The sequence below is a fragment of the Marinobacter sp. ELB17 genome (assembly GCF_000169375.1).
In the GTDB taxonomy this organism is placed as follows: Bacteria; Pseudomonadota; Gammaproteobacteria; order Pseudomonadales; family Oleiphilaceae; genus Marinobacter.
Map to the genome: position 1 here is coordinate 1 of NZ_AAXY01000007.1, position 115,343 is coordinate 115,343.

Sequence of the window (115,343 nt, forward strand, 5' to 3'; positions counted from 1 at the left end):
GGCGCGTCATTCACACCTACATAGTTGCCCAACGACTTGGACATCTTCTGCACCCCATCCAGACCCTCAAGAATGGGCACCGTCAATATGACTTGCGGCTTCTGACCGTAGTTCTTCTGCAGCGCCCGCCCCATCAGCAGGTTAAACTTCTGATCGGTGCCGCCCAGCTCAACGTCTGCCTTCAGGGCGACCGAATCGTATCCTTGAATGAGAGGGTATAGAAATTCGTGTATCGCAATCGGCTGACCACCGGTGTAACGCTTGTCAAAATCGTCGCGCTCGAGCATGCGAGCCACCGTGTACTGCCCCGCCAAAGCAATCATGTCGGCGGCGCTCATTTTGCTCATCCATTCGGAATTAAAAGCAACGCGGGTTTTGGCAGGGTCCAGAATTTTAAACACCTGCTCTTTATAGGTAACCGCATTAGCCGCTACCTGCTCACTGGTTAGCGGCGGCCGGGTAGCACTCTTGCCCGACGGGTCGCCAATCATACCGGTGAAGTCGCCGATCAGGAAAATGACTTCGTGACCCAAATCTTGGAACTGGCGCAGCTTGTTAATAAGCACCGTGTGGCCAAGATGAAGATCAGGCGCAGTGGGATCAAAACCAGCCTTAATACGCAGCGGGCGCCCTTCTTTAAGTTTGGCGACTAGCTCCTCCTCGGGAATTAGCTCGTCGATACCACGCTTGATCAGCGCTAGCGATTCATCAATCGATGCCATGAACACCCCACCTTATAATTTGACTTGAAACAGTTCCAGTTCACAGAGTTCGATAACAACCCTGCCTATTCGCCGCGACTTTGCTAAGATGCTATTGTTCATTTTTTAACCATCTCTGAGTAGTCGTGGCGACGCATTATAACAATCGCGCTCCGAGAAATCCGCGCAACAAACACCGCAACTGTAATGTTGACGTCTGTTGCCGATGATTCTTATACGGTAATCTATCAGCTAGACTATTAAAATCAGATTTAATACAGCGGCACAAGCTGCCGAAATATCGACTAAAACGGGTGAAATACGTGTTCAAAACATTCCCCAAGACCCACATTACCATCGCAGCAGCGGCCACCGTTGTTGTTACCACTGCCATGCTGATGAGCCCGAGTGCGGATGTAGAAGCCAAGCGTATGTCCATCGCACTTGATCTTGAATCGGGCGCAGCCACTACCGTTGTTACTCCTCCTCCTGCGGTACCAGCATCGTTAGTGCCTGGGGCACAAGCAAAAGCAACCCAAGCATCAAGCACCGCAACCAACCTAAATTCAAACCTGATAACTGCCGTTACGCCTTCGACCGCACTTACAGCCGAAGCAGAGGAGGCCCTTCTCTCTAGCCCTGGCAAGCCGACCATAGACGTGCAATCGTTTGATGTTCGTTCGGGCGACACCTTGTCGTCTCTGTTCAAAAAAGCCGGCTTTAATGATGGCATTATGCTGTCGGTTATTCATGGAACAGGCGAAGCCAAGAAACTGCAGCGCCTTTACGCCGGCGAGACCCTCCGTTTTGCCACAGATTCTGAAGGATCCCTTGCCGGGGTCGAGCTGCAGCGAAGCAAATTGGAAAGCCTTAGCATTACCCAAGGTGAAGACGGGTTCATTGGCAAAAAGGTTGTTCGCGAGCCTGAGGTGCAAACGGCATTTGCTAGTGGCACCGTCGACGGCTCCCTTTACCTGGCTGCCCGTGCTGCAGGAATGGACGACCGGCTAACCATGGAAATGGCCGGCATTTTTGGCTGGGACATCGATTTTGTATACGACGTGCGCAAAGGCGATCGCTTTGAAGTGGTTTACGAAGACCTGTATCTGGACGGCGAGAAATTTGGCAGTGGACGCATCCTGTCGGCGAACTTCGTTAATCGCGGCGAAGACAACATCGCCATGTTGTACACAGACGCTCAGGGTGAAACCGATTACTACAGCCCCACTGGCAGCAGTATGCGCAAAGCCTTTTTGCGCGTGCCGCTAAACGCCCGGGTTTCGTCATCCTTTAATTTGCAGCGTCGGCATCCAGTGCTAGATGTAGTCAGGCCCCACGAAGGCACCGACTATGCAGCCCCCCCCGGCACACCCATTAAAGCGGTGGGCAACGGGCGGATCAAATTTGCCGGCTGGAAAGGCGGTTACGGCCGTACGGTTGTGTTGTCACACGGCGACAATATTACAACGCTTTATGCCCACATGAGCAAACTTGGCAAAGGCATCAAAAATGGCGGACGAGTTAAGCAAGGTGAAACCATCGGTTACGTTGGCTCTTCCGGCATGGTCACAGGCCCGCACTTGCACTATGAATTTCGGGTTAACGGTGCACCGCGCAACTCACGCACCGTTAAGTTGCCAGACGCCAAGCCTATTCCAAAAACCGAACTGGCCCGCTTCAAGAAATTCACTCAGCAACAGTTGGCACAGCTAGACGATTTGCGCGGTAACGAAAAACAGCCTTTGACTCTGGCTTCAGGGAAATAAACATGACCGCCTGGATAGGGCTGATGTCAGGCACCAGCATGGACGGCATAGACGCCGCGCTGGTGTCGTTTGAAACCAACACCATAGAATTTCACGCCCGCCACACCTTGGCCTACCCCGCCGAACTTCGATCCAGGCTAGAACTGGCCGCCCAGAATCACGCAACACCCGACGAGTTGGGTGAGCTGGATACACTGACGGGCCAGTTGTTTGCCAAGGCTGCCAACACCGTTATTCAGCAATCCGGCATACCTGTAGAGAGTATTGGCGCGGTGGGCAGCCATGGCCAAACAATACGCCACCAGCCTAGCGGCAGCGCGCCATTTTCCCTGCAAATTGCTAACCCAAGCATTATCGCCGAGTACACCGGAGTCGCGACCGTTGCCGATTTTCGTCGCCGCGACATGGCCGCTGGAGGGCAAGGCGCGCCGCTGATGCCACTGTTTCACCAGTCATTTTTCAGCAGCGTAGAGGAAGATCGCTGCATCATCAATTTGGGCGGCATTGCTAATATTACCTGGCTACCGAGAGCCGGAACAGGAAGCGTTTACGGGTTTGATACAGGCCCGGCCAATGCCCTGTTAGATGCCTGGTGTGCCGACCAGACTGGCCGTCATTTTGACTGTGACGGCCGCTTGGCCGAAGAAGGTATTGTCAACGAGGCGTTGCTTGGTGATTTTTTTACTGACGCCTACTTTGCAAGCCCGGCACCAAAAAGTACCGGCAAAGAACGCTTTAATCTAGGCTGGATAAAAACTCGGCTGCAGCGTTACCCAGACTTACGTGCTTCCGATGTGCAGCGCACACTACTACAGCTTACGGTGGTCAGTATTGCTCGGCAGATGCCACAATCGACGGCGTTTACAGTGTATGTGTGTGGCGGCGGGGCGCTGAACCCCGTGTTGATGCGCGAACTTGCTCGGGCGCTTAGCCCGGCAGCTGTGTGTAGCACTGAGGAACTGGGGCTCGACCCGCAATGGGTGGAACCCGCAGGATTTGCCTGGTTGGCTCGCCGCACCGTTCTGGGACTGAGTGGCAATCTACCAGAAGTGACCGGCGCCAGCGGGCCGAGAGTGTTGGGGGCCATCTACCCGGCCTGATGAATGCCGAGTTCCGACAGTTCATCACGCAATGCCGGCAGCCAGTAGACAACGCCAACAGCTCGTTAGATTTAGATGGAGAAGGAACTGCCGCAGCCGCAAGTGGAGCTGGCGTTGGGGTTGTTCACCACAAATTGTGATCCCTGTAGACCTTCCAGATAATCGACTGTAGAACCTACCAAGTACTGATAACTCATCGGGTCTACCAGTAGTTTCACGCCGTCGCGCTCGATAATTGTGTCTTCATCGTCTTGGGCGTCATCGAATGAAAACCCGTACTGAAAGCCAGAACACCCCCCACCGGTTACATACACCCGCAACTTGAGGTCGGCGTTGCCTTCTTCATCAATAAGCTCTTTGGCTTTGGCCGCCGCACTGTCACTGAAAAACAGCGGGGCTGATACCTGTTGCTGAACTACGCTCAAGTTCCCCTCCGGAATGTTGGCTGAATTTTAATGATTATCGTATTCCTGACTAAAACAATCAACTATTACCAGAGCGCAAACATTGCGCAGCGCGACGCCTCTGCCCACGGGCTAATTTGCCACCAGTTTGCTCCATAGAAAAGTACGCTTGGCCTGCACGGTTTCGTTACCTTTCGGCTGCGCTACTACTTGCACCTCCAGAGGCTCAAACCCATCGGGTAATGTGAGTGAGCCGTTAATGTCCTGGAAATAGCGAAAGCGGAACTTGATACCCACATCATCAATCTGTGGCGATACATCACGTAGCGGGATTGCCTCTGCACTATCACCAGACTGGCCCAACAGATTCACGGCTACCACACCCGACTGATAGAGCTTATTGTTGCCAACCTGGGTCACCACCAGCCGAAAATCGAAACCGCCCTCGGGGTTTTTATCAATACTCAGGCGGTCAATCTGCAAGCCTTTGGCCACGCTTGCCGGAGCCATGATTTTTTTATAAAAACCCAGATCCAAGCGCAACTGGGCATTGCTGGTTTCCAGCGCCACAATGCTCTGCCGGGCCTGGGTCAACGCTTGCTCGTCAATCGCCCGCCCACGCTCCAAACTTATTTGTTGCTGCCGGGCTGCCTGATACTGTTTGCGCAGTTCTGTCGCAGACGCTTCTAACTGGTCACGCTCAACTTCAACCTGGCCCAAGCGTGCACCTTCACTATCAGTGCCGTGCTGCACACCGGCCCAGTAGCCGCCGGCCAAAAACGTCCCGCAACCCAGCGCCAACATCAACCTGCGACGGCCAACACCTGCACGTTTAATTGTTTGAAGGGCGGAGTTAACCACCCTTGAGCGCCGCGCCAGCAGCCCGATTTACAGCTGTTACGGCTCTCATGGCAGCATGGCTGGCGCTTCCAGGCCCATGGTTTCGGGCAGGCCAAACATGACGTTCATATTCTGTACGGCCTGACCGGCAGCACCCTTCACCAGATTATCAATCACCGAGGTAACAATAATCACGTTGCTGTTTTCCTGGCGGTGCAACGCCATGCGGCAGTGATTTGCGCCGCGCACACTGCGGGTTTCCGGGTGACTGCCAAACGGCATTACATCCACAAAGGGCTCATCGCGATAACGCTCTTCGTACAACTCCTGCAGCCGGTCAAAATCGCCTGCATTATGCAATTCAGCGTAGAGCGTTGCTTCTATACCGCGAATCATCGGCACCAAGTGCGGCACAAATGTAACGCCCACCGCTGTTCCTGCGGCCTGGCTCAAGCCTTGGCGAATTTCCGGCAGGTGGCGATGGCCAGAGGCACCATAGGCTTTGAAACTTTCACCAACCTCGCCATGCAACATACCCACGCTGGCCTGACGGCCCGCACCACTGGAGCCCGATTTGGCGTCGGCAATTAAGCGGGAGCTGTCTACCAGCCTGTTTTCCAACAAAGGCAGAAAACCCAGTTGCACCGCAGTAGGATAACAACCGGGGTTAGCCACCAGCTGGGCATCATGGAGTTCACTACGCACTACTTCGGGCAGACCGTAAACGGCCTTTTCCGCCCACTCCGGACTCTCGTGAGGCATCCCATACCAATTAGCCCACACGTCCAAATTTTTCAAGCGGAAATCGGCCGACAAATCCACGACGCGCACACCCGCTGCCATCAACTCCGGCACCATTCGCATGGCTACACCGTGTGGCGTGGCAAAAAACACCAGATCACATTGGCAAAGCACAGCAACATCGGGTTCTGAAAACGCCAGATCAAAGTGGCCGCGCAGATTTGGGTAAAGGTCAGAAACGGGCATACCCGCTTCCGAACGCGAGGTAATGCAATGCACTTGTGCCTGGGGATGCACGGCCAGAACCCTCAACAATTCCACGCCGGTGTATCCGGTGCCACCTACAATACCTACTTTAATCACGTTTAAGCTCCCACTCGTCTGTTTCCTGAAATTGCATTTTTAGCCATTATTCTATCATGATAAGCCAACCGCTTATTGCAGCCCTGACAGGGGTGGCTACAATACCAAAGACAATCTGCGCCGGATTAGTACCGGTATGAGAATCATCAACCGGCCCAGGCCCTGCATGCACCCCTTATGATCCGTTCCGCACGCCCGCTAATGGCGAAAATGAAAGCCAGTTTCCGGCGCCGGTTATCCGGGGCAGACGCGCTACCTCAACTGGCCGTGCTGGGACTGCTGTCCGGATTAGTGACCGGCGTGGTGATACTGCTGTTCCGACAGGCGATCGAGTGGCCGCTGGGTTACTTTTTGCCAGGCGATAGTTTCGAATCTTTCGAGCAACTACACATCATCACTCGCGGACTGCTGCCACTTGCCGGCGCTCTAACGTTGGGGTTAATGCTGCATCGCTTGGCGATTCACGACCGCAAAGTCGGCATTGTTCATGTTATGGAACGCCTGAATTATCATCAAGGGTACATTTCCCTGCGCAGCGCCATTGTGCAGTTTGTGTGCGGGGTACTGACCGTTGTCAGTGGCCAGTCGGCGGGCCGCGAGGGCCCTGCGGTGCATTTGGGCGCGGCTTTTTCGAGCCTGATGGGCCAATGGATGCGGCTACCCAACAACAGCATTCGTACCCTGGTTGCCTGCGGCTGTGCGGCCGCCATCTCGGCCTCGTTCAACACGCCCATTTCCGGGGTAATCTTCGCGATGGAAGTGGTGATGATGGAATACACGATGGCTGGCTTCACCCCTATTATTCTAGCCGCGGTGAGCGCGGCCGTAGTGAATCAGGTGGTGTACAGCTCCGAGCCCGCCTTCAGCGTGCCAGCGCTGACCATGAATTCATTGCTGGAAATACCCTGGATTCTGGTGATCGCCGTCATCATTGGTGTGGCAGCCGCGCTTTTTATCAAGCTGGTGGATGTGATGGGCCGTTTTCACCAACGTCCGGTGCTGCTGCGCCTGTGTGTGGCGGGGCTATTGATGGTGCCCTTTGCTCTGCTGATTCCGCAGACCATGGGCATTGGCTACGACACTGTTAATGATACTATTCACGGTCATCTGGGGTTCTGGCTGTTGCTGGCCGCAGGGATGGCCAAGCTGTTGATTACCTCGACAACCATAGGCCTGGGAATGCCCAGCGGGGTGATTGGCCCCACGGTCTTTATGGGCGCCACCCTAGGCGGAGCCATGGGTTTGATTGGCGCAAAAATCGCGCCGGAACTAACATCATCGGTGGGTTTTTACGCCATGTTGGGCATGGGCGCCATGATGGGCGCCGTATTACAGGCGCCGCTAGCGGCACTGATGGCCTTGATGGAGTTAACCCGTAACCCCAACATTATCCTGCCGGGAATGCTGATCATTACCACATCGAGCTTGGTCACCAGCGAAGCGTTTGGCTGTAAATCGCTATTTTTGACCATTCTCAAGTCTCAAGGCCTAAGCTATCAGAACTCTCCGGTCATTCAGGCGTTGCGGCGGGTATCGGTGGCGGCCATCATGGATAAGAGTATCCTCCGCATTCAGCGCAGGCTGACGCCTGAGCAAGCCCGCAAGATTCTGAAATCCGAGCCCAAATGGCTAGTGATTGACGGCAGCAACGGACCAACGTCGCTGATGCCGGCGGTAGATCTGGCACGTTTTCTGGAGGACAGCGAAAAACTGCTGAAAACCGAAGACCAGCCCCTGCCCGAGCAGATTGATCTGATGAACATACCGGCAAATCGTCGCGATCTGGCGCCGGTGCAATATCAGGCCACGCTTGAAGAGGCATTGTATGAATTTGATAACAGCAGCGCAGAAGCTCTGTATGTTCAGCGCCACGTGGCGCCAATGATCCTGCGAATTCATGGCGTTGTGCTGAAATCAGATATCGAAAGTTATTATCAATATCGGCGGAGTTAAGCATGCTTTGGATTAAGGCTTTTCACATAATTTCGATGGTATGCTGGTTTGCCGGCATTTTTTACCTTCCGCGACTATTTGTTTACCACGCGGCCTGCGAAGACGAACCGGGCCGCGAACGCTTCAAAATCATGGAGCGCAAGCTGTATCGCGGGATTACCACGCCGTCGATGGTTGCCACCGTATTTTTTGGCGTGTGGCTGATCAGCTATAACGTGTCTGGCTACTTCAGCCAAGGCTGGTTTCACGTCAAACTCGTATTCGTGGCGCTGTTGATCGTTTATCACTTTTACTGTGGCCACTTGGTCGAAGTGTTCCGCGACGATCGCAACACCCGAGGCCACGTGTTTTACCGCTGGTTTAACGAATTGCCCGTATTTGTGCTGCTGGCAGTGGTTATTCTTGCGGTTGTACGGCCATTCTAGGCCGCCACTACACGGTTATTCCCAACAACAATCTCAGCGCAAGGAGAGAGCCATCAAACTCCGCAGCCGTCCCCAAGTATTGATTTTGTCCGGGCTGGACCCCTCCGGTGGTGCCGGTGTGCAAGCCGACATTCAGTCTGTTACCTCTCTGGGCTGTCATCCGCTGCCAGTGCTGACTTGCCTGACCGTGCAAGACACCCGCAACGTTTATGCTGCGGAGCCGATTGACGCCGATCTGATTCGTCGTCAACTTGAATGCCTGGCTGGCGACACGCCTATTCACGCCATAAAAACCGGCGCCCTGGGTAATGCTGACGTGGTGGACGTGCTGGTAGAATTTGTCCGCAAACGCCCGCACATACCGTTGATTGTAGACCCTGTAATTAAAGCCGCCGGCGGCGGTGATCTGGCAGACTCGGAACTCATTAACGCCATGCTGACGCGGCTGTTCCCCCTGGCGGAAATGATCACGCCCAACGGTGTGGAACTGGAATTGCTGACCGGCGAACCTGATCCGCAAAAAGCCGCCGCGAAACTCCAGCTGGCTGGCTGCGGTGACGTGTTGGCCACAGGTGGCCACGGCACCGGCGAAGCCATCATCAATGTGCTGTACCGCCGTGATGCCGAGCCCCAGCGTTGGCATATCGAACGTATTGGTGGCGAATATCACGGTACCGGTTGCACGCTGGCATCCTCTATTGCCGCAGGCCGTGCCTGCGGCCTGTCGCAGCGCGCTGCTATCGCGCAAGCGCAGAACTACGTGCATCGTGCCATCGTTCAGGCGCTGAAAGTGGGTGAGGGGCAACCTGTCCCCGATCGGGGGATTCTATGGGAACATTAACGCTGAAACCCGGTCTGTATGCCATTACCGACGGCCACTTAACCCCTGGTGATACACTTATAGCGGCGGTAGAAGCCGCCCTGGAAGGTGGCGCAGTACTGGTCCAATACCGTGAAAAACACTTGCCGGCAGCAGAACAGCTGCGCCAGGCCAGCGCTCTGCAATCCGCCTGCAGCAATGCAGGTGTACCGCTACTGATTAATGACAACATCGAGCTGGCCTTGCGGGTGCAAGCAGCCGGCGTGCATCTGGGCCAAGGCGATACCGCCTTGGCCGACGCTCGGCGCCTGCTCGGTGAACAGGCCATTATTGGCATTACCTGCCACGCCGACTTAGCGTTGGCGCAAGCCGCCTGCGAGCAAGGTGCAAATTATCTGGCATTTGGCCGGTTTTATCCATCAACCACAAAACCCAACGCTTCTGCGGCCGACACACAGGTACTGGGACTGGCCAAACAGTTCAAGCTCCCGGTGACCGCCATTGGCGGCATTACCCTGGGCAACGCCGAACCCTTGATTCAGGCTGGCGCCGATTTGCTGGCGGTAGCCGGTGGGCTTTTCAGCACCGACATGGATGCCACTGCAAAACGCGCCCGCGAATTTAGCCGGCTGTTTGTCCAACATCGTTCTCAATTTTTTCAAAGCATTTAACAGGAGCCCAGACATGACGCACTCCGAAACCCTGTTCGAACAGGCCCAGAAATACATTCCTGGTGGAGTTAACTCCCCGGTACGGGCTTTTCGCGGTGTTGGCGGTACGCCTATTTTTTTCAAGCGTGCCCAGGGCGCGTACCTTTATGATGAAGATGATCGTCGTTACATTGATTACATCGGCTCTTGGGGGCCAATGATTGTTGGCCACTCTGACCCTCGTATCAGAGCCGCCCTGCACGCTCAGATTGATCTGGGCGTGGGATACGGCGCACCAACCGCCATCGAAACCGAGATGGCCAAGAAAGTGTGCGAACTGGTGCCGTCCATCGAACTGGTGCGCATGGTGAACTCCGGCACCGAAGCCACTATGAGCGCGCTGCGCCTGGCCCGCGGCTACACAGGCCGCGACAAAGTGGTCAAATTTGAGGGTTGCTACCACGGCCACGTTGATTCACTGCTAGTGAAAGCCGGTTCCGGCGCGCTGACCCTTGGCGTGCCTAATTCTCCTGGTGTACCCGCTTGCCTGGCCGAACTCACCCTGACCCTGAACTTCAACGATATTGATGACGTGCGCGAAACCTTCCGCGCCATGGGCAACGAGATCGCGGCCATTATTGTAGAGCCGGTAGCCGGCAACATGAACTGCATTCCACCGGTTCCGGGGTTTCTGGAAGGCCTGCGCGAGATCTGCGACGAATACGGCACAGTGTTGATCTTTGACGAAGTGATGACCGGTTTCCGGGTGTCACTGGGCGGCGCCCAGGGTTTGTTCGGCGTAACCCCAGACCTGACGGCGCTGGGCAAAGTGATCGGTGGCGGCTTACCGGTAGGTGCTTTCGGCGGCAAACGCGAAATCATGGAACACATTGCGCCTTTGGGCCCGGTTTACCAAGCGGGCACTTTGAGCGGTAATCCGCTGGCGATGACCGCTGGCCTGGCCACACTGAACGCGATTTCCGAACCTGGATTTCACGACGCACTGACCCTTAAGACTGAAAAAATCTGCGCTGGCCTGAAGGCAGCAGCCGACGAGGCGGGTATTCCGCTGGCGGTACAAGGTGCCGGTGCCATGTTCGGTTTCTTCTTCAGCAAAGAATCGTCCGTCACTCGCTTTGACCAAGTGATGGAGTGCGATATCGAACGCTTCAAGAAGTTTTTTCAGGGCATGCTGGCCGAAGGCATTTACCTGGCGCCGTCGGCTTTTGAAGCCGGCTTTACCAGCGCCGCCATTTCCGATGAGAACATCGAGTTCACTCTGAACGCAGCACGCAAAGTATTTGCAACGCTTTAAAATGTTGTGACAACGTTGCCCCAAGCAAAAAGGCCACGGCTAAACGCCATGGCCTTTTTGCTGCCCGCAGTTCTTTTTTGGGCGACCATTTTGCCTGAATTACAGCCGCGCGGCGCGGCTTTCGGCCTGCCGCGCACCAGCCACATTGCCCCGAGCTCTGCGAATATCGGCCAACAGTAACCAGCCTGAACGCTGCAGGCGCTCATCACGCCCCGCCAGCGACAGCCCCTTAAGGGTAAACTGTTCAGCGCTGCCAAGCTGGCCTGTCATCACGTAAGCTTCGGACAGTTTGAAATACACCGCCGCAGACCTCGGTGCAATGCGCTGCGCCCGTTCCAGGCGGGTAATCGCCGCAGCCCCATTACCCTGCGCCATCAGGGTATCGGCCTCTTTTACCAGGCCCGCTGCCGCAGCAGGCATCTGATCACCGGATTCGCGGTACCCGGGCACGCCTGTTTGCTGTTGTGCTTTTTGTTCAGGCGGCTGTTCGCTTTTGCGCCATACCTGCGGTTCATCGGCTGGCTTGGCGGCGCCGTCGGTCAGTGGCGGTTTGGGCGCCTGCGGACGCTCTCCGGCAGGCACGTAAATACCATCACCTGGTCCGCTGGCACAGCCCGCCAGTAACAAAACGGCACAAACAACTGCGCTGCGAAACACTTGTGCTCTCATCTGCACTCTCATCATTGAAACAATCCTTCAAACCAACCACGGATTTTTTGTGGCAGAGCGCCAGCACAGGTGATTGTCTGCTTTGGCTCGCTGCCGATGATAAACGGCATTAGGCGCGCATTCTCGCATTGTTCATCGGTTAACGCCTGCTGTTGTACATTTACCCAATGGTATTGCACGCCGTCGGGTAATACCGGCGTGAAACTGTTTTGCGGCACCTGAGCCATAAACTTCGACCACACCGGCAAGGCTCCACTGGCCCCAGTTAACGGGGTAGCGCCGTTGTCGTCTCGCCCTACCCAGACGACCGCCAGCAAGTCGCCGCTAAAGCCGGCGAACCATGCATCGCGGCCGTCATCAGTGGTGCCTGTCTTACCGGCCAACGCCAAAGCGCGGGGTACAGTGTTATAGGCCGAGCGGCCCGTGCCCTCTTGCATGGTTTCCTGCATAGCGTATTGCAGCAGATGCACTGCGGCCGGGTCGGCCACCTGGTTCACCTGCAAACTGTAGCGACTAAGCGGTTCGCCGCCCGCCTCGGTCACTTCTCGAATGGTGCGTAGGGGGGTGTTAAACCCTGACGTCGCCAGGCCCTGGTATATCTGCGCCACATTCACCGGCGTCATCGCTACAGCGCCCAACAGCATAGACGGATAGTCAGAAATAGCCGAGTCGGTGCCAAACGCCTGCAGCGTGGATTTCACCTCGGCCAACCCAATGTCCAGACCCACCCGAACCACCGGCAGGTTATAGGATTTAGACAACGCCTGATGCAAGGGTACTTCGCCCCGTTCCAGACCGTCGTAGTTTTTTGGCTGCCATACCGTGCCATTCTCGAATTTCAGGGTGAAGCGTGTGTCCTGCAACGGCGTAATCAGCGTGTAACGCTGCGGCTGCGACAACGCGGCCAGGTACACAAAGGGCTTCACCAATGAACCAATCTGGCGGCTGGCATCCAGTGCTCGATTAAAACCGGCGTAACGCGGGTCACGCCCGCCGACCAGAGCCAGCACTTCGCCGCTGTCTTTCGCCGTCACCACCAACGCCGACTCCAGCGCTTTGTCGCCCAAGCGTGCCAGCGTTTCCGTTACAGCCTTCTCAGCAGCCACTTGCATAGCAGGGTTAAGGGTTGTGAAAACTCGCAGGCCTTCGCTGCGTAAGTCCTCTTCTTTGTAATCCCGCGCCAGGTGGCGGCGAACCAGGTCGATATAAGCCGGATAGCGATTCTGTGAAAAAGAAGCTTTGTCACTCACGCCCAAAGGCAAAGACCGTGCACGCTGCGCGTCGGCTTCACCCAACAGGCCTGCCTGCTGCATTTGGTCCAGCACCAGGTTGCGCCTTGCCGTGGCACGTTGCGGATGGCGACGAGGGTTGTAATAACTGGGCCCCTTGACCATGCCAACCAGCAGCGCCAATTGGTGGGGCAGCAAATCCTCTAATGCCTCGGCAAAATAGAACTGGCTGGCCAGACCAAAACCGTGAATGCTGCGTGTCCCCGCCTGGCCCAGATACACCTCGTTAAGATAGGTCTCCAGAATGTCGCTCTTGCTGTAGTGCAGTTCCAGCAGAATCGACATCAAAGCCTCGTTACCCTTGCGCAGCAGGGTTTGCTCGCGGGTCAGAAAAAAGTTTTTCACCAGCTGCTGGGTGAGCGTACTACCACCCTGAACAATACCGCCTGCACGAACGTTTGCCAGCATGGCGCGGGCAATCGACAGCGGCGCAATACCGTGGTGGTCATAAAAACGGCGGTCTTCCACCGCCATCAGCGCAGCCGGCAGCAACTCTGGCAATTTATCCAGCTGTACTAAAATTCGGTCTTCTTGATGCGCCGGATAAATACCACCAATCTGCGCCGGTTCCAGACGCACAATCGCGCTATCCGGGCCTTTAACAACCTGTAAGTTCTGAACCTGGTCACCCGCTATACTCAGAGCCAAGTGCCGCCGCGGCTCTTTGCCATCTGGGAAATCAAAGCCGCGACTGCTGATCAGAAAGCGCCCGCCGCTGCGCTGATAACTGCCCGAGCGTGAACCATCGCCTTTGTGGAAGCCCGCCAGTGCCAACTCCTGCTCTAGCGCAGCGGCACTTACCGGAGCACCGCTGTAAAGTTCCAGCGGCCGGGCATAAACCCGCGATGGCACCTCGAAGCGGCGACCCTCAAAGCGCGATGTGACCTGCGCATCCAGATACACCATCCAGCCCGCCAGCAAGAACAGGCCAAGCAGTGCCAGACGCAGTAAAATACGCCAGAAACCCTTGCGGCGGGACTGTACGGCGGCGAGCTGTTTACGGGGAGCCGGTTTTTTGCGACCGGGCTTGCGGGTCTTATCGGTATTTTTCATGGCGGCAGTATAACGAACGCTCTGATGTCTGGTGTGACTAATTGGTAAGCCTACTGACCTTCTGGGGGACTTGCGAATTAGCCAGACAATACACTAGCCTTCGCAGCAGGCCAGTTGTGTGTTATTTCCGTAATCTAGCCATTATGATGTCACATAGACAATTAATGGGTTCAAGCAACACGAGGAAAACACTTTGAGCGATTCGCCTGCGAACACACTGGTTCAAGCTTTACAAAATCCGGCTTTGTACGACCATCCGGTTCACCAGTTTCAGGTTATCGAAACTCACATTTCCCAGGTTCTTCTGACCGGTGAGTTTGCCTACAAAATCAAGAAGCCGATGAATTTTGGCTTCCTCGACTTTTCCACCTTGCCGCAGCGCAAGCATTTCTGCGAAGAAGAGCTGCGGCTGAACCGGCGCCTGGCAGCGCCTTTGTATCTGCAAGTTATCCCCATTACCGGCACGCCACAAAATCCGGTGTTGGGTGGCAGCGGGGAAGCCTTTGAGTACGTTTTGAAAATGCGCCAGTTCCGCCAGGACGATTTGTTCGATCGCCAGCAGGAACGGGGCGAACTGGAGCCGGGCCGCCTGGCGACACTGGCCCAACAAGCAGCGAAGTTTCACGACAGCCTGCCGCCGGTTGATCCCTCCAGCCCGCTGGGAGCCCCCGACGCGGTCTACGCCGCCATGCAGGAGAATTTCGACCAGATTCGGCCGCTGCTGAGCGATGCCAGCCAGCTTGCACAGCTGGACAATCTGGAAATCTGGACCCGCACCACCTTCGAGCGCCATCAGCCACTGATTGCTGCACGCCACCAACAAGGCCTGGTGCGTGAATGCCATGGCGATCTGCATCTGGCGAACATCACTCTGTATAACGATCAGGTAACGGTGTTCGACTGCATCGAGTTCAACGAGCCGTTCCGCTGGATTGACGTTATTAACGATCTAGCATTCCTGCTGATGGACCTGGAATCCCGGGGCGAAACCGCCAAAGCCAACTTGGTGTTGAACACCTACCTGGAATATCGCGATGATTTTGAGGCGCTGCCTCTGCTGCCGCTTTACAAGGCTTACCGGGCAATAGTGCGAGCGAAAATTGCGCTGTTCACTATGGGTAATCCGTCCTTGGGCGACAGTGAAAAAGAAGAGCTGATGCAGCGTTATAACGCTTACGCTCAGCTTGCAGAAGATTACAGCAGCATTCCTAACCGCTACTTTATTGCCACCGTCGGCTTATCCGCAAGTGGCAAAACCTGTGTCAGTGCCGCTTTGGCTGGCGAACTGGGTCTTATTCGGCTGCGATCGGACGTTGAACGCAAACGTCTGCATGGGCTGGCGCCGCTGGACGGCAGTCAGTCGCCTACCGGGGGCAACCTGTACTCCGTCGAAGCCAACACAAAGACTTATGAACGCTTGGCGAAGCTTGCCAGCAGCCTGCTTGCTGCGGGCTTCCCGGTTATAGCCGACACTGCCTGTCTGAAAGAACAGGAGCGCGCGCTGTTTGCCGCTGTTGCGGAAAGCCAGGGAGTGCCCTTTGCGCTGATTCACTGCGAAGCACCAGAGGGGCTGCGAAAAGAATGGGTACGCAAACGCAAAGGCGACGCCTCGGAAGCCACAGAAGAATTGCTGGATGCCCAGAAAGACTGGTTTGAACCTCTGACAGCTGAAGAAAAAATCTATACCGCCCATCTTCGTACCGATCAGGAACATGTGGCAGAAGCCGTTGCAGACCGAATTCGACAGCATTTTGGGCTTCTCCCCAGGTAAGTTCCTGGAGCTACCAGGGCCAAAACGGACTGGATGAACGATGCTCGTTATAGAACCGGAACAGAACGCTATAAGGAAACATCATGCAAACCGACGCCGTGCATCATATTAAAGACCCGCTCTACGAAACGCTTCGCACGGAGGATATTAGCGCCTTCAATGCCAAAAAATTAACCCGGGGCGACCTGCCCAGTTTTTCTCATGGGGATTTCAGAGGGCTGGATTTGCGTGGCATGGATGCCACAGGGCTCGACATGAGCCACGCCTATTTTCGAGGCGCGGACCTGAGGGGTATAGATTTCAGTCACTCAAACCTGGAAGGAGCCAGTATTGCGGGTGCCAAGATTTCCGGTAGCTTCTTTCCTGACCGGCTTCAAGCCGATGAGATCTTGATGTCTCTGAACCACGGCACGCGAATGCGGTACAGCACAGGCACGTGACAAACAGGCAAATGAAGCTGGACTGTTGAACTGAACCGGACATCAGACTTCGAGAATAACCGGCACCGGTTCGGTTAGATTCATCTCGCCGGACGGGCTGCCGTCATCGTTGGCCAGGTTTGCCCGGTAGGCCATGATCTCTACGCCTGCATCACGGGCTTGTCGCAGCAGCTGGCCGTAATGCTGGTCTATGTGATCTGCCGGCCGCACCGTTTCGATAGCCGTGTGATTCACCACAAAAAACAGCACCGCACGATCACCCAGCGCAACCTGAGCCATAAGCTCTCGCAAGTGCTTTTGCCCGCGGGTTGTCACGGCGTCTGGAAAAAAGCCCTGGCCGTTGTCCTCAAGCGTTACGTTTTTCACTTCCACCCAGGCATCCGGCTTCGCTTCATGCCCGGAAAGCAACAGATCAATTCGGCTTTTTTCTTCGCCATATTTTACTTCTGGGCGGCAATGGCTATATCCAGTCAGCTCACTGATACGGCCCGCTTCAATCGCCTCGCGGGCCTGGGAGTTCGGTCTTGCCGTATTTATACAGGCCAGGGTGCCAGGAACCGTTTCAACAAGTTCCCAGGTATACGGCAACTTGCGCGCAGGGTTATCGCTGCGGCTCAGCCACACCCTTCCATCCGCCGGTTGACAGCCCAGCATGCTGCCGGTGTTCGGGCAATGTGCGGTCACTTCGCTGCCATCGGCCAGTCGCACATCGGCCAAAAAGCGTTTGTAGCGGCGATTAAGCCGCCCCTCCAGTAACGGTTGTTCAAACTTCATGCATACCTCTAAGTCATATGTATTGCAGCAAAGCTGGCACCTCCGCAACTTATCTGCTATTTTCCGCCAAATCCCGTTTTAGTGCGAATGCTTTATAATCCAGGTTTTATACCGCACAGCCACGGGGGCTGACGCGAAAGGAAGCAAAGCGTTCTTGTAGCAGTACTCACAAGAGGCCGGTTTCAATGACCAATAAAACAGCCAATTCAAGCGAAAACTTCACCAACTTCACTCCTTACGAAATGAAAAAAGGTGAAGAATACATGAGCGCGGACATGCTTGAACACTTCAAAGGCCTGCTACTGAAGTGGAAGCAAGAGCTGATGGAAGAAGTGGATCGCACCATGCACCACATGCAGGAAGATGCTGCCAACTACGCAGACCCCAGCGACAGAGCTACCCAAGAGGAAGAGTTCAGCTTGGAACTGCGCACCCGTGACCGCGAGCGCAAACTGATTAAGAAGATCGACAAAACCGTTGATCGCATCGACAAAGACGATTACGGCTTCTGCGACCAGTGCGGTGTAGAAATAGGCGCCCGCCGGCTTGAAGCCCGGCCCACTGCCACACTGTGCATTGATTGCAAAACCCTGGCGGAAATCCGCGAGCGCCAGACCGGCATCTGACCTGTCTACCAACCTGTCAAAACCGCGCCGGCTGCTATTGCACCGGCGTAATTTACCATGACGCCTAACGTTTCCTACCGCGGCCGCTTCGCTCCATCGCCCACCGGCCCGCTGCACTTCGGCTCACTGGTGAGCGCGTTGGCCAGCTACCTGGAGGCAAAGCACCGCCAGGGCCAATGGCTGGTGCGCATTGAAGATCTGGACCCATTACGCCAACCAGTAGATGCGACACCCCGAATACTCCACAGCCTGAGCGCTCACGGCCTGATTGGCGATGAACCTGTGCGCTACCAATCCCAACGCCATAGCGCTTACCGCGCCGCTGCTGAAACCCTGATGGAAACAGGGCACGCCTACTTTTGCCGCTGCTCACGCAAACAGCTGAAGGCCAACCAGGGTCAACACCCCAACCATTGCCGCAACCATTACCTCAACCCAAGTGTGTCCAACGAACACCCCTGGCCGCCCGGCGACTTCGCCCTGCGCTTTGCTTTGCGCAGCCAACGCTGCCGCTGGACCGACCAGCTGCTGGGTGAACAGCAACAGAGCCTGCAGGCAGAAACAGACGACCCGGTAATACTGCGTAAAGAAGGCTTCTACGCTTATCAATTGGCAGTAGTGGTTGACGATATCGATCAAGCCATCAGCCACGTAGTGCGCGGTTCAGACCTGCGCACCATGACCGCCGCCCAGCACCAGATGTTTCAGGCGCTGGGTGCCGTCGTGCCACAATTTTTGCACATTCCTGTGATACGCAACCAGCAAGGCCAAAAGCTGAGCAAACAGAACCACGCCCCGGCGCTGGACGACGCCAATGCCAGCGCAAATCTACTGGCCGCGCTGAACGCTTTAGGGCAGCAACCGCCAGCGCAACTGGCCCAGCAACCACCCTCCACCGTTCTTGCCTGGGCCCACGCCCACTGGCAGCGCAGCGCGATTCCTGTGCCAACCGCCCAGCACTGGTAGCCCGCCATTTCTGACAGCAGCGCCGCGATCGTGCTATAAAGCCATGAATCCACTGCGGCACGGTTACTCTAGATGTATATCTATCGTCTGGTTTTTTTGCTGGTCCTGGCGATTTACGTCTTCTCTCCCAACATCCTCGACTGGTGGATGTCGTCCGGCAATGCCTGGTACAGCCCGTATCTGATCTGGGCCGGACTGATTGCCATTGGCGTATGGTTGGAATGGCGGCGTGATCCCAATGAATTTTAGTGCTGCCGGCCTGCTGCTGGTCAGCGTTGCCTACCTGAGTTTGCTGTTCGGCATTGCCTGGATATCAGAGCGCGGCTTGCTGCCACGCAAGCTGGTGCGCCACCCGCTCATTTATGTGCTTAGCTTGGGCGTGTACGCCGGCATTTGGTCGGTGTATGCATCGGTTGGTGCGGCGGCGGAAACCGGTTACGGCTTTCTTGCCTATTATGTGGGCATAAGCGGTGCATTTTTGTTGGCGCCGGTGCTACTGAATCCGTATATGCGTATCGGGCGGGCATATCAGCTAACCTCGTTGGCTGACCTTTTTGCCTATCGTTACCGCAGTCAATGGGCGGGCACTTTGGTCACGCTGTGTTCTGGCGCAGCCATTCTGGCTCTGTTGAGCATGCAAATTCAGGCCGTCACCAGTTCTGCCAGCATTCTTGCCCCCGATGTGTCGCCTAACCTTATTAGCGCTCTGTTCAGCGCAACCGTGGTGCTGTTCGCCATTTTGTTTGGCACCCGCCGCAGCGCCCACGCCAGCAACCACCGCGGGCTGGTGGTTGCCATCGCCTTTGACTCGCTGGTCAAGCTGCTGGCACTGTTACTATTAGGCGGCATCATTCTGTTTGGTGTGTTCGGCGGCCCCGATGCTCTTCAGCTCTGGCTGGACCAAAACCAAGCACCCGTCGTTGACATGGCTATGAGTATCGACGACGCCAGTTGGCGGGCGGTTATGCTGATGTCTTTCGCGTCGGTACTGGTACTGCCACACATGTACCACATGATTTTCAGTGAGAATCCGTCTCCGGCGTCGCTGGCCAAAGCCAGTTGGGGCCTCCCCTTGTACTTGTTGCTACTGGGCCTGCCGATACCGCTGATTCTTTGGGGCGGCCAGGAGCTTGGGGTAACCACCGCGGCCAATTACTACAGCATTGGTATTGGCCAAGCCTTGGGCAGCCCCGCGTTAACGCTGGTGATGTACATTGCAGGCCTCTCTGCCGCCAGTGGTTTAATGATTGTAAGCACCCTGGCGCTTGCGGGCATGGCCCTGAACCACATTGTACTGCCGTTGAAAACGCCCAAAGATCAGGCCGACATCTACCGCTGGCTGCAATGGGTCAAGCGGCTGCTGATTGCCCTGATCCTGTTTCTGGCTCTGATGTTTCATGAAACCCTGGGCAAAAATCTGCAGCTGTCGATTCTTGGTGCAATCTCTCTCACCGGTACCCTGCAGCTGTTACCCGGCGCCCTGGGAGTCATCTTCTGGCCCGAAGGCAATCGCCGCGGCCTGATCGCCGGCCTGCTGACCGGGCTGGCAATCTGGGTGATCACCCTGATGCTCCCCTTTTCCGGCGCTGCAAACCTGCTGTTGTGGCTGGACAGCCCGATAGTGTCGACCGCCGGTAACTGGCATCTTTTTATGTTCCTCAGTCTGGGCGCCAACGTCGTGATGTTCGTGGTGGTGTCTGTGCTTAGCTCCAGCAACAGTGAAGAACGCAGCGCCGCCCAGGCCTGCTCGCTCGGAGCCTTGTCGCGGCCGCAGCGGCGCGAATTGCTGGCAGCATCGTCTGCAGACTTTGTACGCCAGCTCAGCGATCCTCTGGGACAAGATGGCGCCCAGCGCGAGGTTGAACGCGCACTGTTACAACTGAAACTACCCGAAGTAGAGTACCGTCCTTATCAGCTAAGGCGCCTGCGAGACCAAGTGGAAGCCAATCTGTCGGGCCTGATGGGGCCGGAAATCGCCCGCGATATGGTCAAGCGCCATTTGGGGTTCAAACCCATGCAGCGCGCAGCCCAAGATATTCGATACGTGGAAGGCGCCTTGGGCGACTATCAGAACCGGCTCACCGGGTTAGCCGGTGAGCTAGACAACCTGCGCCGGCATTATCGTCAGACCCTATTAAATCTGCCCATACCCGCCTGTTCAGTGGGTGAAGATGGCGAAATCCTGATGTGGAATCAGACCATGGAGCGCCTGACCGGCATCAGCGCCGACGAAGTGGTTGGCGCACGCCTGGCCACCTTGCCGCCACACTGGCACCAGCTTCTGGACGACTTTAACCGGGGCGAGGACGTGCACCGCTACAAACACCGCCTGGACCTGCGTGGCCAGCCACACTGGCTGAACTTGCACAAAGCCGCCCTGAGCGGACCCGACCATGCCGAAAGCGGAAGCATTATTATGGTGGAAGACCAAACCGAGATTCGCTTGCTGGAAGACGAACTGATGCACAGCGAACGGCTAGCCTCAGTGGGCCGGCTGGCAGCCGGTGTCGCCCACGAGATCGGTAACCCGGTTACTGGTATTTCTTCGCTGGCGCAAAATCTGCGACTGGAAACCGATAACCCGGACATTCTCGACACCGCCGATCAGATTCAGCAGCAAACCCGGCGCATCTCGAATATTCTGCAGTCGCTGATGAATTTCGCCCGCTCCGGCAATCACGCCCCCGCCAACCGTTACGAACCGGTACAAATACGCCGCTGCGTGCAGGAGTCCATTAATTTATTGTCGTTGAGCGACAAGGGGCTGGGCATTTCGTACCTCAACGCCTGCCCGCCAGAACTGCTCATTCTGGGAGATGAACAGCGGCTGGTGCAGGTGTTTGTAAACCTGCTGACCAACGCCCGTGACGCCTCGCCAGATGGCGGCGAAGTGCGGGTGATTGGTGAGGCCGATGGCTACTCAGCTATCATCGAAGTCATCGACCAGGGAAGCGGTATCGCCGCCGACAAGCTTGACCACATTTTCGAGCCATTTTACACCACCAAACCCACCAATAAAGGCACAGGTCTTGGTCTTGCACTGGTTTACAGCATTGTTGAAGAGCACTATGGCAACATTCAGGCGGAGAGTCCGGCGAAGGGTCCGGTGCAGCTCAACGCCGCAAACAGCCGCAACCCGGGCACCTGCATTCGTCTGAAGCTGCCTGCTTACGAGCCCGAAGACACACCCGCTGCCTACAGCCAGAATCAAAGGTCCTAGCACAGATATGCCGCGTATCCTGATTGTTGAAGATGAAGACATCATTCGCTCCGCAGTCCGCAAGATGCTGACCCACGCCGGCTACGACGTCACCGACGCCGGTTCGGTGGAAGAAGCCGAGGAGCATGACCTCGGCAGTTTCGATCTGATCATATCCGATTTGCGATTACCCGGTGCTCCGGGCACCGAAATGATCCGACGCGCGCCGGCAACGCCGGTGCTGATTATGACCAGCTACGCCAGCCTGCGCTCCGCCGTTGACTCGATGAAGCTGGGGGCCGTGGAGTACATCGCCAAACCTTTTGATCATGACGAAATGCTGGCGTCGGTAGCCGCCATTCTGGCGCGCAAGTCCACGCTCGCGGCAGCTGATGACAGCTGCGCCGTGACCGCTAAAACAACACATCAAGCAGCAGATTCAGACCCGGCCAGTCTCATGTTTGGTCAATGTGAACCGATGCAGCGGGTGTTCACCCTGATTCGCAAAGTGGCACCCACCGAAACCACGGTGCTTATCCAGGGTGAGTCCGGCACCGGCAAAGAACTGGCGGCCCGCGCCCTGCACTTGCTGAGCCCGCGGGCGGCGGCTCCACTGATTTCCGTTAACTGCGCCGCCATTCCCGAAAGCCTGATTGAGTCAGAACTGTTCGGCCACGAAAAAGGCGCGTTCACTGGCGCAGTCAGCGCCCGCACCGGGCTTATTGAGGCGGCCAACGGCGGCAGTCTGTTTCTGGACGAAATAGGCGAATTGCCCGCCGAAGCTCAAGCCCGGCTACTGCGAGTTTTGCAAGAAGGCGAAATCCGTAAGGTGGGTTCTACCCAAAGCATCAAAGTTAACGTTCGCATGCTGGCAGCCACCCACCGCAATTTAAAAGCCATGACCCGCACCGGCGAATTCCGTGAAGATTTGTTCTATCGCCTGAACGTAATGCAGGTGCGTATTCCCCCTCTGCGCGATCGCCAGGGAGACATTCTGATACTGGCGCGGCGCTTTTTAAAGCGCCAAGGTGCCAAAATGGGCAAACCCGATTTGCAGTTCAGCGCAGACGCCATGCGCACTATAGAGCGGCATCGCTGGCCAGGAAACGTGCGAGAACTGGAAAATGCCATTGAGCGGGCCACTATTTTATGTGACTCCGAACTGATCACCCCCGCACTGCTGGACCTGAACGGCGACGGAGACAGCGAGTACATCCCCGAAACCCTGGTGGCCGGTAACAACGAGCAAGCCCATGTCCAAGGTGTAGGCAGCCAGGGTGATCTGTCGCTGGAAGACTACTTTCAACACTTCGTACTGGAGAACCAGGACCGTATGAGTGAAACCGAATTGGCCCAAAAACTGGGTATCAGTCGTAAATCTTTATGGGAGAGGCGACAGCGCCTTGGCATTCCGCGCAAAAAAACGTCTGGCAGCTGACATCGGCCGCTGCCGATCATTCTGCTGTGTGTTACCGACTGTTTCCTCTGGTAACACTTTCCCCGCCATTTATGACCTACCGGTAACACTCTCCCCAAATACGGGGTAACACCTACCCACACGAAAACGCCAAGAGACTGTTTATAATAGAATTTACAAAACTGGCACGGCGGCTGCTCTGTATATAGGGCACAACAACAAAAACAAGATGTGACAATGCAGCGTGCCAACAAAAACAAAAAATAGCTGCGAGAAGCGCTCAGCAACAAAAATAATAATAGAGTGCGAGCGAATTGAGTGTTTTGGATGCCTTGCTTTTTAGCGATCCCTTAGCTTGTGAAGGTTGTTGAAGCAGACAAGAAACGTGAGCTAGACGTCGCTGCCGATACGCAAGGCTTGAATAAAGCTTTTGATCACTCTAAGTATTCAAAGCTTTCTGTTTGTTTGAAATACCCTGATATTGGGGCTTACGGTGGGACACAATAAGTAAGAAGAATCCCGGCAATAATAAAAATAATTTAGATCGTCAAATTTTAGTGGGCGGGTTCGTGTAAGCGAATCCGCCCTTTAATTTATGGGCCCAGGTGAATGCTCGGGCATGGGCAAACCATAGCAATCCACAGCAAACGTGTGCAAAAGCGGCGCAAACCGTTAAACTCTTTGTTTTTGCTCATCGCCGCTATGGCCGCAACGGATTTCAATGCCTAAAAGACTCGTCGACAAACTGCGCTCGTTCATGCCCGGCAGCTCCCGGGAAAAACCCCTTGGCTATCAGCGGAGGGACATTTCACGGGACCAGCACAGTGTTTCCCGCACGGCCATCAGTGAGCCCGCCAAAAAAGTATTGCATCGCCTCAACAAAGCAGGCTACGAAGCCTACCTGGTGGGTGGCGGCGTGCGCGACATACTGCTCAGTGGCCAACCCAAAGATTTCGACATTGCGACCGATGCAACGCCGGAAGAAGTGCACGAACTGTTTCGCAACTCGCGCCTGATAGGGCGCAGGTTTCGTATTGTGCACGTGGTCTTCGGCCGCGAAGTCATCGAAGTGACAACCTTCCGCGGCAATGCCAATCCCGCCGACGATGACGATGACGATCGCAAAACCAGCGAACACGGGCAACTGCTGCGCGACAATGTCTACGGTAACCTCGAAGAGGATGCGCTGCGCCGGGATTTCACCATCAATGCCCTTTACTACTGCATCCGCGATTTCAGTGTTATTGACTTCGCAAATGGCATTGATGACCTGAACAACCGTCAGATGCGATTGATTGGTGACCCGGAAACCCGTTACCGAGAAGATCCTGTGCGCATGCTGCGCGCCATTCGTTTCGCTGCCAAACTCGATTTTGCCATCGAGCCGGCCACCGAGGCCCCCATTCGCGAGCTGGCACCGCTGCTGACCCACATTCCCGCGGCGCGACTGTTTGACGAAGTGCTAAAGCTTTTTTCCGCCGGTTATGGCGAAGCAACCTTTGACAAGCTGCGCCACTACGATTTGCTAGCGCCGCTCTTTCCCGACACCGCAAGCGCGCTGGCAGCCGGTGAACCCGACGAGCTAATTCGCCAAGCGCTGCGCAACACTGACGCACGCATAGCCCAAGGCAAGTCAGTCACCCCGTATTTCCTGTTCGCCGCTATGCTATGGCCTGCACTGCAAGCCGAATGGCGCCGACGCCAAGACAACGGCGATCCGGTACAGCCGGCTCTGCACGGTGCAATCTCCAAGGTGATTGGCCGCCAGGTACAGGCAACGTCTATCCCCAAGCGCTTTTCTGGGCCCATGAAGGAAATCTGGGAACTGCAGATGCGCCTGCCACGGCGCCAGGGCAAACGCGCACTGATCACCTTAGGGCATCCGCGTTTTCGCGCCGCCTACGATTTCTTATTGGTGCGTGAGAGCGCCGGCGAGATTGAGCCCGGTCTGGGCCAGTGGTGGACACAGTTTCAGCGCCTGGACGAACGCGCCCAGGAACGCATGATTACAGATCTTGACAGCGGTGAAGCCAAACCTCGCAAGCGCCGGCGTAAACCGGTTAAGCGGCCGCCGCAGGATTCATGATGACCGACGTATTCGTTGGCCTGGGTAGCAACCTGGCAGACCCGGCTGCGCAGCTGGGTCGCGCCATTGCAGAACTGGCAGCGTTGCCGAATACTACGCTGGTTGCTCAATCTCCATTTTATGCCAGCAAACCGGTGGGCCCTCAGGGCCAGCCAGATTATGTCAACGGTGCGGCATGGCTGAATACCAGCCTGAAGCCTCACGTATTGTTAAACCATTTGCAGAATATTGAACAGGCCCACGGCCGCGAGCGCCTGCAACACTGGGGGCCACGCACGCTGGACGTAGACGTGCTGCTGTTCGGCCAGCAAACGCTAAACGATGACCGCCTGACAGTACCCCACGCACAACTGTCGCAGCGGGACTTTGCCCTGCAACCCCTGCTGGACTTAAACCCGAAACTGACCCTACCCGACGGCACCACATTAGCACTGCTGCGCCAGCAGTGCCCTGATAACCAATTACGCAAACTGCCCCCAGTCGCTAGAAACGATCACTCCTAAACGCCCGAAATTTGCTAGTGTTAGGGTTGGAACGATACTGCTTCAGCAGCAGATTCAATTGTGGACACCCGGCATAGCCGGTATTTAGACCAACCATCGCAAAGGCGAGGAATTTATGGCCGTTACCATCAACACACTGCGGGAATACAAACAGCGCGGCGAAGCATTTTCCGCGCTGACCTCCTACGATGCCACCTTTGCCCAGCTGGTCAGCGAAGCCGGCGTAGACGTCATTCTGATTGGAGACTCGCTTGGTATGGTACTGCAAGGCAACGACAGCACCTTGCCTGTCACCATGGATCAAATGGTGTACCACGTCAGCTGCGTCGCCAAAGGCAATCGCGGCTCGCTGGTGATGGCCGACATGCCATTTATGAGCTACGGCACAACCGAAGCCGCGCTGGAAAACGCGGCAAAGCTGATGCGTGCCGGCGCCCACATGGTCAAACTGGAAGGCACCGGCTGGATGCGAGATACCATTCAGGCGCTCAGCGAACGCGGCGTTCCAGTGTGCGCGCACTTAGGCCTGACACCGCAATTCGTCAACAAGTTCGGCGGCTATAAAGTCCAAGGGCGAGACGGAAAGGCAGCAGACCTGATGGTTGAACACGCCTGCGAGCTGGAAGCCGCCGGCGCCGATGTTATTCTGTTGGAATGCGTGCCCGCCGCTCTGGCTGCACGCATTGCAAAAGCCGTCAAGGCACCGGTGATCGGTATTGGCGCCGGCGCCGACACCGACGGCCAAGTGCTGGTGGTACACGACATGCTTGGCATGACCCCTGGCCGCAAACCGCGCTTTGTGAAAGACTTTCTGGCTGAAAATGGCTCTGTTGCCAACGCCCTGGCAGCCTACGCCAAAGCCGTTAGCGAGCGTACATTCCCCGCAGAGGAGCACACGTTCAAAGCATGAGAACTGTCAACACCATTAAAGAGCTGCGCGCCATGGTGCGCGGCTGGCGTCAGCAAGGTAAAACCATCGCGCTGGTGCCCACGATGGGCAACTTGCACGAAGGTCACCTGTCCTTGGTTCGCAAAGCCGCAGAAGCCGCAGACATCGTGATAACCAGCATTTTTGTGAACCCCATGCAGTTTGGTGCCAGCGAAGATCTCGACAGCTACCCCCGCACCCTGATGGAAGACCAGAGCATGCTGGCGGGAGCCGGTAACACGCTGCTGTTTACGCCTTCCACCGCGGACATTTATCCGGCTGGTCTGGCTCATCAGACTAAAGTGATGGTGTCTGATATCAGCGAAGGCCACTGCGGTGCCAGCCGGCCTGGCCACTTTGACGGCGTGGCCACCGTTGTCACTATGTTGCTAAACATGGTGCAACCGGATTTTGCTCTGTTTGGCGAAAAAGACCTGCAGCAGTTAACGATTATTCGCAAGCTAGTGCGCGACCTGATGCTGCCGGTCGAAATTATTGGCGTCGCCATCATGCGCGACGGCGACGGCTTGGCAAAAAGTTCCCGTAATGGCTATCTCAGCATTGAAGACCGGGCACTTGCACCGGCTCTGTACAAGATTCTTCAGACCATTGCAAAAGACCTGCAATCTGGTGACACCCACTTTGCACGCCTGTCTGAACACGCGAAAACAGAACTGCTGAATGCGGGTTTGCGACCCGACTACGTTAACATTGTTAACAGCCAGACCCTGAAGCCAGCAACCGCCGATGATCGCGAGCTCGCCATTCTGGCCGCAGTGTTTCTGGGCACTACCCGGCTCATCGACAATATTTCACTGGTCCGCTGACCGGCTCCGCCCTGTTACGGAAGACTCTGTGCCCGGCGACCCAAGCGCCGGCCATTTTGCGAAGGACGCCATCATGCAAGGCCATGCATCAACACCCGCCGCCACTAAAGCCTGGCAAGCATTGTTGCACCATCAACAGCGGCTAACCACGAAGCCCATGGCACAGCTGTTCGCCGAGGACAGCCAACGGGCATCACGCTATTTGCTTGAAGCGGCTGGCCTGACCCTGGACTTCTCCAAAAACCGCCTTGATGATGGCGCCCTCGCCGATCTGATGGCTCTGGCCGAAGAGTGCCAACTGGCCTCCCGCCGCCAGGCACTGTATGCCGGCGAGCCGGTGAACAACACTGAAAATAGGCCCGCGCTTCATACCGCTTTGCGGGCAAGTGCAGGTCAGACTATTCAGGTGAACGGCAAGAACGTGATAGAGGAAGTTCACGCCACGCTGGAACAAATGCAGCAGTTTGTTAACGCTGTCACCGGCGGTGAACGCCGCGGTTGCACGGGCGAGCGTTTTACCGACGTGGTCAGCATTGGCATTGGTGGCTCTTTCCTGGGGCCAAAATTGGCGACAGAGGCGCTAACGCCTTATCACCACGGCGGCATACGCTGCCATTACGCAGCCAATATTGACGGCACTGAAATCTGCGAGATTTTGCGCCAGATAAGTCCGCACACCACGCTGTTTCTGGTGCAGTCAAAATCATTCAAAACCCCCGAAACCCTGGAAAACGCCAAAGTAGCCCGTGAATGGCTGGTTCAGCACTGCCCGCAAACAGACGCCGTTGCGCGCCACTTTGCGGCAGTATCCGCTAACGTCGACGCCGCTCAAGCCTTCGGTATCGAAGCAGACAGCCTGTTCCCGATGTGGGAATGGGTCGGTGGGCGCTATTCGCTGTGGTCGGCCATTGGTTTACCGGTTGCCCTGAGCATTGGCATGGACAATTTTCGCCAATTGCTGGCGGGTGCCGAGGCCATGGACGAACATTTCATGCAAGCGCCATTGGCGCAGAATATGCCTGTGGTGATGGCCATGTTGGGTGTCTGGTACAACAATTTGTGGGGTGCTTGCAGCCACGCCATTTTGCCCTATGACCAATATTTACGCAGCCTGCCAGATCACCTTCAGCAGTTGGACATGGAAAGCAACGGCAAGCGCGTGACTCGCGCGGGCGTTGCGGTCACCTACCATACCGGCCCCATCATCTGGGGCGGGCTCGGCGCCAACGGACAGCACGCCTACCATCAGCTGATTCACCAGGGTACCCGGCTGATTCCGGCAGACTTCATTATTCCGCTGGTCAGCCATAACCCCATTGCGAATCATCACGCCGATCTGTTCGCCAACTGCCTGAGCCAGTCCCAAGCCATGATGGCCGGAAAAACTCTGGAACAAGCCCGGCGCGAACTGATTGCCGAAGGCCGGTCAGCGCAAGACGTCGACCGCCTGGCCTCGCACAAAGTGGTACCTGGAAACCAACCCAGCAACACTCTGGTGATGCAGCAGCTTACGCCTTGTACACTCGGCGCAATGATGGCCTTGTACGAACATCGCACCTTTGTACAGGGTGTTATCTGGGACTTGGATTCGTTCGATCAGTGGGGGGTAGAGCTGGGCAAGCAGCTGGGACAAAACATTCTGCCGCGCCTGCTAGGCCAGCCAGCACCGGCAAACGAGGGTAATAGCGACAGCTCAACCGATGCCCTGATCGCTCGCTTTCGCGCAGCCAACGGCGCTTGAAATTATACGGCCGCGCCAGCTGAAGTTGATCTTATGCAAAGGTGGGCCAGCGCGGTGTAACTGCCATAAATCCTGATAACTTTGTCCGCACTGGGGGTGCAAACGAGACCCGGCCACATCCGCTAAGGGCTTAAGCACAAACGCGTTCACCAATATTTCGGCACGTGGTAATTCCACACCGCAAAACACCCCTACCTGATCGCCGTAAGTCAGAATGTCGATATCCAGCGTTCGCGCTGCGAAGCGGGTGCTGCCCCGAACCCGGCCATGATCGGCCTCCAGCTTCTTAAAGCGGCGCGACAACTCTGCCAGCGGCATAGCGGTATTGAATCCCGCAACCATATTCAAAAACGGGGAACCGTCAAAACCCACCGCCGGGCTTTCATACACCGGCGACAAAGCCAGCTCGCCAAACCAGTCGGCCAAGGCATCTAACGCGGCCTGCAAACAGGCTTCGCGATTTTGGTTGCTACCGATACCCACCAGCACCGGAGTGCTCACAGGCGGCGCCCACGCTCGATGCTGACGCCCACCGCAGAGGCTGCCGGGACGGCGCCGGGCTTGCGAATGCTCAGCCGCAAAAACTCGATACCAAACGCCCGTTGCAACTCGGCCGCCAGTACCTCTGCGGCGTGCTCAAGCAATTTAGGTTGCAACGCCTGCAGACAGCGGATCACGCAGTCACTCACCGCGGCGTAGTCCAGCGCGTCCTTGACGTCATCAGACGCGCCGGGCACGCGATTGTCCCAATCCATGTCCAGGTCTACCACCAGGCGCTGGGTGATGTTCCGCTCCCAGTCGTATACCCCTACAACGGTTTCGACCTCCAAGCCTTCAATAAACACACGATCTGCCACAGGCACTCCAGATGATGCTGTACTTTTTTCGGATTGAATCGGCCCGACAGCGCAGCTAAGGTTAGCTACCAGGCTCGACAAATTTGACTATGTTCGCACAGTTTGACTCAAGCCGTCTGCGCCAGCCAGGACACATCTCTATGACATTTGCCAGTGCCCCTTTTTTAACGGTACTGCTGTGTGCCGCAGCTTATCTTGGCGGCTCGGTGCTGTTCGCCATACCCGTCAGCCGTGCCTGTAAGCTGCCAGACCCACGCGTTCAGGGCTCCACCAATCCGGGCGCTACCAACGTATTTCGCAGCGGAGGCTGGCCGCCAGCAGCGCTAACGCTGATGCTGGATGCAGGCAAAGGCTGGCTGCCAGTATGGGCGGCGCAACAATGGGGGCTATCAACAACCATTCAGGCGGCGGTCGCCCTGTGTGCAGTCACCGGCCATATGATCCCGGTGTTCTATCGCTTCAAGGGCGGCAAAGGCGTCGCTACGGCTCTCGGTGCCGGCCTGGCACTGGCACACACAACCACATTACTAATGGCCGCAATATGGCTTTTGGTCATGTGGCGCTGGCGCATCTCGGCGATGGCGTCCTTGGCAGCAGTGCTCAGCGGGCCTTTGCTCAGCGCGATGCTTCAACCCCACACTCTGCCGGTGTTCAGCCTACTGGCGTTACTGGTGCTAGTTCGCCACCGCAATAACCTGATTCGAATGGCGCAGGGACGCGAAACCCGCTTCTAGTCGGCGCTGCCTTCAACTTACCAGTGTTGCCTGCATTCCAGAATCCAGCCATCAAGCACCCGCCAAGCCATCATTGCAAGGCTGACTCAAGGGTGGCAAAGACTCCAGCGGCCAGCGCGGCACCGCCGCAATGCGATCACCATCTTGCTGCCCTGCCCGCAAGCGCTGGGCCCCGGCGTAGGCAATCATCGCTCCGTTATCGGTACAGAACTCCGGCCGAGCGTAAAACACCGAGGCGCCAAGTTTCGCCGTCATCGCCTCAAGGCCGGCCCGAAGCCGCGTGTTGGCGCTGACGCCACCGGCGATCACCAAGCGTTTGCACCCGGTGAGCTGTAACGCGCGCTTACATTTGATCGCCAAGGTGTCCACCACCGCAGATTCGAATGCCAGGGCAATGTCAGCACGGGTCTGATCGCCCAAATCACCCGCCGCGCGCGCGGCATTAACGGTATTCAGAGTAAAGGTTTTCAACCCGCTGAAGCTGAAGTCAAGCCCCGGGCGGTCTGTCATCGGCCGCGGAAAGCGATAACGCCCGGCCTGCCCTTTTTCAGCCAATGCCGCAACTCTGGGCCCACCCGGGTAATCCAGTCCCAGCATTTTGGCGGTTTTGTCGAACGCTTCTCCGGCGGCGTCGTCAACCGACTCACCCAAAAGAATGTACTCGCCGATACCGCTGACCTGCACCAGCTGGGTATGGCCACCAGACACTAGCAACGCAACAAAAGGAAAAGCCGGTGGATTCTGTTCAAGCATTGGCGCCAGCAAATGCCCTTCCATATGATGCACGCCCAATACTGGAATGCCCATACTGAAACCCAAAGCGTGAGCCACAGCGCCGCCCACCATTAACGCGCCCGCAAGGCCGGGACCTGCGGTGTAAGCAATGCCTTCGATGTCTGCACGTGCAAGCCCTGCCTCGGCCAGAATTTGCTCGATCAATGGCAACAGTTTGCGAACGTGGTCGCGGGAGGCCAGCTCGGGCACCACCCCGCCGTAGTCAGCGTGTATCGCTACCTGACTGAACAACGCATGGGCCAGCAAACCACGCTCGGTGTGGTAGAGTGCCACGCCGGTTTCGTCACAAGACGTCTCAATACCTAAAATCAGCATAGTTATTAGCCATTAAAGTAAAAGAAGCAAAATAATGCAGAGGTGAAGCATTTTAGCAGAAACCCGAGGCGCACCTGCAGTTTTACAGAACAGACATTGACCTAAGCCCTACCCAGGGGATATAGTTGCCGCCCTAAATTACGCACTGGTCGAGCTTTAATCATTCTTGCCAGTGTTAGAACCGCTCAGGGCAAGCCCAGCGGAACCCATAGAACCGAATATACCCAGGTAGGTGATTTTCGAATGCCAGCTGTTAAACTGAAAGAGAATGAGCCGTTTGACGTAGCCCTACGTCGCTTCAAGCGTTCCTGCGAAAAAGCAGGCGTCCTTTCCGAAGTGCGCCGTCGTGAGCACTACGAGAAGCCGACTTCTGTTCGTAAACGTAAAGCTGCTGCTGCCGTTAAGCGTCACCTCAAGAAGCTTCAGCGTGAACAGCGCAAGTTTGAGCGTTTGTACTAAGTTTTAGCAACGCCGCTTGACTGCAAAAATTAATCGCCTGAACGGCTACAGGCCGCTCAAAGCGATTTAAAAATGCCGCCGAGGCCTGGCTTCGGCGGCATTTTTGTCTATTGTCTATCCTGCTATTACGGCCCCGTCTAAGGCCACACTCGGAGCCCGAATGAGCGGACTGATCCCGCAACGGTTTGTTGAAGATCTGCTAGACCGGATCGATCTGGCCGAGCTGATTGGCTCTCGCGTTACCCTGAAAAAAGCCGGTGCAAATTACAAAGCTTGCTGCCCGTTTCACGATGAAAAAACACCGTCGTTCAATGTGCGGCCAGACAAAGGCTTTTACCACTGCTTCGGATGCGGCGCACACGGCGACGCGATCAGTTTTTTAAGGGAATTCGAAGGCCTGGGTTTTACCGAAGCAGTTGAAGATCTGGCGCGCAGAGCCGGAATGGAAGTGCCCTACGATCAGGCTGCCAAACAGGAAATGCAGCAAACTCGCACGCTGACAGAGGCACTGGATTTCGCCAGCCTTTTTTATCAGCAGGCGCTGAGCAGCGAAGCCGGTGCTTTTGCCCGCGACTACCTGCAGCAACGCGGGCTGGATCCGGCCATTATCCAGCAGTATCAGCTGGGATTTGCCCCCGCCGGCGGCACAGCATTATGCGACGCTGCGGGCACCAGCTTTAAAGAACCGCTGCTGGAAACCAAAACGGTATCCGACCAATATGGCCGGCCCAGAGATCTGTTTCGCAACCGGGTGATGTTTCCAATCCGCAACACCCGCGGCAAAACCATCGCATTTGGCGGGCGCACTCTGGGTGACGACAAAGCCAAATACATCAACTCGCCGGAGTCTGACGTTTTTCATAAGAGCCGTGAAATATACGGCCTATATGAGGCGCGGCAAAACCTGAAACAGCTGGACAAGTTGTTGGTTGTTGAAGGCTACATGGACGTCATCGCCCTAGCCCAGCATGGCATTAAGTTTGCCGTGGCCACATTGGGTACCGCCACCAATCAGGACAATCTGAGCGCCTTAATGCGCCAGGTACGCCACATTGTGTTCTGTTTTGATGGCGACACAGCGGGTTATCACGCGGCAGATCGCGCGCTGGAAAACGCACTGGAACTGATGGCCGACGGTCTGCATCTGCAATTTCTGATGATGCCCCAAGGCGAAGACCCGGACACCCTGATTCGTAAAGAAGGCGCCGAAGCCTTCAGCAAACGGATTGAAGCGGCTATACCGCTGTCACGCTATCTGTTCGATCGACAGAGCGACGGCCTGGACTTGCAGTTGCCCGAACACCGCGGAGAATTGCGCGCCCGCGCCGAGCCCATGCTCAACAAGATGCCCAAGTGCACGCTGCGCGACGCCATGTGGCATGAAATGTTGCGCCTTTGCAACGGCCGCGACCAATGGCAGAAAAAACCCTGGCAGGAACGGGGCGGCAACAAAGGCTGGCAGCGGGAACGAATACAAGAACAGCGGATTGACGTAAAACTGAGCAAAGACAGCTTGCTGTGTCTGGCTTTGACTGAAGCGCCGGATCTGGCCGCCGAAGTGGCCGAAGCCGCTCGTGGCTCACGGCAATTTATTCAGGCGGCGGCGTTCGCCAGCTGGATTCTGGAACGCAAACTTGCCAATCAGCCGGCACTGATCAGCGCCCTGGCTACGGACGTTCAAGCAAGGGACCGTTTTTTTCATTTGTTTGACGGCATTGAGCATATACCCGCCCGCGAACATACGTTGGAAGCGGCACGGGAGCTCCTCAGCCCAGACGAAGAAGCATCGCGGCAGCAAAGACTGGCCGCGTTACTGCGGAATTTTGTCAACCTGAGCCCCGAAGAACGCAGTGAATTACGTACATTGAGCAGTGGCACAAAGAACAACGGGACTTGAAAATTTAAGCACTGGTCACCATCTAACCATTCGGTGGCAGAGCATTAGGTCGGCAGCTATACTGGTTGCTTAATATTTATTTACTTTAGCGGGCTTACAGGGTGTCTATGTCGGGCAATTCGCAAAAATCACGTTTAAAAGACCTCATCGCGCGAGGCAAGGAACAAGGTTACCTGACTTACGCCGAGGTGAACGATCACCTTCCGGAAGACATCGCTGACCCGGACCAGGTCGAAGACATCATTCGCATGATCAACGACATGGGCATTCAGGTATCTGAAGTTGCACCAGACGCTGACACGTTGATTATGACTGATGGTGATTCAACCGCCGATGAAGCGGCGACTGCCGAAGCCGCAGCGGCTCTGGCCGCAGTAGAATCCGACGCCGGGCGCACCACCGACCCGGTGAGAATGTACATGCGCGAGATGGGTACCGTTGAACTGCTGACCCGCGAAGGCGAAATTGTTATCGCCAAGCGTATCGAAGAAGGCATTCGCGACGTGATGGCGGCGGTTGCGCACTTTCCCGGCACCACCGGCACCGTAATCCAAGGCTACGATCGCATTGTCGAGAATGAAGGCCGGTTGAGCGATATTGTTGCCGGCTTTCTTGATCCGGACGACGCTGAGCCGTTCATGCCAGAAGAGCCTGCCCCGGCGGCGCCTGCCAGCGCCGAAGAATCAGACAGCGACGACGATGCAGATGATGCCGAAGAAGAAGAAACTGAGAGCGGTCCAGATCCCGAAGAGACCCGCCTGCGCTTTGGCCTGCTAAAAGAAAAACTGGCAGTCGCCGATGAGCTCTTGGAACAGCACGGCCGCAGCGACAAGCGCACCCAAAAAGCCCTGAACGAGCTGGGCGCGGTGTTTGCCCCGTTCAAACTAGGCAACAAAGCGTTTGATGGACTCGTAAACGTTGTTCGTTCCACCAACGACATGATCCGTCAGAATGAGCGCACCATCATGCGCATCTGCATTCGCGAAAGTAAGATGGATCGTAAAGAATTTATCAAGTCGTTCCCCGGCAACGAGATCAACTTAGACTGGGCTGAAAAAATTGCTCGCAGCAAGAAGCCCTATGCTTCTGCGATTTCCGAGCGCCTGGACGAAATCGTGCGCTTACAAAAGCGCATTAAAAACGTACAGTTGGAAGTAGCTTTAGACGTTGTCGACATCAAGGAAATCAACCGCCGGGTGTCCATTGGCGAAGCCAAAGCCCGCCGCGCCAAGAAAGAAATGGTAGAGGCGAACCTGCGCCTGGTGATTTCCATTGCAAAAAAATACACCAACCGCGGCCTTCAATTTCTCGACCTGATTCAGGAAGGCAACATCGGCCTGATGAAAGCAGTCGACAAGTTTGAATATCGCCGGGGCTACAAGTTCTCAACCTACGCTACTTGGTGGATTCGCCAGGCCATTACTCGCTCCATCGCGGATCAGGCCCGCACCATCCGTATTCCGGTGCACATGATTGAAACCATCAACAAGCTGAACCGCATTTCGCGCCAGATGTTGCAGGAAATGGGCCGCGAGCCCACGCCGGAAGAGCTGGGCGAGCGCATGGAAATGCCGGAAGACAAGATTCGCAAAGTGCTGAAAATCGCTAAAGAGCCGATCTCCATGGAAACCCCGATTGGCGACGACGAAGACAGCCATCTGGGCGATTTCATTGAAGACATCCAAGCCTTGTCGCCGGTTGATTCCGCTACCGCCGAAGGCCTGCGCGAAGCCACTCGCTCGGTATTGGCCGGCTTAACCGCCCGCGAATCAAAAGTACTGCGCATGCGCTTTGGTATCGAAATGAACACCGACCACACGTTGGAAGAGGTCGGCAAACAATTTGATGTTACCCGCGAGCGGATTCGTCAAATTGAAGCCAAAGCCCTGCGTAAACTGCGCCATCCATCGCGTTCGGACCATTTGCGCGGCTTTATCGACGATCAAGGCAACACTTAAGCGTCACAACACTGGCGAGCGCCTGCTCTCATCGCTATAATGGCGCTCGCTTTTGTTTGTACTTCGCAAACAAAAGCATCGGAATACCCCGCGTTACGGGCCTTTAGCTCAGTTGGTTAGAGCAGTCGACTCATAATCGATTGGTCGCTGGTTCAAGTCCAGCAAGGCCCACCACCCGTATATCTGTCAAATTTCGAAGTACCTGCAAAGCCCGCAAACATATCGTCAACACGGAGCATTCCATGGAAAGCTGGCAAGAATGGCTGTTAATTGCATTTGGCTTGGGCGCTATTGTCCTTCTGGCACTGTTTATATACCGCCAACGCGATGCATCAAGCGCTGATCAGCGACGTAGCGAAAAGGCGCGCGAGTTCGCGCGCAAGCGGCGGGAATCCATGATTGAAAGTATCCGTATCTTGGCACAGGCGGTAGAAGCGGATCAGGTTGAGTATTCTGAGGCCTGCTTGCGCATCAAAGGCCTGCTGGATCATGTGGAGCCAACGCTGCTGCAAAAATCGCCGTTTGCCGTTTTTCAGCAGGTGCACGACAAGTTACAACACATGCCTACCCATCAGGCCCGGCTGGAAACTGAGCCGAAGTTTGTCAATAAGATGGACAAAGAACGCTATGCCATTGAACATGGCCACGCCGACGAAATTCGCCGCGCAGCCACTGCCATTCGGGTGCATGTATTCAGCGAGGGTGTGAGCTAGTTGGGCGTCAACGCGTTAACATGCTGGCCATCTCCAGCACGTTATCGCGATTAGCAACCAGCTGGTCAAAACGCTCGTGCACCCGCTTCGCATCCAGCCCTAGCTGTCGGTATATTCCGGGGGTGATGGGCTCACCCACTCCCGACCCTATTCCGCGCTCAGTCAGCAGCTGCCGTGCCAGCCAGAGCACTTGGCTATAAACTTGATGCTCGCCCGCAACGGTAGGATTTTTGTGCTGACGAATGGCACTGGTTACCTCCTCCGGCATACTCCAGTTTTCCATCAGTTGTGCTGCAATCTGCCCGCCGGTAATACCCAGCAAGTGGCGCTCGACGACGGACGAGTCCAGGCCCGGATTTACCTCCTGCGCGCGGCAAAGCAGGCTAAAATGGGGCGGGAACACATGAGCCAGCACCAGAGTGCCGAAATTGTGCAGCAAGCCAGCCAGATAAGCCAAACCGAAAACAGGGCGCCCGGCGCCGGTTATCAGGCTGGCAAGCAGCCCGGCACCGTTAGCCAGCCAAGCGGCCTGCTGCCAGTAATCCACGTAGCCGCGAATGCCGCGTGCCGGCGGGCGCAGCACCCGGCCCAGCGATAGCCCCATTGCCAGGTTCATCACCATATCAAATCCCAACACACGGGATATGGCATCGTGCACCGAGTTTACCCGGCCGGGAGCCGCGTAAAATGACGACGATGCCCAGCTGATGACTTGCGCTGCAAGGCTGGGGTCGATCTCCACGATGTCTACCAGATCAGCCATGACAGAATTGGGATCTGTGCGCAGGCGAATAATACGGCGGGCCGTTTCCGGAAGCGGAGGTAGCTCCAGCGTGTCTTCCAGGCGTTGGCGTATCCGCAAACTGGTAAAGCGCTTGATGGCAAAATGGACCTGCTCGCGATCATTTCCGTGGTCTGCTACAGCCTCGGCCAGGGGCGCTACAGCAACTGCGCAGTTCAGGCGACCGGCCTCACCGCACAGATTCATAAAATCATTTGCAGGCATAACCATGGCCAAGTGAGGATCTTGCAACATCAGGGCCACTGCAGAGCCCGCATCTACCGCCGAATCGATAACCGTGCGCCAGCCAGTCAAAGCCGGCAGCGCAGGCAGCTCAGACAGCCCCAGCCGGCCGCACAGCCTTTGCTGTTCGGCAGCCGGCAGCAGTGTGTAACTATGGCGCAGCTGTGTGTTCAGCGTTTCAAGGTCCAGCAAGTCACAGCTGCGGTAAATTACCTGAAGCTTGTGGCAGCCGTCGCTAAGCAACACCATTCGCAGCAGTTGATCCGGGTCGGCTTTATCGACATCCCGCAATGCAATGCTGGTTGCGCATTCGCCAAGAGCCTGGCGAACCGTGGCCGGAACTTCCATTGGGCATAACCTCGTGTTGATCATTCTTCAGTTATAACAGTAGCCCACCTGAGGATAACAACGTAGCCCTTCATCAAATGCAGATGAGGTTTAGACTTCACCGTAGCGGGTTTTTTCACCCAACCAGCGCCGCACCAGGCCCTGCACCGCGGTTTTATTGCCCATGAGTCGCGGAGCTATTTCACGAACCACTTCAATCCAGTGCTGATCGCGCTCGAAATCAGCCAGCCTGAACTGCATCATGCCGGTCTGGCGAGTACCCAAAACCTCACCGGGACCACGAATTTCAAGGTCTTTTTCCGCAATCACAAAACCGTCTTGGCTGTCGCGCAAGGCCTGCAGCCGCGCTTTACCGTTCAGCGATAGCGGTGGGTGGTACATCAGCACGCAGTAACTGGCTTGTTCGCCACGCCCTACACGGCCCCGCAACTGGTGCAACTGGGCCAGACCCAGGCGTTCAGGATTTTCAATAATGATCAGCGACGCGTTGGGCACATCCACCCCCACCTCTATGACGGTGGTGGCCACTAGAAGGTCTAACGCACCGCTCTTGAATTGCGCCATAACCTCGGCTTTTTCCTGACTTTTCAATCGCCCGTGAACCAATCCGATGCGCAGGTTTGGCAGGCGTTCGGCGAGCTCGGTCGCACTTACTTCTGCCGCCTGACACTGTAACACCTCGGATTCTTCAATCAGTGTGCACACCCAATAAGCCTGTCGCCCGGCCTGACAGGCATTGCGTACCCGCTCTACCACATCGTCACGGCGACCGTCGGGCACAACAATCGTTTCGATAGGTTTGCGCCCTGGAGGCAGCTCGTCAATGACCGATGTGTCCAGGTCGGCGTAAGCGCTCATGGCCAATGTACGCGGAATGGGCGTGGCAGTCATAATCAGCTGGTGGGGCGCCAGCTCGCCGGCGGCGCCTTTTTCCCGTAATGCCAGACGTTGATGCACACCAAAGCGGTGCTGCTCGTCAATAATCACCAGAGCCAAACGGTCAAATGCCACATCGTTCTGGAACAGCGCGTGGGTGCCAATAGCAATGCCGGCGGCACCGCTTGAAAGCGCCTCCAGGGCTTGCTGGCGCGCCTTGCCTTTCACTTTGCCCGACAGCCACGTGAGCTGGATACCCAGCGGCGCAAGCCAGGCGCAAAAATTCTGGTAGTGCTGTTCCGCCAGAATTTCGGTGGGTGCCATCAATGCCACTTGAGTGCCCGCCGCAATGGCCTGCAAGGCCGCCAGCGCCGCGACCACGGTTTTGCCAGAGCCCACATCTCCTTGCACCAAACGCAGCATGGGTAGGGGCTGGGTAAGGTCCTGGCGGATTTCCTGAAGCACCTGGCGTTGAGCGCCGGTTAGGCGAAATGGCAAAGACTCTAGAAAGCGCTCGCTTAAATCGCCCTGCGGCAGCAACGGCAGCGCCTGGCGCGTCTGAATCTGTTCGCGCACTTGCAACAGACTTAGCTGGTGCGCCAGCAGTTCTTCCATCACCAACCGCTGCTGGGCTGGATGGCGTCCTTCCAGCAATTGCGCCACCGAAGCGCTAGCGGGTGGTGAATGCACCAGTTCTACCGCGGCGGTGATGGCCGGTAACTGATAGTCCACCAGTACCCAGGGCGGCAGCCAATCGTAAATGGGGTAACGCTTCAAATACGCCACCGCCTGCTGGCACAAGGCCCGCACCCGGGGCTGCTGAATACCCTCGGTAAGTGGGTATACCGGAGTTAATGTGGCGCTGCCTTCATCCGCCATAGGCGTCGGATTGGTCTGGTATTCGGGGTGATACAGTTCGTAGCCGGAACGGCCCGCCCGCACTTCGCCAAAACAGCGCACCTGGGTGCCTTCGGCAAACTGGTTCTTCTGGGCCGCGTTAAAATGAAAAAAGCGCAGACTGACAAAGCCGCTGTGGTCTTTGAGGGTAACCTGCAAGCTGCGGCGCCTGCCCATCACAATGTCGGTTTTCATGACCTCACCTTCCACCACCGCCACGTCGCCGATGCGCAGGCTGCCCATGGCTGTGATGCGGGTGCGATCTTCATAACGGTGAGGCAAGTGAAACAGCAAATCCTGAAGCGAGGCGATACCCAGCTTGCCCAGCTTTTCTGCAAGCGCGTTGCCCACGCCCTTCAGCTGAGTGACCGGTATATCGTCCAGTGCCGTCATGGCCGGCCTAGCCCTTAGCCGCTGCTGGCTTGGCGGCACTTGCCTTTGCCACAACCCGGCACTGGCTCGCCGCCAGCGACAGCACGTCAATGGCTTTGGGCCGCGGGAAAGTCACCCTCCAAGCCAGAGCTACGGTCCGAAATGGCACGGGTGCAGCAAATGGCCGTACCGCCAGCACACCTTCGTGATAGCGCATGCCGGTGGCCGCTGACAGCGGCACAACGGTCACACCCAAGCCCGAGGCTACCATATGGCGAATGGTTTCCAGCGAGCTGCCTTCGGTCACCAGCGCGGGGCCACTGCCTTCCCTGCGCCGGGTAACGGTTGCAACCAAAGGCGGGAAGGACTCCAGCACTTGGTCGCGGAAGCAGTGCCCCGGCCCCAACAGCAGAAGCTGCTCTTGCGCCAACTGCTCCGCGGTAATTTCATTGCAGGCGGTCAGCGGATGATCTGCCGGCAGTAGCACCACAAAGGGTTCGTCATAAAGCGGCAGGGTAACCACTTCGGCTTCCTCAAACGGCAGCGCCACAATGATGGCGTCCAGTTCTGAATGGCGCAGTTTCTGGCGCAGACTCGCGGTGTAGTTTTCCTCTATATACAACGACATATCTGGCGCCGCGCGCCGCAGCTCCGGCAGTAAATGCGGAAACAGGTAGGGACCTATGGTGTAAATGGCCCCGACCTTTAGCGGAGAGCTAAGCTGGTTTTTGCCATCCTGCGCCAGGTCTTTAATCACACCCACCTGGTCCAGTACCCGCTGCGCCTGCTCAACAATGCGCAGCCCGCTTTCGGTGACCCGAATGTTGCTTTTACTGCGCTCAAACAATGGGATACCCAACTCTTCTTCAAGCTTTCGTACCGCCACACTGAGGGTGGGCTGACTAACGTGACAACGCTCCGCGGCGCGGCCAAAATGCCTTTCACGGGCAAGCGTAACAACGTATCGTAACTCGGTAAGAGTCATGGCGGGCTCCAGTGCTGAACAGCGTTCGGTGTCTGATTTATCTATGGTTCAAAGCATAAGGATTGATATTGTCTATGGCAATCGCTGAAAGCCTGAAAAACCAACGAATTTTGCTGGCAGGGTGCGGCAATCTGGGGGGCGCCATTGCGACCCTGCTACTGCAATCCGGAGCCAACGTGTTCGGCCTGCGTCGCAGAACGGATCAACTACCCCAAGGTGTTACGCCGGTAGCTGCGGATTTAACCCTGCCCGCAACCCTGAAAAACACACTGCCGCCACGGCTGGATCAGGTTATTTATTGCCTGACGCCGTCGGATTATACCGCGCAGGGCTACCACGCAGCCTATGTGGAAGGCCTGGAAAATCTGCTCTATGAATTACAGGGCCAGACACCAAACCGACTGTTCTTTATTAGCAGCACCGGAGTTTACGGGCAAGACGATAACGGTTGGGTAGATGAGGAAAGTGCTACACAGCCGGGCGGTTTCAGCGGCCGGCAGGTGTTGCTGGGAGAGCAGACGGCCTTGGCCAGCCGTATTCCCGCCACAGTGGTCCGGTTCAGCGGCATTTATGGCCCGTCACGCCAGAGTTTTCTGCAAGCGGTGATGGATGGGCGACTGAATCCTCCGGACCATTCAAATTACAGCAACCGAATTCACGAACAAGACGCCATTCGGGCTATCGTGCATTTAAGCACCATGGCGGCGGCCGGTGAAACCCTGCAATCCTGCTATCTGGCCAGCGACTGCGAGCCGGTACGACTGGATCAAGTGGTGCGATGGGTTCGCCAACATACCGATTGCGAAGAGCCAGCCGGGGACGCTCGCAGTGGTGGCCGGGTGGGCAGCAAACTGTGCAGTAACCGGCGTCTGTTGAAAACCGGCTTTGAATTCCGGTATCCGGACTTCCGCGCCGGATACCGTGAACTGATCGATCAACGCAAGGGCGCTTAGGTCAGCACCATCACCGCTTCCATTTCGATGGGTACGCCTTTGGGTAGCGCAGCAACGGCCATCGCTGCGCGAGCCGGGTAAGGCTTTTGGAAGTAGGTGGCCATGATTTCGTTCACAACCGCGAAATTGGCCAGATCGATCATATAAATGTTCAACTTGACGATGTCCTGCAATGAGCCGCCGGATGCAACACAAACCGCCTTCAGGTTGTCGAATACCTGACGGGCGTTTGCCGCAAAATCGCCCTGTACCAGTTCCATGGTTTCTGGCACCAGCGGAATCTGACCAGAAATGTACACGGTATCGCCAGCCTTCACAGCCTGAGAATAAGGCCCTATTGCCTGCGGTGCATTTTCGGTTTCAATAATCGATTTGTTGGTCATGGTTATTTATATCCCTGTTGTTAATAAATAAAAATCCTCACCCGCCATAACGCCGGGTGTCAAATCTGACAAACCTACGATAGCAGAGACCTGGGTGCCTTTAGTAGCGAACCCGGCTGATGTGGGTAACCGCCCGGATATTGCGTACCCGTCGCATTACCCGCGCCAGATGGTGCCGGCCGGTCACGTGCACCACCAGGCTGACAACGCCAAAACGGGCGTTTTGATCTTCCACGTTAATGCGTTCAATATTGCCGTCGGCCATCGCTACTGCGCTGGCCATTTCCGCAATAATGCCACGCTGCCGCTCCATTTCCACCCGCAACTCTACTGAAAACTGATCGGTAATATCCTTGGCCCATTTCAGATCGGTCAGCATGGCCCTACCCTGCTCGTCGTCTGGCAGATGTGAGCAGGTATCCGAGTGAATCACCATGCCGTTACCCGAATCCATGGTGCCCACAATCGGGTCACCAGGAATGGGCTTGCAGCAGCTGGCAAATTTCAGCAGCAGGCCGTCTGAGCCGCAAATGGTTACCGGGCCCTGGCGCCCACTCTCCTCAATCGCGCCAGCCGCCGGGGCTTCACCCTCGGCCTCGGGCGCGCCCACCACCAACTGGCGCGCCACCAGAAACGCCATGCGGTTACCGAGGCCAATCTCGCTAATCAGATCCTCGAAGCTGTTAACCTGATTGTGAGCCACAACCCGCTGTTTCTGAGCCTCTGTAATGTCACCCAGACGCGTATTAAAGCCCTTCAGAGAACGCTTGAGCAGCGTATGCCCCAGTTCCAGAGACTCAGTATGCTTATCGCTTTTAACCACATGGCGAATACTGCCACGAGCCTTACCGGTTACCACAAAGTTGAGCCAGGCGGAGTTCGGCCTGGCGCCGGGCGCGGTAATGATTTCCACCGTTTGCCCGCTTTGCAGAGGCTGGCTTAGCGAGCCCAGGTTGCGGTTGATGCGGCAAGCCACAGTGGCATTGCCAATATCGGTATGGATGGCATAGGCAAAATCCACCGGCGTGGCACCGCCGGGCAGTTCCATAATTTTTCCGCGCGGCGTAAACACGTAAATTTCGTCAGGAAACAGGTCTTCTTTAACGCTTTCAATAAACTCTAGCGAGTCATCAGCGCGCTCGCGCATTTCCATCAGGCCTTTCACCCAGCGGTCTACCCGGGCCTGGTTCACGCTGGTGCCGTTAGACGGCTCATTCTTGTACAGCCAATGAGCGGCAATACCGTTGTTGGCAATGTTCTCCATTTCTTCCGTGCGAATCTGAACTTCGATATTCACGTGCATACCAAACAAGGTGGTGTGCAGCGACTGATAGCCGTTCACCTTGGGCATGGCAATATAGTCTTTGAAACGCCCGGGCATGGGCTTATACAAGCTGTGCACGGCACCCAGGATTCGATAACAATCGTCTTCGTTGTCGGTAATGATGCGGAACGCGTATACATCCATGATTTCATGGAATGATTTCTGCTTGAACTTCATCTTGTTATAAATGCTGTTCAAGTGTTTTTCGCGCCCTAAAATCCGGCCGGGCATGCCCCGCTCTTCCAGCTTTTCGTGCAGGCGGCCACGAATTTCATCGATGATTTCCCGATGGCTGCCGCGCAGCTTGGTCACCGCTTTGGAAATGAACTTCGAACGCATGGGATACATCGTCGAGAACCCAAGGTCTTCCAGCTCCGTCGAAATGCTATGCATGCCCAGGCGATTGGCGATGGGTGCGTAAATGTCCAATGTTTCAGTAGCGATGCGTTTACGCTTTTCATAGGGCATAGGGCCCAAGGTGCGCATGTTGTGCAGGCGGTCCGCCAGTTTTACCAGAATCACGCGAATATCGCGGGCCATGGCCAGCGTCATTTTCTGGAAGTTTTCGGCTTGGGCTTCGGCGCGGGTGCGAAATTCAATCTGGGTCAGCTTACTGACGCCATCCACCAGCTCGGCGACATCCTCACCGAACTGGTCAGCGAGCGCATCTTTGGGTATGCCGGTGTCTTCAATCACATCGTGCAGCATGGCGGCCATCAGGCTTTGATGATCCAGCCGCATTTCAGCAAGAATGCGGGCGACTGCCAAGGGATGGCTTATGTAACGATCACCACTCTTGCGCATTTGCCCTTCGTGGGCCTGTTCCGCAAAGTAATACGCTCGGCGCACCTGATTGATGCGATTGGTGTCCAGATAGCTGCTCAGCTCTCTGGTTAACATGTCTACCGCTGCTTCTGATGACACCGCGCCCTCACCTATTTATGAACCCCGGAAACAAAAAAACCCGAATGCATGCATTCGGGTCCTTCCATAGTCCTTAAAGCACGCTGCTATAGTGACACTATAAAACCGTGTGGACAGATTTCAATGCCTTATTACTAATCGTCTAAGTCTTCGGTCAGCAACGAACGGCTGACCAAACCCGCAGCGATTTCACGCAGCGCAATAACAGTCGGCTTGTCGTTTTCTGGCGGCACCATGGGCTCCGCACCTTTGGTGGCAATCTGGCGCGCGCGCTTGGTAGCCAGCATCACCAGCTGAAAGCGGTTATCAACGTGTTCAAGACAATCTTCAACGGTAACTCGTGCCATGATTTCCCCGACAAATAGAATGACTAATTTTGCACACCAGCCAGTGTACTGCCAGGCGATCAATTTGTATACCGTAAAAGCCCTTACCCGTGCAGCCCGCGATGATTGCAAAGCCCGGCCAAAAGCGCAGCATGACGCTGCTGTTGCACGTTCATACGCAAACGCTGGCCGCGAACAATGGCCAGCAAATCCGCCAGGGCATGGCCGAAATCGTCATTAACAACAAGATAGTCAAACTCGACGGCGTGGCTACACTCATCTTCAGCCTCCGCCAAACGCCGCTCAACCACGTCCGCGCTGTCAGTACCACGGCCAATCAGGCGCTCCCGCAGCGTTTCGGCAGATGGCGGCACAATAAACACACTCACACAATCGGGTTGCAAACGCCGAACCTGTTGGGCTCCCTGCCAGTCAATTTCCAGCACGACATCACGGCCCGCCATCAGAGCCTGGCGCACCCATGCCTGCGATGTACCGTAATAGTTGCCGAACACGTCGGCGTGTTCCAGGAAATCGCCGCGACCAATCATAAGCTCGAATTCGCTACGGCTGACAAAATGGTAGTTCACGCCATCCTGTTCACCGCTGCGCATTGCGCGAGTAGCGTGTGATACCGACACCCCAAGCTTTGCATCGTGCTTCAGCATCTGCGCCACAAGGCTGGTTTTACCGGCCCCGGAGGGGGCAGAAATAATAAACAGGGTGCCCTGCTCTCCGGCATGACTCATGCAAAAAACTCCCCAATCTGGAATGGCGGCTCGCAAACAGAACCGTTAAGGCGGAAATTATACGGCGTTTGACCTGGCTCCGCACCCTAGTGCAGCCCAACTGCTACCATTGGCGCAACCGACCCATCTTGCCGTCACCGTGCGGAGACCCTGCCATGGCACAGCAAAAATCTGCACCAAAAGGAAACACCATGACAAAGCCACTCAATTCTCTGAAAGTTCTGGATTTAAGTACACTGCTACCGGGGCCCTTCGCCACCATGATGCTCGCCGATCTTGGCGCAGAGGTACTAACGATTCAAGCCCCGGATCGCGTTGATTTGGTTCGCACCATGCCGCCCTTCGACGGCGATCTGGCCACCGGGTATTCCCTGTTAAACCGCGGTAAAAAGTCGTTGAAGCTAAACCTGAAAGATCCGTCTGCGGTGGCCTTGGTAAAAACACTGGTTGCCGATTACGACATTGTGGTGGAGCAGTTCCGGCCCGGTGTGATGAACCGCCTCGGGCTCGATTATGAAACCTTGCGCGCGATCAACCCCGGTCTTATTTACTGCGCCATTACCGGCTACGGCCAAACCGGGCCTTACAGAAATCGCGCTGGCCACGACATCAATTATCTTTCGCTGTCAGGCGTTGCCAGCCATTGCGGCCGCAAAGCCGGCGGGCCGCCACCCATGGGCATTCAAATTGCCGATATTGCAGGCGGCTCCCACCACGCCGTAATGGGCATACTGGCGGCCGTTATTCAGCGCCAGCAAACCGGACGGGGCGTATTTATTGATATCAGCATGACCGATGCTGCGTTTGCGCTGAACGCGATGGCTGGCGCCGCAGCCATCGCCGGCGGCACCGATCAGAAGCCGGAACAGGCGCTACTTAACGGTGGCAGCTTCTATGACTATTACCAGACCAGCGACAACCGCTGGCTATCGATTGGCAGCCTGGAGCCTCAGTTTTCAAAGCGCCTGCTCGACACCCTCGAGTTGCCCAAACTGGCAGAGTTGGCACAGAGCCCGAAAGCCGAGGATCAGCAAACGCTGAAAAACGCGCTTGGGGCCAAAATTTCCGAACACACCCTGGGCCACTGGCAAACGCTTTTCCAAACCCAGGACGCCTGCGTGGAACCGGTGCTAAGCATTGCAGAGGCCGCAAATCACCCGCAAATAAAAGCCCGTGGCCTGGTGCGTGATGTTGACCGCGGGGATGGCGTTATGCAGAAACAGATCGGCAGCCCGATCCGATTCGTAACAGAAGTGGACCCACACTAGTGACAGAGCGCCATGCACCCAGAGCAAAATTTCATCAATGCAGTCTGGTTCAAACGCGATCTCAGGCTAGCGGACCACGCACCTTTGCAAGCCGCCTGCCATGCGGGGCTGCCCGTGATGTTGTTGTATATGGTAGAGCCCTCTCAGCGACAGAACCCGCACCTGAGCTTGCGCCACTGGCGCTTTATCATGAAATCGATCAGCGACATGAACCTTCAGCTCAACCGAGCCGGATGTGAGGCTGGCGTTGCCTTGGTACACGGTGAATGCATTGAATCCCTGACCCGACTGCAACAGCGCTACAGCCTTCACACGCTGTTCAGCCATGAAGAAACCGGCGATGCCAGCACCTTCGAACGTGACCAACAGGTCGCACACTGGTGCCAGCAGCAGGATGTAAACTGGCAGGAATTTACCACAAATGCCGTGATTCGGGGGGTATTTAATCGCGATGGCTGGGACCGCCACTGGCAGCAGGTCATGGGCGCACCGCAGCAAAACGCTGACCTGAGGCAGCTTCGTGTTATACGCCCAACAGCCCTGCCCGACTGGCAACCGCCCAGCGAATGGCAGCAAGCCAACTCGCAGTTTCAAACGGGCGGAGAGCTCGCCGCAAACCAGTGGATGGAAAGCTTTTTCAATGCTCGGGGCCGCTTCTACAGTGGCTCTGTGTCTAGCCCCATCGCGAGCCGCACCTTTTGTTCGCGGCTTTCACCCTACCTGGCTTTTGGCAATATCAGCCTGCGCCAGGCCTATCAGCAGTATCGCGCCAACCGACAAAAGGCCGGCTGGGACCGCTCACTGCGGGCCTTTGCCTCGCGCTTGCACTGGCACTGCCATTTCATTCAAAAATTTGAAAGCGAATGCGCTATGGAGCAGCGGCCGGTGAATCGCGGCTACCTGACCTACCCCTACCGCACAGACGACGGCGTAAACGCCGACCTGGCAGCTTGGCAAGACGGTCGCACCGGCTACCCGCTGGTAGACGCCTGTATGCGCTGCCTGCAAGCCACCGGCTACATCAACTTTCGCATGCGCGCCATGCTGGTGAGTTTTCTGTGCCATTTACTGAATATTGACTGGCAACGGGGCGTGCACCACCTGGCGCGGCTGTTTCTGGATTACGAACCGGGTATTCATTATTCGCAGTTCCAAATGCAGGCTGGGCTCACGGGCATCAACACCATCCGGATTTATAACCCGGTGCTGCAGTCCCAAGAGCAAGACCCACAGGGCACGTTTATTCGCCAGTGGGTGCCGGAGTTGGCAGAGCTTCCAGACACATTATTGCATCAGCCGTGGTTACTGACGCCGATGGAAGAACAGATGTTTGATTTACAGATTAGCCAGCATTACCCGGCACCCTTGTTCGAGCTTGCGCCTGCTTACGCAGCAGCGCGTGATCGCCTTTGGGATTGGCGCAGCCGGCCGGACGTAAAACAGGAAGCCGGGCGCGTATTACAACGCCACGTGAACGCCCCCGGCAGTAACAACTTGCATCAAAGAAGACGCTAATGGCCGCCAAAAAACCTTTGCCGCAAAAAACCTGCCCCACCTGCGGGCGCCCTTTCAACTGGCGTAAAAAGTGGCAAAACTGCTGGGACGAAGTGGTGCACTGCTCAGAGCGCTGCCGGCGCAATCGTAATCGGGGAAAAACCGGTTAACGAGCAAACCAATGACGTTCTAATCCGGCGGGTCTGCCCGCTCGGTGCTGGTGGTGTTCACCCGAAACCAGCCGGCTATGGCGTAGCGGTCGCGCTTGGCAGGGAGGACTTCGTGGGGAAATTCTTCGCTAAGGAAGGCCACCAGAGTGCCCATGCTGGGGGTTACTTTCAGCACGTTCTGACCCCGTTCACCGTGATGGCTCTGATCGCTGTGATAAAGGGCCAACTCGCCGCCATCGTCCGGCATCCAGTCCGGGTTCAGATACAGCACCACCGACAACACCCGGTTTGACTGCCCTTTGAAAGCGTCCAGGTGCTTCTTATAAAAGTCACCCGGCGCATAGTGCGAAAAATGACTTTCAAAGGAGAATAAACCGAGAAACAAACGGCGATTAAGATACTGCTGCAACTCAACTGCCCAGTTCAGCCAATCCTCGCCCGCAACCGTCTCGCGCTCTATCCAGCTTATGGTGTCGCTTCGAATAAAATTGTTGACCGTATGAGCTTGTTGCCGCCCTACGCCAGCGGGATCAAACTGATGGCTGGGCATATTGCGCAGCTGTTGCCAAAGCCCGTTTAGCAGATTTGTGGGTACAGCGTTGGGTTTGATGCTGTAGCCTTTATCCAGCAAGTCTGCGGCAATGGCCTCAAAAATGTGCTGACTATCATCTGCACCACAGTCATCATCAAATTGAACCGGTGCACTCATACGTTCACTTCCCGCCCCAAAGGTACCCAATGTTGGCTGCCATATCTCACATTCGATTGGCGCAGTCCCGCCATTATCCCTATTCCACTACAACCCTCAAATCACCCTCAATACTGACAGCGGCAACCGACGAAACCGGGTAAATTCTTTATCGACGGCATAGCGTTCGTTCAACTCACGATTCATTTCTTTTTGCGACAGGCACTCAGAGAACTTCAATTCTTGTATGAAACTCTCCTCAAGCGTAATAGCCAAAGGCTCAACGTTCTTCGACAGAACACGGCGAATAGCCGCTATTAATAATTCAGGTTCATACACATGGCTGAAAGCTAAACACAGGTTATCTGCTTCAACCTTGCGAGCTTTGTCCGCCAGCGGGTTTTTCATAGCCGTGTTCAGCAATCTACCGGCAAAGTTCCACCATGTTGCATTTCCATCTTCATCGAAGAGCAACGTTGTTTTGCCAAGTTCCAGGTAACCGTAGCTGTCTCGTAATGTCTCCAATAATTCCTGAGCGCGTGAGGAAAAGCCCGCTGGAATATCTTCACCCACCAGCACGTCAGCGATACTTCGGGACAGCTCGTAGCTCATCGGCTGGCCATCACTGAACCACTGCGACTTACCCCGTGCCTGGGACGGCTCCACAAAAGCCTTTTTTCTTGGCCAGTCAACATAAACAGTTTGCCAACTGCGGCCTGCAAGCGTTAGCAAGGCAGGCCCTTCATTGCGGACTGCGAAGGTCATTTGGTCTACTTCACCCAACTCCTGCTTGCCCCAGAACACCTTAACCATCGGCGGTGTCGTGAACACGGAAAACAGCTCCATAAAGTGTTTGTGGCCAAACGCTCGCTCGCCCGTTTTCCCAATACCAATAAGGCCCTGGTCTGAATGTAAAATGCCTGTATCAAGCATATAGTTAATCGCGGCCGCACGGTCTTCAGGCGAGATGGCGGCGAACCCCGGCATCTTGGCAAGCCACCTGTCTGCATCTGCCGCAATAATTGCTTGCTGTTGAAGCGCCAGTGCCATCGTTTGCTGAGCATAAATGTGCATGGGTCTGGCTGGGGGCAAAATGGGCTCAACATAGCCGCTGCGCCAAAGGTTTAGCAGTGCAGCGGCGCGCAAGAAAGCATCTTCACGAGTGGCAAGGAACAGGCAATTGCGAGATGAACCCGCGCGGCGGCCAGTACGGCCGATTCGTTGCATAAACGACGCAACCGCGTAGGGGGCGTCGACTTGAATTACCCGGTCCAGGTCGCCCACATCAATACCCAGTTCAAGAGTAGACGTAGCGACAATGACACAATTATTACCCTGCGAGAACGCCTCCTCTGCCGAGCGTCGCTCCTCAAGGCTCAAGGAACTGTGTGAGATGTAAGTAGAAACGCCCAAAATGCGTAACTCAATCGCCAGCTCTTCCACTTTCGAGCGGCTATCCACAAACACGAGACGCTTTTCACCGCTGTGCAAACGCGAAATAACAACGGCTGCATTGCGCAACGAACCCACCCAGTCCAGCTGCACGTCTGCCTCTAGGGTGTTTTCAGCCGGTGGGTTAATCACACTGCGGCGGGCCTCGCAACTACTAGCCAGCCAATCACAAAGAAGGTCTGGGTTACCAACCGTTGCCGAAAGCCCAAGCCGCTGCAGCTCACGCCCTGCCAAAATACTGATCCGCTCCAGCACCGCCAGCAAATGCCAGCCGCGATCATCGCCGGCAAAGGCATGAACTTCGTCCACAATCACGGTACGCACATTAGCAAAAAAATGCTGATGATCCACTTTGTGGGAAACCAACATCACCTCGAGGGACTCAGGCGTTGTCAGCAGAATATCCGGCGGCGACGATACAATCTTCGCTTTGCGAGAAGCGCTGATATCACCGTGCCATACATCGACTGTTCGGCCCAGCAGGTGCCCGTAATTGCTCAGACGCTGTTCCAGGTTGTTCAGCAGTGCTTTGATTGGGCAGATGTAGAGCACAGACAAACCTTGCCAGTTTTCACTCAGCATTCGCGAAAAAACAGGAAAAATAGCCGCTTCAGTTTTCCCACCTGCGGTTGGCGCTAACAGAATAGCGTGCTCACCATTGAGGATCGGTTGGATGGTGGCTTCTTGGAGGGGGCGCAGGCCGGGCCAGCCAAGACTGTTAACAATATGATGTTGAATCGCCGGGTGAAGCCTGTCGAACTCACTCATTCCGCTAAGCTCCGTTTGCGGGCTCAAATATCAAGTTCAATATCATTGACCGAACCTGCAGGTTTATTAGCCCGCTCGACCGCCGTCAACTCAGTGTCTGCAATGGTCAGCGCATAGTGTTTACGAGGATCGAAATCATCAAATTGATCAATGCGATCCAACACATCGCCCACCAGTTTTTTCAAAAATATACGCGGTGCGATACCGATTTTCCCACCCAGCTTACCGGTAACCGCCTGTGCTAATTCCGCAATATAACGATCATCAGCTGACTGCAAAATTCGCTCGCTAACAACACTGTTTTGCGCATAAAGATCACGAACCTTGCACCCGACTTCTTCCAACGACGCCAGGTTAAAGCCACGCAAGCGCACCTGTACAGCTCGTGGGTTATCAAAACGGGCATCGGTATTAAAATCCACAGCAAGCCGCTGGGCCAGCGGTGCCAGACGTTGCACCCCCATGGGCCCATCAAAAAAAGCAGGCGTGCCGGTTATAACAAGATACAAACCAGGGAAGCGCCCAGAATCCACTTCATCCATCAGCTGACGCAGTGCGTTCAAGCTTTTATCCCTAACATCTCCCCGCATGCGTTGCAGGGTTTCAACTTCATCAAACACCAATAACAATCCCGGATGGCCAGAGTCTTTCAAAATGGTCAGTACGCCCTGCAAGAAGCTCAAAGCTCCAAAATGATCAATATCGCCCTTAATCATCGCGTAACGCTTCACGGCGGCCGCAATATTCGGCTGCCCTGCCATCCAGGCCAGTAAGCCATCAGCAATTTCTTCTTTACCTTCCAACAGTGCGCGGCGATAAGCACGCAGTGTTAAGGCAAATGCCGGTGCCGAGCGCACCACCTCACCCAATCGTTTCTCCATCAGAACATCCGTTGCGCTGACCAAAGCCTCGGAGTCTTCTGGGTCTATATCCTGCTGCGACAGCACATCTTCTTCCAGCGTATAAAACCAGGATTCAACAATGTTCTGAAATGCACCAGAAGCGCTGTCTGGCGTGGTCAGACGCTCCATCAAGCGTCGATAAACCGTTTCCAGCCGATGCAGAGGCGTTTCGGTTTCTGAAATTTGCACTTCGGCACAGGCGAACCCACAACCGTGCGCTTTTTCACGCAGCCAACGCGATGCAAAGGTTTTGCCGCTGCCATATTCACCACGAATTGCTTTGAAAACGGCACCACCACGGCACACTTTTCCTAACTCTTCGTCAAACGCCTGCTCGAACGGTTGCAGCCCAACCGCCAGGGCGTCCAAACCGTATTGGGGTACAGTTCCACGCCGCAGCGCATCCAGAATATCCTGACGCCGTTGCTGGCTAATCGACATAACGACACCTTTAAGTCAGCAGATAGTGGTCAAACTTCAAATTGTTTTCTGAAGTCCGACACGTTCAGGCGAATGGTCTGTGATTCACGATCTACAGAGAGAATTGGGTAGCCATCCACGTTAAGCAGTTTCTGTATATTTGAGAGAAAACCGCGCACTCGCAGTTTAGGAATTTGCAACTCCCTGCACAGGGTCGCCTCCATGATTTGCCACTGCTGGGCCTGTAGCAACCGAATAAATTTCAGCAAATCATCGTCACTAATCGCTGTACGGCCGGCACGCTGGCGGGCTTGCTGATACACCGAAGACTCCAAAAACCGGTCAATCCAATCAGCTTCGAGCGGTGTTGATGCATCGGGCTGCGCCGGCGCAGACTCAGCAGCCCCAAACATGTCATCAACAACCTCTGACACAGCTGCTAACTTTGAGCGTGCTGGCGCTTTGGGGGCTCTATTTACGACGCCCGACTCAACTTTTGAGTCATTAACCCTTAACGGCTGTTGCGGAACAAGCCACCAGTCTGGCAGCCGGCGCGGCACTTCCTGCCAACCATCCAAGTGCTGACGTACACTGGCATTCACAAAAACACCCAATGGAATCACCACCTCCTGCAAACTTGCTCCACCGTGATAGCCATGGCTTTTCCCCCGGGTATAACGTAGCCGCTCTGACCATGGCAATATCACCGACTGGCCCGGCGCCAGTACTCGTTTGCCCGAAACCTTTACCTCCAGCTCTGACGGCGCGCCCTCAGCCACTGAGCGGTAACGCTCACCGTATTCGCCACTTGGCGGCTGGAAGACCGAGTCGTGATCCAGCACATGGCCGTGGTCGCTGGTTATAACAACCACTCGCCCTGCCTCGCGGGCCGCATCCATTACCTGGCGCAACAGGGCGATGCTCTCGAAACCCCACTCCACATTCACCTGGGAGCTGCTAGACAGCTGGTCATCAATGGCGTTAATCACAACCGCTAAAACACGATGTTCGGTTCCAGCAATAACACCGCGCACATCACTGCGAAGGCTACCAGAACCGGGCTGAGACAAATCTTGCTTGTGAAACACCCGGGGTGGAAATTTTGTTGACGCAATTTTTTTGAGTCTGGGGTGCGCCGCAAACGCCCTTTTCTCATCCGTTGCCACTCCTGCAGACAGCGCCCCAGACAGCAGCGAACAGCGGCTAGTTTGGGTGCGCGTCGGCAACGCAGCAACAAGGCAGGTATCGCTACTGGCTGCCTGCGACTGAATTTCAAGCCAATTATAACGGGACAGGTCGCCACTCAGCTGGCGATAAACGGCTTCACTCATACCGTCGAGCACCAACAAAAGCGCCGGACTTTGCTCAGCCAAAGGCGCCAGCACGGTATCAATCGCACTCTCCACCGGCGTCAGTCGCGCCGGTAAGCTGTCCCCGCGGCCAATACCTGCCAGTTGCTGACCAAAAGCAAAGTTTTGGCGCTCGCGCAACTCACTGACTCGCTCCGACAGCTGTTTGTACACATGATTCAACTCACTGTGGACGTCTCCACTCCAAATCGCCGTACGCGCCCAATCGCAGAAACCGCCTTGGTCGATATAGTCGATCATCAAACTGGCTGCTGTGCCCGTGGTGATGGGTCGCTGTTTCAGCCAACGAACCAGGCGCATTGCCATCTCTGCGCGCTGAACCGTGTCTTTAAACAGCCCAATACCCGCAAGCTGATGAGTTTTGATTTGCTGCAAAGCCTGTTCAGCCAAGGCGCCGTCATTTTGCGTAGCGGCGGCCTCAAGCTCACAGGCAAAATTGCTCAGGCGCGCCTGTAAACCGCAAGTCAACAGGCCAGACAATTGGGCCTGAGCCTGCATATCAAGGCTGGCCAGTATTTGTTCTGTTTTTGCCAGAACCGGCTCATAACATTGAAAGCTGCGGCCTGCTATCCAGCGGCCTATTAACGCTGTTGCAGCGTCACCCAAAGGCTGAAGCGCCTTTAGTGGCAACGTTTTACCCGCCAAATAGCGTTCACGGAAAACCCCGCGGCTGCCATGTAGCTGCGCCGGTTCAACGGCTTTCTGTTTTTCGATGGCGTCTGAAAACAAGGTTGAACAAGCCAGGGCGATAGGTAACAAGTCCCCCGCCTGACCGTTCAACAAAATCGTTGACACCGCCTCGTGGCTGTCCGGCAACGCCGGCGCTAACCATTCGCCCAGATTGGCCTTTATCTCGTCGGGCAAGGCCCCGACCCAGCCCGGCACGGCATCCTGCGCGCTCCATTCAAGCAATGACTGAAGATCCAGTGACGGCTCCTGATAATGCAGATGGCCTATGGCAATCGCTCGCCAGGCCGATTCCTGATCCAGCACATCGCCAAATGTGATTTTTTTGTGATAGCGGTCGTAGCCGCTTAGCAGCGCCTCGGCAATCCAACGCCCATGCTTGCGGGTAAGGCGAGGGTCAATATCGCGAACCCGAATCAGCTGTTGCAGCGTCTTCCAGGGGCTGATGCGTTGCGGCTCATTTTTCCAGAGCCGCGCCAGCACATCCAGGGCCAGATGAACGCCGTCAAATTTTGACAACAGCACCAGTCGCGGGCGTTTGCCAGCGGGCTGTTGTTGATGCGCAACCAACACTTCGCGCAGAGCCAGCTCAGACACGCAGTAAACGGCCCTTACCCGATGCGGCCCCACGGCAACCAGAACCTCAGACGCAGGCAGCTCTGTAGGCCATACCAAAGCAATACAGTCCGCTTCAGGGTCGCGTTGAAACACAGCCTGCAGCTGGGTCAATATCGGAATTGGCAACAAATTGCCTGGGTCCATAGCTGGCATTCGTTTATTCCTCTGCGCCATTAGCCCGAACGATGCTGTAACTCACATCCAGCACGTATCCTTCCAACAGTTCTTTTTCAATTTCAGCAAACAGAACCTTGGCCTGCGGCCCGGTCAAACCCGACTGCTGTGCCCTTGTTACCACGCGCCTTGCGGGCGTGTCGGGATTTGCCCGTACCACAGCTGCAGAATCATCAGGCGCCGCGGGTTGCGCATTGCGCGTGATCAAAGCCGTTGCGTCGGTCTGGGCCTGCCTTAATGCCTGTTGCAGTGCGACCACCAGTTCATCAGACGCCAGCGCATGACACACTCGCTGCTTTATACCCTCAGCTTCAGCAGAGCTGCTGCGCCACGCGGTATCAAGCAACTGCCAATTGTTATCTTGAACGGCCTGAGCCACGCTGGCTGCGCTGGCGATGCTCTTGGCCAACGCATTGGCATTGGTGACCGGCTGAATATCTGCAAGCGCAGCGGTCAGCTCGGCGCCTTGCTTACTTTGTAATAACTGCATCAGGGAACAGGCATATTCGGCGTTGCGCATGCGGTTACACGTTAGCGGCTGGCCCACCTTTGCCAAGGCAAGCCGAAGCTCATCGGCCAAATTTTGGCTATGCTCAAGGCGCCGCTTAACTTCTTCCAGCACCTTTTTTTCAAGTAAATTCTGGTGATTAGCCGTGCGCAACTTGTTAATAACCAGACCGAAAATGGCGGACGCATTATCAACGGCCTGTTGCCAGACTTTCGGCTCGGCCAGCTCCTGCTTGGTCAATACCAGGTTGTCCGGCAATTCCTTCATCGTTGGGTCGAAGTCGGCACCGTGAAGAGAAAAGGCATACTGCCCATATTCGGCAAACACCAGTATTAGCAGATTCTGCACCATCTCGGGCAGCCCTTTCGGGCTGGGCTGATCAATGGCTGCCCGCAAGCGCTTGACCATAACCGGGTCGCCAGTGCTGCCATCGCGAGCCAGTTCGCGAGCCATGTGTTTGGGCCAGTCATCTTTGAAAATAAAATGGCGCTCATGCATGTCACCCAACTTCAACGGCTGAGCGATGCAGCGCATCAGCGAACGCAGCGGTGAATCAACATCAATTCGGCCGTTAGTGGCATGAACCGCGCGGCGCAGTTGCTCCATTACCTTTGCCAAATCCGCTTGCTTAAGTTCTGTTTCAAACTGTGGGTGATCCGGATACTGAAACGCCAACGCCTGATCCAGCAAATGCTCAAAAGCCGCTTGCAGATTGCTACCCACCGGCAATTGCGGCGTAAAACTGGGCTCCAGCGAAAACACGTGTTCATCTAACGGCATAGATGTGTCTATCGAGCCTGCCACCGCCTGGGCAGCGCCATAGGCGCCCATCAAATAGTCACGCATACGCTGGCGCAATTGGCTGCGCTGATTATCAAGCAGCGTACGCGCCTGCGCTCTTTCTACCGGGCTCAAGTGATTGCTGAAAGAATTGAAGCGATCGTTTGTCTTCAGCACATGTTCCAAAATTACCAGTGTGCCCAAATCACGCTGGGCATTCTGGCTGAAAAAGTAAGGCAGCCAGCACAGGGTCTGAGTGGCATTACCCGTTGCCTCATAATTCTGTATTCGGGCTTTGTCATCCGCTGGGGAATGACTTCCCTGGTCAAACGGAAAATCGATGATCATTTTCCAGTCATCGCCGCGGGCTTCAAACACCGTGTTATCCGAGATCTCACGTATATTCTGGAACATCACCTCCACACTGCGGCGCGTCCCCCGCCACTGAACAGAGTGTTCTATAAACAGCTGGTTATCGTCTTGCACACCGAAAGCGTCAAACACCAAATCTTTCACCAGCTTGCGCCGGGCACCGTCGGTGTCATTGATTTTGGCCTGCTCTAAAATGCTCTCGGTATCCACCCCAGACAGCTGAATAGTGATCACTGGGTTGGTATCGTCGCTGATTTTGATTTCACCCACGCGACCGGCCCACTTGCGGCACTTGCTCAACACCGTTTGCGCTTCCCGCCCGGGAATGGGGGACTTTATGGTGCCATGGTTCAGCGCCGCCAGCTTGTTTGGCGTTAGCTGCTTAAAGCACTCTACTTCTGGTACCAGGGCCGACAGCAGCAGCGTTTTCAGCAACCGCATATCGTTCACAAATGCGCGCTTTGCCGGGTTGTCTGCAGGCAGTTCATCCAGCTGTTCCAGTTTAAGATTATGGTCTTCTTCCACCAGCGGCAGCAGCTTGCGTTCGAACAGCAGTTTGGCGTTATCAAAATGCAGCCGCATGGCGTCTGAAAACGGCTCGGCGTCAGACGCAATCACATCGTACAAATCCCCCACCGGAATGCAGCCGCCCAGCTCAAGGCTATCGCGCTGATCTACCAGCAGCATCAACATCACTTTTAGCGCCGTGCGCTCGCGCTGTAGCGCCGACGACAGGGCCACCAGCGCCTGCACCAAGGCCGGGCTGAACGGGTACAGCTGGCGGAACATATCGCGGTCGCCGGTGTTGGTTAGCAGAATTTCCTGCACTTCTTTACGCAAGCTGCTGTCCATAGACTTAAACGCATCGTCGATTTCCGCTTTGGCCGCCGCGTTGATTGGCTTCAACAACCGCCGTTCAGCGATTACCGGCAGATTGCGGTCTTCCAGAGTAATCGTGTGAAAACGGCCATCCCAATATTTTAACGAGTCACTCAACGACTCCTGCTCGGCCCCGTTGTACTGGTCGCCCACAAATTCACGCAGGTCGCGCTGGCGGGCAATCAAACTGACCATGGGCAAGGCGCGCTGCTCGCTCACTTCCACCAGCTTCACCACTTTCTGGATATTATTGGCAATAAATCGCTGATCCGACAGGTGGCTGGCAAGCCACAGAATCAGTTCGTCCAGAAACAGCACAATAGCGTCGTAGCCCAGTGCTTTGGCATGCTCGGTCATAATTCGCAGACCTTCATCGAAGTCTACATAACCGCCGAACTCACTGTTGGCCATATCCGCCATGGAGGTAAAAAAAGTACCAATCAAATCGCCGACCAGCCGCGCCTTGTCGTCACTGCTACCTTGGTCTTTCACCACCGCGCCAAAGCTGACCGCATTCCAACCTTCAGCCAGGTCGCCCCAGCCGTCGTCTTCAGCCGCCGTTGCGCCGCGGTTCAAGGTCGCAAAAAAGACCTCATCGCCAATGTTCGCCCGCAGCTGCTGGGCATCGCGGAACAAGCGATCGCTCATGTAAAAGCCCGGCACTGGCGCGCTGGGGTGCAGGTTTTTTATGTGCCTGGCGTAGCCGCCCAGTACACCGGCCTCTATGCTGGCGGCACCAATCATGTGGTAGGGCACCAGCAATATGTTGGTTTTTTGCAGCCAGTCGTTGTGCTTTGCCACGGCTGGCGCCAGCTCATTGATGGCGCGGGCCTGGGCGTTGCCTTGCAGCAGCAAGTTCAGCACCGCCATGAAGTGGGACTTACCGCTGCCAAAACTGCCGTGCAGGTAAGCCCCTTTCTGGCGTTTTTGGTTATCCACAACCGTGCTTTTTATAAAGCTGAGGGCGTCATCAAACGACTTTTGCAGCTGCGGTGTTACCACATACTGTTCCAGCGTTTGGCTAATGGCAGCCTCAGCCAGGCCGCTGGACAGGTTCAGAACAAAGTCACCACGCTGAACCTTTTCCGGAATCGCAATCAAATCTTTTATCAGTGTCATCAGGTTTACTCTCGGAATCAGGCTTCAGCAGCGGTTTTTTTCTTGCGCCCACCGCCACGTTTGCTGGCAACGGCTGGCGGCAGCCAGCTGGTCAGGGCCGTGCGCGGTACACTTAGAGTGCGTAGTTCTTCCAGCAGAAAGCTTTCGTAATAATCGCCCATGCGTTCGTTGAACTCTGGGTCTATATGGTTGTGCCACTGCTTTAGCCAAGGGATTAACTCATCCAGCGCGACCAGCATGGGCATCAGCTGTTCGGCCTCCCAGCCTTCGTTGTCTTTCCGGTCCAGATACCAGGCCGCAATGGCCGTAGCGCGCTGCAAGTGGCTTAACCCGGCCCAACCAATCACCAATGTGCTGTCACCGGCTTTTTCACACCCAGGCAACGAAAAGAAACGCTCTTTTGGCACATCCAGCTTGCCACGCAAACTCCAATAACCCGGCTTGCGAAAATCGGGTTGTTTGTACTGGGGCGGAACCGAAATCTCGCCTACCTGCTGCTGCTTTTCTGCCTCTGCCTGTTTCAGCGCCAGTTGGTAGGCATTTTTCTTCTCTGGAATTTTGGCATCGGCGTCGGCCAGCGGCTGGTTAACGCCAAACTTGGCGTCGATCGCATCTTCCACACGCTGCTTGTTCCAGGTTTCCTGCCAGGCGCGGAATTTTGGCATAGCCGCCGGTTTCAAACGGACCGCCGCCATCTGCGGCACGCTATCACCCGCCACCAGCTCTGCCACCAGTGTTTGCAAGTCCACATCACTGGCACCGCCATAAATAGCAGCCACTTGTTGAAAGCTCTCATCATGGCGTAGACGGTCTGCCAGTTGGGCACAAGTTTGCAGTTTGGCTGCTTTGCCCACATTTTCAATACGCTTAAGCAACCATTGTTGGGTGGCTACATATAGCCGTGCTTTCCAGCCAACACGATTCCAACGGCGCTTATGATCTTTATTATCGATTAGTTTGAGCCATCGATTATTCGAGATTTCTTTTATCCGCCTTCGTATCAAATTTTGGTAGTCAGACGCCCAATACCGTGGGATTTGTGTATTTGGCTGGCTACCATGGTGTTCAAACCAAACAGTTTCTGATTCTCCAGATTCGAGATTTTGCGCTAACAATATTTCAAACGCTCGCTGGCCGAGTTCAACAACCGGCAGCTCTGCGTTATAGCAGAGAGCCTCGTCTGTTAATCCATAGAGATGATATACATACCAATCGAGCTCCTCCTGCAAAGCAACCATCTTTCCCAGAATTTGCTGTTCAGCCTGACTCGCTATTTTTAGTCTTGCCGATATATCCGGTTGTAATAATTCTAAAATCTTTACTGGACTAACCAAAGCTAACTTTTGCGACAGAAAATCCATTCGCTCGGCCATATGCTGCGCTTGTTGCAACACATCTGAAACGTAACCGTTCATTCCAAGACGTCCTGCCATCCCGATGAATTTCTTTCTACAGTAGCCTCACATTTCCCAGCACGAGGTTACCCCCATGAGAAAACACCGACCCCAGGAACAATGGCAGACCTTGGTTGATAAGCAGCGTGACAGCGGTTTATCAGCCATGCAGTTTTGCAAGCAGGAGGACATCGGCTATGCGAGTTTCTGTAGTTGGCGTAAGCGCCTGACCGAAGAACCGGTTGCTGATTCGGCGGACTCCGGCGAGGCCGGATTTCTGGATCTGTCGTCGCTGATGGGCGCTTCGTCGACTTCTGGCCCAGGCTGGAACATTGTGCTGAGCCTCGGCAACGGTGTCGAACTGCGGTTGAGCCAGAACGGATGATCGGGCTCGATAGCCAGGCCCGGATCTGGCTGTGCACCGAGCCCACCGACATGCGTAAATCGTTCCGGGGCCTGAGCGCCCTGGTTCGAAATCAACTCAAACACGATCCGCTCAGTGGCCAGTATTTCGTCTTCGTCAATCGTCGCAAAACCCAGATGAAGATGTTGTATTTTAACCGCACCGGTTATTGCCTGTGGGCCAAGCGTCTGGAGCAGGGACAGTTCCGGGTGCCGTTCTCCGCCGCGGGTCAGCGAGCCTTGACCCAGACAGATTTACAGCTGCTGATTGACGGCATTGAAGTGCAAAAATACCGCCAATTCAAGCGTTTTCGAGGGGCATAAAGGATGGGCGTTTGGTATAATATCAGCCATGAATTCAACGGCTTCTTCCCCTCAAACTGCATTGCCTTCCTTCTCGGCCCTGGCCGAGGAGAACGCCTTGCTGCGGGAGCAGTTGGACGCACAGTCTGACGCGATTCGTCAACTGAAACACCAGCTGGACTGGTTCAAGAAGCAACTGTTCGGCCCCAAATCCGAGAAGCAGGTGTTCGACCTGCCGCAACAGGGCCATCTGTTCTCATCGGATCAAGCCGTGTCTCAGCGCCGCTGAGGATGAGAAACGTGTCGTTCAGGCGTATCAGCGTGGCTCGGGCAAGAAACAACGGGACGACGACTGCTTGAACGACACCGGCTGCGCTTTAACGACGACGTGCCGGTGGAAGTGATTGAGACGCTGCCTCCGGAGCTGACCGGGCCGGACGCCGATCAATACGACATCATCGGTACCAAGACCACTTACCGGTTGGCCCAGCGGGCCGCCAGTTACGTGGTGCTCAAGCTTGAGCGCCCGGTGTTCCGACGCAAAGGCGACAACAAGCCGATCACCACACCCGCACCGTTCAATGTGCTGGACAACAGCGTGGCCGATGTCAGCCTGCTGGCCGGGCTGATGGTGGACAAGTTCCAGTTCCATCTACCGCTGTATCGCCAGCATCAGCGACTCCAGCAAGCCGGTATTACCCTCAGTCGCAGCACTCTGACCAATCTGGTCAAGCGGGCCATTGCTCTGCTGCGGCCCATTGTGGATGCTCAAACCCAAAGCGTGCTGCGCAGCCGAGTGCTGGCCATTGACGAGACGCCCGTAAAGTCCGGCCATCAGGGCCGGGCCGGGCCACAAAGAGGCAAGATGAAATCCGGCTGGTTCTGGCCGCTCTACGGCGATGCCGACGAAGTGGTGTTCACCTACTCCAACAGCCGCGGACGTGCCCATATTGAACAGGTGCTGAACGACCAGTTCAGCGGCACCCTGATCAGCGATGGCTATGCGGCCTATGCTCGATATGCCCAGCAGCAACCGAACATCACCCACGCCCAATGCTGGGTACACAATCGCCGCTACTTCGTCGAAGCCCAGAAGGATCATCCGGAGCAGGCCACCGAGGCCCTGCAACGCATCGCAAAGCTGTATAGCAACGAAGAGACCATCAAAACCAAAGGGCTAACCGGCGAGAAGAAGCGCCAATACCGATTGGAGTACTCACAACCCGTGGTTAGCCACTTCTTCCAGTGGTGTCGGGATCAGCTGGAATGCGGTGGCCTGCTGCCCAGTGACCCGCTCACCAAAGCCCTGAACTACGCGCTCAATCGTGAAGCGAGCCTAAACGTGTTCCTGGAAGATCCCGACGTACAGCCGGACACCAACCATCTGGAGCGGGCCTTACGGCCCATCCCACTTGGTCGAAATTATCCTCGGTCCTTAGTTATGTAAGGATGTGCTCATCAGGCATTTTAAAGTCGGTCAGGATAGATACTGATTTGTTTTGCAGTTGAAGTACTTAGCAGCATCTGCCCTGTACTGCACCAAGGTGAGTTGATCCTCTGAATCTTACATAACTATAAGCTCTGCAAAACTGTAAAACACTGTCCGACGGGCGGTATCGCGCCGATGCTTGGGGCGGAGCGGGGAGGCATTTTCAATGCCCGGTTCTTCATCGCCAAATCCGCTTCGACATATTCGTGGGTGGTCACCGATACCGGTAAGATCGGCTTCCTGTGCCTTCAACCAGTGCGCTAAATGCTCAATACCATTGAAATATTCCTTGATGATCCCTGCCGCATAACCACGCTTATGGAGGTAACAAAGATACGCATAGGCACTCGTGCTGAGCGGTGAATCGGCGAACCATTGGCATGCCAGTGGCGACAATGAATGAACAGACGCAATCATGGTGACTCTCCTTCCTGATCAGGGTGGAGTCACCACGACAGCACCGGTTATTATGAAAGGCAATTCAGTGCAGGGAGTGGATTACGGCGGTGAAAAGGAAGCGATTTTAAACGGCTTCTTTGAGAAACCTTCCATAACTCACAACCTCGGATAATTTCGATTATGGAAACACTTCCATAATCGAAAAAATTGGCTTTTTTGCTGGACCGAACTCGGTGCCGAACACCTGGGGATCATCCAGAGCCTGATCACCACCTGCAAACTGCACGACCTGAATCCGTACACCTACCTGGTGGACGTGCTGCAACGCATCAGCCAACACCCGGCCAGTCAGGTGGCGGACTTAACGCCAAGGCTCTGGAAATTGCGGTTCGCGGACAAGCCGCTGAGATCTCTGGTGGATCCACGCCATCCCGACAGACAAGCCAACCGGAGCCTGTAAGCCATGCGCATTGAAGACATGAGCATCGACCAATTGCTGGAAATGAACAGGGTCATCTGCCGGCGAATTGATCAACTGCAAGACCAAGAAAACATACAGGCGCTGAGTCAATTGCGAGTGGGGTCGAAAGTGACCTTCAATGGCCGGGAGGGACCGAAGGTTGGGATCGTTACCAAGATCAACCGCAAGAGCGTGATCGTGCTGGCCGAAGACGACGGCATGAAACAGTACAAGGTCTCGCCGGGGCTGCTACGACCTCTTCGTGACGTGAAATAAGTCAACTACGCCATGGAATGAACGCTTACTCTGAAACAACAGGAAAAGACTTCAATTTTGTACCATCCCACTCCATCCGCTCTTGCCATTTACCGTCAGAGAAGCCCCCTCGTCCAAAAAACGTCTGACGCCCCCAGAAGCATGCGGTTGAGCTATTCAGTAACCCCATGAAGGCAAAATGGTCAGCTTCTGTCGCACATTGAGGCAGCTTGATAACCGGAGCAGTTTGCTTGAACACCTTACCGCCTCGATCCAAGGCAAAATGGTTGTGTGTGGCAACAAAAGCAAAGGTAATAGAAAGCGGCACTTTATTTCGTCCGACCGGAATCTGATGATACTCAGCGAAATGACGACCTGCTTCTTTGTAAGTTTTTTCTCCAAAGGTTTTTCTTGACCACAATTGAGTTCTGAGCGGCCACAAGTACTTTTTCTGGCCCCTATCAATGCTCAGATTAATGTCGTGATCATATGGAAATATAACTGCTGTAACAGACCCAAGCGCCCAGTCTCTTACCTGATCGCCCTCTACTAAAGGACGGTTCTGAAGTGGAAATGATACTGAACCTACTTTTTCGTGTGGAACACCAAAAGCATCATCCTCGCCCAAGATTGCGCCGAAGCCAATTAAAGATACTATTGAACCCAGTCGCGCCTTTTCTGCCTCTATAAACTCTTTGAGCTCGGATATACCGCCGCCACCCAAACTCCAAGGATGAGCAGCAAATGCTTCAGTCGCCTGATCGACCACACTGATGTAATCGTTCTCGGCGCCTGCCTTTGGCAATAGCTCTACAATAGACGACCAAACCTTACCCTGTGCCGCATCGTCAGGTGTACCTGGTTCACCACGAATACCCAAAACCGCACGAATAACATCTGATTTAGACGACTGATTTCGGGCGAACAAAATCACCGTTGGTGTCCCATGTCCTGGAATATAAGCGCCAGACGTGTCGATTACGTGGGTCAGGTTTTTACGTGGTAGATATACCTCGATGAGCTTTTTACCAAACTCCCTTTTCATAAAGCTGTTGGTGGTGATCATCCCCATAAAACCGGCTGACTGGTTGTCCACCGGCCACAGAGTTAAATCAAAAAACCGTTCGGTAAAGGGAACGCCCAGCGAATACTTACGGTGACAGGTCAGATACTTGCTACGGTACGCCTGATTCAGCACTTTGTCTTTCACGGTAATATAGGGCGGGTTGCCCACCACAACGTGATAGCGCTGGCCAAGAATCTGATTGAGTTTTTGTTCATCTTCAACTTCGTAAACATGCTGGTGTTTACCTAAAAAATCCTGCTGGTCACCCTGACCCTCCCATTCATGGCGTCTTCCGTGCAGCAGCGAATCGCCACAAGCCAAATGAAATTCAAATTTCGGCGCATCCTTCACTCTGTCGCTGCCAGCCGCTTTCATTGCGGCTATCAACAACCGAAAACGGCAGACCGCAATGGCGTAAGGGTTAATATCCACGCCATGCACCACATCTAGCGCCCGCTGGGCCAGTTTACGGGTATTGGTGCCTGGTTCACGTTTCAGCCAGCGCTCAAACACACGCTCGAAGGTGGTCAGCAAAAAGTGGCCGGAGCCACAGGTTGGGTCAATCAACCGCAAGCCCGGCAGGCCAAAGGTTTCGATTGCCGGTTCCAGGGTGTAATCCAGTATAAAGCTCTCAACAAATTCCGGGGTTTGCAGCAGTGCGTAGCGTTTGCGCACCGATTCTGACAAATCCTGATACAGGTCACCCAAAAACCGGGTGTCCCACTCTGGGTCGGTAAAATCCTGTTTGATGTCGCCGGTTTGCGGGTCAATCTGCTGAAAAAAGTCTATCAGACGTTTGGCACCATCGGCGGATACCGGAGTCTGCCACAGTGGGTTGTGGCGCTGGTCTAGCAGCTGGGCGATAACCGGGTATTGCTGCAGCGTCTGGAACAGGTCGAGCAGGTAATGGCGTTCTTCGTGGGTTGGGTTGTCATTGAAGTAGGCCGCCATGCGTTCTTTGGCCTGCTGCAGAGTATTGTTACCTTGAGCGTTGCTCACGGGGCCCGCCAGTACCGGTTCGGTTAACAGCCCGTTGTCTTCCAGAAAGCGCACAAACACGCAGGTTAGCACCCAGGCGACGGCGGCCTGGGTAATTTGCGCTTCGCGCCAGGCCACAAAGTGCTCTGCGGTACGGTCGGCGGCCACGGCGGCCTGGTATTGTTGTTGCAGATGTTCGTGCAATCGTTCATTGGCGGCGCTGTAGGCAAGAATGTCCTGTTCAATATGGGGGAGCAGCGACTGAAGACTGCTGAGTAGGTCAGCGCGGTTAATCACAGGTTGTATCCTTTAATAGTCGCAGGCGGGCAGCCTTAGCTGTCCATGGTTTTCTTGAGTTGTTTTATAAATCGCGCGGCCCAGGGCGAAGCACTGATCACTTTTCCCGGGTCAATCTCGGCCAGCACTTTAAATGAGTGATCGCCCTTGCCGTATTGGCCTTTGCGGCTATTGCGGGTTGCCTCTTTAAGGGCCGAATAAACCTGCGTTTTATCAATACTTTCAATGCTACGGATCTCGGCTGGCAACGCCGCTGCCCTGAAGCCCTGGTCAAAAAATCGCGCCAGGGTGGCCCGGTCTGCCAGCAACCAGTTTTCCATGCACTCCACCATCAAATGGCACTGGTTTTCCTGGGCGCCCTTTGGCTTTGCCCATTCATCGCCCCGGCGCTGTTTCAGGTGAGCCCATGGCTTCCAGTTTTCAGGTTTACCTTGTTGAACGTGCGCTGCCAGCGCTGTTTCGCTGTCGACCAATAACATCGCCTGTTCGCCATTGTTGATGGCGGTGCAAAACGAGTCATAGGCATCGCTTCTGCTGCCGCAAGCTACTATTCTGGGCCGGTTACGGTTGCCCGCTTTGGTAATAAATCGGGTAAAGCCTTCCCTGCAGGCGCTGCGTAATGCGTTGGCGTCGCCGCCGCCTTCTACAAACAGTTTCACCAGCGGGTTCCTCCTATATCGCCCCGTATCCACAGCTCGCCCAAGCGATATTTTTCCAGCCAAGGGCTTAGCTGTTTGGCGTTCAGCCGTGTCAGACGGGTACCTTGCTGGTCTTTTTCTGCCACTAGCACCGACTCTGGCTGATCGGTCATCGCATCTACTAGCACATCTGAGTGGGTGGTTACGATCAGCTGTGTTTTTTGCGATGCTTCCTTCAATAGGTCGGCTAAGGTTGGCAGCACATCTGGGTGCAAACCCAGCTCGGGCTCTTCAATGCACATCAAGGGCGGCGGTGATGGGTCGCACAGCATCACCAACAGGCACAGGTAGCGCAAAGTGCCATCGGACAGGCGCGTGGCAGGAATAGAGAAGCGGCCTTCGTGGAAGAACACCTGCACGGTTCCCCCTTCAATCTGAACGTGATAATCGTCTATGCCGTCATACAGCGCTTGTAACGAACGAACGATGCGCTTTTTGGCGCCGGGGTCACGGCTCAGGCGATTTAACACCAGCCCTAAGTTGCGGCAATCTGGCTCCAGAAAGCCATTTGGCATATCGGCTTTTTGCGGCAGGCGAGGCGGGGTGTATCGACCAAAACTCCACTCCCGGTACAGTCGGATTTTACCAAACACATTGCCTAAATAGGTCAATTCTGGGTATTGGTCTGGGTCTTTACGCTGGGCCAGAATGGAGGCGCTGGGGTCAATTTCTTCGTGTTGCAACTTGCGCTCTTGGCCCTTTACATTCAGCACGCCGTGGCCGTTGGTGAACTTGTAGTATATATAGGGCTGTTTATGGCCCTGATCCGGCTTGTCGTTTTCAATGCGCTCGTCAACAATTTCAAAACGCTGAGCCACTTCGGTGAAGCTCAAAACATAACGCAGATCTGCGCTGGCTTTGGGGTTCACGAATACCGCATCTACGGTGGCTATGGCGCGAGAGTCTGAGCCTTTCCAAAGCCAGTCGCGCACGCCTCCGCCATCCCGAATGGGCGTAAGAAGGTCTTGCGGCGTGGCGCGGATCAGTTCAATGGCTTCAATCAGGTTGGATTTACCCGAACCGTTGGGGCCAATGATGATATTCAGCGACCGCAGCTCAATTTCATCTGCGCTGCTGCCATAACTGAGAAAGTTGGTCAGACGAATCGACTTAATCAGCATCAGGCAGCGCCCTCTTTTCGTGTATTAACGTCATAATCGAACCAACTGCCGGGTATGCGTGCGTACTCTTTACTCCCCGCGCCAGTTGGTACCAGGCTGCCGTCGATAGCGGCGCCCGTAAACTGATCGTCGGCTGCAATCAACAACGCAAGCCCGGGTAGGTCAACGCTTGAACCATTATTTTCTTGCATCAGCTGCATTCGCAGGTCCGCCAGCCAGGTGCCAATCAAATCGTAACGCGCCATCAGCCCTGGGTCTGTTAGTAGCACGGGCTGGCCTGCCGTTAGAATTTCCTGAGTCATTGCTGGCAACGCCCGGTGCACCAAACGCTGCAGGTTCTGCCAATCGCGGGAGGCTCTGTCGAAACTGTCGGCATTTAGCACCACTTGCCAGTCAGGCGCACGCGGCATATCGCTACACACTTGGTGCACGTGGCGCAGCAACAGCTCGTCAAAGCTGATGAGTTTAAATGGGTAATCAGCACACAGCTTCAGCTGGGCTTGTTGCCACTGACGCGGGCGTACCGTAAGCGCAAGAAAGTGTGACGCGGTAATAACCTGCTGCACACGTTTGTGCAGCTCTTTCACTTCTCTCAGAGAGGCTGAATCTTCATCGCTTTGCTGCGTAACCGCGGAGTAGCTGGTAGTGCCTGTGGCAAAGCTGGTTAGGCCCACCGATGGCAGGCAGTAAGCGCCTTTGTTACCGTTTGAAAATTCAAATTGTGCGTCCCATTTGAAACCAATATCCAGCGCCAGTACCAGGGCATCTAGCTGAGGGCGTTTTGGCAGGGCTTCGGCCGCCGGATAGCGGCCGGCGACGCGGGCCTGAACATCCTGTACCGCCAAGGCCTTACTGCCCAACAATGCGCCCTGGGCAAGCTCCAGCGCCCGTTTGGCGGGCAAGCCACGCGGGTAAAACTCGGCGCGGCTCGACAGCGCTGCCTGCTGTGATGCGGCAGCAGCCAGGCGCGACAGGCGAGGGTTACTCAGCTCAGAAAATGACTCGGGAGCCGGTACCGCTCGTATTCTTTCCAGTGCGCGAACCGGTGACAACAAGGGATACTGGTTAGCGCACTCGTCGGCCAGATCGCCTAGGTCATTGGCGTAATCGGCCAGCTCTTCAGCCCAACCTTGGCGATTGTCGGCAATGAGTATGCGACTGCCAGAACGGCGCAACAACCAACGCGGTTCCTGCTTACTCAGCTCGGTTTCAACCGCAGCGCGAACAACCGCATAGGCCCAGCGCTCGCGCAGCGGGCTGTCTTGCACTGACCCCCGGCGTAACAACACGGCATCGGCCAGCTCGACCGCGGTCATTACGCCGCCGTTGTCTTCCAGTAAACCGGCGATGTCTTCCCGCAGGTCGGTAATAGTTTTGGTTTTGCCCCACTGCACGCTTACTTTACTAATCAACTCGCGCACCATCAGGGTTTCGATCCCCAAATAACCGCTGATTGCCGCCGGTGTGGGCCAATGCACGTTATGCAGGCCTCTGGGTGAGTCGTCGTCTAGCCTGCCGAGGTACTCATGCAAAAAGCGCAGGCGTGTTGGATCCGTAGCTTTCGTAACCTTTGGCAGGATTTGCTGAAACAGCCGGTCTACACTGACGATACTGGTGTCGCCCGCATCAAACTGCACCCTCTGCTGGGCTTCCAATAGGCGCTCTTGCAGCTGCCCGATAACCTCTGACAACTCATTGCGGGTTTTAACGCCGACACCGGTCAAAACCCTGACTCGGGAGCGGTTCAGTTTGATCAGTTCGGCTACGGTATTGATATTTCGACGGCTTAGGGTATCCAGGGCCTGAGGGCTTAGCTCAAGCAGTCCAATCTGGGTGTCCAGTCTTGCTTCATTAATTGGGCATGAACGCTGCCCGGGGTGAACTGTGGAATGCTGGGTATCTGTTCGCGCCTGATGAAATATCTTTCGCCACTCGCGCAGCATGTCGCCGGCGCTGGCAAAGCGTTCGCGCGCATCACGAATCAGGGCACGCTTGAAGAAATCCACTACCCGATCGCGAATACTGGGGTCAAACAGTGTGCGGTCTACCTCTAGTTCGCCCTCCAATAAGGGCGGCAATCCTTCTGCTACGGCCCAACCGGGCAGAGCACCGGCTGCCATTTCATACAAGGTGAGCGCGGCAGAAAACCGCTCTGCGTGATCGTCCCAGCGGCGCCTGCCAGGGTCACGAATGAACGGGTCCATATACGCCAAAGTGCCTGCTTTTACGTTGTCGGCGCCTACGCTAGACAGCGAAAAATCAAACAAAATAAGATGCAAGGCGCTGCCCTGCATGACAAGTCCGAGATTTTCCGGCTTGATATCACGATGCACCAGAGCCTGATCCTCCAGGTGCGCGATGGCACTGAGCAAGTCATCACCAAAACGCTCCAGCAGCTCTAACTGAACGGCTCCAACGTGGCGCAACCGCTGAGCCAGAGTTCCCTCGCTGGCATAATCGAGCAGCAGGGCTGTGTGCCCGCCAATATCCAGTGTTTTATGATAAGCCACGATCGACTGATGACGAAGCTTGGCCAGCACATTGCCTTCTTTGATCAAACGGCTGTTATGGTCTGGCGTTGCTGCAATTTTCAGAACACGGTCTTGGCCCTGATATTGAACCTGAAAAACGACCGAACAAGCGCCTTTGCCAAGGGGCCGAACCACCGTAAAGCCACCTGCGAAGGTGTCGCCTTTGCGGGCTTCGGTCGGGTTATTACTGCGCAAGGTGTCGGGCTGGCTGATTTCGTCTTCCAACACATCAAGGTGCTGCAAAAAATCTGTTACAGACTCTAACCGGCTGCCAACATCCGGGTGTGTGGCGTACTGCACCAAGTACTGCATGCCTTCACTTGCACCGTTGATTTCATCGGTCACCTGCAGCCCTTTGCTATGGCGCAGCTTGTCTAGCAGCTCAATGTCACTTTCGGCGGGCTTTTTGCCGGTAAACAAATGATAGGCAATCGCGCCCAACGAAAAAACGTCCAGATGAACGCCATCGGCGGCCCGGCCGTGGGCCTCTAACGCCGCGTAGCACCCTGCATCTTCTTGCACAAACTGGCTTAGATGGCTCATGGCGGTAATGTGGCGAGTTTCATTCTCGTACACCCGTTCAGCGGTCGCCCAGTTGCTGATTTTTACGTCGTATTTCTCATCACCTAAAGGTTTGACCCACACACTCTGAGGGCTAAGCCCACGGTGAAAGAGCTTCTGTCCGTGCGCGTACTTCACCGCTTCGGCAATCAGACGTAATAAATAGAGCGCCTGAGTTGTTTCCAGGCGGCGGCTTTGGCCAAGATTCATTAATAGATGATCAAGCCGAAAAGCCATTGGGTCGTATTCGTAAACCAGAGCGGGCCCGCTGTCATGATGCAGGTAGTCTTTGGCTCGCATAATGCCAGGATGCTCAATTCCCTCGAGTAAACGGAACTCCAGCTGCGCCGCTTTCTCCAACCTTTTGACATCGGCTTCAGCTTTGCCCTGTGTCAGATAGATTCGAACTTTACGCTCGACACCTAGCTCCGAGTGAACCGCATACCACTCCTGAAAGTTATCGGCTTCGCTCAGAAGGTGCTTAAGTTCGTAGCTGCCAACACGGCGCATGCGCAGTGATTCTTTAATCCCAGCTTCTTCAACCGCTCTGGTGATTACTCTGGCGGAAGACACAGGAATTTGCTTATGCGACCAACTTTCGTTGACCTGAGTGAGTTCTGGAAGAAGTTCTGTACGATTCACCACGCCTTGGCGTGCGTTATCATCTAGTTTGATGGTCAGATTTTCTGCCGACAAAAACACGAGTGCTTCTATGAAGGGGACTCGTTCTTTACTACGTATAACAGATGCTTGCACCTTGAGCAGCGACGCCAGCTTCTGCGCTTTACGCCGGGTGAGCAATCTGGGGTTATCAAAGATTTTCTGGCCACCCTTTGGCTTTTCCCATACCCAGTTAGACGCATCACCCCGGATAACGCCCGGGTGTGATTTGATCTCTATGAGGTACATGCCTTTGGGTGTTAGCACCATCAGGTCGACTTCATTGATGGAACCATCTAAGGCAATAAACTCGAAGTTAGCCCAGGCGCGATAGGGATCATGGTCTGGTAACAACTGCTTAGCGAATTCCAGCGCTTCTATTTCCCAGGCGTAGTCAGACTGGGTGATTTGCTTCCACAGCATATCCATCAATGTGATCCCTATTACTAAGACAGAAGCCCAACCAGGTTATGGCTCTTAAGCTTCGCCACGATAAGAAAGCCCATTGTCCATATATCTAATGCGTCAGTACAGGTAGTATCTGAAACCTACTCTATATTCTGCACCTGCTCCCGCAGCTGCTCAATCCACACTTTCAAGTCCACCGCAGCGCGGGTCAGGCCGGCGTCAATGCTTTTGCTGCTCAAGGTATTGGCTTCGCGGTTCAGCTCTTGCATCAAAAAATCCAGGCGTCGGCCGACGGCGTCTTCACTGGCCAGGGTATCGCGTACTTCGGCCACGTGGGCGTCCAGCCGATCCAGTTCTTCGGCGACATCGCTTTTTTGCGCCAGCATCACCATTTCCTGAGCTATGCGTTCCGGGTCGAGCTCTATTTTGGCTTTTTCAAAGCGTTCGCGCAGCTGTTGCTCCTGAGCCTGAAGCAGCTGCGGCATGCGCTCACGCACGTCAGCCACTTGGGCTTGTATGGCGACCAGACGCTGTTCCAAAATAGCCAGCAAGCGCTCGCCTTCACGTGTTCTTGCCGCTACCAGTTCGTTTATGGTTTGCTCAAACAGGCTGGCCGCGGCGGCTTTGGCCTGGGTGTAATCCTGCTCGGGCGTTGCCATAACACCCGGCCAGCGCAATATGTCCAGCGCGCTGATGTGGGCAGGGTTGTCCAGAATCCGGCTAATGCGTTTGGCCGCGTCGTTCAGCGCCTGGGTTAGCGGCTCGTCGATGGCGAAGCTGTGTTGGGCCTGGTCGCTTGCGTGCAGCCGAAGACTCACGTCTACCTTGCCGCGCTTCAGTTGTTCGCGCAGCTGTTCGCGAAAATCGTTTTCCAGCCCTCGCAGGCACTCCGGCAAGCGGAATGACGGCTCCAGGTAGCGATGGTTAACGGTGCGAATCTCGCAGGTCAGTACACCCCAGTCGCCACGAGTTTCCTGGCGCGCAAAGGCAGTCATACTTCGAATCATGGTAACTCCGGCATCGTTTTATCAGCCTGATCAGCCAGGCTTTTACAGAGTCTATCAGGCTAAAGCGCCGAGCAGCGAACCGCAGTAAGCGGATTCCGCGGCGACGCCACGCCGCTTGGGTCTGGCGGGTCAGAAGCCGGCACGGCCGTGCTATACTGCGCGCCCATTCATTTACACCAGCGGGCCTGCGGCCCAGACACGCTGCTCATTAACCAATCAGGAATCTTTTATATGCGACCCAGTGGCAGAACCCCCGAACAACCCAGAGACATTCGCATTACCCGTAACTACACCCGTCACGCCGAAGGCTCTGTACTGATCGAGTTCGGCGACACCAAGGTGATTTGTACGGCATCAGTGGAAAACAAGGTGCCGCCGTTTTTGCGCGGCGAAGGTCAGGGCTGGATTACCGCGGAGTACGGCATGCTGCCCCGCTCTACCAATAGCCGTATGGGACGCGAAGCAGCCCGCGGCAAACAAGGTGGCCGCACGGTTGAAATCCAGCGCCTGATTGGCCGTTCCCTGCGCGCTGCGGTGGACCTGAAAGCACTGGGCGAGCACACCATCACCATCGACTGCGATGTTATTCAAGCCGACGGCGGCACCCGCACCGCCGCCATTACCGGTGGCTGCGTAGCGCTGGTAGACGCGCTGAATTTTCTGGTAGCACAAAAGCGCCTGAAGAAATCGCCGCTGAAGCAGATGGTTGCGGCGGTATCCGTCGGCGTATTCAAAGGCAAACCGGTTGTGGATCTGGACTACCCGGAAGATTCGGTTGCGGAAACTGACATGAACGTGGTGATGACAGATAAAGGCGGCTTTATCGAAATTCAGGGCACGGCGGAAGGCGCGCCTTTCGCTCAGGAAGAACTGGACAGCATGCTGGTACTGGCAAAACAGGGTATTGAAACGTTATTTGCGCTGCAGAACGAAGCGCTTAACGGCTAACTCAAAACCTTGGGTGTCGAGGGCTAGAGATTTGATCCAAATCGGGGACGGATTTTAAATCCGTCCCCTATGTTCAAGGTCAACCTAAAACCCAATCTCGATGTCGTAATCCATCACTACCGGCGCATGATCAGAAAACCGGGTGTCATCATCAATCCAGCCATCTTGAATGGTCTTGCGAATACCCGGCGTAGCAATCTGATAATCCACCCGAATACCTGACTGCTTGCGCCAACCTGAAGCCCACTCCGGCCACCAGGTAAACTGATTGCTTTGTTTGTTAATATCACGGAACGCATCAATGCTGCCCATTTCTTCGAACAAACGGTCTAGCCAAGCCCGCTCGTGAGGCAAAAAACCGGATACGTCCAATTTGTGATAGCGCGGACTGGCATCGGTGACGTGATGAGCGCTTTGCAGGTTGGCACACACAATAAACTGCCGGCGTTTACGCAGGGTTTTTTGCATGTGTACGCCAAACGCGTCCATAAAATCGTCTTTATGATCCAGAACGGTCAGGTCGTCACCACCAATCGGGTCGTCTTCCAGGCCAAGGGCGCAGGGCGCCAGCACGCAGGCTACGGAGACCTTGTCGAAATCGGCCTGGATAAACCGGCCTTCGCGGTCAGCCTGCTCATTAGCAAAGCCATACATGATGGCTTTAGGGAAGTGACGAGTGTAAATTCCAACACCGCCATCTTCATTGTTTTCGCCGTCAATAAAATAGGCTTCATAGCCTTCTGGCACCAGTTGGCGGTCTTCAACCTCGTAGGCGCGCATGCGGTGGTCCTGAACGCAGATAACGTCGGCATCTTGCCCTGCTATCCAGTCAAAAAAACCTTTTCCAACAGCCTGTTCAAGACCGTTGACGCTGATTGATACTACCCGCATACGTATTCCCTGATTCGGTTTGTGTGTATGATACCGATTTTAAGCAGATTTTAAAGACCAACAGCCCTAGAAGCCGCGCTATGCATGACTATCAGAAAAACTTTATCGAGTCGCCATACAGCGCAATGTACTGCGTTTGGCAAATTTACACTCAAATCCGGTCGCATCAGCCCCTACTTTTTTAACGCGGGCCTGTTCAATACCGGTAATGATCTTCTACAGTTAAGCCAAGCCTACGCAGCAGCCATTGAACGCAGTACTCTGAATTATGACATTATTTTCGGGCCCGCCTATAAGGGCATTCCGTTGGCTACCGTAACGGCTATGGCGTTAGCAAAAGCTGGTAACAATAAACCTTTTGCCTTCAACCGTAAGGAAAAGAAAGATCACGGTGAAGGCGGAAGCATCGTCGGTGCGCCTCTGAACGGTAGAGTACTGATTATAGATGATGTTATTACCGCTGGCACCGCTATTCGCGAAGCAATTGAGATCATCCATCAGGCGGGTGCCGAACCCGCCGGGGTACTGATCGCACTGGACCGCCAGGAAAAAGGCAAAGGCAAATTGTCTGCCATCCAGGAAGTAGAACAGCAGTTCTGCATACCCGTGGTCAGCATTATCGGGCTCGACCAGGTACTGGACTACATCAGTCGCAACCCCGCTTTCGGCCAACACGCTGATGCGGTGACGCGCTACCGGGAATCTTACGGAGTTTAACGAATGGCAAAACACCTGACCGCTTCACTCCTCATGTTCAGCCTGATTGGCACCAGTGCCATCAGTGCCACTTCGGTCCACGCCGGCATGTACAGGTATACGGATGAAAACGGCCAGGTGGTCATTGGCAGCAGCATTCCACAGGAAGCAACGCAACGCGGCTATGACATTCTTAACAACAATGGGCGTGTCGTCACCATTATTGCGCCCGCCCCTACGGAACAGGAACTGGCCGAGCGCAGTGCCGAGCAACAACGCCAAGACGCCCTGGAGCTCCAACGCGAACAAGACCGAAAACTGCTGAAGCGCTTCAGTCACCCAGATCAGGCGCGCAGCGCCATGAACCGGAAAATTCGCGAGTTGGAAGGGCTGATCAGCCTGAAAAAAGGCAATATTACAGTCATCTCCGGGCAGTTGAACGCCGAACAAAGCCGCGCCGCCGATCTGGAACGCTCTGGGCAAAAGATTCCCGAGGCAACCCTGGAGAAAATTCGTCGGCTGGAAACGCAGATTCTGGATATTGAACAGGAAATTGAAATCCAGACCCAAGACATTCAGACCCAACAGGAAATCTACGAAATAGATATTCGCCGGCTGCAACAATTAACCGACAAAAAAAAGGAAGACTAAACCAGTCTCCCTTTTTTATTGGCATTCGCCGATTTCAACCGGCCCACACTCTTAGTGAGTTTAAGGGCCGTTGAATGCAATCAGGCGGAAGCTGTGTCTTCAGTTTTCGCGTCGCTGGATTTAGCCGGCTCAGCTTCTTCCGCTTTTACTTCTTTGCTGTCTTCGGCTTTGTCGGCCTTAGCAGCGGCTGCAGGAGCGGCTTTGGCTTTCTTAGGGCTGCTCTTGCGCGCCGATTTGGCGGGCTCAACAGCTGTTTTTACATCTTCTGCAGTTGCAGCAACATCGACTGCACCTTCTGCTACGGTATCGGCACCTTCAGCTACTTGCTTCTCAACGCGTGAGATCAGCTGGGCGGTGAATTCACCAACCGTGCCGTTCAGTTCGCGCAGTTGGTCAAACACGTTTTCGCTGTAGCCATAATAGCTCTTACGCAGGGATTTAACGCTGTGAGTGCGAGCGCTTTCTTCCAGCTTTTCAGCCATGTCGAAAGGCTTGGCAGACAAACGCTTCTGCTGCTTTTCAGCGGCATCGATACCCTTGTTGACCATGTCCTGAAGCTGTTGCTGATAAGTGGTAAGTACACCCATAATAATTCTCCTGTGCTGCGCTTGTTGATCAAAAGTGTTTTCGATCGATCAGTTCAGGTTAGGGAGAAAAGTTAGAGTGTTCACACTAAAATCAAAAATCGTTCAAAAATTATTCTGCCAGCCTGGTTAACGACGCATTCATCACTACCAGCGGAACAGCACCCAGCTTGGCACCAGCATGCCGGATTCACTTTCACGGGCCCAGCCACCGTCCGCAGGTACCAGGTAGTATTCCGGCCCTACTTGGGGCACAACCTTTATTTCCATCACCTGACCATTCACCCGGTACTCGTAATACACCTCTTTTTCGCCGCTGCGGATAACAATCTGGGTGCCAGCGTTAGACGGCTGATAGTCCGAGATGATCACCGGCTGTTTTGGCGTTTCTACAACGGTGTCGTCCAGATTGCCTGTTTCCTGGGCAACAACGGTCGCTAACGGCCAGGCCAACAACACAAGTGGTAAAATGATTCTTTTCATTTTCGTGATACCCTTTTGACCATCTGTTTATGGTGCGCTTATTGACGATTTGCTGGCTTTTTCAAGCCGGTTTCGCACCCGAAATAATCGCCATACTTTTTATCACTACCGTACTTTTATCACTACCGTACTTTTATCATTGCCGTACTTTTATCATTGCCGTACTTTTATCATTGCCGTACTTTTATCATTGCCGTACTCGTTCCCATTAGAGTTACACAAGGCAACCCACGCTTCAATACGATTGCAGGCACAGACAGCTATGACTGAACAACACACTCCACCCGTGGTTCTTGTAGACGGTTCCTCTTATCTTTTCCGCGCTTACCACGCACTTCCACCACTCATGACCAGCAAAAACCACCCAACCGGAGCCATCAAGGGCGTTATTGCCATGATACGCCGGCTAGACCTGGACTTCCCCGGTTCCAAAATTGTGGTGGTGTTCGATGCCAAAGGCAAAACTTTCCGCAACGACCTTTACCCAGATTACAAAGCAAACCGCCCGCCGATGCCTGAAGACCTGGCCGTACAGATTGAGCCCATTCACCAGATTGTCAGGCACATGGGCCTGCCGTTGCTGATTGTGGATGGAGTGGAAGCCGATGACGTGATTGGCACTCTGGCCCACGAGGCCACCAGCAAGGGCATCGATGTGGTGGTGTCCACGGGCGATAAAGACATGGCACAGTTGGTAAGTGCGCACGTAACGCTGATCAACACCATGACCAACACCTACATGGACAACGCCGGTGTTGAAGAAAAGTTTGGCGTAACACCGGCGCAGATCATCGATTATCTGGCGCTAGTGGGCGACAAGGTTGATAATATACCGGGCGTAAACAAGTGCGGCCCGAAAACGGCGGTAAAATGGCTGCAGGAATACCAAAACATCGACAACCTGATGGCCAACGCCGATGACATCAAAGGCAAGGTTGGGGAATACCTTCGGGATGCCAGGGAAACCCTACCCCTGAGCCGGACACTGGCCACCATCAAACTGGACGTAGAGCTGGAGTTCGGGCTGGAAGATCTGCAGGAACGCGAGCAGAACAACAGCGCACTGCTGGAGCTGTTCCGCGAATACGAGTTGCGCAGCTGGGTCAACGAACTCGAAAGTTTAGACCCCCAAACCACCGGCCCCGCGGTTGCTAAATCCGGCGCTGACCACAGCACGTCTGATCATAACACCGCACATCAAAGCAGCCCTGCTGAATCCGCTCAGCCCCGTGACAAGCACTACAGCATCATCACCAACCAGGCGGAGTTGGATGAATGGGTAGAGCGCTTAAAAGCCTCAGAGCTGTTTGCCTTTGACACCGAAACCACCAGCCTACGCTACATGGCTGCAGAGGTTGTTGGCGTGTCGTTTGCTGTACAACCGTTTGAAGCAGCCTACGTGCCCTTTTGCCACGACTACATGGGCGCGCCCGAACAGCTGGACCGCGACACGGTGCTGGCCCAGCTGAAACCGCTACTGGAAAGCCCCGATCATAAAAAAGTAGGTCAAAATCTAAAGTACGACAAAAACGTGCTGGCCAACCACGACATCTGCCTGGAAGGCATTGCCGAAGACACCATGGTGCAATCCTACGTGCTGAACTCGGTGTCCTCACGCCACAATATGGACGCCCTGGCTCTGCATTATCTGGGCGAGGAGACCACAACCTTTGAATCCCTGGCAGGCAAAGGTGCCAAACAGCTGACGTTCAACCAGCTGGAGCTTGATAAAGCCGGCCCCTACGCCGCCGAAGACGCCGACATCACTCTTCGCTTACATCAGGCACTGCGCCCGCAACTAGCCGCCACCGGTAAGCTGCAGTCGGTGTATGAAGACATTGATTTGCCCTTGGTACCCGTGCTGTCGCGCATGGAGCAAAGGGGTACGCTGATCAGCGCCAGCACCCTGCGCCAGCACAGCCAGGAACTGGCTGAACGCATGGCCGAACTGGAAACAGCCGCGTATGAAGCCGCCGGGGAGACCTTCAACCTTGGCTCGCCAAAACAGCTGCAGGTTATTTTTTATGAAAAGCTGGGCTTGCCAGTTCTCAAAAAAACGCCCAAAGGTGCGCCCTCAACGGCCGAACCGGTGCTGCAGGAACTGGCCCACCGCCACGAACTGCCAAGGCTTCTGCTGGAACACCGCAGCCTGAGCAAGCTCAAATCCACCTACACAGACACCCTGCCAGAGCTGATCCACCACCGCACCGGACGCGTGCACACGTCTTACCATCAAGCAGTCACGGCCACCGGGCGCCTGTCATCGTCAGAGCCCAACCTGCAGAACATACCCATTCGCAGCGAGCAGGGCCGGCGCATTCGCCAGGCGTTTGTCGCCGAGAAAGGCTACAAGCTGCTGGCAGCAGACTATTCCCAAATTGAACTGCGCATTATGGCGCACCTGTCGGAAGACAAAGGCCTGCTAACCGCGTTTGCCAAGGGCGAAGATATTCACAAAGCCACCGCAGCGGAAGTGTTCGGAGTGACGCTGGAAGAAGTGAACACCGACCAGCGGCGTAGCGCTAAAGCCATCAACTTCGGACTGATTTACGGCATGTCGGCGTTTGGCTTGGCGCGGCAGCTGGATGTCGAGCGTAAAGTGGCCCAGCAGTACATTGACCGCTACTTTGAGCGTTACCCCGGCGTACTGACATACATGGACAACATTCGCAAACAGGCCCACGAAGACGGCTACGTGGAAACTCTGTTTGGCCGGCGCTTGTACCTGCCCGAGATCAACACCCGCAACAAGCAACTGCAGCAAGCCGCCGAGCGCACCGCGATTAATGCGCCCATGCAAGGTACCGCTGCCGACATTATCAAGCTCGCGATGATTGAAGTGGAGCGCTGGCTGCTGGCCGAATACCCGGACAGCGCCCGCATGACCATGCAGGTGCACGACGAACTGATCATCGAAGTAAAAGAAGAGGCGGTAGAAGTGGTGCGCGAAGGACTGATCAAGCGCATGTCGGGCGCTGCGGAACTCGCTGTGCCCTTGCTGGTAGAGGCCGGCGTGGGTGATAACTGGGACCAGGCACACTAGTATCCATTCTGGCTAACTCGTGAACCTACTGAGCTTCCAAAAGGGCCTTCTCCCTGAAAGCTCCCCCGGCCGGGGGAGCTGCAATAGACAACCCAGCCTGGGGCATTTCCAGCCCCTCACGCACTAAAGCTGTGCGCATTTGCATCGTAAAACGGTACAAACCCCCGCTCTTCCCCACTCAACCCCCACCTTGGCGTCAGATTCCGGAATGGCACGGAATTCGCTGCCTTTTTCAAGTCGATCGTCGCCTTCTCACCATCGCACCGGTGGCGCCCATGTTGTGACACCCATAACGGTACCTGAAAATGACATCTCTAACCCGTGAGCGCAGCTGGCTACTGGACCGCAACCTGCTACAACTTGTTTACCAGTGCCGCCGGCTGATTAGATCTGAATTTGGGGTACAACTGCATCTGACAGAAGAACACTTGGAGCAGCATCTAGCAGACTATGCCGGTAGAAGCAGCTCCCAGACGTTAGTCGATACCTGGGAGTGCCTGCTGGCCCAAGTGCCGGAACTGGGAATAAAAACGGAGGAACACTCCAGTAAAATGTATCGGGGAATGGAAATTATCGATGACACACCCGTGGCCAAGGTAGCGGGAGCAGGCCAGGAAGCGGACCTGCCGCGGAAGAAAAAAAATATCTACCGCGGACAGGTAGTAGGTTAAACCAGTCTGCCTTTATTTCGTTAAAATCAGTCGTTAAAAGGCTTTGCTAACTTGCACCGAGGCACTCCAGGCGTCGAGCTCGTATTCGCCTTTGTAGTTTAAATCTCTCGCGGCCGGATCTTTCTGACTGGGAGAATCATATTGATAAACGAATTCGTTAATCTTTGGATCGTCTGTGAACAACAAAGTGCCAACGGCGGCGTCCACCGTCCAGCCGCTCTGCGCGTCTTTCCACTGAGTACCCAGTGTTAGCCAATGACGGTCTGATGAAGGAACGCGGGCGGTTACGAATTCGCCGACCGGCGATTCATCCCACGCATAGCCCGCCTTGAACGCCCATGCAGGCGTAGCTTGCCAGATTCCACCAACGTTGAACTGCCAGGTATTCTGCCATTTTTCAGTAACGTGACTGAGCGGTTTATCACCTGTACGCCCAAGAGCCTGAGATATCTGGCCACCGTCGCCTTCCGTGCTGAACACGTCAAGGCCCTCGAACCGGCTCCAGCGCGCGTAAGTGGCGCCGGCGAGCACGGTCACTGAATTATTCAGCTGATGGCGAGCGCCTACGGTAATGCTCTCTGGAATGGCCAGCGGCACACTGGCCGCCTCTTTCATCGTGATCGGCACAAATACGCCTGGCGTTTGCTGCTTAGGAAAACCACTTATTTCGGCATCGCCTTTCAACTCAAACTCGGTTCCGGTTTGTGCCGTCAGGCCAAATTGAGTGCTGTCAGATAGTTCAGACAAAAAGCCAACGCGAAAGTTAACGGCGATATCATCACCGTTAACATCAGAATAAGGTGCCCCCGTAAGCCGCTTCGTAGTTTTTTGCCAGTACGCGAGCCGTGGCATCATCAGATTGCGCTGCAAGCCCTGCCCTAATGTCTTGGAACTTTGTCAGACGAGCTTCGGCATACACGATGTTGATGCCCAGGCCCATTGAAAGATCTTTGCCATTATTGACAGCGATAGAAGGGGTAAAAGAAATCGCTGTCAGCTCGGTTTTGTCGGCAAAGTAGCGGCCAACAAAATCGTCATCGTAGTCCGCCGCCAACCCGTAAGGCGCATGGATACCAAAACCTACATCGATAGAATCATTCACTTCGTGAGTCATAAAAAAGTTGGGCAGCACTGCCAGGTCAGCAATATCGCCACCGCCCGAGCCCTTAACTGGATCGCCTAATGCGTCAGTTGCAATAGTGCTGCCACTTTTAACTTCAGCATCAATATCCAGAACGGCTACACCAAATGAAATATTGGTGCCTCTCAATCGGCTCATACCCGCCGGGTTAAAAAACGCCGTGGATGCGTTCTCCGGATTTGCTGCCGCACCCGCATTCGCCACGCCCATCGCGCTGGCACTCTGCTCGTTAAGGGAAAACCACCGGCGAAAACAGTCGCGGGCGCTGCGATGGCAGCCAGAGTGGCCAGGCGGATAGCACGGCCAAGACGGGTCGATTTCATTTTTTTGATGACTCCTGATTATGAACGGCCGGAGTATACTCAGGTGGTTGCGGCCGTCACAATTGCAATTGCCATCAATTACTTATAACACATTCTTCGAAACATTTTTCTGAGTGCTTCAGTCCTGCTGAATGGTCAGCTTGTCCACCGAAGACGACAACTTGTCCACCCCTTGGGCGTCGGTTCCAAGCTTTATCATCAAACGCAAATCGTTGGCTGAGTCGGCATGTGCCAGGGCATCTTCATAAGTCACTGAACCTTCGGAATACAGCTCATACAGCGCCTGATCAAAAGTGCGCATGCCAATTTCGTTGGATTTGGCCATCAGGTCTTTAAGCTTGTGCACTTCGCCTTTGCGAATCAGGTCGGCCGCCAGCGGCGTATTGATCAGCACTTCAATAACCGCTTTCCGGCCCTTTCCGTCTGGCGTGGGCACCAGTTGCTGCGCCACAATGGCGCGCAGATTCAGCGACAGGTCCATCCAGATTTGGCCGTGCTGTTCGGGTGGAAAAAACTGGATAATCCGGTCCAGCGCCTGGTTGGCGTTGTTGGCGTGCAGAGTCGCCAGGCACAAGTGCCCGGTTTCGGCGAACTGTACGGAATATTCCATGGTCTCGCGGGTTCGCACCTCACCAATCAAAATCACATCTGGCGCCTGGCGCAGGGTGTTTTTCAGCGCCACTTCAAAGCTGTCGGTGTCTATGCCCACTTCGCGCTGGGTCACAATGCAACCCTGATGTTGGTGTATAAACTCAATCGGGTCTTCAATAGAAATGATATGGCCGCGGCTGTTGTGGTTGCGGAAGCCAATCATCGCAGCCAGCGAGGTGGATTTGCCCGTGCCGGTGGCGCCGACAAACATGATCAGCCCGCGCTTGGTCATTGCCAGCTCTTTGACGATGTCGGGCAGTGAAAGATCGTCGATTTCCGGGATCTTTACTTCGATACGACGCAGCACCATACCGCAATGATTGCGCTGGAAAAACGCGCTAACCCGAAAACGACCAATGCCACGGGCGCTGATGGCGAAGTTGCACTCGTGGCTTTCATCAAACTCGGCGCGTTGCTTGTCGCTCATGGCGCCGTAAACAAACTCGCGGGTCATATCGGGTGTTAGGGCGGTCTTTGTGACAGGCCACACCTTCCCGTTCACTTTCATACTGGGCGCAACGCCGGCGGTAATGAACAAGTCCGAGCCGCCTTTCTCAACCATCAGCCGCAGTAGCTTTTCAAATTCCATTTTCATCACCTTTTTTTGGGCGCGCCCACGCGCACTAGTCGTTTTGTCTCAGCCGGCGAAGATCCTGTCAAGATTAAAAGGCATCGGGCATTTTTGCTTTCAAACGCGCCTGTTCGCGCGAGATAAGACCCTTTTGCAACAGGCGTTCCAGGCACTGATCCAGGGTCTGCATGCCCAGCGAGCCGCCGGTCTGTATCGACGAATACATCTGCGCGATTTTGTCTTCACGGATCAAGTTGCGAATAGCCGAGGTGCCAATCATGATTTCGTGGGCAGCAATACGCCCGCCGCCCATTTTCTTCATCAGGGTTTGCGAGATAACCGCCTGTAAGGATTCAGACAACATTGACCGTACCATGGATTTTTCCTGGGCCGGAAACACGTCAACCACCCGATCAATCGTTTTTGCCGCCGACGTGGTGTGCAGGGTGCCGAATACTAAATGGCCGGTTTCCGCTGCAGTCAGCGCCAGACGAATCGTTTCAAGGTCACGCAGCTCGCCCACCAGAATAATGTCCGGGTCTTCCCGCAGCGCCGAGCGCAGTGCTTCATTAAAGCCTAGGGTGTCGCGATGCACTTCGCGCTGATTAACCAAGCACTTTTTGGATTCGTGCACGAACTCAATGGGATCTTCAATGGTCAATATGTGTTCGTAACGGTGGTTATTGATGTGGTCTACCATGGCCGCCAGCGTGGTCGACTTGCCAGAACCTGTGGGCCCGGTTACCAGAACCAACCCCCGTGGCACCGCGCAAATGTCTTTGAACACCTTGCCCATGCCCAGGTCTTCCATGGTCAACACTTTCGAAGGGATGGTCCGGAACACCGCACCGGAACCGCGATTCTGGTTAAAGGCGTTAACCCGGAAGCGGGCAACCCCGGCCACCTCGAACGAGAAGTCGGTTTCCAGGAACTCTTCGTAGTCTTTGCGCTGCTTGTCATTCATGATGTCGTAAATCAGGCCGTGCACTTCCTTATGAGGCAAAGGAGGCAGGTTGATACGACGTACATCACCATCCACACGAATCATCGGCGGCAAGCCAGCAGAAAGGTGCAAGTCTGACGCGCCCTGTTTCGCCGAGAAGGCAAGCAGTTCAGTAATATCCATAGAGTTCCCCGGGAGTTTTTCTTTTTCGCCGGCTGCCGTAACCGGCCCATCAAAACCGGTGATCACTTGGCATTTCAGTGACCTGCGGGTAACGTATAACGCTACCTAAAGCTGTACAAGCAGAGCGATTTCACACCATGAGCAGCATAGCAGACAACATCAATAGCGTAACCCAGCGCATCGAAAAAGCAACACTACAAGCGGGTCGGAAGCCCCATTCTGTGCGTTTGTTGGCGGTTAGTAAAACCCGCCAGGCAGACGAGTTGCGCGAAGCCGTGGCGGCAGGCCAGCAGGATTTCGGTGAAAACTATCTGCAAGAGGCTCTGGATAAAATAGCGAATTTGCAGGATATACCGGAGTTACGCTGGCATTTTATAGGGCCGATTCAATCCAATAAAACCGCACAAATAGCGTCTGCGTTTTGCTGGGTACACGGTGTTGAACGCCTGAAAATAGCCCGCCGCCTGAACGACCAGCGCGACACTGCCCTGCCCCCCTTGAATATTTGCCTACAGGTTAATATTGATAATGAACCCAGCAAATCCGGCTGCTCGCTGAATGAACTGCCAGCGCTGGCAGCCGCGATTGCCGAACTACCGCAACTGACATTGCGCGGGCTTATGGCGATTCCGAACCCAGAGCGCGGAGAAGCTGCATTGCGCGAAAGCTTTCGCGCCATGAACAATGCCTTGATCCAGTTGCGCCAGGATCAGCCCGGCACCGGGCCGCTGGACACTTTGTCTATGGGCATGTCTGACGATCTGGAGCTGGCCATTGGCGAGGGCTCAACTTGGGTAAGAGTAGGCACGGCGGTGTTTGGTCCACGCCAGCAAAAGAGCTGAAAACATCGGTTCCTGTTATGATCCGCAACAGGCACAACCATTTTTCGATTGGGTCAAACCCTGGAGTGAATCTTGAGCAAATCACCGACCATTTCATTTATTGGTGCCGGTAATATGGCGAGCGCTATTATTGGCGGCATGCTGGATAACGGCTATCAAGCCGGCGAAATTTGGGTCAGCGCCCCAGACGACGAGCATTTGCAAGGCTTGCGCAAGCGTTTCGGCATCAGCGTAACCACCGACAACCGCTACTGCGCCCAACAATCTGACATTGTTGTATTGGCGGTAAAGCCGCAGGTCATGGCCAGCGTGTGTGAAGATATTGCCGCGGTGGTGCGCAATACCCGGCCACTGATGGTTTCAATCGCAGCAGGCTTGACCTCCGACACTATCGACGGATGGCTTGGCGGTGGCGTACCTATGGTGCGGGTGATGCCCAATACCCCGTCACTGGTGGGCAAAGGAGCCGCGGGCCTGTTTGCCAACTCGCGGGTCAGCGAACAGCAAAAAAACGACGTTATGGCCATTTTTGACAGCGTAGGCTCTGCCAACTGGGTGCAGCAGGAAGAACAATTACACGCAGTAACCGCATTGTCTGGCAGCGGCCCCGCCTATTTTTTCTTGATGCTGGAGGCTCTGGAAGAAGCCGCCACTAACGCTGGCATGGCGGCAGAAACAGCCCGCGAACTGGCCATCCAAACCATGGCAGGTGCCGCAGAAATGGCGGCCCGCAGCGACTTGGAACCGGCGCAACTCAAGCGTAATGTGATGTCACCCGGTGGCACTACCGAGCAGGCGGTGAACACGTTCGAGCAAGGTGGTTTGCGCGAACTGGTGCAAAAAGCCTACTCAGCGGCCTATACCCGCTCTCAGGAAATGGCCAAAGAACTGGTCGGTAAATAACCATAGCAAACGGAGACACCCGCTGATGCTGCCGAAGATTCTGCTCACAATTTTGTCGATCGCGTCGTCGTTCTACATGACCTTAGTACTGCTGAGGTTTTTGCTACAGTTGGCGCGAGCCGATTTTTACAATCCCATTTCGCAGTTCTTGGTGAAGGTCACCAATCCTCCGCTGCGTGTTGTACGCAAGGTAATTCCCGGCTGGGGCGGCATTGACGGTGCAGCTATCGTGCTGGCCATACTGATTCAGGCCATCACCTTTACGTTGGTATTGCTGCTGTATGACGCCGGCGCTGCGCTGTTCAATCCGGCGTGGCTGTTGTCCTGGTCCGTGTTGAATGTGGCGGGACTGGTAGCAAATCTGTATTTCTGGGCGGTGATTGCCGTCGTGGTTATCAGCTGGATCGCACCCGGCAGCAGCCACCCGGCGATACAGTTGGTGGCCCAGATTACCGAACCGGTGATGCGCCCGGTTCGCAAAGTGGTGCCATCACTGGGCGGCTTGGACCTGTCGCCTATTATTGTATTTCTGATACTGCAGGTAATTACTGTGATGATTGATCACATGAAGGTAGCCACCGGCATGCCGGCGCTGCTGGCAGGAATGTAACCCAAGTCTCATAATTACATTTTATAACAATCAAAAAAGCCGCAACGATGCACCAGCCCGCTGAATTAATCTGCTGATTTCGCGGGCTTTTTTATTTTTAATGCTCTATTCCTACCAACTTAATCATTTTTTCAAAATAAAATGTCGCTTGATGGGCTACATATTTTGCCCGTGTCAGTAGTACCATCAAAACTTATGCGCCACGGCTCTTCGCCTTTCGTTCCGGTGCGGCTCGAACATGCTCAAGGACTCTGCGATGACACCTCATGGGGCTCTGTCTCACCAGGTAGAAATTTATCACAGTTGGAAAAAAGAGCTGATTCGGCAAATCAGCCGCTATCGTTTGTGGCTACAGGATAACCAGCTTTATTCTGACGACATCAGTGAGCGTATCCACGAAGGCCTGCGGCTTCTGGTAGAAGACGAGCTGACCATCGCTTTTGTCGGCGAATATTCCCGCGGTAAAACCGAGCTCATCAACGCTCTGTTCTTTTCCGACTTCGGTCAGCGCATGCTGCCCTCCCAGGCCGGGCGCACCACTATGTGCCCTACCGAGCTATTTTTTGACCGCATCCATCAGGAAAACTATTTACTGCTGTTGCCCATAGAAACCCGCGTGGGTGAACTCTCATTGCAGCAGCTGCGCGCTCAGCCCGAGCGCTGGTTAAAGCATCAGCTAGACCCGGAAACCCCGGACCAAATGCGTCAGATATTAGAAGAAGTGGCGCGGGTAAAAAGCGTCACACCTGCTTCAGCACGCATGTTGGGCTTCGACGAGCAAATGCTGGAGCTCGACCGAGCCAATCCCGGCCAGGTTCTGATACCGGCCTGGCGTAATGCGCAGATCAGCATTCGCCACCCGCTTTTTGAACGCGGCCTGCGCATTCTGGACACTCCTGGCCTGAACGCCTTGGGCTCCGAACCGGAACTGACCATCAGCCTGCTGCCAAAAGCCCACGCCATCATATTTGTACTCAGCGCAGACACCGGCGTAACCGCTAGCGATTTGGCCATCTGGCGTGACTTTATCGCCACCGACCAAGCCGATCACCGCGCCGGTCGCTTTGCGGTGATGAATAAGATAGACATGCTGTGGGACGAGCTTCAAGGTGAGGCCGACACCCAACAAGCCATCGAAAGAGTACGCGATTACAGCGCCGACCATTTAGGTATTCAACCACAAGATGTGATTCCCGTGTCAGCCAAACAGGGCTTGATCGGGCGCGTAAAAAACGATTTTGATCTATTCCAGCGCTCGGGGATCGAACAGCTTGAAGAGCTGATCATTCAGCGCATTCTGGCACACAAGGAAAAGCTGATCACCAGCAGCCTGATCAATGACCTGCTCGGTATGCTTCAAAACAGCCAAGCCGCACTTCATAGCCAGCTGAGCGCAATGCATGAGGAACAGCAGGCCTGCAGCGGGCCGTCCCACGACAAAGCACGGCTTAAACGGTTGGCGGAAAAAACCCAGACCGATTACGAGTTCTACCATAAAAAACTGATCATTCTGCGTTCAAGTCGCCGCCTGGTGGAGGCTCAGGGCGTAACCCTGCAAGGGCTGGTAGCCGCGACACACTTTGAAACCCAGGTGACCCGGGTGCGCGACAACATGTCCAAAAGCTGGACCACAGCTGGTATGAATCGGGCAATAGATCAGTTTTTTGACGGCCTGGAGGGCGATCTTTCCCACCTGCTGACCGAAAGCAGGCTGGCGGAGCGCATGGTGACTGCCATTTACAAACGCTATCACGATGACCCTGGCGCTCGCCACCTAGAGCCAACCCTCTTTCGGGCTGGCCGTCATGTAATCGCCATCCGCAAGCTGCGACAGAAATCAGAGAGCTTTCGCAGCAACCCCCGCAATTTGCTCACCGAACAGTCAGTGCTGGTGCGGCGGTTTTCCAACCTGATGATTAACGAAGTGCGTAATTTGTACCTAATGGCACAAAAAGACGCGGAACGCTGGCCACGACAAGCGCTGCTGCCGGTGATGCAGTACACACTTGAGCAAAAACAACTGCTGCAACACCAAATCGGACGGTTAAAAGAGCTGGCACGCAATGATCGCTACGGCCGTGCCGAAACAAAGCGCCTCGAGGATGCCATCAGCGATCTGCGGCGCCAGCTGGAACTGGCAGAAGCCATACACCGGCAAATTCGCAAGCCCGCACCAACCCTCTCTCAGCAAAAAGCGGTTAACCTTTCCAACGCTAGGTGATTCACCGGCGACAGTTGCAGCTCGCTGCTGCCGCCTTTACACTAAAACGCTTGAGCGCCGTTCCTCTGTGGCGCATCCGTATTTCTCGATTCCAGCCAGGAAGTCATCGCGCCAATGCCCGATCCATTGCCCGCAGATTCTGTTGGGCTTGTTACCCCGCAGACCTACCATTTTGATACACCGCTGGAGCTTGCTTGCGGCAAGGTGCTGAACCGCTATGAGCTGGTGGTTGAAACCTATGGCGAGCTTAATGCCAGCGCCAGCAATGCGATTTTGATTTGTCACGCCCTTAGTGGCCACCATCACGCCGCCGGTTATCACAGCGCCGACGAACGCAAAGCAGGCTGGTGGAACAGTTGTATTGGTCCCGGAAAGCCCATTGATACCCGCCGTTTTTTTGTGGTGAGCCTTAACAATCTGGGAGGTTGTCACGGCAGCACCGGCCCCAGCAGCACCAACCCGGACACGGGCTCACTGTATGGCCCGGACTTTCCAGTTGTTACGGTAACTGACTGGGTCAACAGCCAGGCGCGGCTGGCCGACAAGCTCAACATAGAGTGCTGGGCTGCGGTGGTGGGAGGATCGCTGGGCGGCATGCAAGCACTGCAATGGAGCCTTACCTATCCCGAGCGCATAAGCCACGCGGCGGTTATCGCGTCAACGCCGCGCCTGAGCGCTCAGAACATTGCCTTTAACGAGGTAGCGCGGCAGGCCATTACAAGTGATCCGGAATTTCACGCCGGGCGCTACAGCAACAATCTCACACTACCCCGGCGCGGTTTGATGCTGGCGCGCATGGTGGGCCACATTACCTATCTGTCTGACGCTTCCATGGGCGAAAAGTTTGGCCGTGAGCTACGCGAAAAAGCCTACAAATTCGGTTACGACGCGGAATTTCAAGTAGAAAGCTATCTGCGCTATCAGGGCGAACGTTTTTCCGAATCGTTCGATGCCAACACCTACCTGCTGATGACCAAGGCTCTGGACTACTTCGACCCCGCCTACGAATTCGGCGGCGACCTGGCCAAAGCCCTGCAGGGCGCACGCTGCGAATTTCTGGTGTTGTCATTCAGCACCGACTGGCGCTTTGCACCAGAGCGCTCTGAAGAGTTGGTTAAAGCCATGATCTCCGCCCGCCGCAAAGTCAGTTACGCTGAGATTGACGCACCCTGGGGCCACGATGGGTTTCTAATTCCCACGCCACGTTATACCGATGTATTTACCGCCTATATGGACCGTGTTGCGCGGGAGGTTGGAGCATGAGAGCCGATCTTGAAATTATCCAACAGTGGATAAAACCGGGCCATCACGTGTTGGACCTGGGTTGCGGTGACGGCACGCTGCTCGATTTTCTGCAGAGCGAACGCGGCGCAAGCGGCTACGGCCTGGAAATTAATCCGGCGCATATCACACACTGTATGAGCCGCGGCGTATCAGTGATAGAGCAAAACCTCGACACCCAGGGGCTGGCCAACTTTGATGACAACAGTTTTGATGTCGTGCTAATGACTCAGGCCCTGCAAGCGGTACGCCGGCCCGACAAAGTGCTGGACGAAATGCTGCGTCTGGGCAACGAGGGCATTGTTACCTTTCCCAACTTTGCCCATTGGCGCCTGCGTTGGGGATTGGCGTTGAGCGGGCGCATGCCCGAATCCGAAGCGCTTCCGTATAAGTGGTACAACACCCCCAACATACGGCTCTGTACGTTCCATGACTTTGAAGCTCTATGCCGCCAGAAAAGCATACGCATCACCAGCCGCAAGGTTGTAGACGGCCAGCATCAGAACAGCTGGGTGGCTCGTTTGTGGCCAAACCTGCTAGGCGAAATTGCGATTTACCGCATCACAAGGGAGAATTCACAATGATGATTGCCAAACATTCGATTTTCATGCGCTCGGCTTTTGCGCTTGTACTGCTATGCTGCGCTGGTCTGGCCCAGGCCGACAGTAAGAACTTCGGTGAATACACCGTTTCCTGGAGCGTGCTGCCCAGCACATTCCTGACACCGGAAATAGCGAAAGAAAACAACCTGCAGCGCAGTAAAAGCATCGGCATTGTGAACGTTGCCATTATGCAAAACAACGCCGACGGTGCCTTGTCGCCGGTAACGGGCCAGGTAGAGGGCCAAGTTACCAACGACATCCAGCAAGTTCGCTTTCTGGCATTTCGCCGCATACAGGAAGGCAGCGCGGTATACTTCGTTGCCGAGTACCAGTATGGCACTGCTGAATTGCTGACTTTCAGTGTTACTGCGCGCCCAACGGGTCACGACCAAGAACTGCCGGTACGATTTTCTCACGCCCTGTTTAACGACTAAGCCTTTAACAACTGAGCCTTCAATGCCCCAGACACTGGTTATTGCCAGCAACAACCCTGGCAAAATTGCAGAATTCAATGATCTTCTGGCCCCACTGGGGCTAGCGCCCGTTGCCCAGAGCGAACTGGGCGTGGGTGAAGCCGAAGAACCGGCGGTCACCTTTGTGGAAAATGCCATTCTTAAAGCCCGCCACGCTGCCCGTATTACTGGCCTACCAGCATTGGCAGACGACAGCGGCTTAGCTGTAGACGCCCTGGGCGGCCAGCCGGGCGTGCGCTCAGCGCGTTATGCCGGCGACAACGCCAGCGATGGAGACAACCTGAATGCGCTGTTAGCCAACATGGCCAATGTGCCAGACGGCAAACGCAGCGCCCAATTCCACAGCGTACTGGTTTACTTGCGCCACGCCGATGACCCTACCCCGCTGGTGTGCCACGGCCAATGGCACGGCAGTATATTGCGCCAGGCTTCAGGCGTCGGCGGTTTTGGTTACGATCCGATATTCTTTGTGCCCGAACGCAACTGCAGCGCCGCCGAGTTAAGCCGTGCAGAAAAAGGCCAGCTTAGCCACCGCGGCCAAGCGCTAGCGATGATGACTGAACAGCTGAAACGCGAGCTGCAGGGCGCCTCTTGAATTTAAACCGGACACCTGCGGCCGTTGAGCCTGCGCTGAGCCTGTATCTGCACGTTCCTTGGTGCGTGCGCAAATGCCCCTATTGCGACTTCAATTCCCATGCCATTACCGGGGATATCCCTGAAAGCGTGTATTTAAAGGCCCTGCTGGACGATCTCGATCAGGATTTGCGCCTAGCCGCAGGCCGCGTCATACAAACGGTGTTTATTGGCGGTGGCACGCCATCGCTGATGAGCGGTGGTTTTTACAGCGATCTGTTTCGCCAGCTGAAAACAAGGCTGGAATTTGCGGCAGACGCTGAAATCACTCTGGAGGCAAATCCTGGCACTCTCGAGCAGGGCCGTTTTGAGGCGTTCCGCGAGGCCGGTATCAACCGGCTGTCGATAGGCGTGCAAAGCTTTAACCCAGAGCAGTTAAAGGTGCTTGGGCGCATTCACGACAGCCAGGCCGCCCACAACGCCATAACAGCGGCGCGCCAGGCCGGTTTTGACAACTTCAATATCGACCTTATGCACGGCTTGCCAGGGCAAACGCCTGAACAGGCACTGGACGACCTGGCTCAGGCCCTATCGTATCAACCACCGCACTTGTCTTGGTATCAACTTACAGTAGAACCCAACACCGAGTTCTACAGCCAGCCACCGGAGCTGCCAGACGACGATCGACTGTGGGATATTTACAGCCAGGGCGGCGACTACCTGCGCAGCCACGGTTTTACCGATTACGAGGTATCCGCCTGGAGCCAACATAATATGGCATCGCGCCATAATCTGAATTACTGGACGTTTGGCGACTATTTGGCCCTGGGCGCCGGAGGACACGGTAAAATCAGCCAGCCGGATGGCCAGATTTTGCGCTACTGGAAAACCCGCCAACCGCAAGCCTATTTAAATCGAATAGGCAGCCGCACCGCCGGCAGTGAGGCAATAGCAGTGGCAGAGCGGCCGCTGGAGTTTCTGATGAACGCGCTGCGCCTTGGCGCGGGCGTGCCCGAAAACCTGTTTCAACAACGCACGGGTTTACCCTTAAGCACGATTGCGGTACAACTTGAAGCATTAAGGCAGGAGGGTTTGATGCACCCTCAACGCATTCAGGCCACCGAACTCGGCCAACGCTATTTGAACAGCCTGTTGCAGCGGTTTTTGTAGACGGCTGAAGTGATGGCAACGTAATGGCAGCGATGACAATGGCGGCAATAATCTTGGCGCCAGCGGCAAGGGAGCACACCCGATGAAATCTGCCCCAATTCAACGCCCGCCAGACAGGCAGCGCACTCGGCGTCGTCTCTCTGCGCAACTCAAAGTCGGCTTTGCGCTGTCCGCACTCCTCGCTATCGCCCTGCTGCTGATCAACCAGTTGCTCCATACGCCCCAAGCGCCTCAAGGTATTGTTAATCTACAACTGGCCGGCAACGCCGCATATACCCGCGATATATTGCAAAGCTGGAGCCCGCAACAACAGGCGTGGGCTAGAATCTCGTTGCTTTTGGATTTCTTAATGGTTGCGCTTTATTCCACTACCTTGCTTCTGCTAACCCGCCGGCTTCTGATAGACCGCCCCGGTGTGCGCGAGCGCACAGCAGGCCGCTGGGTGCTTATTCTCTTTGCGTTGGCGGCGGTCAGCGATTGCATTGAAAACCTGTTGCTACTGAACAATTTGAAAGAGCCAGGAGACCTGTTCAGCCTGGTTGCCACATTTTCTGCGCTGGTGAAATTTACCGGTTTGCTGCTGGGCAGCGCGGGCCTGGTGATTATTCGCGCCGCCCGGCGGCATCCGCTTACTCACGCGTGAACTGGCAAGCATGTTCAAAACAGCGGCCAACGAACCGTAAACGGGTGTTGTGCTGGCTACTTCTTAGTTGGTTCGATAAAACAACAAATCCCAGACACCGTGGCCCAGGCGTTCACCACGCTGTTCGAATTTGGTCACCGGGCGGCCTTCCGGTTTCGGCGAGAAACCACCTTCACTCTGGGTATTGGCGAAGCCTTCCGAATCAGCCATCACTTCCATCATGTGTTCGGCGTAATTTTCCCAGTCGGTGGCCAAGTGCAGAATGCCCCCAACTCTAAGCTTGTGGCGAAGGCGTTGAACAAATTCCTGCTGAACCAAGCGGCGCTTGTGGTGGCGCTTTTTGTGCCAGGGGTCCGGGAAAAACACCATTACCCGGTCAAGGCAGGCATCCGCCAAGCACAGGTCAATCACATCGTTGGCATCAATGCTGTAAATTCGGATGTTCTCTAAGCCACGATCAGCAATTTCTTTCAGCAAGGCACCTACGCCTGGCAGGTGCACTTCCACACCAATAAAGTCCTGCTCTGGCGCGGCCTCAGCCATATCCGCCAGCGAACGCCCCATACCAAAACCTATTTCGAGATTGAGCATGGCATCGCGGCCAAACACCTGGCGCGGATCAATCATGCCGTGTTCTCGAGTCAGGCCGAATTTGGGCCAGTTGCGTTCGTAGGCCTTGCGCTGGCCCTCGGTCATCCGGCCCTGACGCAACACAAAACTGCGTACACCACGGCGGGTGGTTACCGGGGACTCATCGGAACGGCCGTTTTTAGCGTGAGCCTTTGGGGTATTTTCTTCAGTCATTATACATCCTCAAACCGCTGCTGGCGGATTCTGGCGAATCGATGTAGCCAGTTTACCAGACGCCCGTTCACCAGAGTACAGGGTGAGCTAACGACAGCGGCTCAAGATGAAACCAGAGAACTTTGGCCGTTACGGCGGTCTAACTGTCGATAACCCAGAGCTTCCACCAGGTGGGCGCGGGCCACATCGGCACTGGCATCAAGGTCCGCCAGCGTGCGCGCCACCCGCAGTATCCGATGCAAGGCACGGGCAGACAGCCCAAGTTTTTCCATTGCCCGCAGCAACAGTTGCTCGCTGTCACTATCAAGCTGACAAGCCGTTTGCAGCGCCTTGCCCGACAACTCGGAGTTCAACGTACCTCTGGCGTTCTGTAAGCTACGAGCAGCTACAACTCGTGCCCGCACCCGGGCGCTGCTCTCGCCGGGCTCGCCGTGTCGCATAAACACATCACCGCCTTGCACCGGCACTTCTACGTGCAAGTCAAAACGGTCCAACAGCGGGCCAGAGATCTTCGAGCGATAGCGGATAATCTGGGCGGGGCTGCACTGGCATTCGATGGTGGGGTGGCCGCTGTAACCGCAGGGGCACGGGTTCATCGCACCGACAACCTGAAAGCGGGCGGGGAATGTAACCTGGCGCGCAGCGCGGCTGATGTGAATTTCGCCGGTTTCCATAGGTTCACGCAGCACTTCCAGCACCCGCCGTTCAAATTCCGGAAGTTCATCCAAAAACAGCACGCCGCGATGGGCCAGGGAAATCTCCCCGGGCCGCGGACTGCTGCCGCCACCGACCATGGCCACCGCCGAAGCAGTGTGGTGTGGCGCCCGGAAAGGCGGCTGACGCCAACCGCCTCCGGCCACTGTCAGACCTGCTACAGAATGCACGCTCGCCACTTCCATTGCAGCAGTGTCGGCAAGCGCCGGCATAATGCCCGGCAGACGGCTGGCGAGCATGCTTTTACCGGTTCCAGGCGGGCCAAAAAACAATAGATTGTGACCGCCTGCAGCGGCCACTTCCAACGCCCTGCGCGGCACCTGCTGGCCCCGAACATCGGCCAGGTCGGGCCCGATTGTCGCTTGCCCGCTGTCGGCGCCGCTTAAATCCGCAGGCGCCAGCGGCACAAGCCGGGTGCGACCATGCAAATGCTCGCACACAGCCAACAAATGGCTGGCGGCCAGTACGTCGTGTTCGCTGGCCAATGCCGCTTCAGCGGCATTGGCCTGAGGCACCAACAGTTGGCGGCCCTCTGCGCGAGCCGCCAAAACCGCCGGTAACACGCCTTTCAAGGGGCGCAGCGCGCCATCTAGCGACAACTCACCGACAAATTCGTAGGTGCTCAGCGCCGCGGCCGGAATTTGGCCAGAAGCCGCCAAAATGCCAAGGGCAATAGGCAGGTCAAAACGGCCGCCCTCTTTGGGCAGATCGGCAGGGGCAAGATTGATGGTGATACGACGTGCGGGGAAATCAAAACCGGCGTTAATCAGGGCGCTGCGCACCCGTTCTTTACTCTCACGCACACCGGTTTCTGGCAGGCCTACAATCGACAGCGCCGGCAAGCCGCCGGACAGGTGTACTTCAACGCTGACCGGCGGCGCAGACACGCCAACACAGGCACGGGTTTGAACAATAGCAAGCATAGTAACCTTCCATGGTTATTATTTTCCGTCAGCCTTTGGTTGACTGCTCCAGTTCGGTTACGCGGGCTTCCAGGGCTTCCACCATGGCGCGGGTTTTCAACAATACCGCTTGCTGGGCATCAAACTCTTCGCGAGTAACCAACTCAAGACGCGACAGCACCGAGGCCACACTGGCCCGCGCCTGTGCTTCAAGGTCGTCTTTGGCCGCACGGGCCATATCCGGTACGAATTGACCAAACTGACCCTGCAGCTGGGAAAAAATGTCCTGTGGACCTTTCATGAACACCCCTTGTCTATGTAAACACGCTGAAAAAAACTTTGCGGCAGCGGCTTTAAAGGCCCTATCTACCGCAGAATTGCTGCTCAGCAGTGTATCACACCGCTTGCCCTGCCATACTGTGGCAGCGGAGGCGAGTCCGCAGAGTAATAAGCATGCAAAGAGTGTAGTGGGACGCGCCATTATGATTCCATGGCGCTAAAAACGCGCTATTATGGTGCACTGAAAACCAACCTTAAACCGGTGATTTACTTTTATCCCTCTGTTTTTAAACTATTTTTTTGCGTTGGCACATCCGATGCTAAAGCCCCGTACACAATCCGCACAATTGCCGTGCGGGGTGGCCGCATCCCGGTCCCAATAAGCAGCCTTATGGCGCTGCCGGTTGGCACAGTTTTACCAAGGAGAAATCAATGAAACTGATTACAGCAATCATCAAGCCATTCAAATTGGACGACGTGCGTGAAGCCTTGTCCGAGATCGGTGTTCAGGGTGTCACCGTTACCGAAGTTAAAGGCTTCGGACGCCAGAAGGGGCACACCGAACTGTATCGTGGCGCCGAATACGTGGTGGATTTCTTGCCCAAAGTGAAAGTAGAGGTCGCCATTGGCGATGATCTGATGGACCAGGTAATCGAGTCCATCACCAAAGCCGCCAACACCGGAAAAATCGGTGACGGCAAGATTTTCGTGACCGAGCTGCAGCAGGCGATCCGGATTCGTACCGGCGAAACCGGCGAAGAAGCGGTTTAAACCCGCTCTCTCGCCTTAACTGCCAACGCAAAACCTTTTTATTTAACAGAGCCTTGTGCGGAGGGTCTTTATGGAAAGCAACGTCTTTCAGTTACAGTACGCGATGGATACCTTTTATTTTCTGATGTGCGGTGCCTTGGTCATGTGGATGGCCGCCGGCTTTGCCATGCTCGAATCTGGCTTGGTGCGCGCTAAAAACACCACCGAAATTCTCACCAAAAACGTGGCTTTGTATTCCGTTGCCTGCATCATGTATTTGGTTTGTGGCTACGCCATTATGTATGACGGCTCAATCCTGCTGTCAGGCATCGGTGAAACAGACACAGCCTCAGTGCTTGCCGACTTTGCCGGCCGTGAAGGCGGTTTTGAAGGCGGTTCCATCTACTCTGCCCCGTCAGACTTTTTCTTCCAGGTCGTGTTTGTGGCGACGGCTATGTCCATCGTCTCCGGCGCTGTCGCCGAGCGCATGAAACTCTGGGCATTCCTGGTCTTTGCGGTGGTGATGACCGGCGTTATCTACCCAATGGAAGGCTCATGGACCTGGGGCGGCAATGATGTGTTCGGCCTGTATAACTTGGGCGACCTTGGTTTCAGTGACTTTGCGGGCTCCGGCATTGTGCACATGGCCGGTGCCGCAGCCGCTCTGGCAGGCGTAATACTGCTCGGAGCGCGCAAGGGCAAGTACGGCCCCAACGGAGAAATCCGCGCCATTCCCGGCGCCAATCTGCCTCTGGCAGCTCTAGGCACCTTTATTCTGTGGATGGGATGGTTCGGCTTTAACGGCGGTTCAGTACTTAAACTGGGCGACATCGCCAGTGCCAATTCGGTCGCCATGGTGTTTCTGAACACCAACGCCGCCGCCGCGGGTGGTTCTATTGCCGCGCTGATTACCGCTCGCATATTGTTTGGTAAGGCAGATTTGACCATGTTGCTGAACGGTGCTATCGCTGGCCTGGTGGTTATTACCGCCGAGCCCTCCACACCAACGGCTTTGCAGGCAACCCTTTGGGGCGCGATCGGCGGTATCGCAGTCGTGTTCAGCATCATCGGTCTGGACAAACTGCGCATTGATGACCCGGTTGGCGCCATTTCAGCCCACGGTGTTTGTGGTCTGCTCGGCCTACTGCTGGTGCCGGTAACCAACGGTGGCGCAAGCTTCAGTGGCCAGTTGATTGGCGCAGCCACCATATTTGGCTGGGTGTTCCTGGCCAGCCTGATTACTTGGGGCATCATCAAAGCTGTCATGGGCTTACGCGTCAGCGAAGCGGAAGAGTACGAGGGCGTCGATATTGTCGAGTGCGGCATGGAAGCCTATCCGGAGTTTGTTAGCAGCAAATAGTAAAGCTGTGAGCATCAGTGACAAGGGGCGCCAAAATGGGCGCCCCTTCGCGTTTTGAGGCCTTTATTTTAGAAATCTGACATTTTTCCAGGGTTTAAGCTGATCAAAACTGCCACTTGAGCTAACCTCTGGCACAGATTCGGCCATCTAAGGATAGATGAAAGCAGCCATGAAGGACTCCACAGCCTTAAGCCATGAGGCTCAAACAGCCACGTCGTTTTACCCTCACGCAGACCCCTTTAATACAGGTGCCTGCTGGTATCTTGTTGACCAGGCCAAGCACCCAGATGTTTTGCGCTTGCTGTTTGAGCACGACGCCTCACCCATCTACGATTTACCATATATCCATTCGCAATACCGTGAACAAGCCTTTGATGGCCCTTTAATTATCAAGCCCACCACAAGCCAGAGTGAAAAATGGCTGCGCAACTGGCTGGCAGAAGCCAAAGCGCTGGCACTGCAGGGCCCGTTGCTGACGTTGGAAGAAATACGCGATCATCTTATAAGCCTGAACACTGTTCGTACCCCTTATGGCGACAGCCTTTTTCGCTACGCAGACACGGCAACGTTTGGCGGCCTTGGTGCCTCACTGTCACACCAACAACGCCTGCGGGTTCTCGGCCCGCTAACCGCAATACACGGCTGCTATGCCGGCACCAACTGGTCGCTGAAAAAAGACCATTCCCCGGCACATCCGAACGAAGCGGAAGAGCAGGACCCACTGCCTCTTGAAGTAACCCAGGAGAATCTCGCCTTCGTCGAAGTGTATCGTCGCGATCTATTGGCGAAAGGCCTGGCGGACAACAATAAATTAGCGACGCAAACTGTCTCCTGCTGGTTCCAACAACTGACAACACTCGGCGCGCCGAGTGAGCAGGGTTTGGTAGAAGGCGCCGGTCTATTAATAGCACAGGGTTTTACCAGCGCGCTGAGCGAAGCGGAACTTGCGACCGTAAGTAGAACGAGGCAAGGAGCCTACTGGTCAGACGCGCTGGAAGTACTTGCAACATTAACGCATTCACAGGACGGAACCTGAATGACACCCACTGGAAACCTGCTCTTTTCTCCCAGCACAACCCCTCTCGGTGCCCACGGCGCGCCCGTTTGCAAGCGCGAAACCGCAAACGTACTGTTGAGCCGCTCTGACACCTTGGGGCGACCGAGGGCTTTTATTGATGCCGGCAAAATCGAGGATGAGAGCGGTAGATCATTCACCGCCACGCTGCAAAATGGCACAGAACATACGCCAGACAATGCAGAGGCTCGCTTCACCAAACTCCTTACGGGCAACGCACAGTGGTACGGGCCTGAGGAACCGAAGGGCGAACATTTGATCGGGTTTAATACCGTAAGCGAGCAGCTTCGCTTCGCCCCGGGCCATACCCTTAGCGAAGGCGTAGAGCTAACCGTCATCCAGGGCGAGCGCAAAGCCAGAGCGATACACCTACCGCCACCGGTATTTATTAATCTGCGTGAAGAGGCCTCCCCATCTGAAGATTTGCTGACGAACGACCAACTGGATTACTTTCGGGCAAACGGCAACAACGCGCTTATCTTTATGCACGGTTACAACGTTCCTCATGGTGAGTGGGGGCGATTCTTGAAGTACGATGGTAGCCGAGAAGCCTACCACGGTAATGCGCCGTCATTCGCGAAAGCCAATACCTGGCATCCCAATAAAGCCACGGTCTGGCAGGATACGGCAGCACTGTCGGCGAATAGCTCCGTGACGCTGGAAGACGAAAAGCTGAATGGTGGCGGCGCTCATAATTGGGCTGTTCATATGGAGTACCAGTTAAACCGCGCCGCAGGCTTCGACGGCGAAGACTGGATGCCCTATAGCCGCATCATTAACATTTCCTGGCCGGGGGATACCGGTTCCACCGATTTCATGCAGGCGGAGCTGAATGCCATGGCATCCGGGCGGCATCTGGCTCCGCTATTGTTGCAGTTGGCAAATGCCGGCATTGCCATCAACCTGCTCTCTCACTCTCTTGGTGCACGGGTAGCGCTCACCGCCCTGAACATTATGGGCATCATCGGAAAACGCGACCTGGTCGACCATCTGTTTCTCTGGCAACCCGCCGTTGCCGACAATGCCCTCACCAACGACAGCAGCCGGGACGTGCATCCTCTGGGGCTGGGCGTGTTTCCAGCAGCCCATAGCGCAGCCCGCAAAATTGTGGTGCTGCATTCCCGTGGCGACGGCATTCTTGGGGCGGATAATAGTGAAGATGAGGCTTGGTGGCGGAAGGCTCTGTCATTCAAGCATCCAGTAGCAACTACCGCATGGGATCTCGCAACCGCCGACGACCCCATGGACGACGTACTCGGTAACTTGCGGGGAGCCTATGATAAAAAATGGTGGACCTTCCCGAGCTTTCTGGACAACGGGTTCGGGCCCGCCATCGAAAATCTATACAAAGACTACTTACCACTCACGTTCGAGGCATGGATGACTGTCCACCCCCAGCGATCTTTGGCCACACCCGAAGTGCTCAAACAAACCGTTCAGGAAAACTGGACCCGGTTAGAAAAAGACATTCTCACCGAAGCAAACGCTTTATGGCAGCCCTGTATAGACTGCCTGCGCAACGGTGAACGGCCGCCTGATTACACCCTGCTGGCCCCCCTAAACCACCAAGCCAGCGTAAGCCCCCAAATGGCCAAAGACTACGTTGTGCGTTTGAAAAAGCTTGCGGTGAATAACTGGGTTCCGGAGCAACGGCCTCGGCCTGCGTTAGGGTATGTGGGGTTTAATGAAATTACTGATGAACGAGCATCAGAGTTTGATAGTTTTCTTTACGAGTCGCTGAACGACAGAAAGTTAATTCCTGTTGATCAATCAAAATGGCTTTTTAGCCACTCGGGGATGCGGATTCCCAGCGAGGAAGTGTTCAATCGCTCCTACAAAGAAGCAATTGTTAACCAGTTGAAGGAACTAGGGAGAAATCGGTTTGGACAGTATTAAGTCAAACTGCCGTTGGGCCTTGCCCTTAATTGTTGTTCTCGCAGCATTCATGATCGCCAAAGCAATCGGGTTCTTTGGCATCGCCTACGGCCCAGTCATGTCTATTGGCGTCTCTGATGACGGGCGATATATCATCAGTTCCCATCGCAGCAACCATCTAATACTTTGGGACATCAAAAAAGAGAACTACAAAGCGCTGTCCGACGACGCAAATATTTACAGCGCTTATTTTGTACCGGATCAACAAGCATTTCTTTGGCAAAGTCTTGACAACACAGTAACCATCCAAACCACCAATGGGAAAGTGCTGAAGCAATTCCAGAATTTTGCGACTTACGGCCACGCTGTAGATGCCAGCTTGAACCATTATTTCTCTGCCAATGAAACCTGGAACCTATTTTACGGTTATGGTGATTCACTAAAACCGCTTTTAAGAGACAGTGACAGTCCGAGCCTCATGGGCAGCGGCAAGCTTCTGAACATCGGCCTCTCGAACAAAGAATTTTATATCACAACTGGCAAAGGCCACGGTGCTGTCGATAGACGCCCAATAGGCGACGACACGCCCACCGTTCGTCCGGCTGATAATCTACGCTTTTCATCCAACTTTTCCGGTGTGGTCCTTTGGAGTTATGAAACCTTGAGACCCGTTGCCAAGTTTGATGGCAACTCCTCTAAAACCCACGCCGCCATCAGCCCAGATGGGCAATGGGTAGTCAGTGCAGACGAAGCTGGAATTGGGTTATTCTGGAACACAGCCCGGCCAGCAGCCCGGCACCGGTCAGCGTCATACTACGGCGGTGTCTACCTTGACAACTCGCCTTTTGAGACAGGCGACCTCCGAAACTGGGATGACAGTGAGCTCATCAGTGCCCCTCCCGGCCTCAACAATTTCACCATTGCCGTCGCCTTCATCCACAACAGCAAGTACTACCTCCGCTTCGGCAACAATAGCCACTTCGCGGCCCTGTTCAAAACCGGCAGCCCCTGGCCCGTGAAATACTTTGATCTTGGCAAGTATCCCAAACTGGTCACCTACGGCAGCCAGTACTCCCGCAATACCGCCATTGCCACTTCACCGGAGGCCGGCATTTTGGCCATGGGCCACCAGTCCACCGGTGGCATAAGCGTGTACCAGTTCGACCCAGAGGAACTGACGTTGGAGCGGGTTTGGGTGGTGGAGTAGCATGAGTTGAACTGCTCGGTAACTTGCGGGGAGCCTATGATAAAAAATGGTGGACCTTCCCGAGCTTTCTGGACAACGGGTTCGGGCCCGCCATCGAAAATCTATACAAAGACTACTTACCACTCACGTTCGAGGCGTGGATGACTGTCCACCCCCAGCGATCTTTGGCCACACCCGAAGTGCTCAAACAAACCGTTCAGGAAAACTGGACCCGGTTAGAAAAAGACATTCTCACCGAAGCAAACGCTTTATGGCAGCCCTGTATAGACTGCCTGCGCAACGGTGAACGGCCGCCTGATTACACCCTGCTGGCCCCCCTAAACCACCAAGCCAGCGTAAGCCCCCAAATGGCCAAAGACTACGTTGTGCGTTTGAAAAAGCTTGCGGTGAATAACTGGGTTCCGGAGCAACGGCCTCGGCCTGCGTTGGGGTATGTGGGGTTTGAGGAGTTGGCTGGCGAACATGCGACAGAACTCGATGAATTTATCGATCGGTCTCTGACTGATGGGAAGTTTTTCCCTGTTGATCAATCAAAATGGCTCTTTAGCCACTCGGGGATGCGAATTCCAAGCGAGGAAGTATTCGATCGCTCTTACAGAGCAGAAATTATACGTCGTATATCGGACGAAGGAGTGGGTTTTGGCCGTTATTAACGCTAACAAAGTGCGCTGGGCAGGCGCGGTGCTTGGTGCATTTGTGCTTATTAGCATCCTGCTGAACTCCAACCTCCTGGGAGTATGGGCTGGGCCGGTTATGTCCATGGGTGTATCGGAGTCTGGCCGCTATGTCGTCAGTGCCCACACAGACAACAAGCTCATTCTCTGGGATCTGCAAGAAAAACAGTGGAACACACTGTCCGGTAAAGCCAACCTTTACAGCGCCTATTTTGTGCCGGGTCAAAACGCTTTTTTGTGGCAGGACACAGACAATACCGTTACTGCACAAACGGTTGACGGAAAAGTACTGAAGCGATTTCAGCACTTCCCAACCTACGGCCACGTTATCAGTGGCGATCTTGAGACCTACTTGTCTGCTGATGAGCATTGGAATGTGTTTTCTGGCTATGGGGACACAAAACGTACTGTCCTTAGTGATGGCATCAGTCCGAGCTTTTTAGGGTCCGGCAAGCTGTTCAACCTCGCCATAGACCGAAACAACACCTTCTTTGTAACAGCCGGCGTCGATAGTGACCGCTCAGCAATCGCAGACCATTCACCACTAAACAGCAGCCAACGGTTTTCAAAATATGGGGGTGTCACACTTTGGAATGCGAAAACAAAACAGCCTGTCGCAAAACTCCGTGGAAACTCTTCCAAAACCCACGCCACCATCAGCCCAAATGGGCGGTGGGTGGTCAGTGGTGATGAAGCTGGCAATGGTATCACTTGGCATACATCCAATCCTGAACACCGAATGCGAGCCGCACGTTACAATTCAGGACTGTATGTTGATGGTCTTCCTGACGACCTCCCAGATTCTGACTACTTTGATAAGAGCGGACTTATCGAAGCTCCACGCGGCGTTCATGATTTCACCATCGCCCTAGCCTTCATCCACAACAGCGATTACTACCTCCGCTTCGGCAACAACAGCCACGTCGCCGCCCTGTTCAAAACCGGCAGCCCCTGGCCTGTGAAATACTTTGATCTTGGCGAGTCTCCCAAACTGGTCACCTACGGCAGCCAGTACTCCCGCAACACCGCCATTGCCACTTCACCAGAAGCGGGCATTCTGGCGATGGGGCACAAATCTACCGGCGGCATCAGCGTGTACCAGTTTGACCCGGACGAGCTGACGCTGGAACGGATCTGGGTGGAGGAGTAGCTCGAAGTTGCAGCCGTCAACGCCGACCATAACCAACGATTTTTCCGGGTTCTAAGGGGTAAACCAAGGCGGATGGTGATCCGGGCGCATCAACTGGGCGTAAAATATTATCTGACAAACTTGGGGTGAGTGCATAGAATGATGACAATACAAAGCTCAAATCATGCAACAGTCAAGGAGCGTCCGGTGACAACACTGGAGCAGAAGCCGGTTAAATCTGAAGGGCGCAACGACCCTTGGAGCAACCTTTTGGTAAAAGTAGGGAAAAATCAAGATCGGCAAGCTTATCATCAGCTGTTCGAGCACTTCGGCCCGCAGATTAAGTATTACGCCATGGCCAACGGCATGGCGAATCATGCTGAAGAGCTTGTTCAGGAAGTATTTGTGTCGATCTGGCGCCGGTCGTGTCTTTATGATTGGCGCAAAGCAGCGGCATCCACTTGGATTTTTACCATTGCGCGAAATCAGCGCATTGATATGTTGCGCAAAATGAAGCGCATCAGCGCCGAAATATCGGTGGAGACCGAAGATCTGTGGCAGATTCCCGGTGATCACGAAAACGAGCCCGTTACGTCGCTGCATCGCTTGATGTCAGAGCGTCGAGTGCGCGAATCTCTCAGCTTGTTACCGGAAGAACAAACGACTGTTATTGCCAAAGTGTATATGGAAAGCAAGTCTCATCAGATGGTTGCTGACGAACTGCGAATACCCCTGGGAACAGTTAAAAGCCGGGTTCGTCTGGCACTCAACAAACTGAAAGTGATTTTGCAGGATCAAAACCAATGACACGGCATCACCCCGAAAGTACAAGCCTGATGGAATTCAGTGCGGGTACATTGTCTGACCCTCACGCCCTTTGCATACGGCTACACCTTGAAAAGTGTCCGCTTTGTAGTAGCCGGGTGGACACCCTAGAAAGCTTAGGTGCAGTGATGTTGGAACAACAACCCTTGACTGAAAGTTCCGAACCGGCTGCCTCGACCTTCGACGCGATTCTTGCTCGTATTGACAGCGATACAGCGCCTGTAGAAGCTCCGCAGCAGCGCCAAAACCTTATCAAGAAGTTGTTGGGTTGCGACATCAACGATTTACCCTGGAAGCGCCAACTGGGCGATGTCAGCATGCTTGACGTAACAGATCGTTTCCCCGGACAGACAGAGCGAGTGGTATTGCAAAAATTGTCTTCTGGAGGCAAAGCGCCTGCCCACACCCACCGTGGAACCGAGACCACCATTGTTTTGCAGGGTGCATTCTCTGATCAGAACGGTATTTTCAATCAGTGGGATTTTGCAGTGCTTGACGAGAATGACAATCACCGCCCGGTGGCTGTTGGTCACGAAGATTGCATTACGTTGTCGGTGCTTAGTGCACCTCTGAAACTAACGGGTACCTTTACCCGGCTGCTCAACCCTTTCATGAGCTGAGCAAGTTTACGGATTAACCAAGAAAATCACTATCAGCACACTGCCTTTACCAAGGCAGTGTGCTGCCGTCCCACGATAAAAAGCGACCGTTCGCCGATTCGTCAATGTGGTCAATCACTGCCAACAGGTTAGCCGCAGTTTCATCCGAATCGTGAACTTGCAGGTTAGCCAGAGATTGTGAAAAAGGCTCACTCAATGCTGAGCGGGTTGTGCCCGGATGTAAGGCGATACAAGCCACCGGCGACATGCGCCTGGGCAACTCCACAGACAGCGTTTTTACCAGCATATTCAGCGCTGCTTTGGAGCTACGATAGGCATACCACCCCCCCAAACGGTTGTCACCGATGCCCCCTACCTTGGCAGAAATCGCCACAATGCGCTTTACGCGCTTGTGCCGCAACCAAGGTAATAACGCTTGCACCAGCAACCCGAAACCACTGGCGTTTACCGCCATAGCCCGCGCCAGGGAACTGGCCTGCAAATCTTCCAGGCGCTTCTCTGGCTTCATATTCGCTCCGTGCAGTATGCCTGCAGCGTAGATAATCATATCCAGCCCTTCTGCCTTCGGCACGACAGCGGCCAGCCCCTCGGCAACCTGATCCAGAGCCTCGGGTTTTTCTGCATCCCAAGCCAATACCTGATGTCGCTCGCGCAGAAACGCTGGCGCTTTTTCCGGCTGTCGGCACAGGCCAATAATCTCAACATCGGCGCGTGCCGCGAGTTTTTCGGCCAGTGCTGCGCCAATGGCGCCAGACACACCCGCAATCAAAATCCGCATAGTGCTCACCAAGGTCAGTTTAAAAGAATTGTGCACGGCTGTTCGTTGCCATGCAGAACTAAGCCGTGCTTTAAGCAATTAACGTTACGCCTGCCAAAGCTCAAAGGGTCAACATTCCGCGCCATTGCTTCATTATTTCAGCTTTTTTGTATCTACCAGCGCTAGGTTACAATAGCAGTCACAAGCCCATTGGAGAGATTATGAACGCCGACGATTACGCCTTCCGCTTTGGCGGCATTGAGCGCCTGTATGGACGCAGTGCACTTGGGGCCTTTCGCCAAGCCCACATTGCCATTGTCGGCCTTGGCGGTGTGGGTTCTTGGGCAGCGGAAGCTTTGGCGCGCAGTGGTATTGGCACGCTAACGCTGATTGACATGGACGATATCTGTGTATCCAACACCAACCGCCAGCTGCACGCGCTCAGTGGCCAGTACGGTAAAACCAAAACCGATGCCATGGCCGAGCGCTTGCGGGCCATCAATCCTGCCGCAGATATTCGCACCCAGTTTGCGTTTATTACTATCGATAACATCCCGCAACGGATAACCGCCGACATCACCGGTGTCATCGATGCTATCGACAGTGTGAAGCCAAAAGCCGCTTTATTGGCTTACTGCCAGCGCAACAAGTTGCCGATTGTGTGTGCAGGGGGCGCCGGAGGGCAAATGGATCCAACCCAGATTCGCGTGGCCGATTTAAGCAAAACCACCCAGGACCCACTGCTGGCCAAAGTGCGCAACCTGCTGCGCCGACAGTACGGTTTTTCACGTAATCCGCAACGGCGTTTTGGCATAGAAGCCGTATACTCGCTGGAGCAGCTGACGTATCCCGCCGCCGACGGTACAACCTGCCTGCAAAAACCGGTTAACGCAGGCCCGGTTCGGCTGGATTGCGCCACCGGCTTTGGCGCCGCCAGCCCGGTGACCGCCAGCTTCGGGTTTTTTGCGGCCTCGCGGCTGCTTAACAAAATCGCACAACGCGCCCAACCCTAATTCACGGAACCGATTTCTATGCCCGTAAGCACTGTTTGGCTGCTCGCTTCTATCGGTGTGCTATCACTCTTTTGCCAATGGCTGGCCTGGCGCGTACGTATGCCGGCCATACTGTTTTTGCTGGCCGGCGGTATTGCGTCGGGCCCGGTGCTGGGCTATCTGAATCCCGAAGATGTGTTTGGCGACCTGTTATTTCCGATGGTGTCACTGGCTGTGGCTATTATCCTGTTTGAAGGTAGCCTGACACTGCGCTTTGCCGAAATTCGCGGCCACGGCAAAATGGTTCGCAATTTGCTCCCAATTGGCGCGATTGTTACGGGCACCATCGGCACCTTGTCGGCGCACTATATTCTGGGCATTTCCTGGGAAATCGCCCTGCTGTTTGGCGCCATATCCATTGTTACAGGCCCTACCGTGATTGCGCCGCTGCTGCGCTCGGTCAGGCCCAGCTCGAAACTCGCTAATATTCTGCAATGGGAAGGCATTATTATTGACCCCATTGGTGCCCTGCTGGCAGTACTGGTGTTCGAGGGCATTGTGTCCTGGGGGCAGGGCAATGTGTTTGGCCACTCCCTGTATATTTTTGCCAAGACCATCGCGGTAGGCACTTTTTTAGGTGCGGCGGCGGGCTATCTGAACGGTCAGGTGCTGCGTAAGCACTGGATACCCCAATACCTGCACAATGCCGGCACGCTGACCTTCATGCTGGGCGTGTATGCACTGTCGAACGAACTGGCGCACGAATCCGGCCTGCTGACGGTGACCATCATGGGTATCTGGATGGCGAACATGAAGCAGGTGCCGGTCGACAGCATTCTAGAGTTCAAGGAATCCCTGAGCGTACTGCTGATTTCCGCACTGTTTATTATTTTGGCGGCGCGCATCGAATTTTCTGCAATAGCCGATTTGGGCTGGGGCTTGGCCTGGGTACTAGCCATATTGATGCTGGTAGCGCGGCCTCTGAGCATTTTTCTATCAGCTATTGGTACCAGCCTGAACTGGCGCGAAAAACTGTTCTTAAGCTGGATAGCACCGCGGGGCATTGTTGCCGCGGCGGTGTCTGCACTGTTCGCCTTCCAACTGCAAAAAGTGGGCTATGATGGCGCGGGTGCTCTTGTACCGCTGGTGTTCATGTTAATTATTGCCACCGTAACCATTCAGAGTCTGACCGCTCGGCCGCTGGCAAACCTGCTGAATGTAGCGGAGCCGTCAGAGTTCGGGTTTCTCATTCTGGGGGCTAACCCAGTGGCGCGAATGATTGGCCTTACCTTAAAAAAACACGAGGTACCGGTGGTGCTTGCGGACACCAACTGGGAGAACGTGCGCCAGGCGCGAATGGAGAATCTGCAGGTGTACTTTGGTAACCCGGTGTCTGAGCACGCGTCTAACCAGCTGGATTTGACCGGAGTCGGCAACCTGCTGGTCATTTCACCCTACAAGCACATGAATTCCCTAGCCACCTATCACTTTCTGGACTGGTTTGGTGACAACTGCGTGTACAGCCTGGCAGAAGGCGATCAGGACCAGAAAGCGCGTCATCAAACAGCCGAAAAAATCCAACAGACACGCGGCCTTTTCAACGGCGTCAGCTACGCCAAACTGGCCAGCCTGGTAAGCCAGGGCTACTCGGTAAAAACCACCGAGCTTAGCGATGAATTCAGCTATCAAAAATTTTTGGACAAGTACCAGAGCCAGGCCCTAGTACTGTTTATGTTTGATGGCAAAGGCCGCATTACGCCGGTGAAATCCATGGACAAACTCAAGCCCGATGAAGATTTCACGCTGATCAGCCTGGTTCCGGCCCGCGCACCGAAAGAGCGCAAGGAACGCAAAGACCGTGATAACGCCGAAGGTAACGGCGCAAAATAACCAATCAGTCGCGGCAGTCCAGTACCAGCTTGCCGCAAACGTGGCCGCCTTCAAGCAACTCGTGGGCGGCCGCAACCTCTACCAGTGAAAACACCTTTTCGATATGAACGGTGACATCGCCGTCTTCAATCAGCTCGGCGATTTCCTCAAGATGAAACACATCCGGGCGCACCGTCATGCCGTGGGCTCTCAGGCCCATGGCTTCGGCGGCACAGATAATCACATCTGCGGTCACAGTGGGCACCGTTACCAGCACACCTTTTTCACCCAAACAGTTTAAAGAGCGCCGGCCAGCATCGCTGCCCACCAGGTCCAACACCACATCCAGGCCAAAGCATTCCTGAGCCACGTCAGTGGTGGTGTAATCGATGATTTCGTGCACACCCAGGCGGTCCAGAAAATCGTGGTGGCCCTTTGAGGCGGTCGCAATGACGTGGGCGCCCTGGGTCAGGGCAAATTGCACGGCCAGGTGCCCGACACCGCCGGCGCCGGCGTGAATCAGAATTTTTTGACCGGCCTGTAGGTCAGCCACCTCGAATAACGCCTGCCAGGCAGTCAGCGCCGCCAACGGCAACGCCCCGGCAGTCACCAAATTCAGATTTTCCGGCACAATGGCCAGTTCATCGGCCTGGGCCAGCGCGTAACTGGCATAGCTGCCGCCCGTCAGGGCGAAACCTACCAGCCCCATCACCCGGTCTCCCGGTGCCAAGGTGGTCACATTATCGCCTACGCTGACAACTTCACCGGCCAGATCATAGCCCGGCGTCCACGGCAGCAGCTCTTGTTCGCTCAGCTGCTTGGCCACAAAACCCAAGCCTTTGCGGGTTTTCCAGTCAATCGGGTTAAGCCCGGCGCCGTGGACCTTGATCAGCACCTGGCCCGCCTGGGGCTCAGGCACTGGAGCATCAACAAGCTGCAAAACATCACGGTCACCAAACTCTTCGTAAACTACTTTTCGCATGCTGGTGTTAACGGTGTCTTCCATGGGGTGCTCCGGCAAAGGGGTCGGTCATCGTTCGACAGAGATAATAGTGAACTCTGCACATTTAGAGTGTATCAGATAAGGCAGCGTGTCCCTTGATTCAAGACATCACGCTTAGCCTTATATTGACTCAATCGTCGGTGGCAAGAAAGTCCACACACAAGGTAGCAAAGGTGTCCGGTTTTTCGGCGTGCAGCCAATGGCCTGTGCCCTCAATCACCTTTACGCTGGCGTTGGGAAACAGCTGCAAGATGATGTCTTTGTGCTTGCTTTGTAAATACGCCGAATCTGCGCCTTTAATAAACAACACCGGCCCTTCGAACGGGCCTTCACCTTGCGGAGCATCGGCGAGCTCTGGATAACAACGCTCGATTGTCGCCAGATTCAGCAACCAGCGAAAGACCGGTCCGCCTTTAATCGCTTGATCCTTCGGAATCCGTTCCAGGTTTTTCAGCAGAAATTGGCGAACGCCGGCGTCGGCCACAAAGTTTGCCATCTGCCGGTCCGCCTCGGTGCGCGAGCCTACCGCGCTCAAATCCATGGCTTTAAGCCCTTCAAGAATGGCATCGTGGCGCGGCTCGTAAGCGACCGGCGAAATATCGGCAACAATCACCCGGTCAACTCGATCCGGCGCCAGTAATGCCAGCTGCATCGCCACTTTGCCACCCATGGAATGGCCCAACACGCAGGCGCGTTCAAGGCCCTGCTTATCCATATAGGCTATTACGTCCGCCGCCATGGCTGGGTAGTCCATAGTGTCGGTGTGGGGCGACTGGCCGTGATTACGCTGATCCAGGGCGTGAATCTGCCAACGGTCTTCCAAAAGACGGATTATCCCGCCCAAGTTGTCCAACGAACCGAACAACCCGTGCAAGACAATTAATGGTAAACGCCCAGATGCGGCAGGTCCGGCTTGGCGGGCATTGAGTTCAACAGTCATCAGAGATTTCCTTGCGGCGCTTTTGGCCGCTAGATTAGCACTGGAACAGCCGCATCGACAAAGATACTGCGCTCCTCACATTGGCCGCAGTGCCACAAATGTGCCCGATGACGGGCGCCATGCTATCTTGACCCATTACAACACCGCGCCCGCAATGCCCTCCAATGCAGGAGTCTAGATGCCCGAATTCTCACTGATCGCCGTTATTGTTGCTCTGGTGTATGTGGCATCTCTGGTTTGCATCTACCGGATCCTGATGACTTATCGCACGGCACAGGGAGCTTTGGCATGGGTTTTCGCCTTGCTGGCACTGCCGTGGATTACGCTGCCATTGTTCTTGCTTATTGGGCGTTCGCGCTTTGGTGGGTACGTTAAAGCGCGACGCATGGGCGACGAGGCACTGACCAATCTGCTGAATCGGTTTGAACAGCAAGAAACCTCGTTACGCTCACCAGCGCACGAACATTTCAGCGACGAACTTCAGGTACTCAGCAAGCTGGCACGCCAGCCGTTTACCGACGGCAATCACAGCACTTTACTACGCGACGGCGAAGCGACTTTCGACGCCCTGTTTGACTGCATGGAAAATGCCCAGCACTACATCCTGCTGGAGTTCTACATTGTGCGCTCTGACCGTGTTGGGCAGCGCATAAAGTCCATTCTGGAACGCAAGCTAGCGGAAGGAGTGGAGGTGTGGTTTTTGCACGACAATATTGGCAGCTTTGGCTTGCCTCGCAAATACATCAGGGAACTGACACAAGCCGGCGCCCACTCCGCCGCCTTTGGCGATGGCAACGTGCGCCGCTGGCGCTTTCAGATGAATTTTCGCAATCACCGCAAAATTTTGGTGTGTGATGGCAAAGTAGGCTTTGTTGGCGGTATTAATCTGGCAGACGAGTATCTGGGCGCAGCCATGGACCAGGAACCCTGGCGCGACACCCACTGCCGTATTGAAGGCCCCGCGGTAACCGGGTTACAACTGGCTTGGTTAGAAGACTGGAACTGGGCCAGCGGCACCTTTCCAGAGCTGAACTGGGCACCCCATCACAATACCCCGGGTAACGAGCGAATTCTGATTCTGCCTACCGGACCCGCCGACAGCTGGGAAAGCTGTACGCTGTTTTTCCTCAACTGCGTCAACAACGCCCGCGAGCGAGTGTGGATTGCATCACCCTATTTTGTGCCCGATGTTCAAGTGATGAACGCGTTGCAGTTGGCGGCGTTGAGAGGGATAGACGTCAGAATTTTGATTCCGGCAAAATCCGACAGCCGCATCATTGGCCTGGCGGCCTATTCCTATCTGGTACAGGCCTGCCAGGCCGGCATTCAGATTTATCGCTATCAGCCCGGCTTCATGCACCAGAAGGTGATTCTGGTGGACGACCGCTACACCGCGGTCGGCACGGCCAATCTGGACAACCGCTCCATGCGCCTGAATTTCGAAATTACGGCAATCAGCACATCAGGCAAGTTTGTAGAGGAAGTGGACGCGATGCTGACCGAGGACTTCAAACAGTCCCACTTGATGGACGAGCGAGATTATCGCGACCGTTCCTTGGCGTTTCGCATTACCTGCCGCGCCATACGCCTGGCCGCACCGCTGCTGTAAACGACTGACCGATGGCAATTTCAGCGCGGGCTTTCGTCATCAGACGGCAGTGGCTCTACGGCCAGGTGCGACGTGTCTGGCACGATGGGCGGAGGCAACTCTTGTTTGCTGCCAATATCGCTGCCGGCCGGCGCCAGGCTCCAGGCATCAAGATGATCAAAACTCAGGACCTCTACCGGCACGGATTCAGCTAGGGTTACGCCAGGTGGATCCAGAGTCAACGCGGACCCCGCCAGCACCGCATCGGTGCGCTCGCCAGCGATGGGCAGGCCACTGCCGCTCGCCTGATTTACCGCGAAGGGGCTACTGGCTTTGCGCTGCGGTGGCTGAGAAGCAGCGGCTGACTGAAGTGCAGGCTTTGAACGCGCCGTTTGCTCCTGCGCGCCGGCTTGCACGGGTGCCATAGCCTGAACATAAGACCGCATCCCGTGCTTTTGCAGTAAGGTGCGGTATTTTTCGGCCTCGGCCTGGTCAAGCTGGTTGCGAATAACCACCGGCTTGCCGCTGAACATGCGGTCAAGTTGGGCATCATTCGCCTTGAATAATTGCCGCGCATTACTGCGAGCTGCAGCAGGGTCAATGTCTGCAACACACTCGCCTTTGAATATGAGTTGGAACATATGCTGCTACCTCTGCTATCGAATCAGAATAACTTGTTAACCCTGCCCTCAACCCTGGCCCAACAGGCGCGGGAACGATTCTAATGAGCTATTCACCGCGTCAAGGTTGAAGGCCAACACATCTAACAGCAACTTTTCGCTGTAACTGGATACCGAGTGCGAACGGTAGCGCTGGCCCCAGGCCACCAGGCGTTCGGCGAAATCGCGCATTTTCTCCGGATCACCGCTTTTGCGCACACTTTCCCACTCGTCACCGAAATCTTCAGCCAACTGCTGCCGCAACCAACC

At 55.2% G+C, this 115,343-nt stretch carries 103 protein-coding genes, 1 tRNA gene and 3 pseudogenes (1 of these 107 running past the window's edge); 62 read left to right on the forward strand and 45 right to left on the reverse strand.

Annotated features, from left to right (window positions below; translation table 11 throughout):
• The coding region (tyrS, locus tag MELB17_RS10345; RefSeq protein ID WP_007350181.1) for a tyrosine--tRNA ligase at positions 1–722 on the reverse strand (722 nt) is incomplete at its 3' end.
• Between the two features lie 302 nt (positions 723–1,024).
• On the opposite strand from tyrS, the gene MELB17_RS10350 reads away from it, so the two are divergent.
• Together MELB17_RS10350 and MELB17_RS10355 are read left to right on the forward strand one after the other, a co-directional pair.
• Entirely contained in the window at positions 1,025–2,467 is a 1,443-nt protein-coding gene (locus tag MELB17_RS10350) for an OapA family protein (protein ID WP_007350182.1), read from the forward strand.
• 2 nt (positions 2,468–2,469) lie between these two features.
• On the forward strand, positions 2,470–3,567 hold the full coding sequence (locus MELB17_RS10355) for an anhydro-N-acetylmuramic acid kinase (RefSeq protein WP_007350183.1): 1,098 nt from the start codon (positions 2,470–2,472) through the stop codon (positions 3,565–3,567).
• Positions 3,568–3,638: 71 nt separating this feature from the next.
• Here the strand turns inward: MELB17_RS10355 and erpA are convergent, their stop codons facing one another.
• The 3 genes from erpA to argC form a co-directional block, all read right to left on the reverse strand.
• Positions 3,639–3,992 carry an iron-sulfur cluster insertion protein ErpA gene (gene erpA, locus MELB17_RS10360; RefSeq protein WP_007350184.1) on the reverse strand — a complete coding sequence of 118 codons (354 nt, stop codon included), beginning with the start codon at positions 3,990–3,992 and terminating at the stop codon, positions 3,639–3,641.
• Positions 3,993–4,103: 111 nt separating this feature from the next.
• Positions 4,104–4,832, reverse strand: a complete 729-nt coding sequence (locus tag MELB17_RS10365; RefSeq protein WP_036184427.1) for a DUF6776 family protein — start codon at positions 4,830–4,832, stop codon at positions 4,104–4,106.
• A gap of 45 nt (positions 4,833–4,877) precedes the next feature.
• A complete protein-coding gene (argC, locus tag MELB17_RS10370; protein WP_007350186.1) occupies positions 4,878–5,915 on the reverse strand; it encodes an N-acetyl-gamma-glutamyl-phosphate reductase in 1,038 nt (345 codons plus the stop codon).
• A 177-nt stretch (positions 5,916–6,092) separates the two neighbouring features.
• On the opposite strand from argC, the gene MELB17_RS10375 reads away from it, so the two are divergent.
• The 5 genes from MELB17_RS10375 (at position 6,093) to hemL (ending at position 11,078) form a co-directional block, all read left to right on the forward strand.
• Positions 6,093–7,868 (forward strand): chloride channel protein, encoded by a 1,776-nt coding sequence (locus MELB17_RS10375; RefSeq protein ID WP_050774923.1) that lies wholly within the window; start codon positions 6,093–6,095, stop codon positions 7,866–7,868.
• A 2-nt stretch (positions 7,869–7,870) separates the two neighbouring features.
• Positions 7,871–8,293 carry a protoporphyrinogen oxidase HemJ gene (hemJ, locus tag MELB17_RS10380; protein ID WP_007350188.1) on the forward strand — a complete coding sequence of 141 codons (423 nt, stop codon included), beginning with the start codon at positions 7,871–7,873 and terminating at the stop codon, positions 8,291–8,293.
• A gap of 79 nt (positions 8,294–8,372) precedes the next feature.
• Positions 8,373–9,134, forward strand: coding sequence for a bifunctional hydroxymethylpyrimidine kinase/phosphomethylpyrimidine kinase (gene thiD / locus MELB17_RS10385; protein WP_007350189.1), 762 nt, complete (start codon positions 8,373–8,375; stop codon positions 9,132–9,134).
• Complete coding sequence (thiE, locus tag MELB17_RS10390) at positions 9,122–9,784, forward strand: thiamine phosphate synthase (RefSeq protein ID WP_007350190.1); 663 nt, start codon at positions 9,122–9,124, stop codon at positions 9,782–9,784. The genes thiD and thiE overlap by 13 nt, the downstream gene beginning before the upstream one ends.
• A gap of 13 nt (positions 9,785–9,797) precedes the next feature.
• Entirely contained in the window at positions 9,798–11,078 is a 1,281-nt protein-coding gene (hemL, locus tag MELB17_RS10395; RefSeq protein ID WP_007350191.1) for a glutamate-1-semialdehyde 2,1-aminomutase, read from the forward strand.
• A 99-nt stretch (positions 11,079–11,177) separates the two neighbouring features.
• Here hemL and MELB17_RS10400 read toward each other — a convergent pair whose 3' ends face one another.
• Together MELB17_RS10400 and mrcB are read right to left on the reverse strand one after the other, a co-directional pair.
• Positions 11,178–11,762, reverse strand: a complete 585-nt coding sequence (locus tag MELB17_RS10400; protein ID WP_007350192.1) for a tetratricopeptide repeat protein — start codon at positions 11,760–11,762, stop codon at positions 11,178–11,180.
• The gene (gene mrcB / locus MELB17_RS10405) at positions 11,759–14,089 is read right to left on the reverse strand and encodes a penicillin-binding protein 1B (RefSeq protein ID WP_007350193.1); all 2,331 of its coding nucleotides are present in this window, start codon (positions 14,087–14,089) and stop codon (positions 11,759–11,761) included. Before mrcB ends, MELB17_RS10400 begins: the two co-directional genes overlap by 4 nt.
• A gap of 193 nt (positions 14,090–14,282) precedes the next feature.
• On the opposite strand from mrcB, the gene MELB17_RS10410 reads away from it, so the two are divergent.
• Both MELB17_RS10410 and MELB17_RS10415 read left to right on the forward strand, forming a co-directional pair.
• Positions 14,283–15,860, forward strand: a complete 1,578-nt coding sequence (locus tag MELB17_RS10410) for an AAA family ATPase (RefSeq protein WP_007350194.1) — start codon at positions 14,283–14,285, stop codon at positions 15,858–15,860.
• An 83-nt stretch (positions 15,861–15,943) separates the two neighbouring features.
• Positions 15,944–16,300 (forward strand): pentapeptide repeat-containing protein, encoded by a 357-nt coding sequence (locus tag MELB17_RS10415; RefSeq protein WP_007350195.1) that lies wholly within the window; start codon positions 15,944–15,946, stop codon positions 16,298–16,300.
• Between the two features lie 42 nt (positions 16,301–16,342).
• Here MELB17_RS10415 and sfsA read toward each other — a convergent pair whose 3' ends face one another.
• Entirely contained in the window at positions 16,343–17,074 is a 732-nt protein-coding gene (gene sfsA / locus MELB17_RS10420; protein ID WP_007350196.1) for a DNA/RNA nuclease SfsA, read from the reverse strand.
• Positions 17,075–17,259: 185 nt separating this feature from the next.
• On the opposite strand from sfsA, the gene dksA reads away from it, so the two are divergent.
• The 10 genes from dksA to pgi all read left to right on the forward strand — a co-directional run bounded on the left by dksA (position 17,260) and on the right by pgi (position 29,367).
• Positions 17,260–17,700, forward strand: a complete 441-nt coding sequence (gene dksA, locus MELB17_RS10425) for an RNA polymerase-binding protein DksA (protein WP_007350197.1) — start codon at positions 17,260–17,262, stop codon at positions 17,698–17,700.
• 57 nt (positions 17,701–17,757) lie between these two features.
• Positions 17,758–18,666 carry a tRNA glutamyl-Q(34) synthetase GluQRS gene (gene gluQRS, locus MELB17_RS10430; RefSeq protein ID WP_007350198.1) on the forward strand — a complete coding sequence of 303 codons (909 nt, stop codon included), beginning with the start codon at positions 17,758–17,760 and terminating at the stop codon, positions 18,664–18,666.
• Positions 18,667–18,738: 72 nt separating this feature from the next.
• Complete coding sequence (locus MELB17_RS25075) at positions 18,739–18,915, forward strand: hypothetical protein (protein ID WP_007350199.1); 177 nt, start codon at positions 18,739–18,741, stop codon at positions 18,913–18,915.
• Positions 18,905–21,886, forward strand: coding sequence for an ATP-binding protein (locus MELB17_RS10440; RefSeq protein WP_007350200.1), 2,982 nt, complete (start codon positions 18,905–18,907; stop codon positions 21,884–21,886). The genes MELB17_RS25075 and MELB17_RS10440 overlap by 11 nt, the downstream gene beginning before the upstream one ends.
• 7 nt (positions 21,887–21,893) lie before the next feature.
• Positions 21,894–23,303, forward strand: coding sequence for a sigma-54-dependent transcriptional regulator (locus tag MELB17_RS10445; RefSeq protein ID WP_007350201.1), 1,410 nt, complete (start codon positions 21,894–21,896; stop codon positions 23,301–23,303).
• 700 nt (positions 23,304–24,003) lie between these two features.
• Positions 24,004–25,368 carry a polynucleotide adenylyltransferase PcnB gene (pcnB, locus tag MELB17_RS10450; protein WP_007350202.1) on the forward strand — a complete coding sequence of 455 codons (1,365 nt, stop codon included), beginning with the start codon at positions 24,004–24,006 and terminating at the stop codon, positions 25,366–25,368.
• Positions 25,368–25,871: a 2-amino-4-hydroxy-6-hydroxymethyldihydropteridine diphosphokinase gene (folK, locus tag MELB17_RS10455; RefSeq protein WP_007350203.1), complete on the forward strand. Its 504-nt coding sequence runs from the start codon at positions 25,368–25,370 to the stop codon at positions 25,869–25,871. Before pcnB ends, folK (MELB17_RS10455) begins: the two co-directional genes overlap by 1 nt.
• 115 nt (positions 25,872–25,986) lie before the next feature.
• Complete coding sequence (panB, locus tag MELB17_RS10460) at positions 25,987–26,781, forward strand: 3-methyl-2-oxobutanoate hydroxymethyltransferase (RefSeq protein ID WP_007350204.1); 795 nt, start codon at positions 25,987–25,989, stop codon at positions 26,779–26,781.
• Positions 26,778–27,626, forward strand: coding sequence for a pantoate--beta-alanine ligase (panC, locus tag MELB17_RS10465; RefSeq protein WP_007350205.1), 849 nt, complete (start codon positions 26,778–26,780; stop codon positions 27,624–27,626). The genes panB and panC overlap by 4 nt, the downstream gene beginning before the upstream one ends.
• A gap of 73 nt (positions 27,627–27,699) precedes the next feature.
• The gene (gene pgi, locus MELB17_RS10470; protein WP_050774924.1) at positions 27,700–29,367 is read left to right on the forward strand and encodes a glucose-6-phosphate isomerase; all 1,668 of its coding nucleotides are present in this window, start codon (positions 27,700–27,702) and stop codon (positions 29,365–29,367) included.
• Here pgi and folK (MELB17_RS10475) read toward each other — a convergent pair.
• Together folK (MELB17_RS10475) and folB are read right to left on the reverse strand one after the other, a co-directional pair.
• Complete coding sequence (gene folK, locus MELB17_RS10475; protein ID WP_007350207.1) at positions 29,320–29,868, reverse strand: 2-amino-4-hydroxy-6-hydroxymethyldihydropteridine diphosphokinase; 549 nt, start codon at positions 29,866–29,868, stop codon at positions 29,320–29,322. The genes pgi and folK (MELB17_RS10475) overlap by 48 nt on opposite strands.
• Positions 29,865–30,224, reverse strand: coding sequence for a dihydroneopterin aldolase (gene folB, locus MELB17_RS10480; protein WP_036184433.1), 360 nt, complete (start codon positions 30,222–30,224; stop codon positions 29,865–29,867). Before folB ends, folK (MELB17_RS10475) begins: the two co-directional genes overlap by 4 nt.
• A gap of 140 nt (positions 30,225–30,364) precedes the next feature.
• Between folB and plsY the strand changes: the two genes are divergently transcribed.
• Positions 30,365–30,958, forward strand: coding sequence for a glycerol-3-phosphate 1-O-acyltransferase PlsY (gene plsY, locus MELB17_RS10485; RefSeq protein WP_007350209.1), 594 nt, complete (start codon positions 30,365–30,367; stop codon positions 30,956–30,958).
• 51 nt (positions 30,959–31,009) lie between these two features.
• Here the strand turns inward: plsY and tsaD are convergent, their stop codons facing one another.
• Positions 31,010–32,068 (reverse strand): tRNA (adenosine(37)-N6)-threonylcarbamoyltransferase complex transferase subunit TsaD, encoded by a 1,059-nt coding sequence (gene tsaD / locus MELB17_RS10490; RefSeq protein ID WP_007350210.1) that lies wholly within the window; start codon positions 32,066–32,068, stop codon positions 31,010–31,012.
• A gap of 243 nt (positions 32,069–32,311) precedes the next feature.
• Between tsaD and rpsU the strand changes: the two genes are divergently transcribed.
• The 5 genes from rpsU (at position 32,312) to MELB17_RS10515 (ending at position 37,095) form a co-directional block, all read left to right on the forward strand.
• Positions 32,312–32,527 (forward strand): 30S ribosomal protein S21, encoded by a 216-nt coding sequence (gene rpsU / locus MELB17_RS10495; protein ID WP_007350211.1) that lies wholly within the window; start codon positions 32,312–32,314, stop codon positions 32,525–32,527.
• Between the two features lie 160 nt (positions 32,528–32,687).
• Positions 32,688–34,424 (forward strand): DNA primase, encoded by a 1,737-nt coding sequence (dnaG, locus tag MELB17_RS10500; RefSeq protein WP_007350212.1) that lies wholly within the window; start codon positions 32,688–32,690, stop codon positions 34,422–34,424.
• A 107-nt stretch (positions 34,425–34,531) separates the two neighbouring features.
• Positions 34,532–36,382, forward strand: a complete 1,851-nt coding sequence (gene rpoD, locus MELB17_RS10505) for an RNA polymerase sigma factor RpoD (protein ID WP_007350213.1) — start codon at positions 34,532–34,534, stop codon at positions 36,380–36,382.
• 97 nt (positions 36,383–36,479) lie between these two features.
• Positions 36,480–36,556, forward strand: a tRNA-Ile gene (locus MELB17_RS10510).
• Between the two features lie 68 nt (positions 36,557–36,624).
• Positions 36,625–37,095 (forward strand): DUF2489 domain-containing protein, encoded by a 471-nt coding sequence (locus tag MELB17_RS10515; RefSeq protein ID WP_007350214.1) that lies wholly within the window; start codon positions 36,625–36,627, stop codon positions 37,093–37,095.
• A gap of 7 nt (positions 37,096–37,102) precedes the next feature.
• Here the strand turns inward: MELB17_RS10515 and MELB17_RS10520 are convergent, their stop codons facing one another.
• From MELB17_RS10520 to MELB17_RS10530, 3 genes are all read right to left on the reverse strand, one after another.
• Positions 37,103–38,467: an HDOD domain-containing protein gene (locus tag MELB17_RS10520; protein ID WP_007350215.1), complete on the reverse strand. Its 1,365-nt coding sequence runs from the start codon at positions 38,465–38,467 to the stop codon at positions 37,103–37,105.
• Between the two features lie 90 nt (positions 38,468–38,557).
• On the reverse strand, positions 38,558–40,633 hold the full coding sequence (gene recG / locus MELB17_RS10525; protein WP_007350216.1) for an ATP-dependent DNA helicase RecG: 2,076 nt from the start codon (positions 40,631–40,633) through the stop codon (positions 38,558–38,560).
• A 7-nt stretch (positions 40,634–40,640) separates the two neighbouring features.
• Complete coding sequence (locus MELB17_RS10530; RefSeq protein WP_007350217.1) at positions 40,641–41,597, reverse strand: hydrogen peroxide-inducible genes activator; 957 nt, start codon at positions 41,595–41,597, stop codon at positions 40,641–40,643.
• Positions 41,598–41,671: 74 nt separating this feature from the next.
• Here MELB17_RS10530 and MELB17_RS10535 point away from each other — a divergent pair, with 74 nt between their 5' ends.
• Positions 41,672–42,550 (forward strand): NAD-dependent epimerase/dehydratase family protein, encoded by an 879-nt coding sequence (locus tag MELB17_RS10535; protein ID WP_007350218.1) that lies wholly within the window; start codon positions 41,672–41,674, stop codon positions 42,548–42,550.
• Here MELB17_RS10535 and MELB17_RS10540 read toward each other — a convergent pair.
• The 4 genes from MELB17_RS10540 to gmk all read right to left on the reverse strand — a co-directional run bounded on the left by MELB17_RS10540 (position 42,547) and on the right by gmk (position 46,256).
• Positions 42,547–42,933, reverse strand: a complete 387-nt coding sequence (locus MELB17_RS10540; protein WP_007350219.1) for a Rid family detoxifying hydrolase — start codon at positions 42,931–42,933, stop codon at positions 42,547–42,549. The genes MELB17_RS10535 and MELB17_RS10540 overlap by 4 nt on opposite strands.
• A 100-nt stretch (positions 42,934–43,033) precedes the next feature.
• Positions 43,034–45,157, reverse strand: a complete 2,124-nt coding sequence (locus MELB17_RS10545; RefSeq protein ID WP_007350220.1) for a RelA/SpoT family protein — start codon at positions 45,155–45,157, stop codon at positions 43,034–43,036.
• Between the two features lie 158 nt (positions 45,158–45,315).
• A complete protein-coding gene (rpoZ, locus tag MELB17_RS10550; protein ID WP_026223933.1) occupies positions 45,316–45,528 on the reverse strand; it encodes a DNA-directed RNA polymerase subunit omega in 213 nt (70 codons plus the stop codon).
• A gap of 83 nt (positions 45,529–45,611) precedes the next feature.
• A complete protein-coding gene (gene gmk, locus MELB17_RS10555) occupies positions 45,612–46,256 on the reverse strand; it encodes a guanylate kinase (RefSeq protein WP_007350222.1) in 645 nt (214 codons plus the stop codon).
• 191 nt (positions 46,257–46,447) lie between these two features.
• On the opposite strand from gmk, the gene MELB17_RS10560 reads away from it, so the two are divergent.
• The 3 genes from MELB17_RS10560 to MELB17_RS23795 are packed head-to-tail and all read left to right on the forward strand — an operon-like array spanning position 46,448 to position 49,188.
• Complete coding sequence (locus tag MELB17_RS10560; protein ID WP_036184478.1) at positions 46,448–47,524, forward strand: CaiB/BaiF CoA transferase family protein; 1,077 nt, start codon at positions 46,448–46,450, stop codon at positions 47,522–47,524.
• 12 nt (positions 47,525–47,536) lie between these two features.
• Complete coding sequence (locus tag MELB17_RS10565) at positions 47,537–49,039, forward strand: cryptochrome/deoxyribodipyrimidine photo-lyase family protein (RefSeq protein WP_007350224.1); 1,503 nt, start codon at positions 47,537–47,539, stop codon at positions 49,037–49,039.
• Positions 49,039–49,188, forward strand: a complete 150-nt coding sequence (locus MELB17_RS23795) for a DUF2256 domain-containing protein (RefSeq protein WP_007350225.1) — start codon at positions 49,039–49,041, stop codon at positions 49,186–49,188. Before MELB17_RS10565 ends, MELB17_RS23795 begins: the two co-directional genes overlap by 1 nt.
• Positions 49,189–49,207: 19 nt before the next feature.
• On the opposite strand, the gene MELB17_RS10570 is transcribed toward MELB17_RS23795, so the two are convergent.
• From MELB17_RS10570 to pglX (MELB17_RS10595), 6 genes are all read right to left on the reverse strand, one after another.
• Positions 49,208–49,897, reverse strand: a complete 690-nt coding sequence (locus MELB17_RS10570) for a 2OG-Fe(II) oxygenase (RefSeq protein ID WP_007350226.1) — start codon at positions 49,895–49,897, stop codon at positions 49,208–49,210.
• A gap of 96 nt (positions 49,898–49,993) precedes the next feature.
• Positions 49,994–52,096, reverse strand: a complete 2,103-nt coding sequence (locus MELB17_RS10575) for a DEAD/DEAH box helicase (RefSeq protein WP_007350227.1) — start codon at positions 52,094–52,096, stop codon at positions 49,994–49,996.
• Positions 52,097–52,119: 23 nt separating this feature from the next.
• Positions 52,120–53,439, reverse strand: coding sequence for a BREX system ATP-binding protein BrxD (brxD, locus tag MELB17_RS10580; RefSeq protein ID WP_007350228.1), 1,320 nt, complete (start codon positions 53,437–53,439; stop codon positions 52,120–52,122).
• Between the two features lie 29 nt (positions 53,440–53,468).
• A complete protein-coding gene (gene pglZ, locus MELB17_RS10585) occupies positions 53,469–56,246 on the reverse strand; it encodes a BREX-2 system phosphatase PglZ (RefSeq protein WP_007350229.1) in 2,778 nt (925 codons plus the stop codon).
• A 4-nt stretch (positions 56,247–56,250) separates the two neighbouring features.
• On the reverse strand, positions 56,251–59,925 hold the full coding sequence (locus tag MELB17_RS10590; RefSeq protein WP_007350230.1) for a DUF6079 family protein: 3,675 nt from the start codon (positions 59,923–59,925) through the stop codon (positions 56,251–56,253).
• A gap of 17 nt (positions 59,926–59,942) precedes the next feature.
• Entirely contained in the window at positions 59,943–61,358 is a 1,416-nt protein-coding gene (pglX, locus tag MELB17_RS10595; RefSeq protein ID WP_319795883.1) for a BREX-2 system adenine-specific DNA-methyltransferase PglX, read from the reverse strand.
• Positions 61,359–61,413: 55 nt separating this feature from the next.
• On the opposite strand from pglX (MELB17_RS10595), the gene tnpA reads away from it, so the two are divergent.
• From tnpA to tnpC, 4 genes and pseudogenes are all read left to right on the forward strand, one after another.
• Entirely contained in the window at positions 61,414–61,704 is a 291-nt protein-coding gene (gene tnpA, locus MELB17_RS10600; RefSeq protein WP_007350232.1) for an IS66 family insertion sequence element accessory protein TnpA, read from the forward strand.
• The gene (tnpB, locus tag MELB17_RS10605; RefSeq protein WP_007350233.1) at positions 61,701–62,045 is read left to right on the forward strand and encodes an IS66 family insertion sequence element accessory protein TnpB; all 345 of its coding nucleotides are present in this window, start codon (positions 61,701–61,703) and stop codon (positions 62,043–62,045) included. The genes tnpA and tnpB overlap by 4 nt, the downstream gene beginning before the upstream one ends.
• A gap of 28 nt (positions 62,046–62,073) precedes the next feature.
• A complete protein-coding gene (locus MELB17_RS25615; RefSeq protein ID WP_007350234.1) occupies positions 62,074–62,313 on the forward strand; it encodes a hypothetical protein in 240 nt (79 codons plus the stop codon).
• An 81-nt stretch (positions 62,314–62,394) separates the two neighbouring features.
• Positions 62,395–63,444: pseudogene (gene tnpC / locus MELB17_RS10610) on the forward strand (IS66 family transposase); the annotation flags it as partial.
• 144 nt (positions 63,445–63,588) lie between these two features.
• On the opposite strand, the gene MELB17_RS10615 reads toward tnpC, so the two are convergent.
• Positions 63,589–63,930, reverse strand: a complete 342-nt coding sequence (locus MELB17_RS10615; protein ID WP_007350236.1) for a hypothetical protein — start codon at positions 63,928–63,930, stop codon at positions 63,589–63,591.
• A 181-nt stretch (positions 63,931–64,111) separates the two neighbouring features.
• Between MELB17_RS10615 and MELB17_RS23800 the strand changes: the two are divergent.
• Together MELB17_RS23800 and MELB17_RS10620 are read left to right on the forward strand one after the other, a co-directional pair.
• Positions 64,112–64,372 (forward strand): annotated as a pseudogene (locus tag MELB17_RS23800) (transposase domain-containing protein); the annotation flags it as partial.
• Between the two features lie 3 nt (positions 64,373–64,375).
• On the forward strand, positions 64,376–64,648 hold the full coding sequence (locus tag MELB17_RS10620) for a hypothetical protein (protein ID WP_007350239.1): 273 nt from the start codon (positions 64,376–64,378) through the stop codon (positions 64,646–64,648).
• 25 nt (positions 64,649–64,673) lie between these two features.
• On the opposite strand, the gene pglX (MELB17_RS10625) is transcribed toward MELB17_RS10620, so the two are convergent.
• The 5 genes from pglX (MELB17_RS10625) to MELB17_RS10645 all read right to left on the reverse strand — a co-directional run bounded on the left by pglX (MELB17_RS10625) (position 64,674) and on the right by MELB17_RS10645 (position 73,954).
• The gene (pglX, locus tag MELB17_RS10625; protein WP_007350240.1) at positions 64,674–66,968 is read right to left on the reverse strand and encodes a BREX-2 system adenine-specific DNA-methyltransferase PglX; all 2,295 of its coding nucleotides are present in this window, start codon (positions 66,966–66,968) and stop codon (positions 64,674–64,676) included.
• Between the two features lie 35 nt (positions 66,969–67,003).
• Positions 67,004–67,627: a DUF4276 family protein gene (locus MELB17_RS10630; RefSeq protein WP_007350241.1), complete on the reverse strand. Its 624-nt coding sequence runs from the start codon at positions 67,625–67,627 to the stop codon at positions 67,004–67,006.
• Positions 67,624–68,787, reverse strand: a complete 1,164-nt coding sequence (locus MELB17_RS10635) for an AAA family ATPase (protein ID WP_007350242.1) — start codon at positions 68,785–68,787, stop codon at positions 67,624–67,626. Before MELB17_RS10635 ends, MELB17_RS10630 begins: the two co-directional genes overlap by 4 nt.
• Positions 68,787–72,968 carry a BREX system serine/threonine kinase PglW gene (pglW, locus tag MELB17_RS10640; RefSeq protein ID WP_007350243.1) on the reverse strand — a complete coding sequence of 1,394 codons (4,182 nt, stop codon included), beginning with the start codon at positions 72,966–72,968 and terminating at the stop codon, positions 68,787–68,789. The genes MELB17_RS10635 and pglW overlap by 1 nt, the downstream gene beginning before the upstream one ends.
• A gap of 119 nt (positions 72,969–73,087) precedes the next feature.
• Positions 73,088–73,954 carry a YicC/YloC family endoribonuclease gene (locus MELB17_RS10645; RefSeq protein WP_007350244.1) on the reverse strand — a complete coding sequence of 289 codons (867 nt, stop codon included), beginning with the start codon at positions 73,952–73,954 and terminating at the stop codon, positions 73,088–73,090.
• Positions 73,955–74,185: 231 nt separating this feature from the next.
• Here MELB17_RS10645 and rph point away from each other — a divergent pair, with 231 nt between their 5' ends.
• Entirely contained in the window at positions 74,186–74,902 is a 717-nt protein-coding gene (gene rph / locus MELB17_RS10650) for a ribonuclease PH (RefSeq protein ID WP_007350245.1), read from the forward strand.
• Positions 74,903–74,986: 84 nt separating this feature from the next.
• Here the strand turns inward: rph and MELB17_RS10655 are convergent, their stop codons facing one another.
• On the reverse strand, positions 74,987–75,793 hold the full coding sequence (locus tag MELB17_RS10655) for an exodeoxyribonuclease III (RefSeq protein WP_007350246.1): 807 nt from the start codon (positions 75,791–75,793) through the stop codon (positions 74,987–74,989).
• 80 nt (positions 75,794–75,873) lie between these two features.
• Here MELB17_RS10655 and pyrE point away from each other — a divergent pair.
• Both pyrE and MELB17_RS10665 read left to right on the forward strand, forming a co-directional pair.
• Positions 75,874–76,510, forward strand: a pseudogene (gene pyrE / locus MELB17_RS10660) (orotate phosphoribosyltransferase).
• A gap of 3 nt (positions 76,511–76,513) precedes the next feature.
• Positions 76,514–77,140 carry a DUF4124 domain-containing protein gene (locus tag MELB17_RS10665; protein WP_007350248.1) on the forward strand — a complete coding sequence of 209 codons (627 nt, stop codon included), beginning with the start codon at positions 76,514–76,516 and terminating at the stop codon, positions 77,138–77,140.
• 80 nt (positions 77,141–77,220) lie between these two features.
• Here the strand turns inward: MELB17_RS10665 and MELB17_RS10670 are convergent, their stop codons facing one another.
• Positions 77,221–77,727: a hypothetical protein gene (locus MELB17_RS10670; protein ID WP_007350249.1), complete on the reverse strand. Its 507-nt coding sequence runs from the start codon at positions 77,725–77,727 to the stop codon at positions 77,221–77,223.
• Positions 77,728–77,871: 144 nt separating this feature from the next.
• Positions 77,872–78,207 (reverse strand): DUF2782 domain-containing protein, encoded by a 336-nt coding sequence (locus MELB17_RS10675; protein ID WP_007350250.1) that lies wholly within the window; start codon positions 78,205–78,207, stop codon positions 77,872–77,874.
• A 262-nt stretch (positions 78,208–78,469) separates the two neighbouring features.
• On the opposite strand from MELB17_RS10675, the gene polA reads away from it, so the two are divergent.
• Together polA and MELB17_RS10685 are read left to right on the forward strand one after the other, a co-directional pair.
• The gene (gene polA, locus MELB17_RS10680; RefSeq protein WP_007350251.1) at positions 78,470–81,250 is read left to right on the forward strand and encodes a DNA polymerase I; all 2,781 of its coding nucleotides are present in this window, start codon (positions 78,470–78,472) and stop codon (positions 81,248–81,250) included.
• A gap of 305 nt (positions 81,251–81,555) precedes the next feature.
• Positions 81,556–81,921, forward strand: a complete 366-nt coding sequence (locus MELB17_RS10685) for a hypothetical protein (protein WP_007350253.1) — start codon at positions 81,556–81,558, stop codon at positions 81,919–81,921.
• 33 nt (positions 81,922–81,954) lie between these two features.
• Here the strand turns inward: MELB17_RS10685 and MELB17_RS26155 are convergent, their stop codons facing one another.
• The 5 genes from MELB17_RS26155 to MELB17_RS10700 all read right to left on the reverse strand — a co-directional run bounded on the left by MELB17_RS26155 (position 81,955) and on the right by MELB17_RS10700 (position 85,733).
• Entirely contained in the window at positions 81,955–82,668 is a 714-nt protein-coding gene (locus MELB17_RS26155) for an OmpP1/FadL family transporter (protein WP_007350254.1), read from the reverse strand.
• 43 nt (positions 82,669–82,711) lie between these two features.
• Positions 82,712–83,272, reverse strand: coding sequence for an OmpP1/FadL family transporter (locus MELB17_RS26160; protein WP_007350255.1), 561 nt, complete (start codon positions 83,270–83,272; stop codon positions 82,712–82,714).
• Positions 83,197–83,385: a hypothetical protein gene (locus MELB17_RS25620; protein WP_227498880.1), complete on the reverse strand. Its 189-nt coding sequence runs from the start codon at positions 83,383–83,385 to the stop codon at positions 83,197–83,199. Before MELB17_RS25620 ends, MELB17_RS26160 begins: the two co-directional genes overlap by 76 nt.
• A gap of 118 nt (positions 83,386–83,503) precedes the next feature.
• On the reverse strand, positions 83,504–84,625 hold the full coding sequence (locus MELB17_RS10695) for a PilT/PilU family type 4a pilus ATPase (RefSeq protein ID WP_036184438.1): 1,122 nt from the start codon (positions 84,623–84,625) through the stop codon (positions 83,504–83,506).
• Between the two features lie 73 nt (positions 84,626–84,698).
• Entirely contained in the window at positions 84,699–85,733 is a 1,035-nt protein-coding gene (locus MELB17_RS10700; RefSeq protein ID WP_007350257.1) for a type IV pilus twitching motility protein PilT, read from the reverse strand.
• 137 nt (positions 85,734–85,870) lie between these two features.
• On the opposite strand from MELB17_RS10700, the gene MELB17_RS10705 reads away from it, so the two are divergent.
• From MELB17_RS10705 to MELB17_RS10750, 10 genes are all read left to right on the forward strand, one after another.
• Positions 85,871–86,575 (forward strand): YggS family pyridoxal phosphate-dependent enzyme, encoded by a 705-nt coding sequence (locus tag MELB17_RS10705; protein ID WP_007350258.1) that lies wholly within the window; start codon positions 85,871–85,873, stop codon positions 86,573–86,575.
• Positions 86,576–86,647: 72 nt separating this feature from the next.
• Positions 86,648–87,478 carry a pyrroline-5-carboxylate reductase gene (proC, locus tag MELB17_RS10710; RefSeq protein ID WP_007350259.1) on the forward strand — a complete coding sequence of 277 codons (831 nt, stop codon included), beginning with the start codon at positions 86,648–86,650 and terminating at the stop codon, positions 87,476–87,478.
• 25 nt (positions 87,479–87,503) lie between these two features.
• Positions 87,504–88,088: a YggT family protein gene (locus MELB17_RS10715; RefSeq protein WP_007350260.1), complete on the forward strand. Its 585-nt coding sequence runs from the start codon at positions 87,504–87,506 to the stop codon at positions 88,086–88,088.
• Positions 88,089–88,344: 256 nt separating this feature from the next.
• Positions 88,345–90,309, forward strand: coding sequence for a dynamin family protein (locus MELB17_RS10720; protein ID WP_007350261.1), 1,965 nt, complete (start codon positions 88,345–88,347; stop codon positions 90,307–90,309).
• Between the two features lie 114 nt (positions 90,310–90,423).
• On the forward strand, positions 90,424–91,572 hold the full coding sequence (metX, locus tag MELB17_RS10725) for a homoserine O-succinyltransferase MetX (protein WP_007350262.1): 1,149 nt from the start codon (positions 90,424–90,426) through the stop codon (positions 91,570–91,572).
• A complete protein-coding gene (gene metW, locus MELB17_RS10730) occupies positions 91,569–92,174 on the forward strand; it encodes a methionine biosynthesis protein MetW (protein ID WP_007350263.1) in 606 nt (201 codons plus the stop codon). Before metX ends, metW begins: the two co-directional genes overlap by 4 nt.
• On the forward strand, positions 92,171–92,626 hold the full coding sequence (locus tag MELB17_RS10735) for a DUF4426 domain-containing protein (RefSeq protein ID WP_007350264.1): 456 nt from the start codon (positions 92,171–92,173) through the stop codon (positions 92,624–92,626). Before metW ends, MELB17_RS10735 begins: the two co-directional genes overlap by 4 nt.
• Positions 92,627–92,648: 22 nt before the next feature.
• The gene (gene rdgB, locus MELB17_RS10740; protein ID WP_007350265.1) at positions 92,649–93,260 is read left to right on the forward strand and encodes an RdgB/HAM1 family non-canonical purine NTP pyrophosphatase; all 612 of its coding nucleotides are present in this window, start codon (positions 92,649–92,651) and stop codon (positions 93,258–93,260) included.
• Positions 93,257–94,408 (forward strand): radical SAM family heme chaperone HemW, encoded by a 1,152-nt coding sequence (gene hemW, locus MELB17_RS10745; protein WP_007350266.1) that lies wholly within the window; start codon positions 93,257–93,259, stop codon positions 94,406–94,408. The genes rdgB and hemW overlap by 4 nt, the downstream gene beginning before the upstream one ends.
• Before the next feature lie 82 nt (positions 94,409–94,490).
• Positions 94,491–95,051, forward strand: coding sequence for a hypothetical protein (locus MELB17_RS10750; protein ID WP_007350267.1), 561 nt, complete (start codon positions 94,491–94,493; stop codon positions 95,049–95,051).
• A gap of 63 nt (positions 95,052–95,114) precedes the next feature.
• Here MELB17_RS10750 and trmB read toward each other — a convergent pair whose 3' ends face one another.
• The 3 genes from trmB to MELB17_RS10765 all read right to left on the reverse strand — a co-directional run bounded on the left by trmB (position 95,115) and on the right by MELB17_RS10765 (position 97,772).
• On the reverse strand, positions 95,115–95,855 hold the full coding sequence (gene trmB / locus MELB17_RS10755) for a tRNA (guanosine(46)-N7)-methyltransferase TrmB (protein WP_007350268.1): 741 nt from the start codon (positions 95,853–95,855) through the stop codon (positions 95,115–95,117).
• A gap of 101 nt (positions 95,856–95,956) precedes the next feature.
• On the reverse strand, positions 95,957–97,492 hold the full coding sequence (locus MELB17_RS10760) for a YifB family Mg chelatase-like AAA ATPase (protein ID WP_007350269.1): 1,536 nt from the start codon (positions 97,490–97,492) through the stop codon (positions 95,957–95,959).
• A gap of 28 nt (positions 97,493–97,520) precedes the next feature.
• Entirely contained in the window at positions 97,521–97,772 is a 252-nt protein-coding gene (locus MELB17_RS10765) for an accessory factor UbiK family protein (RefSeq protein WP_007350270.1), read from the reverse strand.
• Positions 97,773–98,182: 410 nt separating this feature from the next.
• Between MELB17_RS10765 and glnK the strand changes: the two genes are divergently transcribed.
• From glnK to MELB17_RS10815, 9 genes are all read left to right on the forward strand, one after another.
• A complete protein-coding gene (gene glnK, locus MELB17_RS10775) occupies positions 98,183–98,521 on the forward strand; it encodes a P-II family nitrogen regulator (protein ID WP_007350272.1) in 339 nt (112 codons plus the stop codon).
• 70 nt (positions 98,522–98,591) lie between these two features.
• Complete coding sequence (locus tag MELB17_RS10780) at positions 98,592–99,860, forward strand: ammonium transporter (protein WP_007350273.1); 1,269 nt, start codon at positions 98,592–98,594, stop codon at positions 99,858–99,860.
• A gap of 169 nt (positions 99,861–100,029) precedes the next feature.
• Complete coding sequence (locus MELB17_RS10785; protein WP_157133282.1) at positions 100,030–100,896, forward strand: DUF4123 domain-containing protein; 867 nt, start codon at positions 100,030–100,032, stop codon at positions 100,894–100,896.
• Positions 100,897–102,831 carry an alpha/beta hydrolase gene (locus MELB17_RS10790; protein WP_007350275.1) on the forward strand — a complete coding sequence of 645 codons (1,935 nt, stop codon included), beginning with the start codon at positions 100,897–100,899 and terminating at the stop codon, positions 102,829–102,831.
• The gene (locus MELB17_RS10795; protein ID WP_007350276.1) at positions 102,818–104,017 is read left to right on the forward strand and encodes a WD40 repeat domain-containing protein; all 1,200 of its coding nucleotides are present in this window, start codon (positions 102,818–102,820) and stop codon (positions 104,015–104,017) included. Before MELB17_RS10790 ends, MELB17_RS10795 begins: the two co-directional genes overlap by 14 nt.
• A gap of 140 nt (positions 104,018–104,157) precedes the next feature.
• On the forward strand, positions 104,158–104,670 hold the full coding sequence (locus MELB17_RS10800) for a hypothetical protein (RefSeq protein WP_007350277.1): 513 nt from the start codon (positions 104,158–104,160) through the stop codon (positions 104,668–104,670).
• A complete protein-coding gene (locus MELB17_RS10805; RefSeq protein ID WP_007350278.1) occupies positions 104,657–105,841 on the forward strand; it encodes a WD40 repeat domain-containing protein in 1,185 nt (394 codons plus the stop codon). The genes MELB17_RS10800 and MELB17_RS10805 overlap by 14 nt, the downstream gene beginning before the upstream one ends.
• Positions 105,842–106,027: 186 nt before the next feature.
• Positions 106,028–106,627, forward strand: coding sequence for a sigma-70 family RNA polymerase sigma factor (locus MELB17_RS10810; RefSeq protein WP_007350279.1), 600 nt, complete (start codon positions 106,028–106,030; stop codon positions 106,625–106,627).
• On the forward strand, positions 106,624–107,265 hold the full coding sequence (locus tag MELB17_RS10815) for a ChrR family anti-sigma-E factor (protein WP_036184441.1): 642 nt from the start codon (positions 106,624–106,626) through the stop codon (positions 107,263–107,265). Before MELB17_RS10810 ends, MELB17_RS10815 begins: the two co-directional genes overlap by 4 nt.
• Positions 107,266–107,311: 46 nt before the next feature.
• On the opposite strand, the gene MELB17_RS10820 is transcribed toward MELB17_RS10815, so the two are convergent.
• Positions 107,312–108,043 (reverse strand): SDR family oxidoreductase, encoded by a 732-nt coding sequence (locus MELB17_RS10820; RefSeq protein WP_036184494.1) that lies wholly within the window; start codon positions 108,041–108,043, stop codon positions 107,312–107,314.
• 200 nt (positions 108,044–108,243) lie between these two features.
• Here MELB17_RS10820 and tcdA point away from each other — a divergent pair, with 200 nt between their 5' ends.
• Both tcdA and MELB17_RS10830 read left to right on the forward strand, forming a co-directional pair.
• Positions 108,244–109,035: a tRNA cyclic N6-threonylcarbamoyladenosine(37) synthase TcdA gene (gene tcdA, locus MELB17_RS10825; RefSeq protein WP_007350282.1), complete on the forward strand. Its 792-nt coding sequence runs from the start codon at positions 108,244–108,246 to the stop codon at positions 109,033–109,035.
• A gap of 18 nt (positions 109,036–109,053) precedes the next feature.
• On the forward strand, positions 109,054–110,904 hold the full coding sequence (locus MELB17_RS10830; RefSeq protein ID WP_007350283.1) for a cation:proton antiporter: 1,851 nt from the start codon (positions 109,054–109,056) through the stop codon (positions 110,902–110,904).
• A gap of 4 nt (positions 110,905–110,908) precedes the next feature.
• Here the strand turns inward: MELB17_RS10830 and MELB17_RS10835 are convergent, their stop codons facing one another.
• Positions 110,909–111,889, reverse strand: a complete 981-nt coding sequence (locus tag MELB17_RS10835; RefSeq protein WP_007350284.1) for an NADP-dependent oxidoreductase — start codon at positions 111,887–111,889, stop codon at positions 110,909–110,911.
• A gap of 127 nt (positions 111,890–112,016) precedes the next feature.
• Positions 112,017–112,826 carry an alpha/beta fold hydrolase gene (locus tag MELB17_RS10840; protein WP_007350285.1) on the reverse strand — a complete coding sequence of 270 codons (810 nt, stop codon included), beginning with the start codon at positions 112,824–112,826 and terminating at the stop codon, positions 112,017–112,019.
• A gap of 178 nt (positions 112,827–113,004) precedes the next feature.
• Here MELB17_RS10840 and cls point away from each other — a divergent pair, with 178 nt between their 5' ends.
• Complete coding sequence (gene cls / locus MELB17_RS10845) at positions 113,005–114,435, forward strand: cardiolipin synthase (protein WP_007350286.1); 1,431 nt, start codon at positions 113,005–113,007, stop codon at positions 114,433–114,435.
• Between the two features lie 20 nt (positions 114,436–114,455).
• Here cls and MELB17_RS10850 read toward each other — a convergent pair whose 3' ends face one another.
• Together MELB17_RS10850 and MELB17_RS10855 are read right to left on the reverse strand one after the other, a co-directional pair.
• A complete protein-coding gene (locus MELB17_RS10850) occupies positions 114,456–115,055 on the reverse strand; it encodes a hypothetical protein (protein ID WP_007350287.1) in 600 nt (199 codons plus the stop codon).
• A gap of 48 nt (positions 115,056–115,103) precedes the next feature.
• Positions 115,104–115,343: the 3' portion of a transporter substrate-binding domain-containing protein gene (locus MELB17_RS10855; protein ID WP_007350288.1), read on the reverse strand. Its footprint extends 2,604 nt past the window's final position; the window shows 240 of its 2,844 coding nt (coding positions 2,605–2,844); the start codon falls outside the window, past its right edge; it ends in the stop codon at positions 115,104–115,106.

Coding starts and splice junctions, on each gene's coding strand:
- MELB17_RS10415 (WP_007350195.1), top strand. CDS start 15,944: ATGCAAACCGACGCCGTGCATCATATTAAAGACCCGCTCTACGAAACG.
- thiE (WP_007350190.1), top strand. CDS start 9,122: ATGGGAACATTAACGCTGAAACCCGGTCTGTATGCCATTACCGACGGC.
- MELB17_RS10765 (WP_007350270.1), bottom strand. CDS start 97,772: ATGAAAGGTCCACAGGACATTTTTTCCCAGCTGCAGGGTCAGTTTGGT.
- MELB17_RS10400 (WP_007350192.1), bottom strand. CDS start 11,762: ATGATGAGAGTGCAGATGAGAGCACAAGTGTTTCGCAGCGCAGTTGTT.
- MELB17_RS10540 (WP_007350219.1), bottom strand. CDS start 42,933: ATGACCAACAAATCGATTATTGAAACCGAAAATGCACCGCAGGCAATA.
- gmk (WP_007350222.1), bottom strand. CDS start 46,256: ATGAGTCATGCCGGAGAGCAGGGCACCCTGTTTATTATTTCTGCCCCC.
- pglX (WP_319795883.1), bottom strand. CDS start 61,358: ATGGCAGGACGTCTTGGAATGAACGGTTACGTTTCAGATGTGTTGCAA.
- MELB17_RS25620 (WP_227498880.1), bottom strand. CDS start 83,385: ATGAAATCGACCCGTCTTGGCCGTGCTATCCGCCTGGCCACTCTGGCT.
- mrcB (WP_007350193.1), bottom strand. CDS start 14,089: ATGAAAAATACCGATAAGACCCGCAAGCCCGGTCGCAAAAAACCGGCT.
- MELB17_RS10615 (WP_007350236.1), bottom strand. CDS start 63,930: ATGATTGCGTCTGTTCATTCATTGTCGCCACTGGCATGCCAATGGTTC.
- MELB17_RS10700 (WP_007350257.1), bottom strand. CDS start 85,733: ATGGATATTACTGAACTGCTTGCCTTCTCGGCGAAACAGGGCGCGTCA.
- MELB17_RS10560 (WP_036184478.1), top strand. CDS start 46,448: ATGACAAAGCCACTCAATTCTCTGAAAGTTCTGGATTTAAGTACACTG.
- cls (WP_007350286.1), top strand. CDS start 113,005: ATGCCCGAATTCTCACTGATCGCCGTTATTGTTGCTCTGGTGTATGTG.
- pgi (WP_050774924.1), top strand. CDS start 27,700: ATGCAAGGCCATGCATCAACACCCGCCGCCACTAAAGCCTGGCAAGCA.
- MELB17_RS10835 (WP_007350284.1), bottom strand. CDS start 111,889: ATGGAAGACACCGTTAACACCAGCATGCGAAAAGTAGTTTACGAAGAG.
- MELB17_RS10815 (WP_036184441.1), top strand. CDS start 106,624: ATGACACGGCATCACCCCGAAAGTACAAGCCTGATGGAATTCAGTGCG.
- pglZ (WP_007350229.1), bottom strand. CDS start 56,246: ATGCCAGCTATGGACCCAGGCAATTTGTTGCCAATTCCGATATTGACC.
- recG (WP_007350216.1), bottom strand. CDS start 40,633: ATGACGGCACTGGACGATATACCGGTCACTCAGCTGAAGGGCGTGGGC.
- MELB17_RS26160 (WP_007350255.1), bottom strand. CDS start 83,272: ATGGGCGTGGCGAATGCGGGTGCGGCAGCAAATCCGGAGAACGCATCC.
- brxD (WP_007350228.1), bottom strand. CDS start 53,439: ATGTCGATTAGCCAGCAACGGCGTCAGGATATTCTGGATGCGCTGCGG.
- MELB17_RS10780 (WP_007350273.1), top strand. CDS start 98,592: ATGGAAAGCAACGTCTTTCAGTTACAGTACGCGATGGATACCTTTTAT.
- MELB17_RS10545 (WP_007350220.1), bottom strand. CDS start 45,157: ATGTTAACCAGAGAGCTGAGCAGCTATCTGGACACCAATCGCATCAAT.
- MELB17_RS10355 (WP_007350183.1), top strand. CDS start 2,470: ATGACCGCCTGGATAGGGCTGATGTCAGGCACCAGCATGGACGGCATA.
- MELB17_RS10715 (WP_007350260.1), top strand. CDS start 87,504: ATGCTGCCGAAGATTCTGCTCACAATTTTGTCGATCGCGTCGTCGTTC.
- tnpA (WP_007350232.1), top strand. CDS start 61,414: ATGAGAAAACACCGACCCCAGGAACAATGGCAGACCTTGGTTGATAAG.
- MELB17_RS10790 (WP_007350275.1), top strand. CDS start 100,897: ATGACACCCACTGGAAACCTGCTCTTTTCTCCCAGCACAACCCCTCTC.
- MELB17_RS10705 (WP_007350258.1), top strand. CDS start 85,871: ATGAGCAGCATAGCAGACAACATCAATAGCGTAACCCAGCGCATCGAA.
- MELB17_RS10670 (WP_007350249.1), bottom strand. CDS start 77,727: ATGGGTGTACTTACCACTTATCAGCAACAGCTTCAGGACATGGTCAAC.
- metX (WP_007350262.1), top strand. CDS start 90,424: ATGCCCGATCCATTGCCCGCAGATTCTGTTGGGCTTGTTACCCCGCAG.
- tsaD (WP_007350210.1), bottom strand. CDS start 32,068: ATGCTGATTTTAGGTATTGAGACGTCTTGTGACGAAACCGGCGTGGCA.
- pglW (WP_007350243.1), bottom strand. CDS start 72,968: ATGGATATGCTGTGGAAGCAAATCACCCAGTCTGACTACGCCTGGGAA.
- MELB17_RS23795 (WP_007350225.1), top strand. CDS start 49,039: ATGGCCGCCAAAAAACCTTTGCCGCAAAAAACCTGCCCCACCTGCGGG.
- tnpB (WP_007350233.1), top strand. CDS start 61,701: ATGATCGGGCTCGATAGCCAGGCCCGGATCTGGCTGTGCACCGAGCCC.
- MELB17_RS10535 (WP_007350218.1), top strand. CDS start 41,672: ATGGCAATCGCTGAAAGCCTGAAAAACCAACGAATTTTGCTGGCAGGG.
- metW (WP_007350263.1), top strand. CDS start 91,569: ATGAGAGCCGATCTTGAAATTATCCAACAGTGGATAAAACCGGGCCAT.
- tcdA (WP_007350282.1), top strand. CDS start 108,244: ATGAACGCCGACGATTACGCCTTCCGCTTTGGCGGCATTGAGCGCCTG.
- rph (WP_007350245.1), top strand. CDS start 74,186: ATGCGACCCAGTGGCAGAACCCCCGAACAACCCAGAGACATTCGCATT.
- MELB17_RS10695 (WP_036184438.1), bottom strand. CDS start 84,625: ATGGAATTTGAAAAGCTACTGCGGCTGATGGTTGAGAAAGGCGGCTCG.
- MELB17_RS10840 (WP_007350285.1), bottom strand. CDS start 112,826: ATGACTGTTGAACTCAATGCCCGCCAAGCCGGACCTGCCGCATCTGGG.
- MELB17_RS10445 (WP_007350201.1), top strand. CDS start 21,894: ATGCCGCGTATCCTGATTGTTGAAGATGAAGACATCATTCGCTCCGCA.
- MELB17_RS10760 (WP_007350269.1), bottom strand. CDS start 97,492: ATGCTTGCTATTGTTCAAACCCGTGCCTGTGTTGGCGTGTCTGCGCCG.
- MELB17_RS10830 (WP_007350283.1), top strand. CDS start 109,054: ATGCCCGTAAGCACTGTTTGGCTGCTCGCTTCTATCGGTGTGCTATCA.
- MELB17_RS10620 (WP_007350239.1), top strand. CDS start 64,376: ATGCGCATTGAAGACATGAGCATCGACCAATTGCTGGAAATGAACAGG.
- rpoZ (WP_026223933.1), bottom strand. CDS start 45,528: ATGGCACGAGTTACCGTTGAAGATTGTCTTGAACACGTTGATAACCGC.
- MELB17_RS10685 (WP_007350253.1), top strand. CDS start 81,556: ATGACATCTCTAACCCGTGAGCGCAGCTGGCTACTGGACCGCAACCTG.
- hemL (WP_007350191.1), top strand. CDS start 9,798: ATGACGCACTCCGAAACCCTGTTCGAACAGGCCCAGAAATACATTCCT.
- MELB17_RS10530 (WP_007350217.1), bottom strand. CDS start 41,597: ATGACTCTTACCGAGTTACGATACGTTGTTACGCTTGCCCGTGAAAGG.
- MELB17_RS10565 (WP_007350224.1), top strand. CDS start 47,537: ATGCACCCAGAGCAAAATTTCATCAATGCAGTCTGGTTCAAACGCGAT.
- MELB17_RS10785 (WP_157133282.1), top strand. CDS start 100,030: ATGAAGGACTCCACAGCCTTAAGCCATGAGGCTCAAACAGCCACGTCG.
- glnK (WP_007350272.1), top strand. CDS start 98,183: ATGAAACTGATTACAGCAATCATCAAGCCATTCAAATTGGACGACGTG.
- folK (WP_007350203.1), top strand. CDS start 25,368: ATGACCGACGTATTCGTTGGCCTGGGTAGCAACCTGGCAGACCCGGCT.
- hemJ (WP_007350188.1), top strand. CDS start 7,871: ATGCTTTGGATTAAGGCTTTTCACATAATTTCGATGGTATGCTGGTTT.
- panB (WP_007350204.1), top strand. CDS start 25,987: ATGGCCGTTACCATCAACACACTGCGGGAATACAAACAGCGCGGCGAA.
- MELB17_RS10850 (WP_007350287.1), bottom strand. CDS start 115,055: ATGTTCCAACTCATATTCAAAGGCGAGTGTGTTGCAGACATTGACCCT.
- MELB17_RS10735 (WP_007350264.1), top strand. CDS start 92,171: ATGATGATTGCCAAACATTCGATTTTCATGCGCTCGGCTTTTGCGCTT.
- MELB17_RS10375 (WP_050774923.1), top strand. CDS start 6,093: ATGATCCGTTCCGCACGCCCGCTAATGGCGAAAATGAAAGCCAGTTTC.
- gluQRS (WP_007350198.1), top strand. CDS start 17,758: ATGACGCCTAACGTTTCCTACCGCGGCCGCTTCGCTCCATCGCCCACC.
- pcnB (WP_007350202.1), top strand. CDS start 24,004: ATGCCTAAAAGACTCGTCGACAAACTGCGCTCGTTCATGCCCGGCAGC.
- MELB17_RS10590 (WP_007350230.1), bottom strand. CDS start 59,925: ATGACACTGATAAAAGATTTGATTGCGATTCCGGAAAAGGTTCAGCGT.
- MELB17_RS10655 (WP_007350246.1), bottom strand. CDS start 75,793: ATGCGGGTAGTATCAATCAGCGTCAACGGTCTTGAACAGGCTGTTGGA.
- polA (WP_007350251.1), top strand. CDS start 78,470: ATGACTGAACAACACACTCCACCCGTGGTTCTTGTAGACGGTTCCTCT.
- sfsA (WP_007350196.1), bottom strand. CDS start 17,074: ATGAAGTTTGAACAACCGTTACTGGAGGGGCGGCTTAATCGCCGCTAC.
- rpoD (WP_007350213.1), top strand. CDS start 34,532: ATGTCGGGCAATTCGCAAAAATCACGTTTAAAAGACCTCATCGCGCGA.
- MELB17_RS10820 (WP_036184494.1), bottom strand. CDS start 108,043: ATGCGGATTTTGATTGCGGGTGTGTCTGGCGCCATTGGCGCAGCACTG.
- MELB17_RS10520 (WP_007350215.1), bottom strand. CDS start 38,467: ATGGAAGTTCCGGCCACGGTTCGCCAGGCTCTTGGCGAATGCGCAACC.
- MELB17_RS10720 (WP_007350261.1), top strand. CDS start 88,345: ATGACACCTCATGGGGCTCTGTCTCACCAGGTAGAAATTTATCACAGT.
- rdgB (WP_007350265.1), top strand. CDS start 92,649: ATGCCCCAGACACTGGTTATTGCCAGCAACAACCCTGGCAAAATTGCA.
- dksA (WP_007350197.1), top strand. CDS start 17,260: ATGACCAATAAAACAGCCAATTCAAGCGAAAACTTCACCAACTTCACT.
- MELB17_RS10645 (WP_007350244.1), bottom strand. CDS start 73,954: ATGATTCGAAGTATGACTGCCTTTGCGCGCCAGGAAACTCGTGGCGAC.
- rpsU (WP_007350211.1), top strand. CDS start 32,312: ATGCCAGCTGTTAAACTGAAAGAGAATGAGCCGTTTGACGTAGCCCTA.
- MELB17_RS10750 (WP_007350267.1), top strand. CDS start 94,491: ATGAAATCTGCCCCAATTCAACGCCCGCCAGACAGGCAGCGCACTCGG.
- MELB17_RS10515 (WP_007350214.1), top strand. CDS start 36,625: ATGGAAAGCTGGCAAGAATGGCTGTTAATTGCATTTGGCTTGGGCGCT.
- MELB17_RS10635 (WP_007350242.1), bottom strand. CDS start 68,787: ATGCTGATTAAGTCGATTCGTCTGACCAACTTTCTCAGTTATGGCAGC.
- MELB17_RS25075 (WP_007350199.1), top strand. CDS start 18,739: ATGTATATCTATCGTCTGGTTTTTTTGCTGGTCCTGGCGATTTACGTC.
- MELB17_RS10440 (WP_007350200.1), top strand. CDS start 18,905: ATGAATTTTAGTGCTGCCGGCCTGCTGCTGGTCAGCGTTGCCTACCTG.
- trmB (WP_007350268.1), bottom strand. CDS start 95,855: ATGACTGAAGAAAATACCCCAAAGGCTCACGCTAAAAACGGCCGTTCC.
- dnaG (WP_007350212.1), top strand. CDS start 32,688: ATGAGCGGACTGATCCCGCAACGGTTTGTTGAAGATCTGCTAGACCGG.
- panC (WP_007350205.1), top strand. CDS start 26,778: ATGAGAACTGTCAACACCATTAAAGAGCTGCGCGCCATGGTGCGCGGC.
- MELB17_RS10570 (WP_007350226.1), bottom strand. CDS start 49,897: ATGAGTGCACCGGTTCAATTTGATGATGACTGTGGTGCAGATGATAGT.
- MELB17_RS10800 (WP_007350277.1), top strand. CDS start 104,158: ATGACTGTCCACCCCCAGCGATCTTTGGCCACACCCGAAGTGCTCAAA.
- MELB17_RS10665 (WP_007350248.1), top strand. CDS start 76,514: ATGGCAAAACACCTGACCGCTTCACTCCTCATGTTCAGCCTGATTGGC.
- MELB17_RS10675 (WP_007350250.1), bottom strand. CDS start 78,207: ATGAAAAGAATCATTTTACCACTTGTGTTGTTGGCCTGGCCGTTAGCG.
- MELB17_RS10575 (WP_007350227.1), bottom strand. CDS start 52,096: ATGAGTGAGTTCGACAGGCTTCACCCGGCGATTCAACATCATATTGTT.
- plsY (WP_007350209.1), top strand. CDS start 30,365: ATGACATTTGCCAGTGCCCCTTTTTTAACGGTACTGCTGTGTGCCGCA.
- MELB17_RS25615 (WP_007350234.1), top strand. CDS start 62,074: ATGAATTCAACGGCTTCTTCCCCTCAAACTGCATTGCCTTCCTTCTCG.